Source organism: Acrocarpospora sp. B8E8, assembly GCF_039871605.1.
GTDB classification, from domain to species: domain Bacteria; phylum Actinomycetota; class Actinomycetes; order Streptosporangiales; family Streptosporangiaceae; genus Acrocarpospora; species Acrocarpospora macrocephala.
On the sequence record NZ_JBDPLV010000001.1, the window covers coordinates 452,273 to 562,614 of the forward strand.

The 110,342-nt window shown below is 67.3% G+C and carries 114 protein-coding genes, 2 tRNA genes and 1 pseudogene (1 of these 117 cut by a window edge); 57 read left to right on the forward strand and 60 right to left on the reverse strand.

Going from position 1 to position 110,342, the window contains the following annotated elements; all coding sequences use genetic code 11:
- On the reverse strand, window positions 1-569 hold the 5' portion of the coding sequence (locus tag ABGB08_RS02155) for a hemerythrin domain-containing protein (protein ID WP_347585567.1). Its footprint begins 73 nt before the window's first position; the window shows 569 of its 642 coding nt (coding positions 1-569); it begins with the start codon at window positions 567-569; its stop codon lies off the left edge, out of view.
- A 128-nt stretch (window positions 570-697) separates the two neighbouring features.
- On the opposite strand from ABGB08_RS02155, the gene ABGB08_RS02160 reads away from it, so the two are divergent.
- The 10 genes from ABGB08_RS02160 to ABGB08_RS02205 all read left to right on the forward strand — a co-directional run bounded on the left by ABGB08_RS02160 (window position 698) and on the right by ABGB08_RS02205 (window position 8,815).
- Complete coding sequence (locus ABGB08_RS02160) at window positions 698-892, forward strand: transposase (RefSeq protein ID WP_347585570.1); 195 nt, start codon at window positions 698-700, stop codon at window positions 890-892.
- A gap of 57 nt (window positions 893-949) precedes the next feature.
- Complete coding sequence (locus tag ABGB08_RS02165; RefSeq protein ID WP_347585572.1) at window positions 950-1,438, forward strand: hypothetical protein; 489 nt, start codon at window positions 950-952, stop codon at window positions 1,436-1,438.
- A gap of 111 nt (window positions 1,439-1,549) precedes the next feature.
- Window positions 1,550-1,622, forward strand: a tRNA-Thr gene (locus ABGB08_RS02170).
- A gap of 765 nt (window positions 1,623-2,387) precedes the next feature.
- Window positions 2,388-2,461, forward strand: a tRNA-Met gene (locus ABGB08_RS02175).
- A 77-nt stretch (window positions 2,462-2,538) separates the two neighbouring features.
- Window positions 2,539-2,703, forward strand: a complete 165-nt coding sequence (gene rpmG / locus ABGB08_RS02180) for a 50S ribosomal protein L33 (RefSeq protein WP_030921771.1) — start codon at window positions 2,539-2,541, stop codon at window positions 2,701-2,703.
- A gap of 1,024 nt (window positions 2,704-3,727) precedes the next feature.
- On the forward strand, window positions 3,728-4,177 hold the full coding sequence (locus ABGB08_RS02185) for a MaoC family dehydratase N-terminal domain-containing protein (RefSeq protein WP_155362072.1): 450 nt from the start codon (window positions 3,728-3,730) through the stop codon (window positions 4,175-4,177).
- Between the two features lie 2 nt (window positions 4,178-4,179).
- A complete protein-coding gene (locus ABGB08_RS02190) occupies window positions 4,180-4,608 on the forward strand; it encodes a MaoC family dehydratase (RefSeq protein ID WP_155362071.1) in 429 nt (142 codons plus the stop codon).
- Between the two features lie 191 nt (window positions 4,609-4,799).
- Entirely contained in the window at window positions 4,800-6,575 is a 1,776-nt protein-coding gene (locus ABGB08_RS02195; RefSeq protein WP_347585581.1) for a hypothetical protein, read from the forward strand.
- Between the two features lie 435 nt (window positions 6,576-7,010).
- Window positions 7,011-8,051: a UDP-N-acetylmuramate dehydrogenase gene (locus ABGB08_RS02200; RefSeq protein WP_347585584.1), complete on the forward strand. Its 1,041-nt coding sequence runs from the start codon at window positions 7,011-7,013 to the stop codon at window positions 8,049-8,051.
- Window positions 8,052-8,248: 197 nt separating this feature from the next.
- Window positions 8,249-8,815 (forward strand): TMEM165/GDT1 family protein, encoded by a 567-nt coding sequence (locus ABGB08_RS02205; protein WP_347585587.1) that lies wholly within the window; start codon window positions 8,249-8,251, stop codon window positions 8,813-8,815.
- 145 nt (window positions 8,816-8,960) lie between these two features.
- Here ABGB08_RS02205 and ABGB08_RS02210 read toward each other — a convergent pair whose 3' ends face one another.
- The gene (locus ABGB08_RS02210; RefSeq protein WP_347585590.1) at window positions 8,961-11,807 is read right to left on the reverse strand and encodes an AAA family ATPase; all 2,847 of its coding nucleotides are present in this window, start codon (window positions 11,805-11,807) and stop codon (window positions 8,961-8,963) included.
- 124 nt (window positions 11,808-11,931) lie between these two features.
- Window positions 11,932-12,099 (reverse strand): hypothetical protein, encoded by a 168-nt coding sequence (locus tag ABGB08_RS02215; protein ID WP_347585592.1) that lies wholly within the window; start codon window positions 12,097-12,099, stop codon window positions 11,932-11,934.
- Window positions 12,100-12,260: 161 nt separating this feature from the next.
- Here ABGB08_RS02215 and ABGB08_RS02220 point away from each other — a divergent pair, with 161 nt between their 5' ends.
- Both ABGB08_RS02220 and deoC read left to right on the forward strand, forming a co-directional pair.
- Window positions 12,261-13,193, forward strand: a complete 933-nt coding sequence (locus ABGB08_RS02220; RefSeq protein WP_347585594.1) for a hypothetical protein — start codon at window positions 12,261-12,263, stop codon at window positions 13,191-13,193.
- Window positions 13,194-13,366: 173 nt separating this feature from the next.
- Complete coding sequence (gene deoC, locus ABGB08_RS02225) at window positions 13,367-14,305, forward strand: deoxyribose-phosphate aldolase (RefSeq protein WP_155359272.1); 939 nt, start codon at window positions 13,367-13,369, stop codon at window positions 14,303-14,305.
- Window positions 14,306-14,415: 110 nt separating this feature from the next.
- On the opposite strand, the gene ABGB08_RS02230 is transcribed toward deoC, so the two are convergent.
- Window positions 14,416-14,679, reverse strand: coding sequence for a hypothetical protein (locus tag ABGB08_RS02230; protein ID WP_347585598.1), 264 nt, complete (start codon window positions 14,677-14,679; stop codon window positions 14,416-14,418).
- 108 nt (window positions 14,680-14,787) lie between these two features.
- On the opposite strand from ABGB08_RS02230, the gene ABGB08_RS02235 reads away from it, so the two are divergent.
- The 8 genes from ABGB08_RS02235 to ABGB08_RS02270 all read left to right on the forward strand — a co-directional run bounded on the left by ABGB08_RS02235 (window position 14,788) and on the right by ABGB08_RS02270 (window position 21,033).
- Window positions 14,788-15,165, forward strand: a complete 378-nt coding sequence (locus ABGB08_RS02235) for a helix-turn-helix domain-containing protein (RefSeq protein ID WP_347585600.1) — start codon at window positions 14,788-14,790, stop codon at window positions 15,163-15,165.
- Window positions 15,166-15,351: 186 nt separating this feature from the next.
- Window positions 15,352-16,338, forward strand: a complete 987-nt coding sequence (locus ABGB08_RS02240; RefSeq protein ID WP_347585602.1) for a hypothetical protein — start codon at window positions 15,352-15,354, stop codon at window positions 16,336-16,338.
- Window positions 16,335-16,700 carry a hypothetical protein gene (locus tag ABGB08_RS02245; protein WP_347585604.1) on the forward strand — a complete coding sequence of 122 codons (366 nt, stop codon included), beginning with the start codon at window positions 16,335-16,337 and terminating at the stop codon, window positions 16,698-16,700. The genes ABGB08_RS02240 and ABGB08_RS02245 overlap by 4 nt, the downstream gene beginning before the upstream one ends.
- Before the next feature lie 75 nt (window positions 16,701-16,775).
- Window positions 16,776-17,327: a hypothetical protein gene (locus tag ABGB08_RS02250; protein ID WP_347585606.1), complete on the forward strand. Its 552-nt coding sequence runs from the start codon at window positions 16,776-16,778 to the stop codon at window positions 17,325-17,327.
- A 76-nt stretch (window positions 17,328-17,403) separates the two neighbouring features.
- Window positions 17,404-18,303: a DUF2637 domain-containing protein gene (locus ABGB08_RS02255; protein ID WP_347585608.1), complete on the forward strand. Its 900-nt coding sequence runs from the start codon at window positions 17,404-17,406 to the stop codon at window positions 18,301-18,303.
- 131 nt (window positions 18,304-18,434) lie between these two features.
- Complete coding sequence (locus ABGB08_RS02260) at window positions 18,435-18,653, forward strand: hypothetical protein (protein ID WP_347585610.1); 219 nt, start codon at window positions 18,435-18,437, stop codon at window positions 18,651-18,653.
- The gene (locus tag ABGB08_RS02265; protein ID WP_347585612.1) at window positions 18,650-19,039 is read left to right on the forward strand and encodes a hypothetical protein; all 390 of its coding nucleotides are present in this window, start codon (window positions 18,650-18,652) and stop codon (window positions 19,037-19,039) included. Before ABGB08_RS02260 ends, ABGB08_RS02265 begins: the two co-directional genes overlap by 4 nt.
- Entirely contained in the window at window positions 19,036-21,033 is a 1,998-nt protein-coding gene (locus tag ABGB08_RS02270) for a hypothetical protein (RefSeq protein WP_347585614.1), read from the forward strand. Before ABGB08_RS02265 ends, ABGB08_RS02270 begins: the two co-directional genes overlap by 4 nt.
- Before the next feature lie 968 nt (window positions 21,034-22,001).
- Here ABGB08_RS02270 and ABGB08_RS02275 read toward each other — a convergent pair.
- The 3 genes from ABGB08_RS02275 to ABGB08_RS02285 form a co-directional block, all read right to left on the reverse strand.
- Window positions 22,002-22,277, reverse strand: coding sequence for a hypothetical protein (locus ABGB08_RS02275; protein ID WP_347585616.1), 276 nt, complete (start codon window positions 22,275-22,277; stop codon window positions 22,002-22,004).
- A complete protein-coding gene (locus tag ABGB08_RS02280; protein ID WP_347585618.1) occupies window positions 22,274-22,633 on the reverse strand; it encodes a hypothetical protein in 360 nt (119 codons plus the stop codon). The genes ABGB08_RS02275 and ABGB08_RS02280 overlap by 4 nt, the downstream gene beginning before the upstream one ends.
- 64 nt (window positions 22,634-22,697) lie before the next feature.
- The gene (locus ABGB08_RS02285; RefSeq protein ID WP_347585620.1) at window positions 22,698-23,903 is read right to left on the reverse strand and encodes a helix-turn-helix transcriptional regulator; all 1,206 of its coding nucleotides are present in this window, start codon (window positions 23,901-23,903) and stop codon (window positions 22,698-22,700) included.
- 176 nt (window positions 23,904-24,079) lie between these two features.
- On the opposite strand from ABGB08_RS02285, the gene ABGB08_RS02290 reads away from it, so the two are divergent.
- Window positions 24,080-24,502: a hypothetical protein gene (locus ABGB08_RS02290; protein WP_347585622.1), complete on the forward strand. Its 423-nt coding sequence runs from the start codon at window positions 24,080-24,082 to the stop codon at window positions 24,500-24,502.
- 24 nt (window positions 24,503-24,526) lie between these two features.
- Here ABGB08_RS02290 and ABGB08_RS02295 read toward each other — a convergent pair whose 3' ends face one another.
- From ABGB08_RS02295 to ABGB08_RS02360, 14 genes are all read right to left on the reverse strand, one after another.
- Window positions 24,527-27,361: a hypothetical protein gene (locus tag ABGB08_RS02295; protein ID WP_347585624.1), complete on the reverse strand. Its 2,835-nt coding sequence runs from the start codon at window positions 27,359-27,361 to the stop codon at window positions 24,527-24,529.
- Window positions 27,358-27,534, reverse strand: a complete 177-nt coding sequence (locus ABGB08_RS02300; RefSeq protein WP_347585626.1) for a hypothetical protein — start codon at window positions 27,532-27,534, stop codon at window positions 27,358-27,360. Before ABGB08_RS02300 ends, ABGB08_RS02295 begins: the two co-directional genes overlap by 4 nt.
- Window positions 27,531-28,466 carry a hypothetical protein gene (locus ABGB08_RS02305; RefSeq protein ID WP_347585628.1) on the reverse strand — a complete coding sequence of 312 codons (936 nt, stop codon included), beginning with the start codon at window positions 28,464-28,466 and terminating at the stop codon, window positions 27,531-27,533. The genes ABGB08_RS02300 and ABGB08_RS02305 overlap by 4 nt, the downstream gene beginning before the upstream one ends.
- Entirely contained in the window at window positions 28,463-28,915 is a 453-nt protein-coding gene (locus tag ABGB08_RS02310) for a hypothetical protein (RefSeq protein WP_347585630.1), read from the reverse strand. The genes ABGB08_RS02305 and ABGB08_RS02310 overlap by 4 nt, the downstream gene beginning before the upstream one ends.
- On the reverse strand, window positions 28,912-29,496 hold the full coding sequence (locus ABGB08_RS02315) for a hypothetical protein (protein WP_347585632.1): 585 nt from the start codon (window positions 29,494-29,496) through the stop codon (window positions 28,912-28,914). Before ABGB08_RS02315 ends, ABGB08_RS02310 begins: the two co-directional genes overlap by 4 nt.
- Window positions 29,493-29,711: a hypothetical protein gene (locus ABGB08_RS02320; protein WP_347585634.1), complete on the reverse strand. Its 219-nt coding sequence runs from the start codon at window positions 29,709-29,711 to the stop codon at window positions 29,493-29,495. The genes ABGB08_RS02315 and ABGB08_RS02320 overlap by 4 nt, the downstream gene beginning before the upstream one ends.
- A complete protein-coding gene (locus tag ABGB08_RS02325) occupies window positions 29,708-30,352 on the reverse strand; it encodes a hypothetical protein (RefSeq protein ID WP_347585636.1) in 645 nt (214 codons plus the stop codon). The genes ABGB08_RS02320 and ABGB08_RS02325 overlap by 4 nt, the downstream gene beginning before the upstream one ends.
- Entirely contained in the window at window positions 30,349-30,693 is a 345-nt protein-coding gene (locus ABGB08_RS02330; RefSeq protein ID WP_347585638.1) for a DUF4326 domain-containing protein, read from the reverse strand. Before ABGB08_RS02330 ends, ABGB08_RS02325 begins: the two co-directional genes overlap by 4 nt.
- A 74-nt stretch (window positions 30,694-30,767) precedes the next feature.
- Window positions 30,768-31,088 carry a hypothetical protein gene (locus ABGB08_RS02335; protein WP_347585640.1) on the reverse strand — a complete coding sequence of 107 codons (321 nt, stop codon included), beginning with the start codon at window positions 31,086-31,088 and terminating at the stop codon, window positions 30,768-30,770.
- 51 nt (window positions 31,089-31,139) lie between these two features.
- A complete protein-coding gene (locus tag ABGB08_RS02340; protein ID WP_347585642.1) occupies window positions 31,140-31,604 on the reverse strand; it encodes a hypothetical protein in 465 nt (154 codons plus the stop codon).
- A 49-nt stretch (window positions 31,605-31,653) separates the two neighbouring features.
- Complete coding sequence (locus ABGB08_RS02345; RefSeq protein WP_347585644.1) at window positions 31,654-32,256, reverse strand: hypothetical protein; 603 nt, start codon at window positions 32,254-32,256, stop codon at window positions 31,654-31,656.
- Window positions 32,257-32,519: 263 nt separating this feature from the next.
- Window positions 32,520-33,680: an AAA family ATPase gene (locus tag ABGB08_RS02350; RefSeq protein WP_347585646.1), complete on the reverse strand. Its 1,161-nt coding sequence runs from the start codon at window positions 33,678-33,680 to the stop codon at window positions 32,520-32,522.
- Window positions 33,677-34,516 (reverse strand): hypothetical protein, encoded by an 840-nt coding sequence (locus ABGB08_RS02355; protein ID WP_347585648.1) that lies wholly within the window; start codon window positions 34,514-34,516, stop codon window positions 33,677-33,679. The genes ABGB08_RS02350 and ABGB08_RS02355 overlap by 4 nt, the downstream gene beginning before the upstream one ends.
- Window positions 34,517-34,706: 190 nt before the next feature.
- Window positions 34,707-34,931 carry a helix-turn-helix domain-containing protein gene (locus ABGB08_RS02360; RefSeq protein ID WP_347585650.1) on the reverse strand — a complete coding sequence of 75 codons (225 nt, stop codon included), beginning with the start codon at window positions 34,929-34,931 and terminating at the stop codon, window positions 34,707-34,709.
- Between the two features lie 209 nt (window positions 34,932-35,140).
- On the opposite strand from ABGB08_RS02360, the gene ABGB08_RS02365 reads away from it, so the two are divergent.
- The 4 genes from ABGB08_RS02365 to ABGB08_RS02380 are packed head-to-tail and all read left to right on the forward strand — an operon-like array spanning window position 35,141 to window position 39,177.
- Entirely contained in the window at window positions 35,141-35,599 is a 459-nt protein-coding gene (locus ABGB08_RS02365) for a hypothetical protein (RefSeq protein ID WP_347585652.1), read from the forward strand.
- Between the two features lies 1 nt (window position 35,600).
- The gene (locus tag ABGB08_RS02370; protein WP_347585654.1) at window positions 35,601-36,848 is read left to right on the forward strand and encodes a site-specific integrase; all 1,248 of its coding nucleotides are present in this window, start codon (window positions 35,601-35,603) and stop codon (window positions 36,846-36,848) included.
- Between the two features lie 50 nt (window positions 36,849-36,898).
- Window positions 36,899-38,314, forward strand: coding sequence for an aldehyde dehydrogenase family protein (locus ABGB08_RS02375; protein ID WP_155359273.1), 1,416 nt, complete (start codon window positions 36,899-36,901; stop codon window positions 38,312-38,314).
- Entirely contained in the window at window positions 38,311-39,177 is an 867-nt protein-coding gene (locus tag ABGB08_RS02380; protein WP_347585657.1) for an aldehyde dehydrogenase family protein, read from the forward strand. The genes ABGB08_RS02375 and ABGB08_RS02380 overlap by 4 nt, the downstream gene beginning before the upstream one ends.
- 22 nt (window positions 39,178-39,199) lie before the next feature.
- On the opposite strand, the gene ABGB08_RS02385 is transcribed toward ABGB08_RS02380, so the two are convergent.
- The 6 genes from ABGB08_RS02385 to ABGB08_RS02410 all read right to left on the reverse strand — a co-directional run bounded on the left by ABGB08_RS02385 (window position 39,200) and on the right by ABGB08_RS02410 (window position 43,699).
- Entirely contained in the window at window positions 39,200-40,531 is a 1,332-nt protein-coding gene (locus ABGB08_RS02385; protein ID WP_347585659.1) for an amidase family protein, read from the reverse strand.
- A 57-nt stretch (window positions 40,532-40,588) separates the two neighbouring features.
- Window positions 40,589-40,768, reverse strand: a complete 180-nt coding sequence (locus tag ABGB08_RS02390) for an Arc family DNA-binding protein (RefSeq protein ID WP_155359276.1) — start codon at window positions 40,766-40,768, stop codon at window positions 40,589-40,591.
- On the reverse strand, window positions 40,761-41,612 hold the full coding sequence (locus ABGB08_RS02395) for an SPFH domain-containing protein (RefSeq protein WP_347585661.1): 852 nt from the start codon (window positions 41,610-41,612) through the stop codon (window positions 40,761-40,763). Before ABGB08_RS02395 ends, ABGB08_RS02390 begins: the two co-directional genes overlap by 8 nt.
- A 38-nt stretch (window positions 41,613-41,650) precedes the next feature.
- Window positions 41,651-41,941 (reverse strand): hypothetical protein, encoded by a 291-nt coding sequence (locus ABGB08_RS02400; RefSeq protein WP_155347450.1) that lies wholly within the window; start codon window positions 41,939-41,941, stop codon window positions 41,651-41,653.
- A gap of 74 nt (window positions 41,942-42,015) precedes the next feature.
- Complete coding sequence (locus ABGB08_RS02405; RefSeq protein WP_347585664.1) at window positions 42,016-42,843, reverse strand: hypothetical protein; 828 nt, start codon at window positions 42,841-42,843, stop codon at window positions 42,016-42,018.
- A gap of 304 nt (window positions 42,844-43,147) precedes the next feature.
- Window positions 43,148-43,699: a VOC family protein gene (locus ABGB08_RS02410; protein WP_347585666.1), complete on the reverse strand. Its 552-nt coding sequence runs from the start codon at window positions 43,697-43,699 to the stop codon at window positions 43,148-43,150.
- On the opposite strand from ABGB08_RS02410, the gene ABGB08_RS02415 reads away from it, so the two are divergent.
- On the forward strand, window positions 43,676-44,263 hold the full coding sequence (locus tag ABGB08_RS02415) for an acyltransferase (protein ID WP_347585668.1): 588 nt from the start codon (window positions 43,676-43,678) through the stop codon (window positions 44,261-44,263). The genes ABGB08_RS02410 and ABGB08_RS02415 overlap by 24 nt on opposite strands.
- Before the next feature lie 37 nt (window positions 44,264-44,300).
- Here ABGB08_RS02415 and hrpB read toward each other — a convergent pair whose 3' ends face one another.
- The 4 genes and pseudogenes from hrpB to ABGB08_RS02435 form a co-directional block, all read right to left on the reverse strand.
- Window positions 44,301-46,760: an ATP-dependent helicase HrpB gene (gene hrpB / locus ABGB08_RS02420; protein ID WP_347585670.1), complete on the reverse strand. Its 2,460-nt coding sequence runs from the start codon at window positions 46,758-46,760 to the stop codon at window positions 44,301-44,303.
- A 200-nt stretch (window positions 46,761-46,960) separates the two neighbouring features.
- A pseudogene (gene rho, locus ABGB08_RS02425) lies at window positions 46,961-47,998 on the reverse strand (transcription termination factor Rho); the annotation flags it as partial.
- An 801-nt stretch (window positions 47,999-48,799) separates the two neighbouring features.
- Window positions 48,800-49,378, reverse strand: a complete 579-nt coding sequence (locus ABGB08_RS02430) for a hypothetical protein (RefSeq protein ID WP_347585672.1) — start codon at window positions 49,376-49,378, stop codon at window positions 48,800-48,802.
- Window positions 49,379-49,420: 42 nt separating this feature from the next.
- Entirely contained in the window at window positions 49,421-50,023 is a 603-nt protein-coding gene (locus tag ABGB08_RS02435; protein ID WP_347585674.1) for a TetR family transcriptional regulator, read from the reverse strand.
- 73 nt (window positions 50,024-50,096) lie between these two features.
- Here ABGB08_RS02435 and ABGB08_RS02440 point away from each other — a divergent pair, with 73 nt between their 5' ends.
- The 4 genes from ABGB08_RS02440 to lipB all read left to right on the forward strand — a co-directional run bounded on the left by ABGB08_RS02440 (window position 50,097) and on the right by lipB (window position 53,262).
- A complete protein-coding gene (locus ABGB08_RS02440; protein WP_347585676.1) occupies window positions 50,097-51,059 on the forward strand; it encodes a hypothetical protein in 963 nt (320 codons plus the stop codon).
- A 169-nt stretch (window positions 51,060-51,228) separates the two neighbouring features.
- Window positions 51,229-52,236 carry a YbhN family protein gene (locus ABGB08_RS02445; RefSeq protein ID WP_347585680.1) on the forward strand — a complete coding sequence of 336 codons (1,008 nt, stop codon included), beginning with the start codon at window positions 51,229-51,231 and terminating at the stop codon, window positions 52,234-52,236.
- An 88-nt stretch (window positions 52,237-52,324) separates the two neighbouring features.
- The gene (locus ABGB08_RS02450; RefSeq protein ID WP_347585682.1) at window positions 52,325-52,495 is read left to right on the forward strand and encodes a PspC domain-containing protein; all 171 of its coding nucleotides are present in this window, start codon (window positions 52,325-52,327) and stop codon (window positions 52,493-52,495) included.
- A gap of 137 nt (window positions 52,496-52,632) precedes the next feature.
- Window positions 52,633-53,262 (forward strand): lipoyl(octanoyl) transferase LipB, encoded by a 630-nt coding sequence (lipB, locus tag ABGB08_RS02455; RefSeq protein WP_347585684.1) that lies wholly within the window; start codon window positions 52,633-52,635, stop codon window positions 53,260-53,262.
- Between the two features lie 47 nt (window positions 53,263-53,309).
- On the opposite strand, the gene ABGB08_RS02460 is transcribed toward lipB, so the two are convergent.
- The 3 genes from ABGB08_RS02460 to ABGB08_RS02470 all read right to left on the reverse strand — a co-directional run bounded on the left by ABGB08_RS02460 (window position 53,310) and on the right by ABGB08_RS02470 (window position 56,478).
- On the reverse strand, window positions 53,310-54,848 hold the full coding sequence (locus ABGB08_RS02460) for an amino acid permease (protein WP_347585687.1): 1,539 nt from the start codon (window positions 54,846-54,848) through the stop codon (window positions 53,310-53,312).
- 25 nt (window positions 54,849-54,873) lie between these two features.
- Window positions 54,874-55,773 (reverse strand): choline/ethanolamine kinase family protein, encoded by a 900-nt coding sequence (locus ABGB08_RS02465; RefSeq protein WP_170322863.1) that lies wholly within the window; start codon window positions 55,771-55,773, stop codon window positions 54,874-54,876.
- Window positions 55,774-55,992: 219 nt separating this feature from the next.
- The gene (locus ABGB08_RS02470) at window positions 55,993-56,478 is read right to left on the reverse strand and encodes a hypothetical protein (protein ID WP_347585834.1); all 486 of its coding nucleotides are present in this window, start codon (window positions 56,476-56,478) and stop codon (window positions 55,993-55,995) included.
- A 180-nt stretch (window positions 56,479-56,658) separates the two neighbouring features.
- Between ABGB08_RS02470 and ABGB08_RS02475 the strand changes: the two genes are divergently transcribed.
- Window positions 56,659-58,878 (forward strand): FAD-dependent oxidoreductase, encoded by a 2,220-nt coding sequence (locus tag ABGB08_RS02475; RefSeq protein ID WP_347585827.1) that lies wholly within the window; start codon window positions 56,659-56,661, stop codon window positions 58,876-58,878.
- Here the strand turns inward: ABGB08_RS02475 and ABGB08_RS02480 are convergent, their stop codons facing one another.
- From ABGB08_RS02480 to ABGB08_RS02495, 4 genes are all read right to left on the reverse strand, one after another.
- A complete protein-coding gene (locus ABGB08_RS02480) occupies window positions 58,879-59,757 on the reverse strand; it encodes a sugar kinase (protein WP_347585689.1) in 879 nt (292 codons plus the stop codon). It abuts the gene before it with no gap.
- A 12-nt stretch (window positions 59,758-59,769) separates the two neighbouring features.
- Window positions 59,770-60,204, reverse strand: a complete 435-nt coding sequence (locus ABGB08_RS02485) for a hypothetical protein (RefSeq protein ID WP_347585691.1) — start codon at window positions 60,202-60,204, stop codon at window positions 59,770-59,772.
- A gap of 168 nt (window positions 60,205-60,372) precedes the next feature.
- Window positions 60,373-60,852 carry a hypothetical protein gene (locus ABGB08_RS02490; protein WP_347585694.1) on the reverse strand — a complete coding sequence of 160 codons (480 nt, stop codon included), beginning with the start codon at window positions 60,850-60,852 and terminating at the stop codon, window positions 60,373-60,375.
- Window positions 60,853-61,560: 708 nt separating this feature from the next.
- Window positions 61,561-62,577: a tetratricopeptide repeat protein gene (locus ABGB08_RS02495; protein ID WP_347585696.1), complete on the reverse strand. Its 1,017-nt coding sequence runs from the start codon at window positions 62,575-62,577 to the stop codon at window positions 61,561-61,563.
- Between the two features lie 193 nt (window positions 62,578-62,770).
- Here ABGB08_RS02495 and ABGB08_RS02500 point away from each other — a divergent pair, with 193 nt between their 5' ends.
- Window positions 62,771-63,049: a hypothetical protein gene (locus ABGB08_RS02500; protein ID WP_347585697.1), complete on the forward strand. Its 279-nt coding sequence runs from the start codon at window positions 62,771-62,773 to the stop codon at window positions 63,047-63,049.
- Between the two features lie 431 nt (window positions 63,050-63,480).
- Here the strand turns inward: ABGB08_RS02500 and ABGB08_RS02505 are convergent, their stop codons facing one another.
- From ABGB08_RS02505 to ABGB08_RS02525, 5 genes are all read right to left on the reverse strand, one after another.
- Entirely contained in the window at window positions 63,481-64,338 is an 858-nt protein-coding gene (locus ABGB08_RS02505) for a helix-turn-helix transcriptional regulator (RefSeq protein ID WP_347585700.1), read from the reverse strand.
- Window positions 64,319-64,834 carry a DUF6879 family protein gene (locus tag ABGB08_RS02510; protein ID WP_347585702.1) on the reverse strand — a complete coding sequence of 172 codons (516 nt, stop codon included), beginning with the start codon at window positions 64,832-64,834 and terminating at the stop codon, window positions 64,319-64,321. Before ABGB08_RS02510 ends, ABGB08_RS02505 begins: the two co-directional genes overlap by 20 nt.
- 338 nt (window positions 64,835-65,172) lie before the next feature.
- Window positions 65,173-66,579: a serine/threonine-protein kinase gene (locus tag ABGB08_RS02515; protein ID WP_347585704.1), complete on the reverse strand. Its 1,407-nt coding sequence runs from the start codon at window positions 66,577-66,579 to the stop codon at window positions 65,173-65,175.
- 193 nt (window positions 66,580-66,772) lie between these two features.
- Window positions 66,773-68,062: a BtrH N-terminal domain-containing protein gene (locus ABGB08_RS02520; protein ID WP_347585707.1), complete on the reverse strand. Its 1,290-nt coding sequence runs from the start codon at window positions 68,060-68,062 to the stop codon at window positions 66,773-66,775.
- Between the two features lie 149 nt (window positions 68,063-68,211).
- Window positions 68,212-68,589, reverse strand: coding sequence for a DUF2809 domain-containing protein (locus ABGB08_RS02525; protein WP_347585829.1), 378 nt, complete (start codon window positions 68,587-68,589; stop codon window positions 68,212-68,214).
- Window positions 68,590-68,631: 42 nt separating this feature from the next.
- Between ABGB08_RS02525 and ABGB08_RS02530 the strand changes: the two genes are divergently transcribed.
- Window positions 68,632-68,823 carry a hypothetical protein gene (locus ABGB08_RS02530; protein ID WP_155359295.1) on the forward strand — a complete coding sequence of 64 codons (192 nt, stop codon included), beginning with the start codon at window positions 68,632-68,634 and terminating at the stop codon, window positions 68,821-68,823.
- A 54-nt stretch (window positions 68,824-68,877) separates the two neighbouring features.
- Here the strand turns inward: ABGB08_RS02530 and ABGB08_RS02535 are convergent, their stop codons facing one another.
- Window positions 68,878-71,016, reverse strand: coding sequence for a discoidin domain-containing protein (locus tag ABGB08_RS02535; RefSeq protein WP_347585709.1), 2,139 nt, complete (start codon window positions 71,014-71,016; stop codon window positions 68,878-68,880).
- A 344-nt stretch (window positions 71,017-71,360) separates the two neighbouring features.
- Here ABGB08_RS02535 and ABGB08_RS02540 point away from each other — a divergent pair, with 344 nt between their 5' ends.
- The 15 genes from ABGB08_RS02540 (at window position 71,361) to ABGB08_RS02610 (ending at window position 85,642) form a co-directional block, all read left to right on the forward strand.
- Window positions 71,361-72,659 carry an ABC transporter substrate-binding protein gene (locus tag ABGB08_RS02540; RefSeq protein ID WP_347585711.1) on the forward strand — a complete coding sequence of 433 codons (1,299 nt, stop codon included), beginning with the start codon at window positions 71,361-71,363 and terminating at the stop codon, window positions 72,657-72,659.
- Window positions 72,660-72,957: 298 nt separating this feature from the next.
- The gene (locus ABGB08_RS02545; protein ID WP_347585714.1) at window positions 72,958-73,926 is read left to right on the forward strand and encodes a sugar ABC transporter permease; all 969 of its coding nucleotides are present in this window, start codon (window positions 72,958-72,960) and stop codon (window positions 73,924-73,926) included.
- Complete coding sequence (locus ABGB08_RS02550) at window positions 73,923-74,744, forward strand: carbohydrate ABC transporter permease (RefSeq protein ID WP_246268983.1); 822 nt, start codon at window positions 73,923-73,925, stop codon at window positions 74,742-74,744. The genes ABGB08_RS02545 and ABGB08_RS02550 overlap by 4 nt, the downstream gene beginning before the upstream one ends.
- Window positions 74,741-76,165: a GH1 family beta-glucosidase gene (locus tag ABGB08_RS02555; RefSeq protein WP_347585716.1), complete on the forward strand. Its 1,425-nt coding sequence runs from the start codon at window positions 74,741-74,743 to the stop codon at window positions 76,163-76,165. Before ABGB08_RS02550 ends, ABGB08_RS02555 begins: the two co-directional genes overlap by 4 nt.
- Window positions 76,162-77,157, forward strand: coding sequence for a LacI family DNA-binding transcriptional regulator (locus ABGB08_RS02560; protein ID WP_347585719.1), 996 nt, complete (start codon window positions 76,162-76,164; stop codon window positions 77,155-77,157). The genes ABGB08_RS02555 and ABGB08_RS02560 overlap by 4 nt, the downstream gene beginning before the upstream one ends.
- Window positions 77,158-77,239: 82 nt before the next feature.
- Window positions 77,240-78,616 carry an aminotransferase class V-fold PLP-dependent enzyme gene (locus tag ABGB08_RS02565; RefSeq protein ID WP_347585721.1) on the forward strand — a complete coding sequence of 459 codons (1,377 nt, stop codon included), beginning with the start codon at window positions 77,240-77,242 and terminating at the stop codon, window positions 78,614-78,616.
- Window positions 78,617-78,618: 2 nt separating this feature from the next.
- Complete coding sequence (locus ABGB08_RS02570; protein WP_347585723.1) at window positions 78,619-78,897, forward strand: CoA-binding protein; 279 nt, start codon at window positions 78,619-78,621, stop codon at window positions 78,895-78,897.
- Window positions 78,898-79,367: 470 nt separating this feature from the next.
- Window positions 79,368-79,910, forward strand: a complete 543-nt coding sequence (locus ABGB08_RS02575; RefSeq protein ID WP_347585726.1) for a hypothetical protein — start codon at window positions 79,368-79,370, stop codon at window positions 79,908-79,910.
- 303 nt (window positions 79,911-80,213) lie between these two features.
- Window positions 80,214-80,948 carry a 2'-5' RNA ligase family protein gene (locus ABGB08_RS02580; RefSeq protein ID WP_347585728.1) on the forward strand — a complete coding sequence of 245 codons (735 nt, stop codon included), beginning with the start codon at window positions 80,214-80,216 and terminating at the stop codon, window positions 80,946-80,948.
- 81 nt (window positions 80,949-81,029) lie between these two features.
- Entirely contained in the window at window positions 81,030-82,007 is a 978-nt protein-coding gene (locus ABGB08_RS02585) for a radical SAM protein (protein WP_347585732.1), read from the forward strand.
- Window positions 82,007-82,831, forward strand: a complete 825-nt coding sequence (locus ABGB08_RS02590; RefSeq protein ID WP_347585735.1) for a hypothetical protein — start codon at window positions 82,007-82,009, stop codon at window positions 82,829-82,831. The genes ABGB08_RS02585 and ABGB08_RS02590 overlap by 1 nt, the downstream gene beginning before the upstream one ends.
- Window positions 82,832-82,921: 90 nt before the next feature.
- A complete protein-coding gene (locus tag ABGB08_RS02595; protein WP_347585737.1) occupies window positions 82,922-83,671 on the forward strand; it encodes a hypothetical protein in 750 nt (249 codons plus the stop codon).
- A 7-nt stretch (window positions 83,672-83,678) separates the two neighbouring features.
- Complete coding sequence (locus ABGB08_RS02600; RefSeq protein WP_347585739.1) at window positions 83,679-84,284, forward strand: AAA family ATPase; 606 nt, start codon at window positions 83,679-83,681, stop codon at window positions 84,282-84,284.
- Between the two features lie 7 nt (window positions 84,285-84,291).
- Window positions 84,292-84,753 carry an NUDIX domain-containing protein gene (locus ABGB08_RS02605; protein ID WP_347585741.1) on the forward strand — a complete coding sequence of 154 codons (462 nt, stop codon included), beginning with the start codon at window positions 84,292-84,294 and terminating at the stop codon, window positions 84,751-84,753.
- Window positions 84,754-85,342: 589 nt separating this feature from the next.
- On the forward strand, window positions 85,343-85,642 hold the full coding sequence (locus ABGB08_RS02610; protein ID WP_347585743.1) for a helix-turn-helix transcriptional regulator: 300 nt from the start codon (window positions 85,343-85,345) through the stop codon (window positions 85,640-85,642).
- 48 nt (window positions 85,643-85,690) lie between these two features.
- Here the strand turns inward: ABGB08_RS02610 and ABGB08_RS02615 are convergent, their stop codons facing one another.
- The 4 genes from ABGB08_RS02615 to ABGB08_RS02630 form a co-directional block, all read right to left on the reverse strand.
- Window positions 85,691-85,909 (reverse strand): hypothetical protein, encoded by a 219-nt coding sequence (locus tag ABGB08_RS02615; protein WP_347585745.1) that lies wholly within the window; start codon window positions 85,907-85,909, stop codon window positions 85,691-85,693.
- Entirely contained in the window at window positions 85,816-86,319 is a 504-nt protein-coding gene (locus tag ABGB08_RS02620) for a hypothetical protein (RefSeq protein WP_347585747.1), read from the reverse strand. The genes ABGB08_RS02615 and ABGB08_RS02620 overlap by 94 nt, the downstream gene beginning before the upstream one ends.
- Complete coding sequence (locus ABGB08_RS02625; protein WP_347585749.1) at window positions 86,301-86,714, reverse strand: CoA-binding protein; 414 nt, start codon at window positions 86,712-86,714, stop codon at window positions 86,301-86,303. The genes ABGB08_RS02620 and ABGB08_RS02625 overlap by 19 nt, the downstream gene beginning before the upstream one ends.
- A 139-nt stretch (window positions 86,715-86,853) precedes the next feature.
- Entirely contained in the window at window positions 86,854-88,143 is a 1,290-nt protein-coding gene (locus tag ABGB08_RS02630) for a cellulose-binding domain-containing protein (RefSeq protein ID WP_347585751.1), read from the reverse strand.
- A gap of 642 nt (window positions 88,144-88,785) precedes the next feature.
- On the opposite strand from ABGB08_RS02630, the gene lanKC reads away from it, so the two are divergent.
- The 6 genes from lanKC (at window position 88,786) to ABGB08_RS02660 (ending at window position 97,063) form a co-directional block, all read left to right on the forward strand.
- On the forward strand, window positions 88,786-91,380 hold the full coding sequence (lanKC, locus tag ABGB08_RS02635; RefSeq protein WP_347585753.1) for a class III lanthionine synthetase LanKC: 2,595 nt from the start codon (window positions 88,786-88,788) through the stop codon (window positions 91,378-91,380).
- Window positions 91,381-91,438: 58 nt separating this feature from the next.
- Entirely contained in the window at window positions 91,439-91,573 is a 135-nt protein-coding gene (locus ABGB08_RS02640) for a SapB/AmfS family lanthipeptide (RefSeq protein ID WP_155347422.1), read from the forward strand.
- 48 nt (window positions 91,574-91,621) lie between these two features.
- Entirely contained in the window at window positions 91,622-91,759 is a 138-nt protein-coding gene (locus ABGB08_RS02645; RefSeq protein ID WP_155359307.1) for a SapB/AmfS family lanthipeptide, read from the forward strand.
- A 65-nt stretch (window positions 91,760-91,824) separates the two neighbouring features.
- Window positions 91,825-93,450 (forward strand): ABC transporter ATP-binding protein, encoded by a 1,626-nt coding sequence (locus tag ABGB08_RS02650; RefSeq protein ID WP_347585770.1) that lies wholly within the window; start codon window positions 91,825-91,827, stop codon window positions 93,448-93,450.
- Window positions 93,447-95,105 carry an ABC transporter ATP-binding protein gene (locus tag ABGB08_RS02655; protein ID WP_347585772.1) on the forward strand — a complete coding sequence of 553 codons (1,659 nt, stop codon included), beginning with the start codon at window positions 93,447-93,449 and terminating at the stop codon, window positions 95,103-95,105. Before ABGB08_RS02650 ends, ABGB08_RS02655 begins: the two co-directional genes overlap by 4 nt.
- The gene (locus ABGB08_RS02660; RefSeq protein ID WP_347585774.1) at window positions 95,102-97,063 is read left to right on the forward strand and encodes a prolyl oligopeptidase family serine peptidase; all 1,962 of its coding nucleotides are present in this window, start codon (window positions 95,102-95,104) and stop codon (window positions 97,061-97,063) included. The genes ABGB08_RS02655 and ABGB08_RS02660 overlap by 4 nt, the downstream gene beginning before the upstream one ends.
- Before the next feature lie 95 nt (window positions 97,064-97,158).
- Here the strand turns inward: ABGB08_RS02660 and ABGB08_RS02665 are convergent, their stop codons facing one another.
- The 9 genes from ABGB08_RS02665 to ABGB08_RS02705 form a co-directional block, all read right to left on the reverse strand.
- The gene (locus tag ABGB08_RS02665; protein WP_307729812.1) at window positions 97,159-97,632 is read right to left on the reverse strand and encodes an ATP-binding protein; all 474 of its coding nucleotides are present in this window, start codon (window positions 97,630-97,632) and stop codon (window positions 97,159-97,161) included.
- Between the two features lie 115 nt (window positions 97,633-97,747).
- Window positions 97,748-97,993, reverse strand: a complete 246-nt coding sequence (locus ABGB08_RS02670) for a hypothetical protein (RefSeq protein WP_347585776.1) — start codon at window positions 97,991-97,993, stop codon at window positions 97,748-97,750.
- A gap of 247 nt (window positions 97,994-98,240) precedes the next feature.
- Window positions 98,241-98,642, reverse strand: coding sequence for a type II toxin-antitoxin system VapC family toxin (locus ABGB08_RS02675; protein ID WP_347585778.1), 402 nt, complete (start codon window positions 98,640-98,642; stop codon window positions 98,241-98,243).
- Window positions 98,642-98,941, reverse strand: a complete 300-nt coding sequence (locus ABGB08_RS02680) for a type II toxin-antitoxin system prevent-host-death family antitoxin (protein ID WP_347585780.1) — start codon at window positions 98,939-98,941, stop codon at window positions 98,642-98,644. The genes ABGB08_RS02675 and ABGB08_RS02680 overlap by 1 nt, the downstream gene beginning before the upstream one ends.
- Window positions 98,942-99,062: 121 nt before the next feature.
- Window positions 99,063-100,124: a glutamate--cysteine ligase gene (locus ABGB08_RS02685; protein WP_347585832.1), complete on the reverse strand. Its 1,062-nt coding sequence runs from the start codon at window positions 100,122-100,124 to the stop codon at window positions 99,063-99,065.
- 232 nt (window positions 100,125-100,356) lie between these two features.
- Entirely contained in the window at window positions 100,357-101,616 is a 1,260-nt protein-coding gene (locus ABGB08_RS02690) for an RNA polymerase sigma factor (RefSeq protein ID WP_347585783.1), read from the reverse strand.
- Window positions 101,617-101,783: 167 nt separating this feature from the next.
- Entirely contained in the window at window positions 101,784-102,149 is a 366-nt protein-coding gene (locus ABGB08_RS02695) for a YciI family protein (RefSeq protein WP_347585785.1), read from the reverse strand.
- A gap of 17 nt (window positions 102,150-102,166) precedes the next feature.
- Window positions 102,167-102,811, reverse strand: coding sequence for a DUF998 domain-containing protein (locus tag ABGB08_RS02700; RefSeq protein WP_347585787.1), 645 nt, complete (start codon window positions 102,809-102,811; stop codon window positions 102,167-102,169).
- A 94-nt stretch (window positions 102,812-102,905) separates the two neighbouring features.
- Window positions 102,906-103,871 (reverse strand): alcohol dehydrogenase catalytic domain-containing protein, encoded by a 966-nt coding sequence (locus ABGB08_RS02705; RefSeq protein ID WP_347585789.1) that lies wholly within the window; start codon window positions 103,869-103,871, stop codon window positions 102,906-102,908.
- A 169-nt stretch (window positions 103,872-104,040) separates the two neighbouring features.
- Between ABGB08_RS02705 and ABGB08_RS02710 the strand changes: the two genes are divergently transcribed.
- Window positions 104,041-104,730, forward strand: a complete 690-nt coding sequence (locus tag ABGB08_RS02710; RefSeq protein ID WP_347585791.1) for a GntR family transcriptional regulator — start codon at window positions 104,041-104,043, stop codon at window positions 104,728-104,730.
- A 207-nt stretch (window positions 104,731-104,937) separates the two neighbouring features.
- On the opposite strand, the gene ABGB08_RS02715 is transcribed toward ABGB08_RS02710, so the two are convergent.
- Window positions 104,938-106,080 (reverse strand): zinc-dependent metalloprotease, encoded by a 1,143-nt coding sequence (locus ABGB08_RS02715; RefSeq protein WP_347585793.1) that lies wholly within the window; start codon window positions 106,078-106,080, stop codon window positions 104,938-104,940.
- A 60-nt stretch (window positions 106,081-106,140) separates the two neighbouring features.
- Window positions 106,141-107,526, reverse strand: a complete 1,386-nt coding sequence (gene dacB / locus ABGB08_RS02720) for a D-alanyl-D-alanine carboxypeptidase/D-alanyl-D-alanine-endopeptidase (RefSeq protein ID WP_347585795.1) — start codon at window positions 107,524-107,526, stop codon at window positions 106,141-106,143.
- Window positions 107,527-107,666: 140 nt separating this feature from the next.
- On the opposite strand from dacB, the gene ABGB08_RS02725 reads away from it, so the two are divergent.
- Both ABGB08_RS02725 and ABGB08_RS02730 read left to right on the forward strand, forming a co-directional pair.
- Window positions 107,667-108,158, forward strand: a complete 492-nt coding sequence (locus tag ABGB08_RS02725; RefSeq protein WP_347585797.1) for an inorganic diphosphatase — start codon at window positions 107,667-107,669, stop codon at window positions 108,156-108,158.
- A 28-nt stretch (window positions 108,159-108,186) separates the two neighbouring features.
- A complete protein-coding gene (locus ABGB08_RS02730; protein ID WP_347585799.1) occupies window positions 108,187-108,345 on the forward strand; it encodes a hypothetical protein in 159 nt (52 codons plus the stop codon).
- Window positions 108,346-108,558: 213 nt separating this feature from the next.
- On the opposite strand, the gene ABGB08_RS02735 is transcribed toward ABGB08_RS02730, so the two are convergent.
- Complete coding sequence (locus ABGB08_RS02735; protein ID WP_347585801.1) at window positions 108,559-109,716, reverse strand: NlpC/P60 family protein; 1,158 nt, start codon at window positions 109,714-109,716, stop codon at window positions 108,559-108,561.
- Window positions 109,717-110,342 lie beyond the last annotated feature (626 nt).

Here is a 110,342-nt window from a genome sequence, read left to right on the forward strand (position 1 = left end):
ATGATGGGGCCCGCTTTGGACCGGATATGAGCCAGTTCGGCTGGGGTCGCGTAGTGGGAGACCCAGGCGAGGTCGAACTTGATGCTGCCGCCTTTACGGATGGCCGTTTCGGCGCGTTCCCAGTCGGCGACGGTGACGTATTTCGCGATGACGGGGAAGATGCGCCGTTCCTCCTCTTCGATGTGTTCGTCGAGGAGTTCGGAGAGTTTGCGGATAGCGGCGGCCAAAGGGGCGATGTCGTCGCGGTTCGCGGCGAAAGCGCGCCCGGCGGATTCCATCTCGGCGAGCAGCGGATCGAGAGCCGAGTGGTCGTCGGACAGGTCGGTGAGGTCGACGGCGGTGCCGGCCGAGCGCTCGAGCAGCGGCCAGACGATCTCGTCCTCGCGGGTGTGATGCTGATGGATGGTGTGGCGGATCTGGCCGACGAAGTGCGCGATGGCGGTGGCGCGGGCAGGGGAGACGTCGGTGCGGCCTGCGCCGATCGCCTCGGTGAGGGCGACAAGACGGTGCAAGTCGCCACGCATCGCGCGGTGAATAATCCGGATTCCGGTGAGATCTGGGGTCGTCATGGACCTACGGTGCGCCTGGCCGCTTAAGGTCGACCTAGTGTCGACTTGGTGAAACGCGAGTGGCGTGTGTCATTGCCCGAAAATGACGGTGCTGGACGCTAGTTTGTCGAGCTATGGACAGTCGATGGGTGGGACCGGACGGATACGACATCGTGCCCGCGTTTCTCGACGGCCGCCAGGTGCTGCGTGTCCGGCGGAACGGCGAAGTGGTCGCCGACTGCTTCTCGGTCGAGGCTGTCGCCCGACATGTCGACCTTGCCGACCTATGCGAGGTCATTCCGCTGCCCTGCCGCACCGCCGACCGCTGGGCCGCCGTTCCGTAGCAGCCACTGTTGCGTTGATTCCGAGAATCCGCAGGCCAACCCATCTAACGTCGAAGTATGCGCCTGCTCATCGCCCTCGCCGCCGCCTCCCTAGCCGCCGTCTCCTGCGGCGCTTCCACCCCATCAGGTACGCCTTCGGCAAGCGACACCCCATCGTCCAGTACGGCGACCGCCACCCCTCCTGAACCGATTTCCGCCACCCCGGTGGAGACGCCTCCGACCACGGTCTACGTCTTCAACTCCTTCGGCGACGAGCAAGGCAGGCCCGATCAGCGGCCGGCCGATCTCGTGGTCTCGGAGTTCAGCTCGCTGAGCAAGTTGACGTGGCAGAACTGGGGGCCGGAGACCGCTGTCGGCTCCGGAAAGCTGAGCGGCAGCTGGTGCCTGCCGGAGTGCCTGGACAAACCGTATGACGCGACCGTGACGCTGAGCTCGATCAAGATGGCTCAGGGGCAGGCGTATTTCTCGAAATATGACATCCAAGTGGACCTGCCGGTGGCCCAGCAAGAGGGCGCCGATCTCAACGGAACCCTAGCCACTCCGTGACGCCGGGCGGGGTGCTGGTCGGGCGTGTCGGAGGACGGATTTGATTTCGCATCCGTCGCGGCGGACGTGTATGGTTGCACCTGTCCGCGGCGCGCGAGCGACCCGGATACCGCCCCTATAGCTCAGTCGGCAGAGCGTCTCCATGGTAAGGAGAAGGTCAACGGTTCGATTCCGTTTGGGGGCTCCCATCTAGCTGCACAGACAGGTCGCTTCTGGTCTCCAGAGGCGGCCTTTTGGCTCTTCCCCATTCCCTTTGTCCCGGAGAGGGCAACCGAGGGCTGCGTGGGTGAGCGACTTCAGTACGGGTTCTCGTCGGTGTGGTGCTGCGGGGATGGCGGGGCCGGGCAGAGCCTAGAGGAAACCAAAGGGCTGGGTAGGTGAGCGATTACGGCATGGGTTCTCGCCGGTGTGGGTACTGCGGGGATGGCGGGGCCGGGCAGAGCCTAGAGGAAACCAAAGGGCTGGGTAGGTGAGCGATTACGGCATGGGTTCTCGCCGGTGTGGGTACCGCGGGGATGGAAGGGCCGGGCGGAGCCGAGGGGCCGGGCGGAGCCAGGGGGAAACCAAAGGTCTGGGTGGGTGGGAGAACTACCAGGAGTAACCCTGAGGACTCGTTCGGGCGACTCGGGGAATGGCGGGGCGGGGCGGAGCCCGGGGGAAGTCTAAGGGCTGGGTGGGTGGGACAACCACGGCGCTGCGATGCAGGTGGCTCGGCCGTGTGACCTGCTTGGGGGGTGAGCGCGTGTCTCGGTTGGGGTTGCGGTGGGTTAGAATGTCGGTTGGCAAAGGGGCGGCGTCTGTTCAGGCGCAGGGTTTCGTGCCGAAAGTGATGTGGGGGCTCCGGTGAAAGTCGTGGGCTTCTTAGCCCGATCCTGGCGATGCGCGCATGTGCGTGACGGTCGTGCAGGTCGGGTATCCTTGCGTGGCCGGTGAGTTTCGTCGGCCTCCAGGCGGAGTAGCTCAGTCAGGCAGAGCAAACGGCTCATAATCGTTGTGTCGCCGGTTCAAGTCCGGCCTCCGCTACTACCCTGCCGGGTCCCCCTCCATAGGAGCCCGGTCCGGGTTTGTCCAGAGTCCCAAACGTAGAAAGGCACTCCCACGTGGCTGCCACAGACGTTAGGCCGAAGATCACGTTGGCCTGCCAGGAGTGCAAGCACCGCAACTACATCACGCGGAAGAACCGGCGTAACGACCCGGATCGGCTTGAGCTGAAGAAGTACTGCCCGAACTGCAAGACGCACCAGGCCCACCGCGAGACCCGCTAACCCTTTCCCTCGTCCTCGCCCTGCGACTTGATCGGCATAGGCGAGGTTGAGGCGGCCGTCGCCGCCGCGTGACCGGTGGCGACGCCCTGGGGTGGGCACCACGGGTGACGGCGGCAGGGAGCATGGTGATCCGGCCGGTTTCCGAGGTCGGGTCTCCTGCCCAGGTCGCCGGGGGTTCAGCCTCGCTCACCTGTATGGGCACAATAACCGGCGCCTCATTCACGGGTACGCCGGTTTGCGAGACGTAACGCTTTCATGCGTCACGCTCAGGTGATGGGGAGCACGTGCCGAGGCATTTAGCGGCATGGGCTGGAATAGCTTTCGCGCTGGCGGCTGACGAGCCGCTGGTAGCGGACGCGCGGCTGGAGAGCTGATCGCCTGCCATCCGCTGGGCGGGGTGAAGGTCCTGGTCGGGTCGGCGCTGAGATTCTCCATTACGACATGACTGAGAACCCCCGGCCCTTCCGGTGACACCACGATCCATGTGAGTTCCGTGGGGCCTGTCGTCCCAGGTCATAGCATCCTGGGCGAGCGATCCACGATCACGAAGAGATAGCCTGCCCACAGCAGGGCGGTGAACAGCAGGTTGGCCGCGAGCAGCCGGGTCGGGAACCTCGTCGCAGGCCTTTGGCCCCGAAGCCTTCCGGATCAAGCGCATCCGGCCGGGACAAGGTCGGGAACCTCGTCGCGGGCCTCCGGCCAGGTGAACGAACAGGTCCTGCATGGCGGTGTCGTTCCCCGAATGCGTGTCAGAGCCATTTCCCGGTGGTCGGTCTCACGCTGCTTGCTTTCCTTTGTTGTCGGGTTAAAGCAGGTCATTAGTGCGTTTGGCGAACCGGCGTACCCGTGAATGGGGCGCCAGTTTGTTGTGTCCGTACAGGGAGTTCGGGGTGGGCTTGGCGGGGCTCGACAGCGATGGTTGAGGGGTGGGCTGGTTACGGTGGGGAATGGCCGCGCAGACAACGGAACCTTGTTCTGTTAGTGTCGGCTTCGTTGTCTCTTGCCGCCGAAGGAGTACCGTCCGATGGCTTTGAATCGCGATTTCCTCGGGCGGGCGTACGCCTCGTCCGTTCCCTACGAGGTCAGCCGCGTGAAGATCAAGGAGTTCGCGACCGCCATCGGCGACTCGAACCCGATCTACCGGGACCGGGAGGCCGCGATCGCCGCCGGGCATCCGGATGTGGTGGCTCCGCCGACGTTTCCCATTGTCTTCACCCTGTCCGGGGCCGGGGAGGCGCTCTCCGATCCGGAGTTCGGGCTGAACTACGCGATGGTGGTGCATGGGGAACAGCGATTCTCCTACCAGCGTCCGATCTACGCGGGTGACCAGCTGCTCTGCACGTCGACGATCTCGGAGATTCGCAGCGTGGGGCGTAATGAGTTCCTGACGGTCAAGAGCGACATCACGACCGTGGCTGGGGAGCAGGTCTGCACGACGTACAACGTTATTGTCGAGCGTGGAGGGGCGGCGTAACCATGGCTGCGACGATCAAGTACGACGAGGTCGAGGCCGGACAGGAGATCCCGGCGGTGGAGTACACGGTGCGCCGGGTGAACCTCGTCATGTACGCCGGAGCGTCCGGCGACTTCAACCCGATCCACTGGAACGAGCGTTTCGCCAAGTCTGTCGGGTTGCCCGATGTGATCGCACACGGGATGTTCACCATGGCCGAAGGCGGTCGATTCGTCACCGATTGGGCCGGGGATCCGGCCGCGGTGGTCGACTATGGCGTGCGATTCTCGTCGATGGTGGTCGTGCCGGACGACGAGAACGGCGCCACACTCGTGGTCAGCGGGGTAATTGAGGAGAAGCTAGAGGACAAGCGGGTCCTCGTCACGCTGACCGCCAAATCGGGCGACTCACGGGTCCTCTCCAAGGCCCGCGCCGTGGTGCAGCTCTCCTGACCAGATGGCGCGGGTTCTCCTGATCGATGATCCGCGCGGTTCCCCGTTCACATGGTGCAGATCTCCTGCCCATGTGGTCCGGCTTCCCCATGATCAGGCGATTGCCGGCGTCGGTGAGCGGCGCTGTGATTCCTCCAAGGGCGGGTGGCTGGTCGCGGTAGTTTCGGATGTGGGTGGGTAGCGTCACTTAAGTGACGGAACCTTCACGTGATGTCGTTGAACTCGCCGAGCGGAGGGCGCGGGCGCGGGCGGAGCGTGACTTTGTGTCTGCCGATCATTTGCGGGATGAGATTGCGGCTGCGGGCTGGATCGTGCACGACACGCCCGGCGGCGGCTTCGATCTCACCGCCAAACCACCGTTCGAAGTCTGGCCGACGGTGGAGTCGATTCCGGTCGCCGCCGTCATTGTGGATATTTCGCGACTTGACCAGGGTGGGCTGAGGGCCAAGGGAACCCTCACCGGGGCAGGTGACAAGGCGCGTCACTGGGCGAAAGCTCGGGACAAAGCAGCCTCGGCCGAACGAGCAGGCGACCGCCCGGAGCGATCACACAAGGCCGCCGGGCCCGCGCTCACGCCATCCCAGGCCGAGAACGCCCGCGCCGCCAACGAGACAATCACCGCCGCAGAAGACCCAACAGCGCCCGGCGGCATGATCGAGACCGCGCTGACAGCGGCCGGCACACCATCCATGGTCGCCTCCCAGCTCCTGTGGGACGGCAGCAGCGCAACCTCCAGAATCGACCAGGTCATCGCCGACCACGAAAGATCCGTCGAAGCACAGAGGGCCGCCGCCGCACAGGAGGGTGCCCCACAGGAAAGCGCGGACCGTGGCAAAGCCCCACAACCCAGCCAAGTTCAACCAACCGAGCCTCAACCCGGCCAGCCAAGCGAGGGTCAGCCCAGCCAGGGTCAGCCCAGCCAGGGCCAGCCCAGGCAAGGCCAGCCCAGGCAGGGCCAGCCCAGGCAGGGCCAGTCCGGTGAGGCGCCAACTGATCGAGGTTGGCCTAGCCAAGGTCGGTCAGGTGAGGTGGGGTCCGGCCAGGGTCTGTCTGGCGACGTGCAATCTGACCATGATCTGTCTGGCCGGCCGCAGTCCGGTCAAGGTCCGTCCGATCAAGGTCGGTCAGGTGAGGTGCGGTCCGGCCAGGGGCAGTCCGGCCAACCGCAGCCTGGGCAGGGGGGATCTGGCCAACTTCAGTCCGGTCAAGGTCGGTCTGCCGGTGACCTTGGTGAGGTTACTGGCGCGGGTGTGGATGAATCGGGCGTGCCGCCGATTGTTTCGGTGGGGATTCTGGTGGATGGGTGGCCTGAAGATCTTCAGACCTGTGTGGAGTCGGTGATTGCTCATACCTCGGCGCAGATTGTGGCGCTGGATTTGGGTGACGTGGATGGTGCCGGTGCGATGCTGCACGAGCTTGCTGCGCGTTACCCGGATCGCATCAAAGAGTGGCATGTCGCGGAAAAGCCGCACTGGCGGGAGGGCTCGGCTGGTTGGGGTGCCGCGCGGACCAAGTTGCTGCATCTGGACACCGCGGACATTCACGTCGTGCTGGAGACGTCCACGGTCTTCGAAGGGGACGCGATCACGCCTCTGGTGCAGGAGCTGGACGCTGATGGTGTCGAAGCCGCGGGCTGGCGTGGAGTGAATCCCGCCAATGAAGGACATAAGTGGGAGGACGCCGGCCCGGGCCAGGTCAAAGCCCTGCTCGGCCATCTGTTCGCCGTCCGCCGGGTGACCGCGCTCGGCGTGGGCGGATTCCCGGAACGAGCGCGTTTCTACCGCAACGCCGACCTGGAGTTCTCCCTCAGCCTGCCTGGCACGCTCGTGGTCCCCGAGAAGGATCTCCCAGTCCGGGAGGAACGCCACCGCGGCTACCACGACGTCGATCCGGACTATCGCGACAAGGAATCCCGCCGCACCTACGACCGAGTGCTCAAACGTCTGCGCGAGACCACGAACGGCTAGCAGGGTCATGCTGACGTTTGCCGTCGAAAGTGCAGCGTCTGCGGGAGGGTGTGGACGGTTGGCTGGGTGTGTTGGCGTTTGCCGTGGGACTTCCCACCCGCCCACCCTTTTGTTTCCCCCGGACTCCGCCCGGCCCCGCAGTCGCGGTGGTTCCGTCGCCCACACTTCGAGGTTCTGTTGTCCCTCCGGGTTCCGCCTGGCCCGCGATCGTGCTGGTGATTGCGGGAGGATGTGGACGGTTGGCGGGTTGTGTCGGCGTTGCGGTCGGGGTGCGGCGTTTGCCGTGGGACTCCCCACCCGCCCAACCCTTTGTTCCTCCGTGCTCCGCCCGGCCCCGCAGTCGCGGTGGTCGGCGTTGTGGGTAGAAGTGCAGCGGCTGCGGGAGACCATGGGCGGCTAGGCTGGGCGGCGACTTTGGGGCGATCGAGGACGGGTATGGCTGATCGTTTGGTAGGGGTGCGGCTTGCGCCGTACACGACGTTGCGGCTGGGTGGGGTTGCGCGGACGTTCGTGTTGGCGGGGTCGCAGGCTGAGCTGGTTGAGATTGTGGCGGGGGCTGATCGGGCGGGGGAGCAGGTCCTGGTGCTGGGGGGCGGGAGCAATCTCGTGCTCGGTGATGATGGGTTTCCGGGGCTGGTGGTGAAGGTCGCGTCGGCGGGGGTGGAGTTCGGCGGGGCGGGGCGGGTGACCGTGCAGGCGGGGGAGGATTGGGACGGGCTGGTCGCGCGGTGTGTGGCCGAAGGGCTGTCCGGGGTTGAGTGCCTGTCGGGTATTCCGGGGCTTGTCGGGTCGACGCCGATCCAGAACGTGGGGGCGTACGGGCAGGAGGTCGCGCAGACGGTCTCGTCGGTGCGGGTGTATGACCGGCTTGCCAGGGAGACGCGGGATTTGCCGGCGGCGGCGTGTGGGTTCGCTTATCGGGACAGTGCGTTCAAGGGGGATCAGGGGCGGCATCTCGTTCTGGCGGTTACCTACGATCTTGTCGAATCTGGGTTGTCGGGGCCGGTGGCGTACAAGGAACTGGCTTTGGCGTTGGGGGTCGAGTTGGGGGCTCGGGTGCCGCTGGCGGAGGCGCGGGCGGCGGTGCTGGGGTTGCGGCGGGGGAAGGGCATGGTGCTGGATGCGGATGATCCGGACACGATCAGTGCGGGGTCGTTCTTCACCAATCCCATTTTGAGTGCGGCCGAGGCGGCGGAGCTTGAGTTGCGGGCGCCGGAGTTTCCGCGGTGGGACATGCCGGGGGAGCGGGTCAAGGTTCCGGCAGCGTGGTTGATCGAGAACGCGGGGTTCCCGAAGGGGTACGAGCGCGGGTCGGTACGGATCTCCACCAAGCACACGCTCGCGCTTACCAATCCGACGGGGGCGGCGAGCGCGGAGGAGCTGCTGGCGCTGGCTCGGGAGGTCCGGGACGGGGTGCGGGAGAAGTTCGGGGTCACATTAGTGAACGAACCGGTCATGGTAGGTGTGCGCCTGTGATGGGCTAGAGTGAAAAAAACCCGAAGGGGAGTAGTCCAGAATCCGGCGATCGACATACTGACGCGCTACGCGTCCGGTCCCGGAGCCCTCGTGGCGGACGAGACCTTCGGTCCGACAGCGATACCAAGCTGCCGGACCGAAGTCATGCCCCCAGTGGAACGCGGTCCGGTTGCTGTGAACGGGAAGGCCACCCCCGCGTGGAAGCGTTCTGGATCTCCCTCATTGTGATTTTCGTGGCCGAACTCGGCGACAAAAGCCAGCTCATGGCGTTGACCTTCGCGAGCCGCTTTCGGCCGTTGCCGGTTCTCGCGGGCATCACCCTGGCCACCGCGATCGTCCACCTGCTCAGCGTCGCCCTCGGCGGCTTCCTCGGCGACACGCTTCCGACCACGGCCATCTCCATCGCCGCCGGCATCGCTTTCCTCGGCTTCGCCCTCTGGACCCTCCGCGGCGACGAACTAACCGCCGACGAAGCCCGCAAAGCTCAACAGGCCACCAAATCCGTCCTTATCGCGGTAACAGTCGCCTTCTTCCTCAGCGAACTGGGCGACAAGACCATGCTCGCCACCATCACCCTCGCCACCCAGCACGGCTGGCTCGCCACCTGGATCGGCTCCACGGTCGGCATGGTCGCCGCCGACGCCCTGGCCATCGTGGTCGGCCGTCTCCTCGGCACCCACCTGCCCGAAAAATTCATCAAATACGGCGCATCCGCCGCCTTCGCCGCCTTCGGCGTCATCCTCATCGCCGAAGCCATCCTCTGATCAGGGCGGGGGCGGTGCGCGGCGGCAGCTTCATCCCTATCGCTGAAGCCGTCCTCTGGTCAGCTCACGGCTCCGCCATCCTCATTGCCGAAGCCGTTCTCTGATCAGGGCGCGATGGCTTCGGCGTCCTCATCGCTGAAGCCGGTCAGCTCAGCAGGGCGAGGCGGTGGGCGGCGGCGGTGGCTTCGCCTCGGGTGGAGACGCCCAGTTTGGCGATGATGTTGGAGACGTGCACGCTGGCCGTTTTGGCGGAGATGGAGAGTTGGCTGGCGATGTCGCGGTTGGAGCGGCCTTCGGCTACCAGGCGGAGAACTTCCAGTTCGCGAGGGGTGAGGAGGGCCGGTTCCTCGGGGGCCTCGGTGAGGGAGATGCCCGTACGACGCGCGAGCAGGTCGACGTGAGTGACCAGCGGAACAGCATCGAGGTCGACGGCGATGGTTCTGGCTTCGCGGAGCCACTCGTTGATCAAGTCACGGTTGGTGGCCGTGGTGGCGGCGTGGAAGAGGGCCTTGGCCCGGGCGTAGGGGCGGTTGAGGTGCAGCCAGCCCTCGGCGGCGCCGATGAAATCCCCGAGGCATTCCAGCCGGAACATCTCGCTGACCGGCCCGTCGGTGTTCATGCTCGCGGCAAGATCAGCCGCGCGGGCACGAAGCGCGTCCGCGCGATCGGGGCTGACGGGAGCGGCGGCGTCGGTGACACGGTAGATCTGGGCCAGCAACCGCCAGCCGAGCATGGCCTTACGCGACCACGGCGGGTTGATCAGCGCGCTCTCGGCCTTGTCGAGCGCGGTCATGGGGTCGCCAACGAGCAGATGCCAGCTGAGCGCGAGCCGGGTGTTCTGGGTCCACTCCTGGGTCCATTCCTCCAACCGGCCGGAGAGCGCCCCGATTTCCACGAGATCGTCCTTGGCATTGTCCGCGTCACCCCTGGCCAGCAGGATCCCAGCCCGGGTCCGGGTGAGATGCCAGCGATTGCGCACCGCCGGGTCCATGGTCAACGCGCGCTTGATGACGGCGAGCGCTTCGTCCCAGCGACCCAGAGATTCCAGAGCTTCCGCGCGGTTGTTGGCGATGAAGACGCCCTGATCCCGGTAGCGGCCGTACTGCTTGGCCAGTTTCTCGCCCTCGACGGCAAGTTCGACGGCGTCCTCCGAGCGGCCGAGATTCTCCAGCGCGTCCACATTGTTGGCGAGCGCGCGCAGGACGACACGGCCGGACTTGTGGCGCGCGCCGATGGCCTGGGCGCGGCGGTTGGTGGACAACGTGGAGTGCAGGTCGCCGGAGATGGAGTGGCCGAGCGCGAGATTGATGAGCAGGTCGGCTTCCTGGCATTCGTCCCCGATCGAGCGCGCGACCCGCAACGCCTCCTGAGTGACGGCGGTTCCCTCGACCACGTGGTCCCCGAGCATGAGCAGCGTCCCCAGCCGGGACAGCACCATCGCCCGCGTCTCGCTGGGCAGCGGCACCAGCCGTTCGGCTTTCCGCAGGTCCTCCAGGGTGCCGTCCTTGCCCTTCTGGACCTTGCAGTTGACCAGGCGGACCAGGAGCGCGGCGACCCGCTCCGGCGCGACGGCCTCGTCAAGCTCGCTGAGCGCGCCTTTGGCGAACTTCATGCACCCATCGATGTCGGCGGCGAGGTAGGCGGCCTCGGAGGCCCGTTCCAGCACGGTCGTGTGGTCGGCGTTGATCCGCTCAGCCGCGTCCGACACCTTGTCCCACAAGGTCAGAACCCGTTCCAGCAGCTGAATCTGCTCGGTGTACGCGAACGCGTTGGCCGCCTTCCCGGACGCCTCCCACGCCGATACCAGCGCCCACAGATCGTCCCGCGCGGAGAACCAGTGGTGCGCCATCTCGATGGCCGCCCGTCCCGGCGGCACCAGGCTACGATCCCGGTCGATCGCCTCGGCATACCGCGCGTGCATGCGGGCGTGCTCCCCGGGCAACAACTCATCGTGTACGGCTTCGCGAATCAGCGCATGCCGGAACGCGTACGCCCCACCGTCCGCGACCTGCATCACGTTGCCCGCCACGGCGGGCCGGAGCGCGTTCTCCAGGTCGACGTCGGAGAGACCGCTGACCCTGGCCAGCAGCTCGTGCCCGACCCGGATCCCGCCCGCGGCCGCGATCCGGAGCACCCGCTGGGTCTCTTCCGGCAGCCGTTCGACCGAGCTGAGGATCAGATCCTGCAGAGATTCGGGGAAGGAGTAGTCGCCGTCGCACTCGACCATCGCCTCGACGAACAGCGGAACGCCCTCGGTGCGCTCGAACACCTTGCCCACCCGGGCGAACTCCGGGGTCCGGCCGAGGATCCCGGCCATCTGCTCGGCCACCTCGTCCTGGGTCAGCCGGGGCACCTCCACCCGGGAGACGCCATCAACCCTGGCCAGTTCGGCCAGCACCGGCCGGAGCGGATGGGTGCGGTTCAACTCGTCCGACCGGTACGTCATGACCATCAGCAGCGGAACGGCGCGTATGTTCCGGCTGAGGAACGCGATGAGATCGCGGCTGGATCGATCGGCCCAGTGGATGTCCTCGATCACGAGGACCACCGGCCGCTGCTCCGCCAGCCGCTCCAGCAGGGTGAGGATCTGCTCGAACAGCCGCGCCCTGGCGGTTTCGCTCTCGGTGTCCCCGCTGGGCTCGCCGAATTCGGGCAGCAGCCGGGCCAGGTCGCGGGCGGCGCCTTCGGGCAGCATCGCGGCCACGTCGGCGGCGCCCATCTCCCGGACGAGCTGGCGCAGCGCCGCGGTGAACGGCGCGTACGCGAGGCCTTCGGTGGAAAGTTCGACGCAGCCGCCGACGATCACGTGGGCGCCGTCCTGTTCGGCCTGTTCGGCGAAGCGGCTCACGAGGCGGGTCTTGCCCACCCCGGCCTCCCCGCCGAGTAACACCGCGGCGGCGGTCTGCTTGCGCGCCTGGTCGAATATTTCGGCCAGGAACGTCAGCTCCGCCACCCGTCCCACGAAGACGGGGCTAACCGCTCGACCCACCATGTTGTCCAGCATGTCATGCCTTCTATGGGCTGTTCGCCCTGTTTTTCTGCGGGTGAACCGGGTTAGGGAGGGGCCTTACATGCCCGGCCGGGAGGGAGGTTCCGGCCGGGCATGCATGCGGTCGTCATGAGGAGCGAAACTTGTTGAGCCCGCCCCGGAGGCGACGACTCGCGCTCCGCTGGTGAGCCTTCCTCGACGCCTGCGCCTCGCGTGCCCGACGGTGGCTGGTGGCCTCCTCGTGGAGCTCGGCGACCCGGTTGATGATCAGCTGGTAGTGCAGTTCGGGACCCATTTGAGGTTCTCCTTGATTCGCTTTTTCCTTACATACTTAAGATTCGGGCTAAGGCCCCCAGGCCCACATCAGGCGGATGCCCTATCTCTTGCTGAACCTTTGGCCTAGGCCGCCCTAAGGCACGCCGTATCCCCGCCTTAGACGCGTCAGCATGAAGCTCCGTGACCTCTCTAACGATCTTCGCGGTGCTGCTGACCCTGCTGTCTCCGCAGGTGAAAGCGACTAAGTGGCGGGTCTTCCGGGTTATGCCCCCGGCCGCCTCGACGCCGCTTGAGGGAGTGTCGGCGGGGGCTTCCGATCTCTGGGTGGTACGGGCTGGCGCTACCGCGCTGCACTGGGATGGCCGGGTTTGGGGGGAGGACGGCGAGCCGTACCTGATCGTGGGGCGCGGGCGGGAGATGTGGCGGTTCGCGGATGGTCCTGCGGGGGTTGTGGCCGGGCGGTGGACCGGGCGGGGATGGACGGATCAGCCGCTGGGGGCGCTGGACGCGCATGTGACCGAGGCGGTCGTCGCCGGGCCCGCCGATGTGTGGGCTTCCGGGTTGCAGTGGACGGATGCCGGAATGCGGGATGTGTCGTGGCGCTGGAACGGCCAGGCTTGGCGGAAGGTCACGACGCCCCGGCCGGTCACCGCGTATGCCGCGACCGGGCCCTCGGATGTGTGGGCGGTGAGCAGCATCGATCGGGTCACCCATTTCCAGCATTGGGACGGCTCGAAGTGGACCACCATTGCCGCGCCCGGCGGGCCGATCGAGATCAACGACATCGTCGCTTTGTCCCCCACGGAGGTGTATGCGGTCGGATCCGTGACCAAGGCGGAAGGGGTGGTTCTGCGGTGGAATGGCAGCTCGTGGAGTCGGATGGGGCGGCGGGTGGCCAGCGGCGCGTACACGTATGCCGCGGCGGATGGCGTCGGCGGGGTGTGGATGGCGGAGCGGGATTATCTGGTTCACCTGCGGAACGGGCGGTGGATGCGGCGGCTGAGTCCAGTGCCGCAGGCTGAGTTGAAAGGCATTGCCCATGTGGCCGGGACGGGGAGGATGTGGGCGATCGCCGAGGGGGCGGCTGGGCAGTATGTGCTGTCATATCCGTGAAATGGGGGGTGATCGGCGGTGTTGGCACCCGTGAGATGTGCCAAAGATTCGGGCGCAGGATCGGCGGGCTGTTCCCTTCTCTCCTGACTGACCTGCGGTGATGCCTTTGGAGGCTAGGGTGCCGGAGGCGAGCCGGTTTGGATTCGTTCGTCCGGGTCGGCGATGCTAGGGGGGTGTCAACTCTGACGACCGACGTCGCTTCGTCGAACGCGGCCCTGCGCGGGTTCCTGCACGGGCTGCCCGGTGTCGACAAGGTGGGTGCGGACGCCCGCGCCGCCATGCTGGGCACCCGGTCCATCAAGACCACCGCCAAGCGGCAGGCGATCGACCTGGCCATCTCCATGGTGGACCTGACCACGCTCGAAGGCGCGGACACGCCCGGCAAGGTGCGGGCGATGTGCGCCAAAGCAGTCCATCCCGATCCCAGCAATCCGGACGTTCCCCGGGTAGCCGCCGTCTGTGTTTATCCGGATCTGGTGGCGGAAGCCGTACAGGCGGTGCGGGGTTCCGGGGTGAAGGTGGCCAGTGTCGCGACGGCGTTTCCCAGCGGGCGGTCGTCGCTGGAGGTGAAGGTCACCGACACGGCGCTGGCGGTCGCGGCGGGGGCCGACGAGGTGGACATGGTCATCGATCGGGGGGCATTCCTGGCCGGTGACTATCTGAAGGTGTTCGAGGAGATTGTCGCGATCAAGGCGGCCTGCGGGAGCGCGCATCTGAAGGTGATCCTGGAGACCGGGGAACTCGCTACGTACGACAATGTGCGGCGGGCGTCGTGGCTGGCCATGCTGGCGGGGGGCGACTTCATCAAGACCTCCACGGGGAAGGTGCAGCCCGCGGCCACGCTGCCGGTGACGCTGGTGATGCTGGAGGCGGTTCGGGACTTCCTCGCCACGACCGGGCGGAAGGTCGGCGTGAAACCCGCCGGTGGCATCCGGACCACCAAGGACGCGATCAAGATGCTGGTGCTGGTCAACGAGACCGCCGGCGACGGCTGGCTGCATCCGGACTGGTTCCGGCTCGGCGCCTCGTCGGTCCTCAACGATCTGCTCATGCAGCGGCAGAAGCAGGACACCGGACGCTACTCCGGCCCCGACTACTTCACATTGGACTAAGCGCCCTAGGGCTCCGACCTGCGGCGGAGCTCTCCGCACACCTATCTACCAGGCAAAACGCACAACGCCGGATCACGCCGGATCACGCGAGATCACGCGGTGTTGTGCCCTCACTGTGCCCTCGGCTTCTGCGGCGGCCGGCCACCCTTGCGGGAGCGTCGTTCGAGGAGCTCCAGATCTCCGGCGTCAAGGTCGGCGATATCCCGCTCATCTCCGTGCTCGCGGATGTCGGCACGGACGTGGTCCAGCAGTCTGGCGGTCCGGTTGCTGCCGAGCCGGTCGGCGACGCGGCCGAATGCTTCCCACATCGGCTTGGGAATGCGGAATCGCGTCTGGTGGGTGTGGCCTTCACCGTCGGTGAGATCAGTCGGCATGTTCGTCCTCTCGTGTACCCCCAAGGATTCTCGCACGATTTATTGTGGAGGACCACAGTTAGGTGCTACTGTGGTCTCACAAGGTTAGCGGGACTTGAGGGAGCCGAGATGACCAGCACGAGCACCGAGATCCAGGTCACCACCCGCGAGGCCGCTCTCGCGCTCCGGGTCTCGGTGCGGACCGTTCAACGCCACGCCAAAGCGGGCAAGCTCAACGCCAGCAAGAACGAGCGCGGACACTACGTGATCACCCTGGCCGTCGCCGACGAATACAAGGCCCACCAGGTCGCCAGCGCGCTCGAACTCCTGGAGCAGGGCGGACTCGTCCCCACCAGCCGCCCCGGCACCTTCACCGCGGTGAGCTCCGACGGCTCCACCCGCTACTTGGTCACCCGCGACCACTGCGGCTGCAAGGCCTTCGAGAAGGGCCGCAACTGCTACCACCGCCTCGCCGTCGCCCTCACCGACACCCGGCGGGCCGCATGAACGAGACCCCGCGCTCCCCGCTCAAGATCCCCGCCAACTGGCGCGGCGGCCCCCAACTCGACTTAGACACCGAGTGGGAGTACGCGCAGGAGCAGGCCGACTACGACGACTAGAAGCGGACGGGCCAGGTGTGCGACCACCCGGCCCGGCCTTGATCCCCATATCCGAGTACGCGGAAAGAGACCCATGAACAACAGTACGGGCGCCAACGACGACGCCAACCTCAGCGAGACCATCGAGCCGCCCGCCAACGCCTGGTGGATCGCCGCAAGCCCCTGCCCCACCTGGTGTCAGTACGGCGCCTTCGGCGGGCACACCGTGCAGGACCACCCCGGCGACCGCATCCACACGATGCCGTCGCTCAAGGTGCCGCTCGCCGCCGCCATGGACTGGCAGGACTGGGGCTCCGACGCGATGCCGCGCTGGGAGCCGGTCGAGCTGATGGCCGACCTGTGGCAGACCTTCCGCGAGGCCGAGCCGCGCCTTCTGCTCGCCGACACCCTCAACAAGTTCTACGGCGAACTTACCCTCGGCGAGGCACAGCAGTTCGCGGGCAACCTCGCGGCGCACGTCGTCACCGCCCGCCGGAGCGTTCCCGCCGTACCCGAGGCCGACGCGCCGCGCCCGGACTGGCTTACCGGGCCGTGCCCGGACTGGTGCGCCGTCGAGCACACGCCCAGCGATCATCCCGACGACCGCGAGCACCGCAACGATGCGAGCTCCGTACCGCTGACGGTCATGTCCTTCGAGGAGCTCGCCACCCCCGGCGGCCACACGTTCCTGGTTCCGCCCCGGCTGTTCGCCCACCTGGCTCAGCACTACCGCGAGGCCGACGCCCGGGTCATCGTGCACGACGGCGAGGGCGAGACCGAATGGCAGCTGTCCCTCGGCGAGGCCGGGCAGCTGGCCGCGAACCTGGCGGGCCTGGTACGGCTCGGCACCCCGGCCGCCCCCGGCGCGGACGGACCGGAGATCAGCCACAGCGAGGAGGGCGAGAGCTGGGTCACCCGCATCGGGCGCCCCGAGTACGGCGAACTCGTCCTGACCCGCGAGGACGGCAGGCCCACCATCGTCGGGCTGTGGAACGTCCGCGACGCCGACCTCAGCCCCGAGCAGGCCCAGGGCTTCGCCCTCGACATCCTGCACCTGCTCGCCACCCGGAACGCCGCGTGAGCGCCCGCTGGCTGACCACGCCCTGCCCGGCCTGGTGTGCCACCACCCACAGCGATCACGATGCCCCCGCCGACCGCGAGCACCAGGCGCTGCTGCCCGAGTTCCCGTTGATGAGCATGCGGTTCGTCAACGGCGGCCCGCCCAGCGAGCCGCGCTACGAGCCGGTCGAGCTGCTGGTCGAGCTGGACCAGCAGTACCGCGAGACCGAGCCGCGCATCGTCATCGGCGCGAGCCAGGACGGCGACATGCACCTCACCCTCGACGAGGCCGAGCTGCACGCCCACCTCGTCCTGGAGCTGGTGCGCGCCGCCCGGACCAACACCCCCGTCAGCGACGACTTCACCGCCGTCGAGATCGAATAGCGCGACAGCCCCGGCCCGGTGCGCAAACACCAGGCCGGGGCCTACTCCTCACCCCTGCATACACAGGAGCAAGGCATGGCGCACAACCCTACCCACCCGCCCACCAGGCCGCGGTGCCCCGACGTGCCGTGGTGCACCAACACCCCGGCCGAGCACGCCGACGCCCACCTCGCCGACCTCGACACCCTGTTCGCCGGCAGCCGAACCACCGGCATCATCCTGTGGCGCGGGGTCGGCGACCCCGACCCGGCCAGCACGCGCGTCCGCTTCCAGTACGGGCCCGACGCCGAGACCATGCGGACCGGGCCGCGCTGCCTCGACATCACCGTGCCGGTCGCCGTCGAGCTGGCCGACGCGCTGGAGATCGTGCCGCTCCAGCAGCTGCCGGACCTGTGGGCGGCTCTGCGCCGCGCCGGCGGCCTGCTCGCCCAGGAGATCACCCCCGGCGCTCCCCCGCCCGAGCCGCCGGAGGAGACGACCGTCGACAACGAGTACGAGCTGTGCACCTGGTGCGGCAAGCCGCCGACCGCCACCAGGATCGTCGTCCTCGGCCCCGGCGTGGCGATCTGCGAGCACTGCCACGCCTACGTCGGCACGATCATCGAACACGCCCGCCGCAGCCGCTAGACCACCCTCCGGCCACCGACCTCACCGGTGGCCGGAGGGCTTCACCCCAACCCCTGTCTATCCAGGAGCTGAAGTCATGCAAGAGGTACAGGACCGACCGGCCGCCACGCCACCCGCCGCGCTCGCGCCCGAGGTGGTCGCCCAGCCGGTCACCCGCCGCTGGGCGATCATCCTTGTGGTGCTCATCGCGGGCATCTCGGCGTACGTGTCCGCCCGCCACCAGTTCGCTCTCGCGCGGCTGGCGGGCGAACCGCCAGAGGTGGCGTGGACGCTGCCCGCGCTGATCGACGGCAGCATCGCTGTCTCCTCGGTCGTCCTCTTGGACGCGGCCCGGCGCAAGGTCGCGCGGCCACTGCTGGCCGTTGTCTCGCTCGCGGTCGGTATCGCTTCCACGGTCGCGGCCAACGTGGCTGCCGGGTGGTCGGGCGGAGTACTGTCCTGGCTGGTCAGTGCGGTCGCTCCACTGGCTTTCGCCTCGGCCATTCACATGCTGATGGGCCTGCTCCGCCGCCAGGACAACGCCCCCGTCGCGACCGTCCTCGACCAGCCCGAACCGGCACCTGTCCCATTTGGGACACCTGAACCGCTCCCCGCGCCGGCCGTACCGGGCACGGCCATCGAGGCGGCCCGCACCGCCTACGAAGCCTCCATCACCGAGGGCAAGCCGATCTCCGAGCGAGGCCTCGGCGACCGCTTCAAGCTCACCCGCCCTCAGGCCCGCGCGGTCATCGGCGAAGTGGTCATCGAGGCGGTCGCCGGTCTGCTGGCCCTGCACCCTTCCCCGCCCATCGCCGACTACGTCGCCAACCGGTACGGCGTCTCCGCGAAGCGGGCGGGCGAACTCATCGGGCAGGCGGTCAAGGCGCACGCCGAGAAGGCTCCCCAGGAGCCGACCGACGAGGACCGGCTGACCGGGACCCTCAACTGGGCGCTCACGGGCGCCGAACCCGCCGCGGTGAACGGGACCGGCGCGTGATGGCCACCCGCAGGAAGACCGCCAGCCGCAACATCGGCACCGCCCTCGCGCGGGCCTAACAAGCCGGGTCCGGGCCTCGAAACTCCCCAGGGGGCCCGGCCCCTTTCCCCTTTCGCGAAAGGACCCCCAGCATGACCCACGCCCGCGCCGAGAGGCCACCGGCCGTGACCGCATTCCGCTACCTCGCCCTGCTCGCCCTGCACCGGCTGATGACCTTCATGGTCGCGGTCGGTGCCGCCGTCGTCCTGGCCCTGGGCGCCGCAGACGCCTACCTCGCCGCGTTGTTCGGCACCCGCCGCGTTTCGACGCTGGCCCGCCAGATCCGCACCCTCGTCAAGGAGCACCGGTGACCACCCCGCCCAAGGCCGGCCGCAGCCGCATCCCCGAACTCGCGAACATCCCGTGGGAAGGCCCGGCCGCCGTCACCGCCTACTCCCGGGCGGGCCGGGACCTGTCCCGCGACCTGGGCAACGAGTTCGAGATGGCCGCCGGTGAGCTGTACGAGCACCTCAGCCGCGCCTACAGCGGCAACGCGCTGCTGGCCCTGATCGGCGCCCCGGACATGAAGCTGAAGGCGCGCCGGGTCGTCAAGCGGCTCAAGCGCGCCGCCGAGCTGGAGCGCGGCGCGGCGCGGGAGCTGGTCGCCTTCCACGCCCAGTTCCGTAAAGAGTTTGTGGAGCTCTTGCAGCCGCCCAAGGCGCAGAGGAAGAGCACCTTCGACTGGAGCAAGGAATGATGGCGACGCGGACCAACCAGCGCGCTCAGCCCGTCGAGGAGACGCCCGGCGCGCTGGGCCAGGTAGCCGCCCGCGAGGTGTCCAAGGCGGTGCTGTATCTGCCGCCGTGGATGCTGGTGGGCCTGCTGTTCGGGCTGGGCTGGCTCTTCCACGTCACGCTGAAGAGCGACGACCCGCAGGTGATCGCGTGGACGACGGCGGGCATCACCGCCTGCGTCCTGGGCCTGACCGGGCTGACCTGGCAGCAGTCCCACGCCCGCAGCATCGGCGGGCGCCTGCACACCACGCTGACCACGCTGGCGGCCGGGATGTGGGTGTGCGCGGCCACCATCAACGGGCCGGACTCGACCGCCACCGGCCGCATCATCTTGATCGGTGGCGTCACGCTGGCGGTGTCGTTCAACATCCGCACGGTGATCCGGGTTAGGAGCATCGACGTGCAGGGCATCGCGGCCGACCCGCTCAAAGCCCTGTTCGGCAGCGCGGCGGCGAAGGCGGGCATGCCCGCGATCGAGGCGCGCACCACCGCCCGCACCGACCACAAGGTCGAGGCGGTCGTGCAGTTGGAGGCGGGCAAGCAGGTCGCCGACGACCTCGCGCGGAAAGTCCCGTACATCGAGTCGGGCATGAGCCTGCCGCCGGGCAGCATCACCACCTCGGTCGATCCTGACGACGCCAGCAAGGCGCACGTCGTGGTGTCGGACCCGCGCGTCATGAAGCGCCCACTGCCGTGGCCTGGCCCGTCGCGGCCCGGGGCGAGCATCGCTGAGGCTCTGCGGATCGGGCTGTGGCAGGACCTGGACGACGTCCTGTACGTCATCACCGGGCATCACCTGCAGCTCATGGGGATGTCCGGTGCCGGGAAGTCCATCGGCGGCTGCTGGAACATCCTCGGTGAGGCCATCACCCGGGCCGACGTCGCGGTGTTCGCCGCCGACGTCACCAAGCTCAGGCAGACTCTCGGCCCGCTTGACGTGGCGTTGCATCGCTTCGAGACCACTGAGGCGGGCGTCCGCGCCATGCTCCGCGAGCTCCAGGCGGAGGTGAAGAACCGGACCGACCAGCTGTCGGAGCGCGGCCTGACGAAGTGGAAGCCCGGATGCGGCCTCACCTACTGGATCATCTGGCTCGAAGAGTGCCCCGACATCCTGGACGCGCTGAGCGACGACGAGATGGCGAAGTTCCTCTCCCTGGTCAAGGCGCTGCGATCCGGAGGTGGCACCGTGGTGCTCAGCCTCCAGCGCTCCGACTACACCCAGATGCCCACCATCGCGCGCGGCCAGCTCGGCAACATGTGCTTCGGCGTCGCCAACACCACAGACGCCAGCTTCGGCCTGTCGGAGGCCATGGACGACGCCGGGGCGCGGCCGGAGTTGTGGGAGAACGGGCAGCCCGGCATGGCCTATCTGGGGGCGCCTACGATCCCGCGGGACCGCATCGCGATGCCGCTGCGCACCTTCGCGTGGGGAGTCGCCGATGGGGAGTTCGACGACCAGGCGGCCACGGCCGCGCTGCGCGCCCACGCCGCGCTCTACCCGGCCGCCGCCAAGCAGGTGGACCCGGGCACGGCCGCGCTCGCTCGACTCGGCGCGCCCACCCCACCGGCCGATACCGGCGACGAGGAAGGCGGGGCCGACGTGGAGAACGTGGCCGGCGAGTACCTGCAGACCGAAGACCCGGATCCGAGCGTCCAGGTTGGGATGGACGACGAGATCCCGGACCTGCCGGACGGGGATCCGCCGTGGCGGTTCGGGCAGCCCGAGAAGATGACGCCCGAGCAGCGCGGCGCGGCGCTCATGGCCCGCCTGCAGGAGTTGTGGGACGGCGGGGCGCGGGACTTCTCCAGCGGCGATTTCAAGCCGCTGTGGGAGAGCACGGACATGTCCCGGTCGTGGGTGCAGAACCAGCTCAAACGCCTGGCGAAAGCGGGCGTGCTGGGCGGCTACGACGACGACGCGCAGCGCTACCTGATGCCGGACCGTCCCGAGGTCTGATGATCGCGTGGCACCCTTCGGCCGCTCCGGGCGGGAGGTTGGAGGGAGGGTTACAGGTCGGGAGGGGTGCCACGGCCCGTGGCACCCCTTCGTGGCACCTGGCGTGGCAGGGATGTGGCACCCCTTCGTGGCACCCGTGGCAGCAAGATCAAAACACTCGAGGTCGGGCATCCCACGCGCAGCCGTACGCGAGAGGTTCACGGTGAACCTCTCGGATTCGCGGCGGTCAAGCTGACTGTCGCGAATCCACGGAGGGACAGGCGTGTCCGTCTGCGGGTTTGAGGGTGTCACCGCTGACACTCTCAAGCCGACAGGGGGTCAGGGTGACCCCCTCTGTCGGGCCGGTCACAGGGGCCGCCCCACACCGGCGCGGATTCGCGAGTTGCAATCTGAATCTCGCCAGGTTTGAGGGGGACAGCGCGTCCCTCTCAATTTGCAACCGTCACCCTGAAGATCACGATTTCCCGGATCCGGGAAAAAGGCAGGTCAGCGGCCGGATTTGAGACCGTCAATCTGGCGGTCGCAAATTGCGACGGACAACCTGTCCGGAGCAAATCTCAAGATCGAAATACTCGAGCTCGCGCAGCCCCCAGTTGTGGGGCACTGCCCCACAACTGCCCACTCGGGAGTTGCCTATGGGCGAGACGCCCATGGTTGACCAGTTGTGGCAGTCTCGGCCACAACTGCCCCATGGGCAACCGTTCGTCAGCGCGCAGCCGTACACGCCCATGAGAAAGCCGGTGCGCTCTCCCCTCCCTCTGGAGAGCGCACCGGCGTCTGAGGCGGTCCGAGCCTGGATCTGGTCTTCCCCTCCCAGGGGGTTCCGATTACAACCCCGGACCGCCAGCTCTTGATGGCGGCCCCCGGCATCACGTCCGTCTCCCGCTCCACGGTGATCCATGGACCAGATGCCGGGGGCCGCCCACCCGCTCCCTCGCCTGGCGAGAGACTCGACAGGAGCGGGCAGTTCATCGGGCCTCGCCCATGACGAGGCGCGTCCACAGTCCCTCACCCTCGGGAAGGCGCGTCGGGGGCGAGTCCCACACCGACTTCTCGTCTTCCACCTTGCGGATGAACGCGACCCCGCCAGCGTGGATGAGCGTGTACTGGATCCGCCGGCACGTGCAGGTCCACGCCTGCTCGCGCTCGCGCTCGTACGCGCCGAAACGGGAGGTGCGCCACTGGATCTGTTCGGCGTCCGGGAGCGCGTGGGCTACATGGGTGCCGTGCTGCGTCCCGATCATGACGCGGTCTCGGCGATCAGCTCCTGCTGACTGATCACCGCCTGGAGTTCCTCGGCGGTGTCGGCGTCCACAGTGCGGTGCGCCCCAGCGTCGGCCTGCTCCTTCGTGAACGGGATGGAGCGGCTGGCCCAGTGCCGCCCCCGGTCGCTCTCCCAGGTCCGCCACACGACGTGACCCGGAGGAGCGACCTGGGCGGGGATGGTGCGCAGGGTGGCCCGGAGCGCGGCGAGACTCGACGCGGTGTAGTCGTCGCCGTCCCGCTGGGCCGTCCAACCGTCGTCGTGGCGACTGAACGTCCAATCCGGGAACTCCCGTTGAGCCTCGGAAAGGAGCCGGTCCATTACCACGTCACCCATGGGGGTGAACGTAAATCGGACGGTCGCAAGAAATCCGAACCGCCGGGACCGAACTTTAAGTTCGTTAGGCCAGGATGTGATGCCGGTCGGCGAGATAACGAACTTCCGGTGCCCACGACGGACGGGCACGCCGGGCAAGGGAACGGACCATTTCGCGGAGAAGCTGCTTATAGTCCAACTCTTCAGGACATTCCCGCTCAATTCGGAGTAAATACACCAGCGATGCGGCGTCGTCCCCGAGGTCTTCACACGCCCGTGCGATCTGCCCGAGGTGGGTTGTCCGCCGCTCTACCGATGGCGACCGGGTGAGGTGGATTTCGTCGGCGACGCGCAGCGCGGCGTCCGGCTGGCGGTCCTCACATTCGACGCTGGCCATGTGGATAGCGACGTTCGTGGGTCCGAACGCGAGGCCGAAGTGGTTGCTCCGCTCGTCGACTCGCCGGGCCAGCGTGAGCGCCGGGCCGCGCAGGAGGTCCCGGGCCTCCTCGCCGCTTCCGCCTCGGGTGAGCGCGATGGACGCCATCAGGTGCAGGCCGCCGTACACCGACAGATGCCGGTCGTCGCCGTCGCCGAGCGCGGGCTCGAAGAGTTCCATGCCGCGGCGTGCCACGTCGTAGGCCACCCCGTGCATATCGTCGGACAGCATCGACTGGCCGAGGTTCCAGTGCGCCCACGCGACCATCAGCGGGTCCTCGGTCTCCTCCGCGTACCTCATCGCGCGGTCTGCGGCGAGGTGGGCCAGGTCGACGCGGCCGAGGTGCTTGAGGACTCCGCGGCTGAGGATGTACGCGTCGGCGGCCACCCGGCAGGCTTCTCGCCGCGCTTCCGGCCGGGCGTCGTTGAGCAGGATCAGCCGTTCGGCGTCGCTGATGAGCGCCGGGAGTTCCCGCATCAGGATCGAGTACTTGCTGTGCGAGGTCATCCACGCCTCGCGGGCGGCCGAGACACGCGCGGCCAGCTGCTCGGCGTCGGGCGGTTCTGCGTCGGGGGCGAGTGTCTTGTAGGTGAAGATGGCCCGCTCGATGTCGCCGACCTGGGGGCGTCCGGGCTCGTGGCTGTCCCTCAGGGCTTCCCCGAACAGGACGGCGGATCGTACGCCGAGGACCTTCGCGATCTCCCGCAGTAAAGGGACTGACGGGGTGCGCTTCCCCTGCTCGATGAGCTCGATGTGCCGGGGTGTGCATCCGGCCTGGGTGGCTAGCCCGGTTGTGCTCATTCCTCGTCGTTCACGTTGAAGCTTGATCATGTGGCCCGTGTTAATCTCGCCCATAAGCCCTGCACCTTCCTGATGTCTCGACAACCTCAGGCTAGGACGCAGGGCTTATTTTGTGCAGGGGCGTGGAATTCGCGGGGCCCGCTCGCGCTGGTCGCGGATGGTCGGCGTGTCAACCCACCGGCGGGAGAGCGCGTCTCACAGTCACCTGACGCCCCGCCACTGGAGCCCCGATGCGCCCCCTACCCGCCGCCCTCGCCGTCCTGAGCACAGCCGCTCTGGCCGCATGCTCCGCCACCGAGGCCGCAGCCCCCACCTCAGCGCCGCCCTCGCCGTCCCCTATCACCATCACCGGAACCGTGAGCGTCGCCGGCGGCGTCAGCCGGGCCGGAAGCAGCGAGTGCGCCCTCGGCGGCGGCTACCGGGACATCGCGCCCGGCACGCAGGTGGTCGTCACCGACCCGGCGGGCAAGACCATCGCCCTCGGGAAGCTCGGAGGGGGGCAATGGTCGTCCAGGAAGTGCGTCTTCGCGTTCATGGTGCGCGAGGTGCCGCCCGGCCACCAGTTCTACGGGGTCGAGGTGAGCCACCGAGGGCGGTTGCAGTACCCCGCCGAGCAGGTCGTCAAGCCGCTCTCGTTGACGCTGGGCGACTGACCAGGCCGCCCAGCGTCAACCTCATTAGGGCAGCACCCCCCTGAACCCGCCTCTTGAGATCGCGTTCGCCACGATTTCTTCGATGTCCCTCTCGGCGCGGATCGAGCCTTGGACGATGACGCTGACGTTGATGACGGTCGTTCCGGCACCCCCGCCGCCTCCACCGCCACCAGAGCCGCCACCGGAGAAGCCAGCCAGGGGCACACCGCCCTGCCCGGCGAAGAAGCCCGCGCCGAAGTCGTCGCCCCTGCGATTGGCGGGGACCGGATTCGAATCGATCACGGCAGGCACCTTCCCGCCGGTCGGCCGCGTGATCGGCGTGTATGTGCTCGTCGTGTCCTCCGGCACACCCGGCACCGGCGCACCGCCTCCGCCACCGGAGCCGCCGCCGCCGCCCGGCCAGCCGCCCCAGCCGCCGCCGTACGGGTTCGGGAACGTCTCGTAGGAGGTTGAACCGCTCACATCGCCCAGAACGACCTCTACCCGGCCAGACCCCGAACCCGAGCGGGCAGGCGGCAGGCCCATGCTCCCGCCGTACGCCTCAGTGCGTGTCGAAGGAGGCGGGATGTGGACGCTGACCCCGAGCGGACCGCCCGACGCGTAACCCCTGAGGATGCCGTCGCCCTCGGCCAGCATCCGTTCCGTCTGCCCGTTCGGGATCACCTGCGACCCGTACGGCAAACGCACGATCTCACGCCCGGCCTCGCCGACGAGGGCCAGCGCGCTCCCGCTCTCGGCGAACATGCCACCGCGCGGGCCGACCGCACCGCCGTCCGCGAACGCCCCAATACCGCCCACAATGCCGCCGCTTGCCATCAGCGGATGGCCACCGCCGCGGACCGTGTTCGTCACCACCCACGTCTGCACAGTCTTGCCATCCAGCGCGTCCAGCTGCTGCCGCGCCCGGCGCAACGCGTCCTCCAACTGCTTGATGTCCGCGTTCAGCTTCGCCTTGCGTTCCCGGCTGATGTTCGGACTGTCCAGCTGTTCCCGCGCCCGCCGAAGCTGCGCTTCGAGTGAATCGATGACCGCGTCGAGCTTGACGACCTTCCCATCCGGCAAAATCTTGATCGCCTCACCGGCTTTGTCGATCGTGACGTATGCGTTTTCGCCTGCCTCCACCAGCCCGACGCCGAGAACCTCGGCCAGCTCCGTGAGAGTGCGCTGCCCTTCCTCGCTGTTCCGGGCGAGCTCGACAAGCTGAGGTAGCTGATCCTGGAAAGCCGCGGTCGAATCCTGGACGCCCTGGGTGAGTTCCAGTTCGGCATCGATGCTGTTTCTCAGCGGGTCAAGCAAATTGGAAAGCGCTTTTTCCCGATCGAGGAGACTCATGTTTCCGTCTTCGTTCTCCTTTTTCAGGTCCGCCAGCGCTTCCTTCCAATCAATGGCGGCATCCAAGGCGGCCTTCGCCGGATCGTAATTCTTCTCCAGCATTTCATTCAATGCCTGAACTTGGCGGGACAGATCATCGGCCTCGGTAGCGGCGTCATTCCAGCCGGTCGCCATTTCGACAGCGAACCGTGCCGCCCTACCAGCAGCGGCACCGCTGTTGTCCAAGTCGCCGATCAGCTTGCCGGTCAGGACGCCACCGAAAGCCTTGAGTTTCGTTTCGGCATTCCCCAGTTCGTCATCCCATGTGTCGGCCACGAATCCGGCGAACTGCGCGACTTTGGTGAATCCGTCAGCGACAATCTCGACCATGGCCGCGATATCATCCGCATGCTCCGCAGCGACTCGCGACATTTCATCGAAAGCGACCCCGAATTCCGCGCCGATTTCTTCGGACTTGTATCCAATGGCGTCCAAAACCTGAACGAAGCCGTTCGTTTCCGCCGACAGGTCAGCCCCGCTAAGGGTCGCTCCCCAGTCGGACGCGAAACCTTCCAGCGCCGGGCCGACCTGAGAGAAAGAATCTTCAAGTTCACCCTTCACGCCCAGGAAACTCTGTCGGGCGGTGTCGGGAATTCGGAGTAGCGCCTGTTCGATCGGGCCGTCGATATCGTCCAGTTCGGTCTTGAACCAGTCGCCGAGCCCCGACCATTCCTCTTTCACCTTCTCCGACTGGGTGGCCGACATGACACCGACCGCCGCCAGGCCGCCACCGAGCCCGAGGGCGATCGCGCCGCCGGTCAACTGGGAGACCGGGCCGAGCGCGGCCAGCGCGACGGCGGCCGCGCCCGCGATCGCATGGGCCTTCCCGGGGATCGGGCTGAGACCGGACAGGATGCCGTCTCCTGCACCCTTGCCCGCGTCCTTACCGGCTGCGGCGAACCGGCCGGTAAGAGAGCTTCTCAGCCTGCCGTCCGCGCCGCGTACGAACGCCTCCCCGGCCTCCTCGCCCGCCTTCTCAGCCTCCTCCTCAACGCCGTCGAACAGGCCCGCAGTGCTGAAGCCGCCGGACACGCCGATGTTGATGTCGCCGATGCCGGACAGGGCGTCGTCGATCTCGTCACGCATGCGCCGTATCGAGCCGCCGGCCTTGGTCGAAGCATCATCGGTCGATCGGGCGAAGCCGTACGCGTCTTCCCCGGCCTGGCCGAAGGAGACCCCGACCGCGCCCAGGTCGCTCTCGGCCGCCGCCCGGATCAGCCCCGTTGCCCGGGTGGAGTCACCGGACGCCCGCAGGACGCCATCGCCGTACTCGTCAGCCGCTCCGGACAGGCCGATGATGGACCGCATGGTGGCCGTGATGTCGCGGTCGGCCTGCTCACGCGTCCGCTTGAGGGAGGCGGAGACCTTGTCGCCGGACTGCTCGACCGACCGCGCCCACGCCTTCCACTGCGCGTCGGCCTCGGCCAGCGCTGCTTTGCTCGACCGGTTGTCACCGGTGACGACGATGCGCACCTCGTTGTTGCTCATCGCACGTACCCCTGTTCTGCGGGCCGCGTCGCCCACTCGACGTACAGACAGGACAGGCCCGCCACCAGGCAGCCCGCCGCCGGGGCGAGAATCCACGCCCCGGCGGTGAAGAAGACCAGCCCGGCCACGACCAGCGCCACCGGCAGCAGACCCCGCAGAATCGCGTACATCACGCCGCCGAATCGGGCGTCGCGGCCGCGGCCTTGTAGTCCGACTTGGTCTTGAACCCGCCCGCCAGCGGCGGAAGATCGACCCGGCCTTGCTTGAGCGGCGGGTGCAGCAGCGTCGGCAACTCGTCGATCTGGGCCAGGAGACTCGCCTGCCGGGTGATCCCCAACCGGGACGGGTTCTTACGCTGGCCCAGCCGCTCCTTGCCCACTCGGTCGGTCAACCAGATGAACAACTCAACAGCGTGGACCGGCGCCCACCAGGCACCGCGAAGCCGGAGCCCGCGACTCATGGAGCCCCTGGCCTTGGCGCCGCTCTCATACTCCGGGCCGCCCTCCTCGATCGTGAGGCCGGCGTCCGAGAGGGAACGGGCGTACTGCTCGACCAGCGTGTCATGGGCCGTAGCCGCGTCGAGCATCGACACGAGCGCCCTCTGCGCGTCGTTGACGGTCTTCACCAGCGCCGCCTGACTGGCCTCCAGTGCCTTCTTGGCGGCCGCGATCTCCTTGCCCGCCGCCTTCTCGATCTGGACCCGCATCTCGCGCTGCTCGCGGACCAGCGTCGCCTGATACTCCAGGTCCGCGAGTCTGGCCTGGGCGGCGACGTCCTCGGCTTCCACCTCGCGGGCCAGGTGGCCCAGTACGGCGCTGATGCTCGCCGGGTGGAACAGGTGCGAGCTCGGCGCGGCGAAGTCACGCAGGATCCGCACCAGCGCGGCCAGGTCGTGCCGCTTGAGCTCGGAGGCGTCGACGACCAGGGTTTCCTCGCGCCCGATCTGGTCGGCGATGTTCAGGAGCATCTCGCCCGCCGGGCTGCCGTTGCCGATGCCGAGCTCGCCCATGCCGGCCGCGATGCCCTTGCGGAGGGCCTGACGGTGGTCATTGGTGAGGGCCGGGCGGGTGCCTTCGGCGATCGTGAGGTGGATTTTGACGGTCATGACTGGTTCCTTCCGTTGGGGGATGACTGGGGGTCGAGCAGGTGGCGGGTCATCCGCGCGAACTCGGCGTCGCGCAGGAGCTGGTTCGCGCCCGCGGCAAACCCGTTGTCCGCGAGGAGCTTCCGCCGCGCGTCCGCGAGGACACCGGCAGTGCTCGCGCGTCGGGCGACAGGCTTGGTTCGGGCCGGGTTGTGCACCACCACCAAGCCGGGCCGCCGCTCCGGGAGCCTGGCAGCGGCGTTCAGCCCGTTCAGGAAGTCCCGGTCGAGGCCAGCGAACATGATCTGGTGGGCCTGCGCGTTCCGCTCGATCGCCCCCAGGTCGCCCCGGAGCAGCCCCGGGTTGTGCTTGAGCGTGTAGTCATTGAGCACATGGAAGCCGTGGGCCAGCCGTGCGTGCCTCGACGTGGCGTAAGCCCTCTGGTGGAGCGACGGTGCGTTTGTGGTCATGGCGTTTCCTTTCTGGGTGGGGTTCCCCGGACCCGCCGCGGCTTGCAGCGGGGGGCCTGGGGGCCGCTGTCGGTGGGCGACTGCCGCCGGGAGCGGGCGACGGCCTGACGGTCGAGCGGCGCCATCCGCTGGTCGGACACCTCGTTGAGCAGGCAGCCGTGGCACAAGCCCGCCCGCAGGTGGACAACCGGGGTGGGAAGCCGCAGATCCGGGTCGCCCCCGTGCTGGTACACCACCAGGTGGGACAGCTGCCGGACGCCCTCAACCGGCCGGATCCCGCAGCGGGAGCACTCGTATTCGTCCGGGTCGGGGGCGAGCGTGTCGCACACCAGCTGAGCGCAGGGCGCGCACGTGAGCAGATCGGGCTGCCAGCTGAACCAGAACGCGGGCACCGGCCTGCCCGGCCGGAGGTGGGCGCACGGCTCCAACTCGCCGAACACCACCATGGACACGATCAGATGGCGCTGGAACCGCATGTGCGGGCCGGGGTGCTGGTGGAAGTAGTAGCCGCGCACCGTCGCGGCAAGCTCGGCCTCGGCGGCCATGGCGTGGCGGATCACCGCCTCGATGGGCGCGGTCACCGCAGCTCCTCCCAGTCGACGCCCACGACCTCGTAGACGATGACGGCCTGGCCGCCGCGCGCAAGGGTGACCACCGCGGACTCCTCGCCCTGCCTGCCGTAGCAGCGCACCCCCTCGCTGTCCCACAGCGGGTAGCCGAGCTGGTTCTCCTCGGCGATCAGCCGTTCGGCCCGGCCGAGGGCGTCGGCGAGGATGCGGTCAGTCCAGCTGCTCATGGGCGTCCTTCCAGCGCGCCGGCGAGGGTGCGCAGATTCCGGGTTACCGCCCCGTTGGCCTTGATCCACTGTTCGGGCGTCAGGTCGAGTTCGGCGAGGACTCCGCCGACCAGGTCGGTGATGAGGGAGCCGAGACGTTCGGCGAGGGTGATGCGCCGCTCCTCGATGCCCATCTCGGAAGCGAGCTTGCACATCTTCAGCAGCCGGTCCCGTTCCTCCCCGTACAAGACCAACCAGGCGCTGGCCTTCGCGGCCTTGGTGATGTCGATGCCGGGGAACTCGCCCGACCGGCGTTCCACCTCCGAGGTCGTGCCCCAGATCAGCGCGTCCGGCTCGACGTCGGCCACCCGGTCGCGCAGCCACGCCACGTGCCCGGCCGACCAGCGGATCTCCTCCAGCACGATCTCGTGGTGGCCGCGGTCGTCGGCGATGGGTTCGCCGAAGCTGCGCGCCCACTCCTGGCGGGCCAGGCGGCGGCCGGCAGCAGCCTTCACCTGGGGTGCCCGGCCGCCGTGGGCGGAGCACACCGACGCGCCCCTCACCGGCCACGCCCGGCACGGGCCGTGGTCGGTCTTGCGGCCACACCGGCCGGACAGTGATGGGTCCGGCCCCTCGGCCGGTAGTGATGGGTCAGGGGTCAACGGGGTGCCTCCTCGCCGGTCATGTCTTCGGCGAGCCCGGCCCGGTGGACGTAGACGAGCAGCACGTCGCCGTGGCACTGCTCGTGCGGCTTGCACCAGCACGCCACGTCTTTGCCGGCGAGCTCGATTCGGGCCCGGTCGAGGAGTTCGGGGTTGGCTTCGAGGTGGCGGGAGTAGAGCCTGATCGCCTCTTCCCTGCCGCGCCCTTTCACCTGGTACGGGTTGCGGTAGGGGCTGGCGGGCAAGCCGGGGGCGGACCGGCCGATGTAGACGGCGCCCTCGGGGACGCGGCCGTGGAACAGGTCGCCCTGGACCTGGACTCTGCGGGGGATGTGGGTCATGTGGCTGCTCCCTGCTGGTCGTGGGCGTGAGAAGGTGGAGGGGGCCGCCCCGTTATGGGCGGGGGCGGCTGTGATCAGATGAGGGCGGCCTGGGCGGGTTCGCCGGCGAACCACAAGTCGTGCCCGTCGATGGCGTACCGGTCGCATGCCGCCAGATAGGCGGAGCGGTCCTCAGTGGTCTTGCGCTTCTTAGCCGCGTACGTGCGGGCCACCAGGTACCAGGCGGTGAGCCTGTGGGCCTCGTCGAAGTAGGCGCCGTACTGGGTGCGGTCCCACCCCTTGGGCGGGAGGGTCTCGCAGTACACCCAACCCCGGTAGAGCATCGGCTCGTCGGGGTGTCCGTGCTTGGCGCGGATGGCCAGGTAGGCGTCTCGGTAGATATCGAGCAGGTCCATGGGATCCTCTCTTGGAGGCCGGACGCGGTTGGGACGCGTCCGGCCTGAGTTCTAGTTGTCGGTGGCGTTGGGGTACTGGCGGAGCCGCTCAAGGCCCGCGAAGGTCGCGCTGATGTCGTTCGCCTCGGAGATGGCACAGGCGTAGCGGGCGGCGAGGATCATCTCGGCGGCGTCGATGTGCTCGGCCTTGAGCCGGTCGAAGGGGATCATCACCTGGTGACCGCCCTCGTCGAAAAAGGTCACCAGGCCCTCGACCTCGATGGTCTTGCCGTCGTAGCGCTGTACCTGCTGCATGAGGTGGACACGGGCTTCGAGCAGGTGGTCGGCGTCGAACGGCGGGAGGTCCTCGTCGTCGCCGCCGAACGGGTGGCCGTCGGCGCGGGAGCGGATCTCATGGTTGAGGACGATGTTCGTGGCTACGTGGGCGGCGAGTTTGTCCAGCTCGGCGTCGCGGACGGTGAACGGGTCGGGGGTGGGGTCGAGGGTGACCTCGCCGTGGGTGTCGATCCATGTCATCGGGTCTTTCTCCTTTGCTGGGGTTGGGCGGCTTCGTGGTGGGAGAAGGTCATCGAGCAGCCCGGATGGCTCGCCATGCCGGGCAGGTTCCGTCGTGGGAGATGGACAGCGACCACGACCCGTCGGGATTGGGGGTGAGAGTGGTGTCGGCGTCGCAGTCGGGGCAGGCATCGGTGACGGTGGCGGGGCCGGTGATGGTCTCGGGGACGACCGCGAAGTACAGGCCGCTGGCTGGGACTCGCATCAGGTCTCCTTGCCGGTCTGACTGGCCTCGGGGCGCGCCCTGCTGTCGATGTGTGTGAGGACGCCACCGATGGAGGACAGGGGGGATGGCTTCCTGGTCATGGAAGACGATGGCGGTGCCGTACCCGCCCTTGTCGACTGCCCAGGCGATGATGGGCGAGATGTGGGTCTGACCGGTCTCCTCGTCGAGGATCTCGGCTTCCCATCCGCCCCCGGGGAGGATCGTGTGGAGTGCGGCCGTCTCCTCAACCCGTTGGAAATCGAAGGGGGACCACTCATCCACGGCGACTAAGCCGCGGGTTCCGGCTATGAGTGGTCGGCCTTCGTGGTCCCAGGCGATGACAGGGCGGGTGTATTCGCCGCCACCGTTCTTCTTGAAGACTGCTTCGTATCCGTGGGCGGGGATCATGGATTCTCCCGTTGGTCGGTGGTTGTGGAGTGGGTCGCGAGTGTCCAGTCCACCCCCTAAAGAGGGGGGGTGGAGTGGACTCGCTTGCCCCTCGTCCACGGGTAGTGGAATGGAGTGGACTTTCGCGGAGCGAGCAGCGTTTGACCTGGTGTTGATGTGTCCACCCGTAGTGGACTGGCGGTGGAACTGGCGAAGACTACTGAGGGCGCGGATTCCGCCCGAGTCCACTCCGTCAGTCCACTCGGTGTGGTGGGTGAGCACGTTCACGCCGACACCTTCGGGACGTCGCAGGTGCCGTAGTGCCGCGTCTGGCCGTGGTCGAGGATCACCATTTCCCCGCCGCATCCCTCGCAGATGCCGAGCTCTCCGTCCTTGCTCACACGTGCGGCTGTCTCGCCGCCGTCCGGGGCGTGCTCGGTGAGGTAGTAGCGGGACTTGACCTTCGTGACGAGCTGCTCGTCGACGGTCTTGGCCAGAGCCTTGTAGAACCCGGATCGGCCCTTGTCGTCGATGCCGATCTCTTTCGAGATCTGCGGGCCGCTCGCTCCGACGTCCCCGCAGCCCCCGAGGACGCCGACGATGCGTTCGCGGAGCGGGACAGATGCGTCGTCGTGGCGTGCGCCCTCGATGATGACGGACCCGTGTGAGGGCCTGCGCCGGAGCCAGAGGATGGCGCCGTTGGGTCCGTCCTTGACCTTCTTGCGGGTCAGGGTGAGCATGTCCGAGCCCTCGGCGAGTCCGGCGAGGATCAGTACTTCGTCGGCGTTGGCCTCGAACGTGTAGCCGCCCCGGGCGCGACCGGCATCGGACCATCCGGGGTGGTGGACGAGCATCGTGCTGCCGTCAATCGCTGCGGAGAGGTCTGACAGCCGCCGCATGATCACGGGGGTGTCCTTGGTCTCGTCAGCGTCGGGGGCGAGGCTGGAGAAGGTGTCGAGGACGACGAAGCCGTACCCTCCGGTGACCGCGTACTCGGTCAGTTCGTCCCAGGTCGAGGCGTCGCGGAGGCTGCCCGGCTTGATCATGAACGTGAGGTCGTCGTCGGAGACCGGCACGCTGTTGTTCCACGCCTTTTCCCATGCGCCGATCCGGGCGTCGAGGCCGTAGGCGCCTTCGCCAACCACCACCAGAACACGACGCCTGGTGGTGGCGTGGCCGAGCCAGTTCGTGCCGGTGGCGATGCAGCACGCGAGGGCGTGAGCGAGGACCGATTTCCCGAGCGCGTACGCCCCGATCAGTACGATCGCCGCTGGCCACGACACGACACCCGCCACCAGCGGCTGAACCTTGGGCAGGGTCGCCAGTTGGGAGCGGGAGAGCACTGTGCCGAGCCTGGATCTGGCCGTCCAGCCGTCGTCGGTGGATACCTCGGCGTCCTTCTTCTTGACGTCGGGGCGCCAGTCGGGTTCGGTCGGGATGCTCACCCGCTGGGCTCCAGTACGTAGGGCTTGGGCTCCCACACGGTGATGAAGTCGCCGGTTGTCCCGCCCGCGGCGAGGTGGTCGGCGGCGTCTTTGCCGTGGCGGGCTTGGGTGACGTACAGGGATCGGGCGACGGGCATGAGGTTGTCGACGATGGCTTGGGCGTGGCGGCGGCCGGCCTCGTCCCGGTCGGCGACGATTGTCACGTCGGCGCCGCTGAAGTAGCGGGCGAAGTCGGCTGGCCAGCCGCGTCCGCTACCGCCGGGGTTGCAGGTGGCGGTGATGAGGGGCCGCGCCCGGAGCGCGTTGGCGTCCTTCTCGCCCTCGGTGATCATCACCACGCGTTCCTGCTGGACGGCGGCGAGGATCTCGGGAAGCCGGTACGGCACGATGCGCACGCCGTCGTGGTTCCAGCGGCGCCCGAATGGGGCGGTCGGGTCGGGCTGCCAGCCGGGGAAGCATTTGTGATCACAGCGGGCGACGCCAAAGAGGATGTTCCACTGCTCGTCGTGGTAGTCGTATTCGTCCACCTTCTTGTGACCCTCGCGGCGGCACGGCACGAAGTCATCGCGGCTACCGCGGCCACCGAGGCCGGGAGTTGTCCGGCGGGTGGGCATTGGCGGGAGGCCGAGCGCGTGACGGATCTCGTCTTGGGTGCATCCCGGGTTGCGATGGCAGTTGAACCAGACCTGGTCTTTTTCGTCGAGACCCACAGTCATGGACGGGGCCCGGTCGTCGTGGGCGGGGCACCGCGCTTTGCGCCGGTAGCCGCTGCCCTGGGGTGCGTAGCCGGTGACCTGGTCGAGGCGCTGCAGGGCGTATTGAAAGTCGTCGTTCATGCCGTACCTGCCCCTGCCACCGTCCGGGGCTGGACGAGCTGGCGGAGCTCGTCAACGGCGACGGGTTGTACGGTGGTGGTCGAGTTTGCTGGCCTGCAGGGCGGTGACTCTTGACGGCGTGAAGGGCTGGACCCCTTCACGCCGTTCGCGTGTGCGGGGGTGTCTGGCCAGCTGCTTTCGGTGGCGTACATCAGGCGGCCTTCCCGCCCTTGCCCCTGGACTGCTGGTCGAGCCAGCGCTCGACATCGGCCCAGCGGTAGCGGACGGATCCGCCTTCGAGCCGGGCCCACGTGGGGCCGATGCCTCGATAGCGCCAGTTCCGAAGGGTGCCCTTCGGCTTGTCGAGGAACTCGGCAAGGTCGTCCTCGGTGGCGAGGGGGCGCCGCCCGCCGGAAGGCGGCTGACTCTTACGCATCTTTGTCCTTTCTGTAAGAACAGAGTCATCTGCTGTAGGGACGTGACGGGGACATCCTTGTAGTGATGTTGTGTGTTCGTCAAGCGGTCGGTACTGTCCCCCGTGTGGGAACAATCCAGACGCCGGGGCCTACCGGCATGCGTGTGTCGAGGAACATCAAGGGGCTACGGGAAGCGGCCCGGATAACGGTCCGCGGGCTCTCGTCTCGGATGGAAGATCTGGGACGGCCGGTGTTGGCCTCGGGCGTTCACAAGGTCGAGCAGGGTGAACGGCGAGTCGACGCCGACGAGCTCGTCGCGTTCGCGCTCGCCCTGGAGGTGGCGCCGAACCGCCTACTCCTGCCGGGTGAGGTTCCCGCGTACGACGACGATGAGGACGACGCGGTCGCGCTGACCCCCACCAGGCGAGTTCGGGCACGTACGGCGTGGTACTGGGCCACGGGTGATGGGCCGCTGACGAACCATCCGGATCCCGGTGAGGCCTATCGGTTCTCCAAGGTGAATCGCCCGCATGATCCCCGAAGGCCCACCTATGCAGAGGAGTACGTGCGTCACAAGGAGGCGCTGGAGCCCGTCACTCAAGCGCTTACAGAAGCGCTCAAGGCGGGCGTGCCACTCCGCGTGATCAAGGCCATGATCGACATCTTTTATCAATCCCAAAGGATGTGACGTGGCTGTCTACGACAGGTGGCACAAGTCGCGGCCGAGTCCAGGCGAGGACAGGTGTAAGTGCCGGCCACCCAAGGTGCCGACCGCCGAGCACGGCCAGGGCAAGCGCTGGCAGGTCCGCTGGCGCGACGAGAGCGGGAAACAGCCGAAGCTGAACTTCTCGAAGCTCACCGACGCGGAGAGCAAGGACGCCGAGATCAAGGCCAGCTTGGACAAGGGCGACTACATCGACCCGAAGGCCGGGCGGGTCACCTTGCGGGACTGCGGCCAGCAGTGGCGGGACTCACTGACGTGCGACCCTGGAACGCTCATGCAGATCAACAGCCGATTAGGGAAGTGGGTGTTCGGCCACAAGATCGGCGATCAGTCGATGAGCGTGCTGGCCCGCAAGCCTTCCCTGATTCAGGCGTGGATCAAGGAGATGCAGGACACGCTTGAGCCGTCCACGATCCGCGGCGTCGTGATGTGGGTCTCCACGATCTTCAACACGGCGGTAGATGACGGGGTCGTGTCGCGCAATCCGCTGCTGACCAAGACCGTCAAGCCGCCCAAGGTCATCCCCAAGCAGGTCGTCCCCTGGACGCTCCGCATGGTCGAGGACATGGCCGAAGCCCTGCCCGACCGATACGACGACATCGTCTACCTCGCCGCAGGGTGCGCCCACCGGCAGGGCGAGGCGTTCGGCATCGCGGTCGACGACATCGACTTCCTCGGACGGGTCGTCCACGTCCAGCGCCAGGTGCGGATCATCAACGGGTCGCTGGTGTTCAGCCTGCCGAAGAGGGACAAGCCCCGTACGGTCCCCCTGCCCGACGCGGTGTCTCTGCGCCTTGCCGCGCACATCCAGCAGTACCCGCCGGTGGCGGTGACCCTGCCCTGGCGGACTCCGGAGGGGAAGCCCTGCACGGTGAAGCTGGTGTTCTCGACTCCCTCGGGGAAGGCGTTGAACCGCAACGACTTCAACCGGTTGTGGCGTACGGCTCGCACCGCTGCGGGCATACCCGACACGCGCGAGAACGGGATGCACGTCCTACGGCACACCGCGGCGTCGGCCTGGCTCGCGGCCGGGGTGGACATCCGGACGGTTGCCGAGTACCTCGGGCATGACGATCCGGGGTTCACGCTGCGGGTGTACTCGCACCTGATGCCGAACGCGGCGGACCGGGCGCGGAAGGCGATGAACGCCTTCTTCGAGGGCACGGCGGATGTGCCGAGTGCCCTGGATGTGCCCTCTGGGCGGTCGGGATGACCGTCTACGCTGGTCGTCGTGATACACCCATACTTCACATTGGACTAAGGATGTTCGAGTACGCACCAGCGCCCGAGTCGCGCGATGTCGTCGACATCAAGCCGTCCTACGGGCTGTTCGTCAACGGCGAGTTCGTGGACGGGTCGGGGTCGGCGTTCAAGACGATCAACCCCGCCTCGGAGGAGAAACTCGCCGAGATCGCCGCCGCCTCGGCCGCCGATGTGGACCTGGCCGTCCAGGCCGCCCGCAAGGCGTTCACCACCTGGTCGGCGATGCCCGGCGCCGAACGCGCCAAATACCTGTTCAGGATCGCCAGAATCATCCAGGAACGCGCCCGCGAACTAGCCGTCCTGGAGTCCCTGGACAACGGCAAACCGATCCGCGAGTCCCGCGACGTGGACCTGCCCCTGGTCGCCGCGCACTTCTTCTACTACGCGGGCTGGGCGGACAAACTCGAATACGCCGGGTACGGCACCCGCCCCCTCGGCGTCGCGGGCCAGGTCATCCCGTGGAACTTCCCGCTGCTCATGCTGGCCTGGAAGATCGCGCCGGCGCTGGCCTGCGGGAACACCGTCGTGCTCAAACCCGCGGAAACGACCCCGCTGACGGCGTTGCTGTTCGCGGAGATCTGCCAGCAGGCGGATTTGCCTCCCGGCGTCGTAAATATCGTGACCGGGGCGGGCGAAACCGGTGCGGCGGTGGTGAACCATCCGGATGTCGACAAAGTCGCGTTCACCGGGTCGACCGAGGTCGGGCGCCTGATCGCGCGGTCGGTGGCGGGCACCGGGAAGAAGGTGACCCTCGAGCTCGGGGGGAAGGCCGCCAACATCGTGTACGAGGACGCGGCGCTCGATCAGGCGGTCGAGGGGATCGTGAACGGGATCTTCTTCAACCAGGGGCATGTGTGCTGCGCCGGGTCCCGGTTGCTGGTCCAGGAGTCGATCGCGGGTGAGTTGCTGGCTTCGCTGAAGCGGCGGCTCGGCACGCTGCGGATGGGCGATCCGCTGGACAAGAACACCGATATCGGGGCAATCAATTCGGCTGCTCAGCTGGCCAAGATCCGGGAGCTGTCCGACATGGGGGAGCAGGAGGGCGCCGAACGGTGGTCTCCGGCGTGCGCCATCCCCGATCGGGGGTTCTGGTTCCCGCCGACCATCTTCACCGGGGTCGCGCAGTCGCATCGCATCGCCCGGGAGGAGATCTTCGGGCCGGTGTTGTCGGTGCTGACGTTCCGTACGCCCGGAGAAGCTGTGGAAAAGGCGAACAACACGCCATTCGGGCTGTCCGCCGGGGTGTGGACGGAGAAGGCGTCGCTGATGTTGTGGACGGCGGATCGGCTGCGGGCCGGGGTCGTCTGGTCCAACACGTTTAACCGGTTCGATCCGGCGTCGCCGTTCGGCGGTTACAAGGAATCCGGGTACGGCCGCGAGGGCGGGCGTCATGGGCTGGAGGCGTACCTTCGATGAGTGAGCGGCTGTCGGTTCGCAAGACGTACAAACTGTTCATCGGCGGTGCGTTTCCCCGATCGGAGAGCGGAAGGTCCTATGTCGTGACCTCCTCCAAGGGCGATTTCCTGGCCAACGCGTCCAAGGCGTCCCGCAAGGACGCCCGGGATGCGGTGGTAGCCGCCCGAAAGGCGTTCGCGGGCTGGTCCGGGGCTACCGCGTACAACCGGGGGCAGGTGATCTACCGGATCGCCGAAATGCTGGAAAGCCGCCGCGCCCAGTTCGCGGCCGAACTCGTCGCCGCCGACGGCGTCTCCACCAAGAAGGCCACCGAACTCGTGGACGCCGCCGTCGACCGCCTGGTCTGGTACGCCGGGTGGTCCGACAAGATCGGCGCCATCCGCGGCTCGGCCAACCCCGTCGCGGGCCCCTACTTCAACCTCTCCTCAACCGAGCCGACCGGCGTCGTGGCCATCGTCGCCCCGCCGATGGGTCCGCTCCTCGGCCTGATCAGCGTGCTCGCCCCCGTGATCGTCACCGGCAACACCTGCGTCGTCATCGCCTCAGAACGCGCCCCCCTTCCCTCGATCACCCTCTCCGAGGTCCTCGCCACCTCCGACCTCCCCGGCGGCGTCGTCAACATCCTCACCGGCAAACCCGAGGAAATCGCCCCGTGGCTGGCCGGCCACATGGACGTCAACGCCCTCGACCTGACCGGCGCGTCCCCCGAACTCGCCCTCACCTGCGAGGAACTCGCCGCGGAAAACCTCAAACGCGTCCTACGTCCCCCGACAGACGCAATCGACTGGCTCGCCGACCCGGGCACCGCCCGCATGACGACTTTCCTCGAAACCAAAACCGTCTGGCATCCCATCGGCGTCTAGTTGGTCGAAGGGAGAACCACTCTCAGTTTGGGGCGTGGCGGGACCAGGGGCGGGTGGATTCCAGGTGGGTGGCGAGGCCGAGGAGTTGGGGTTCGGCGCCTGGGGGTGCGATGAGTTGGATGCCGATGGGCAGGCCGGTGGAGTGGCGGCCGTACGGGACGGTCATGGCGGGCCAGCCGGCCAGGTTCCAGGCGGCGGTGACGGGGGCGTAGCCGACGTTGAGGAGGGTGTTCTTGGTCAGGCCGCGTCGCCCCCAGCGGTGGGCTTTCGGGGGGATGTGGGCGAGAGTGGGGGTGAGGAGGACGTCGGCGTTGCCGAACCACAGGTCGGCGCCGTTGGCGCGCCAGCGGTCGCGGGTGCGGGTGCCGTCCAGGTGGAGGGTGCGGACGGTGCGACCGGCGGCGGCCAGCGTGCGGGTCCGGCGTTCCAGCTTGGCGACGGGAAGGCCCTGAGAGTCCTCGGCGGCGCAGGAGTACCAGGCCACGATTGACGACATGCCGACGATGGGCGGCAGGCGGCGGCCGGGCACCACGGTGTGGCCCCCTTCGCGGAGGGCGTGTCCCGCCTCCTCGACCGCGAGCTGGAACTCGTTGTCGATGGACAGGCCCACGGGCAGCGGGTTGGGCACCACCGCGATGCGCAGATCGATAGCTCGGGGAGTGAGTGTGGCGTCGTCGGCCATGACGCCGAGGGCGAGCGCGGCATCGGCGACGGTCGTCGTCAGCGGGCCGTTCTCGCACATCTCGAACCAGTCATGCGTCGGCGCGGGAACCACGCCGAGACCCGGCTTGATGGCGATGATGCCGCAACACGCGCCCGGAATGCGCAGCGAGCCGAGGCCGTCGTTGCCGACCGCCAGGGGCACGAGCCCGGCAGCCACCGCCGCCGCGCTCCCGCCCGACGAACCACCGGGCGTTCTGTCCAGGTTCCACGGGTTGCGAGCTGTGCCGTACACGCTGTCGGAGAAGGCGACCAGGCTGAGCTCGGGAACGTTGGTGAGGGCGACGACCACCGCGCCCGCCTGCCGCAGCCGGGCCACCACGGGATGGTCCGCGGTCGCGGGTTCGGCGGGCGTGGCCGCGGAGCCGTTCCGGGTGGCCTCGCCCGCCACCTCGATGTTGTCCTTGACCGCGACCGGCACCCCGGCCAGCGGCAACTCCGCGAGATCACCCCGATCCTGTACGGCTTGCGCCTCCCGGACGGCCTCCTCGCTCCGCACCTTCCGGAAGGCACCCAGCGCGGACGCCCGCGCCTCGATGGCGGCGAGATGTTCGGCCACGACCCCCGGCACCGTGGCCTTCCCGTTCCGCACGGCTTCAGCGATCTCCACAGCGGTACGACCGACCCACGACATGCCCAGAGTCTGACCCCACCCCCCGGCGGTGTGAAGTCTTGTAACCAAGCCGATGCATCACTCATCGCGCGGTTCGCGAGGGCCGCGCCCCACCTGTTTGAGCGCGAGCCGAAGAGCGAACTCGATTTGCGAGTTCACGCTTCTGAGGTCGTCCGCCGCCCACTTGGCGATGGCCTCGTGGACGGCGGGGTCAAGCCGCAGCAGCAGTTTCTTCGGCTCGCGCCGGGCGTCAGGCATACAAGCTGCCGGTGTTCACCACCGGCTGGACCGCGCGGTCGCCACACAGCACGACCAGAAGGTTGGAGACCATAGTCGCGCGGCGTTCCTCGTCGAGCTCCACCACGTGCTCCGCGCTCAGCCGGTCCAGCGCCAGCTGGACCATGCCGACCGCGCCTTCCACGATCTGCCGCCGGGCCGCGACGACCTGCGAGGCCTGCTGGCGGACCAGCATCGCCTGGGCGATCTCCGGCGCGTAGGCCAGGTGGGTGATCCTGGCTTCCATGATCTCGATCCCGGCCAGCTCGGTGCGCTCGCGCAGTTCCGTGGTCAGCTCTTCGGCGACGGTCGCGCCGTCGCGCAGGCTGGTGCGCTCCTCGATATGCGAGTCGTACGGATGGGTGGTGGCCAGGTGGCGGACGGCGGCTTCCGACTGGATCGCCACATACTTCTCGTAGTTGTCCACCGAGAACGAGGCCTTGGCGGTCTCCACCACCCGGAACACGACCACAGCGGCGATCTCCACGGGGTTGCCGTCGGCATCGTTGACCTTGAGCTTGGCGGTTTCGAAGTTGCGCACCCGCAGGGTGACCCGGCGCTTGTCCGTCAAGGGGAGGACAAACTGGAACCCGGGGTCCTTCACCGAGCCCACATACCGTCCGAAGAACTGGATGACCTTCGCCTCGTTTGGGTTGATCACCGTGAACCCGGTGGAGGCCAGGCCGAACAGCAGCAGCGCGACGACTACGCTGACGATCGCGGTGCCCTCGTCGCCGGAAATGCCGAACACCACCAGAGCCGCGACCACTACGACGGTCGCCAGCAGCACCCAGAAACCGTTGACCCGGAACGCCTGTCGCTCCATCGGCTCCTCCTTGCTATTGAAGTGATATCACCAAGCTATCACTCCTTCGCCGTGGACGCGCGCGCGAAAAGTTCGGCGACCGTGACCCGGTAGTGGAACCGTGACGTCGCCCCGATGACCATGGTCAGCCACATGTCCTCGTTGATCCGATAGACCGCCCGATCCGCCTCCACTCCTGGATGTTTCGGCTGATGCCGCATCGCCAGCTCGTACGCGATGGACCTGGCCTCCTCCCGACCCCCGTCGACCTCGTAGATGTCCGAGATCCGCCATTCCTTGCGGTCGAACCGCCCGACGTTCTCCTCAACGAGAACTCGCCACTCACTCATGCGGCGATCATGCCGGGTCCGCCCCGGCAAGGCGAAGGCACGCCCCCTCGGGGGCGTACCTTCTGCGGTGGGTGTCAGCCGCCCAGACCGAACTGCTTGAGCATCTGCGGCGTGACCTGCTTGGTCTGGTCGGCCGGTGGCGGCTGGACCGAGACCGGCTTGTCGAACTCGGTTGCCGTCGAGGTCAGCGTGAACTGCGGCTTCTCGCCTTCCTCGTTGCGGTAGCGGGACTTGCGTACCATGCCCTGCTCGTCGACCCAGATGTCGGACCGGAGTTCGTGGACGCCCGTGGCGCCCGGGCTCTCCATCGGGCTGGCGGATGCGACGCCGAAGGCGGCCTTGGCCAGGTCCACGTTGTAGTTGGCGGTGTAGTGGGTGACGGTCTTGCCGTCCACTTCCGAGGTGCCGACCATCTTGACGTCCTCGTACGCGTGGACGAGCTTCTCGATGGTGGCCGGGTTGGTGACCGTGGCGGTGTCGAACATCTTGCGGATGGCCTGCCCGTGCGGGCCCTTGAGGTCGGCGAGGGCGACCTTCCACCAGGGTGGGCCCTGGGCGCCCTGGGCGAGGCCGTCGGGATTGACGTACGCGGTGCCGCCGCTCACGATCAGTTCGGGTTTGGCGGAGCTCGCTTTGCCGTTCAAGGTGAGGTCGGTCGCTTTGGCCTCAAGGACGACGGACGGCTTGGCCTGGTACTGGTACGTGCCGTTGGCCGTGGTGTCGCCCGAGGTGAAGGTGAACTTGCCGATGTTGCTGGATGCCTGCGCCGACTTGGTCAGCGCCTGCCGCAGTGCGGTCGTCGGGTCGGCCTCGGTCGCCGTCGGGCTGGCGGTCGGGCTCTCCGACCCCTCCGGCGGCGTCGTCTCCTCCGACGGCATTTCGCTAGGCGGACTTTCGGTCATGCCCGGTGACGGTGGCGCGGGGTTCGCCCACGCTGTGGTCCCACCGATGCCGCTGGCCAGCACGCTCAAGGTGCCGATCGCGGCTAGTCGAAGACGAGCCTGTCCCATGTATCCCCCTGGTCCGGCGAAATTGACCTGCCAAAGGACGTTATGTACCGATTTCGGATGAAATATCCCTAAATGCGGATTTCAGAGGGTTCGCAGGCGATTACTTTGCGTCAAAGCTGGAGTTGCCGACCGAGTGACGGCCACGTGTTGACCATGGACCACCGCCCGCGTCCACGGCGGCCCAGCCCGCTCCGGTCTAGTCCTCGTCCAGGCAGAGGCAGAAGGGGTGGCCGGCCGGATCGAGGAGCACGCGGACGTTCTCCTGCGGTTGGGCCGCGGCCAGCGAGGCTCCCAGGGCGACCGCGTCGGCGACAGCGGAATCGAGGTCGCCGACCTGGAAGTCGAAGTGCATCATCGGGCGCTGCTCCCCGTCGACGGGCGGCCAGACGGGGGCCCGGTAATCGGCGGCCTGCTGAAACACCAGATAGATGGATCCCTGAGGGGCGGCGATAATCGACGTTCCCGGTTCCTCGTGGCCGATGGGCCAACCAAGCAACTCCGAATAGAACCGCGCCAAGGCACCGGGCTCGGGCGCTTCAATAGCGGCGCCCCACCACATACCGGCCGTTCGAGATCGCATGCGCGTATCCTGTCGCGGCGCTTCAGCCACGTCCACCCGGCGCCACGCCGCCCAGGCGCACGAATTCGTCGTGGTTGTGGCGGCTTTCGGACCTTGCGGTTGATCTGACGTGGAGTTCCGCAATTCGGGCGCATGATGGTGGCCATGTTGATCCGTCACCGTGGTCATGAGCCGATCATCGATCCCTCCGCGTACGTCGCCCCGACCGCAACGCTGGTCGGCCAGGTACGGATCGGTCCTCGGGTACGGGTGATGTACGGAGCCGTCCTTGACGCGGAGGAGAGCGCGATCGAGGTTGGCGAGTGCTCGGTCGTCTGTGAGAACGCGGTGCTACGCGGCGGGGTGACGTTGGGCGATCATGTCTTCGTCGGCCCGCAGGCGACCTTGCTGGGCTGCAGGGTGGCGCGATGCGCCTATCTGGCCACCGGTGTGACCGTGCTCCAGGAGGCGGCGCTTGGGGCGGGGGCGGTCGTCGCGATCGGCGCTGCGGTGCACGCTCGCACCGCGTTGCCGGAGGAGTTCTTCGTCCCGCCGAACACGATCGCCATTGGCGGGAAGGTGTACGCACCGGGTGATCCCGCACTGCCCGAGGCGATCAAGGGCGTGGAATTCGCGAAAGTGGCGTTCGGCGTCGACGCCGACTGGGGGAATCGGATCCACCGGTATGAGCGGATGGCCGAGGTTCGCTCGAACCAATTCGCCGCGCATGCCGATGACGAGATCGTGGGCTGAAGGACCGATCGGCGACCAGGTGGATCTACGGATACCTCTAGGCACGTCGGGGGTTCGTCTGGCGGGTGGGGGCTGCGCCGATCGGGTTCTCCGGCCAGGGGTGGCGCGGGTATCTGCCGCGGAGTTCGGCGCGGACGGCCTGGTATCCCTCCCGCCAGAAGGACGCGAGATCCGAGGTCACCGCGGCGGGCCGCCCCGCGGGCGACAGGAGATGCACGGTGAGGGGCACTCCCGCGATCCGTGGGGCGTCGTCCCAGCCGAACAGCTCCTGCACCTTGACCGCCAGCACCGGCCGTTCCCCGGAGTAGTCGATTCTGATCTTCGACCCGCTCGGCACCTCGACCCGCTCAGGCGCGACATCCTCGATCCGCGCCGACCAGGGCACCAGCCGCCGCAACGCAGCCAGCACGTCGATCCGCGCCAGATCACTTCGCCGCCGGACCCGGGACAGCTCCGGCTCCAGCCACCGCTCGGCCGCATCTACCAGAGCCGTATCGTCCACCGGCGGCCACGGCTCCCCGACGACCCGGTGGCAGAACGCCAGACGTTCCCGGAACGCGCGGGCATCCGAAGTCCACCGCAGCAACGCCACCCCTTCCTGGCGCAGCCCGTCCAGCACAGCCGGACGTACATCGGCATCCACCAGCGGCACCGACGACAGCTCGATCGCCCCCAGCCGCCGGACCCTTCTGGCGACGATCTCGCCCCGCCGCCAGCCGATCTCTTCCGTCTCCTCCAGCAGCGCCGTCGCCGCGATCCGCGCGATCCTCTCGTCGATGACCACACCCTGCCGAACCCGCGCCACCGAACTCCCCACCCCCCGATCGGCCACCGCCACAGCCAGCCACTCGGCCTCACTCAACCCCGACCCCGCCACAGCCCCCGTCCCGGAAGCCATGACAAAGCCCCCTTCACCACGCCGCCGCGCCACCCTCTCCGGATACGCCAAAGCCACCACCAGCCCAGCAACCTGGTCATCCTGTCCAACGTGCCGTCCCGAAGGCGCGGAGCCGAGGGCTTCGGTGAGACGGCGGGTTTCCTGGCGCCAGCGGTCGGAGAGGCTGTCGTTTCCCCGCCGGACCGAGCGCAGGACTGAGACGAAGTCGTCGGACGCCGAACTGGGGAACCGGTCGGCGAGCAGGGCGACAATTTCGGCGGCCCGACGGACTCCGACCTGATTCGCGCCATCGATGAGTGCGCGGGCGAGCCGGGGATGTACTCCAATGTCGGCCATTTTCCGGCCCCGCGCAGTGACTCGGCCGCCGTGCACAGCGCCAAGAGCGATCAGCGTGTCCCGCGCGGCGATCATTGCCCCACTCGGAGGCGGATCGAGCAACGCCAGCCCGCTCGCGTCGGGATCTCCCCAGCAGGCCGCCTGAAGCGCGAAATCGGTGAGATCGGCAAGCGCGATCTCCGGCTGTGCATACTCGGGCAACCGTTCATGCTCCCCCGCCGACCAGCACCGATAGGCGAACCCGTCCCTCTCACGCCCAGCCCGCCCGGCCCGCTGCGCGGCCGACGCCTTCGAGGCCCGTACGGTCACCAGCGATCCCAGCCCCCGCGCATGATCCATCCGAGGCTCCCGAGCGAGCCCCGAATCAACCACGACACTCACCCCAGGAATGGTCAGGCTGGATTCCGCCACCGACGTCGCCAGAATCACCCTCCGCCCCACACCACGACTCAAAGCCGCATCCTGTACGGCACCAGACGCCTGACCGTGAACCTCCAGAACCTGGACGTCAGGCAACATCCGCGCCACCCTGCCCAGTTCCGACACTCCCGGCAGAAAGCAGAGCACGTCGCCTTCGTGCCGTGCCAGCGCCAGCCGTACGACATCGGAGACATGAGCAAGAAAGGCGGGATCGACACGCAGCCCGTGCGGCGGCGCGACCGGCTGGACCGGAGGAGCCCAGACGATCTCAACCGCGTGCGTGGCACCCTCGGTATGAATGACCGGCGCGCCCCCGAGCAGCCGAGCCCAACGCGTCGCGTCGGTAGTAGCGGACGTCGCCAAAAGACGCAGGTCCGGACGAAGAGCCTCCCGAATATCGATCAGGAACGCGAGGGCGGTATCAGCGTCGAGATGGCGTTCATGGCATTCGTCCATGACGACCACATCGATCCCGTCAAGTTCGGGCTCACGCTGCAACCGCCGAAGCAACACCCCGGTCGTCACCACCTCCACCCGCGTACGCGGACCGACCTGCCGTTCCCCCCGAATCGTGAACCCGACCCGCTCCCCGACCTTCTCCCCAAGCAGCCACGCCATCCGCCGGGCCGCCGCCCGCACAGCGATCCGCCGCGGCTCCGCAACGACCACCCGCCCACCCGAAAAGAACAACCCAGGCACCAACCCCGCAAGCGCAAGCGGCACCAACGTCGTCTTCCCGGTCCCCGGCGGCGCAGTGAGCACGGCTGTTCCGGCCGACTCAAGCGCACCCACCACATCGGGCACCACATGCCGGACAGGAAGCTCGGACCACTCGGGGCGCATCCGCCCATTGTTATCAGGCAGCGCGCATCTCCTTCGGCCGGGTGAGCAACGAACGAGTCCTATTGTCAGGCAGCGCGCATGGCGAGCAGGACTTCCGCGTTGGAGAAGATCTCCTTCGGGCGGGTGAGGAAGGGCCTGAGCGGTCCGGCGCTTCGTTGGCTAGGCCCAAAGCAGGAATGCCCGCCAAATAGTCCTGTTTCTCAGGCGGCGCGCATGCCGAGGAGGAGTTCCGCGTTGGAGGAGGTCTCCTTCAGACGGGTGAGGAAGGGCTCGAAGGAGTCCTGGCCGTGGAGGGCCTTGCGGAGTTTCCAGACGAGGGAGAGCTCGGCGGGGTCGAGCAGGAGTTCCTCGCGGCGGGTGCCGGACGCGGTGACGTCGACGGCGGGGAAGATGCGGCGGTCAGCCAGGCTTCGGGTGAGTTTGAGCTCCATGTTGCCGGTGCTCTTGAACTCCTCGAAGAGGTTGTCGTCCATTTTGGAGCCGGTTTCGACCAGCGCGGTGGCCAGGATCGTGAGCGAGCCGCCCTCGCGCAGGTTGCGGGCCGCGCCGAGCAGTCGCTTGGGCGGGTGAATGGCCCGCACGTCGATCCCGCCGGTGAGCACCTTTCCGCCGCCGGGCTGAGTGATGTTGTACGCACGACCCAGCCGCGTGATCGAATCGACCAGCATGACCACATCGTGGCCCAGCTCGACGAGCCGCTTGGCCCGCTCCACGGCCAGTTCGGTGACCGTGATGTGGTCGGTGGCGGGACGGTCGAAGGTGGAGGCGATGACCTCGGCCTGGACCGATTCGCGCATGTCGGTGACCTCTTCTGGCCGCTCGTCGACGAGCACGACCATCAGATGGCAGTCCGGGTGGTTGGCGGTGATCGCGTTGGCGACCGCCTGGAGGAGCAGGGTCTTGCCCGCTTTGGGCGGGGCCACGATGAGGCCGCGCTGGCCCTTGCCGATGGGCGCCACCAGGTCGAGGACCCGGGTGGACAGCACGCCCTTGGTGGTCTCCAGGCGGAGCCGTTCGGTGGGATGGATAGGAGTGAGGTCGGCGAACGCGGGACGGTTGCGCGGCGGCCCGGTGGCGATCGAGATCAGTCGGCCGCCCTGGGCGGTGCCGGTGATCACGTCCCCGGTTCTGAGCCCGGCGAGCAGGTCTTTCGGGACCGTGACGTCGCTGGGACCGCGCAGGTAACCTTCGGTTTTCAGGGTGGAGCCGTCCAGGATCCCGCTGACCTCGCGGAGCACCGCGGGTTTGACCGCGTTGTTCCGGGAACGCGTCCTGGGCTCACCCACATGAGTTTGGGTAAGAGTCATAATTTGTCCTTGCGGATATGGGGAAGTTGGCATGACCGCAGGCATCACGAAACGAATGAACAAGCTGCGCGGTCACAAACTCGGCCAGATCGGCCGGTCGCACGTGCCCCAGAATCGGGCCAGAAACATGCGAGCTACATCGACGATAACACGCCACTCGGCGAGATGTATTCCCCAAAACACGGCCCCCAACCCCCACCTGCCCACCATTCCCACCCGGCCAACGGCTCCAGGAACACTGCTCGCCCAGGTCACGGCAAAGTGAAGGGCGCACCCGAGCGTCAACTCGCGCAACGGTGAATCGCCAGGCACCTGGAGGGCGTCCGGTCGTTCCTGGGACCATCCCGTGGTTCGCTGGCCCGCCCGGAGCGCGTGAGATCGTTCCGGATCCCACGAACGGAACGGTGATTCGCTGGCGCGACTGGAGGGCGTCCGGTCATTCCCGGGCCGTCCCATGATTCGCTGGCCCGCCCGGAGGGCGTGAGATCGTTCCGGATCCCACGAACGGAACGGTGAATCGCTGGCGCACCCGGAGGGCGTCCGATCGTTCCCCACACCATCACAGAGGGAACCGTGCGAGCCCGGAGGGCGCGTGATCATACCCGGCACCGTCACAGACGGAACCGTGATCCGTCGGCGCGTCAAGGGGGGGGTGAGATCGTTCCCGGGACCGCACAGACAGAACGGCTAATCAGGGCGCGTCAGATCGTTCCCGGGACCTTGTGTGGATCGTTAGCGTGCCTGGAGGGCGTCTAGGGCTACGGCCATGGCGATGACCAGGCGGCGGTCGAGGCGTGGGTCATTGATGTCGATGGCGTAGGTGTCGCGCAGGCCCCAGCGGCGTTCCACGGAGAAGGCGATGGAGGCGCCCACGCTGAAGTCGAAGTGGTAGGGCAGCCACGACAGCGAGTCGGTGAAGCGCCGCAGGATGGCCACCAGCGGGTTGCGTTCCTGGCCGGTCATGGTGGGCAGGCCGGGCTGCTGGAGATGCCAGGTGGAACGGAGCAACGACTTGCCGAAGTCCTTCCGGAACAGTCCAATGGGAACTCCGGACGCGTCCACCACGTCGTAGCCGCTGGCCAGGTCGATGACCTTGCGCGCCTTGAAGGCGGCAAGCGCCTCACCTCGCGATTCATCCGTATAAAGGGTGACCTGTTCTTTCAGCGTCAGGCGTTTCTGCTCGGCGAAGGCCACGACCGGACCGTCGGAGCCGTCGGGCTCGGCGATGTGGACGACGTAACGGTTGATCATCATGGTGATCTTCTGGCGCAGGATCAGCCGCGTCTGCGTCTGGAGGGTCGCCGTGTCCACTTGAACCTCCGTAAATGGTCTCTTTACCACCCTATTACGGAGTCAGCGGAGGGGAAGATCCCCAGTGAGAAACCGCTGGATGGAAGGTGCCACACAGGCCACGATCTCCTCCGGTGTGAGGGCGGTCAGGATTTCGATCTGGATGACGTAACGGGCGAAGACGATGCCCATGAGCTGGGAGGCGGCCAGGAGGGCGCGCTGCTGGGGATGGTCGGACCCGAGGTGCTTGCCCAGCGGCCCGGCCAGTTCATGGATCATGAAGTCTTTCAGGATCCCGGCCGCCGCGGGGGAGGTGGCCGCGGACACGACCACCGCCTTGATCCGTGGACCGATCTCAGGATCCTCCCAAAGCGCGAAATAGCGGGTGGTGAGCCGTTCCCCGAGCGTCTCCAGGTCGCCGTCGAAGGACTCGACCAACTGCCGGATCGGCATGCCGCCGTTCCTGATCGACTCGCCGAACAAGCCGTCCTTGTTCCCGAAGAAGTGCATGACCAGGGCGGGATCCACCCCGGCCGCGCGGGCTACGCCCCGGATCGTCGTCCCGCCGTAGCCGTGCTCGATGAAGGACGTCATCGCGGCCTCCAGGATGGCCTCCCGCGTCTGGGTGTTCCCTGGCCGCCGGCCGCTCTTGGTCTCGTTCTCCATACCCACTATTCAACCATGTTGAATTCGTCTATGGTGAACTCAACGTTGTTGAAGTCATCACTAGGAGAATTCGATGAGGAAGCTGCTCCCGGCCGTCGTGCTGGTGACGCTCATCGGGCTCGCGTTCGCCGCTTCGTTCGTGGGCGCGCTGCACCAGCCCGAACCCCATGGCGTGCCGGTGGGCGTGGTCGCGCCCGCGCAACTGGCCGCCCAAATCGACGCCGGGCTGGCCGCCAAGAAGCCTGGCGCGTTCGAGATCACGAGTTACGCCGACGAGGCCGGCGCGCGGACCGCGCTCGGCGACCGCGAGGTCGAGGCCGTGGTCCTCCCGCAGCAGGCCAAGCTGATCGTCGCCAGCGCCGGCGGGCGGACCGCGTCCACGGTGATCACCCAGGTGTTCACCGGCGTCACCCAGGCCCAGGGCCAGCAGCTCACGGTCGAGGACGCCTACCCGCTGCCCCCCGGCGACTCCGGCGGCGTCTCCGGCATGTTCTACGTGCTCGCCCTGGTCATCCCCGGTATCGCCATCGCCGTCCTGGCCGGTCACGCCGGAGCGAGCTCTGGCCAGAAGCTCGTTGTCATCGCGCTCGCCTCGGTCACGGTCGCGCTGGCCAACGCCTGGCTCGCCGACGTGGTCTTCGGCGCGCTCCCCGGGGCGTACCTCGGGCTGGCCGCCGTCTCCGCCGCCGTGACCTTCACCCTCGGCCTGGTGGTCGCGGGCTTGGTCCGGGTGCTGGGCACCCCCGGTGTCGGGCTGGCGGCCCTGCTGTTCGTCGTGGTCGGCATCCCCGCCAGCGGCGGCCCGCTCGGCGCCCGTTTCATCCCCGAGTGGTACGCGGCGATCGGCCAGGCTCTCCCGATCGGCCAGGGCACGGTGGCCATCCGCAACACCGTCTTCTTCGACGGCGCGGCCCTCACCGTCCCGCTCACCGTCCTGGCCGCCTGGGCCCTGGTCGGCCTGCTCCTGCTGCTCATCCCCGTACGGCACAGCGCCGCGGCCCACGCCGCCACCGCCCAGCCCGTCCCCGTCGCGTGATTTACATCACCCAATATCCGGAAATGTCGGGCCGGGCAACTGTTGAACTTCTGGCATAGCCCGGCCTTCTCCCCAGGATCACCCTGGGAACACCAGCGAAAGCATGGCCAATCTCACAGGTGTCCTCAGCGTCATCTCAGCAGAGTCATGCGAGATTCAAGGAGTGCAGATGTCCACCGGGTGGAGATGGGTCGCCGCTCTCGCTATAGGCGGCGGTGCGTATCTCGTCCTGCGGGACGAGTTGCCCCAGCCTGGAGAGATCTGGGCCACGATCACCAACGTCAACCCCGCCTGGCTCGCCGTGGCCGTCGCCGCCGAGGCGATCTCCATGGCGACCTTCGCCCGGCTCTTCCGCAGACTCCTGGGCCTGGGCGGAACCAAGATCAGCCTGGGTCGCGCGCTGGCCGTCACCTACGCGCGTAACGCCTTCTCGAACTCGCTGCCCGCTGGGCCGGTCCTGTCCATCGCGTACACCACGCGAGAGTTCAGCCGGCTGGGCGCGGGCAGGCCGCTCATCGCGGCCACGCTGGTGCTCGCCGCGTTCTATTCGGGGGTGACCTTCGGGGTGCTGAGCCTGGTCGCGCTGCTCGGCTCACCAGCGACCCGGATTCCGACGTTGATCGCCGCCCTCGCGGTGGTGGCGCTGGCCGCCATGGTGATGCGAACCCGCCCGTTCGTCGGCGTGGTACGGCGGCGCATGCCGAAGCTGTCGGCGCAGCTGGACGCGGCGCGGGCCGCCATTCGCCCGGCCTCCCGGGATCGGGCCATCCTGGCCGGGCTCGCGCTGCTGAACTGGCTGCTCGATGTGGCCTGCCTGGTGGCGGTCTGCGTCGCGGTGGGCGTCGACATCGGCCCGCACACGATGCTGCTGGGCTACGTCGCCGCCAAGGGCGCGCAGGCGCTGGCGTTGATTCCGGGCGGGCTCGGCGTCGTCGAGATCGGGATGGCCGCCACGTTCTTCGCGGCCGGAGCGAGTGGTGGCGCGGCGGGGGCGGTCGTGGCGTTGTACCGGCTCATCTCGTACTGGGCGATTCTGATCGCGGGCTGGCTGGCGTGGGCGTTCCTGCACGACGAGGTGCGGGCGGCGGCCAAGGTGGTGGGCAGGTTCCTGATGCGGGCGGGCGCGAGCATGAGCCCGTTCGCGCTCCCGCCGACCGAGCGCGGCGCGCACCCCTAGGGGTTTTGTCAGGGTCCCCGGTGGAACGGGGGTTGGCAGCCGGTTCGTTGGACCGAGTGACTGACAACCCCAGACGGAGGAAACCACGATGCACCGGTCCAGACACCACAAGATGATCGCGGGCGTCTGCGGCGGTATCGCCGAACGCTACGGCATGTCGCCTAACACGGTCCGGCTCCTGTTCCTGCTCTCCTGCATCCTGCCCGGGCCGCAGTTCATCATCTACCTGATCATGTGGGTCTTCATACCCAAGGCCTAGGCTTGGCCGCGCCTGTGTCTGGACTGAGGAACGCAGGGTCGCGAAGCGGCCCGGAGTGACGAGGGAAGACGCAGGCTGAAGGCGGCCGAGCCCGCCGTGCCGGAGGCGCGGCCATAAGCACAGGTATCCTCGATAACATGCAGAACCGGCCGCTGACCCTTATCCAGGACGACCTGGTCGACTACGAGAAGGCCATGGAGCGCATGGCCGACCTGGTCCAAGAACGCCAGGACGACATGCGGCCGGATACCTTGTGGCTGCTCAGCCACCCCAAGGTCTACACGGTCGGGCGGCGCACGCTGACCGAGCACCTGCCCGACCCGTCGCACGGCATCCCGGTCGTTCCCACCGGCCGGGGCGGCCAGCTCACCTACCACGGCCCCGGCCAGCTGGTCGGCTACCTGATCGTCAAGCTCGGCCCGAACGAGGGTGTGGTCGACTACATCCGCGAGGTGGAGCTCCGGCTGGTGGCCGCGCTGGGCGTGCTCGGCCTGCCGGCCGAACGGCGGGACACCCCGCCGGGCTCGGAACTGCTCACCGGCGTCTGGACCTCCGGGCGCAAGATCGTCTCCATCGGCATGCGGGCCAGCAAGGCGGTCACCAGCCACGGCTTCGCCATCAACGTCAACGGCGACCTCACCCCGTGGGATCTCGCCGTCGCCTGCGGCATGCCGGAGGTGGACATGACCTCGATCGCCCGCGAACTCGGCGACGCCGACTTCGACACCGTCCGCGCCACGGTCGCCAAGGAGTTCCAGGCCTCCTAACGGCCGGTACGGCTCCCGCCAGGCGGAAGCCGTACCAGAGAAGAAGGTCAGGCGTCGATCGAGTCGACCGTGCGGCGTGGCCCGGTGAACCAGTGCCGCGCGGACAGCGCCCACCACAGGCCGACCCCGAGCACCATGGCGCCCACCACGATCGGCGCGTAGTTCACGGCGGTCCAGGTGAACGACTCATCCGCTTCGGTGGCCGGATTGTCTGAGTTGAACGGCACGCCCGCGGGAGCGAGCGGCATGATGAAGTAGATCGACACGATCGTGATCTCGATGATCGCGATCCAGCCCATCACCTTGTACTTGGCGCCCAGCGTCCACGGGCCGGGCTGGAAGGCGTCGCCCATGCGCAGCCGCAGCCAGATCGGGATGGCGAAGGCGATGTAGAGGCCGATCACCGCCACCGAGACCACCGCGTAGAAGGCCAGCGGCGTGCCGGTCGGGGCCTTGTACAGGGCGGGCAGGGTGAGGATGAGCGCGGCCACGCAGCCGAAGATGATGGCGTTGACGGGGGTCCTGTTCTGGTCCACCTTGGACCAGAGCCGCCAGCCGGGGATCGCGCCGTCCCGCGAGAACGCGTACGTCATTCGCGACATCGAGGTCACGCAGCTCATGCCGCAGAAGAACTGCCCGATCGTGGAGATCGCGAAGATCGCGTTCGCCAGGTTGCCGGGCACGGCCGTGTCGAAGATCGCGCCCACGAAGCCGAACTGGGCGTTGATCTCGTCCACGTTGGTGGCCGCGAACAGGAAGGCCAGCAGCAGGATCCAGCCGCCGATCGCGGAGTAGAAGATCGACTGCCAGAGGCCGCGGGCCGCCGCGGTGGCCGCGCCCTGGGTCTCCTCCGACACGTGCGCGCACGCGTCGAAACCGGTGATCGTGTACTGGGTGAGCAGGAAGCCCAGCGGCAGGACGTAGATCCAGAAGCTGCCGCTGCTGAAGCCCGAGTTGTTGATCGTCTCGGTGAAGACGAACGACATCGACTGGTGCGAGTCCGGTCCGAAGATGAGGATCAGGACCACCACCGCGGCACCGAACACATGCCACCACACCGACACGTTCTGCAAGATCGAGATGAGCCGGTGGCTGTAGATGTTGATCAGAGCGTGCAGCACCAGCACGACGGCGAACAGGATGAAGGTGTTGCCCAGCGACACCTCGAGGCCGAAGAAGCGGTCGAGGGTGATGTTCAGGAACGTGGCGCAGCCGTAGTCCACCGACGCGGTCACCGCGATCAAGCCGATCAGGTTGAACCAGCCGGTGAACCAGCCGTGGATCGGCTTGCCCATCTTGGCGGCCCACCAGTAGATGCCGCCCGCCGTCGGATAGGCCGACACCAGCTCCGACATGCACAGACCGATGATCAGGATGAAGACGGAGATGATCGGCCAGCCCCAGGAGATGGCGATGGGGCCGCCGTTGTTCCAGGCCTGGCCGAACGTGGTGAAACACCCGGCGAGGATCGAGATGATGGAGAAGGAGATCGCGAAGTTGGAGAACCCACTCCAGGTCCGCGACAGTTCTTGTTTGTAACCGAGTTCGGCGAGTCGTTTGGCGTCGTCGTCGAGGGCTTGCGCCATGTAGGCCTCCTCATGCCTTGGGGGGTTACCGGCGCACGGCGTCGATCAGACGTCCGAAGCCGGGGTCTTTGAGATCGCGTACGGCTTGCGCGAACTTGTCGGCGGCCTCGGCGTTGTAGTCGAAGTCGCGGTGCTGCGGAGTCAGCCCGTGGTGCACGACGAACCAGAGCGTCCAGGTCAGGTTGGACATGATCAGATTCAGCCGGACTCGTGCGGCCGGGGCGGCGTCGTCGAAATACGCCAGGGTGAGGCGCTCGACGTCGTCGGGGTCGAAATCGGCCTCGGCGGCCAGGTCGCCGAGTTCGAAGCAGGGGTCGTTGTTGCCGGACAGCTGGTAGTCGACGATTCGCACCACGCCGCCGGCCTTGATGAAGTTCTCCGGCAGCAGATCGTTGTGGCAGGGGACGGTTCTCATCGGCCGGACCGCGAGGGCCTGCTCGATCTCGGCGACGGCCGGGGTCCAGTCCTCGTATCCGTCGGGGAGCTTCAGGCTGTTGGCCTTGCAGAGGGCCACAAAATCTGCGTGCTTCCGGAAAATCGAGAAATCATTGCCGAACCGGGGGCCCGCGTGCAGGGCCCGGCAGGCTTTCGCGATCTTGCCGATCTCATCCCGTACGGCCGGCGCGTCGAGGGTCACGCCGTCGATGTACTCCAGGATGAGCGCGCCCGGCAGCTCGTGCAGCACCTGTGCGCCGACGCCCGTGGACGCGGCGAGCACGGTGTTGGCGATCTCCTGCTCCAGCGGGATGCCCAGGCCTGTCGCGGCGATCCGGGGATCGAGCACCCGGAGCAGCCAGCGGTCGCCGTCCTCGGTCTCCACCCGGGCGATGTGGTGGCTGAGCCCACCCTTGATCGTCGTATGGCTGACCGGGCGCCCGGCCCAGGCCGCGACCATCTCCAGCGCGTCCTTGACGGCATCTGGCATGCCCGGCTCCTTTTGGTCTACCTTCAGACCATTGATCCGATTGTGGAGCCCAGGCGTTACAGGACGGTACCAATGGTGCAACTTCCCGCAGACGCCCAGGCGGTTGTGGTCGGTGGTGGGGTAGCTGGATGCAGCGTCGCCTTCCACCTCGCCCGGCTGGGTTGGCAGGACGTGATCCTGCTGGAACGCCATGACCTGACCGAGGGTACGACCTGGCACTCAGCGGGTTTCGTCGGCCAGCTGCGGTCCACGGTCACCCAGACCCGCATGATCATGTACTCGGCTGGTCTCTACCCAGAACTGCGTGATCTCACCGGGTTGGATCCCGGCTGGCACGGGGTCGGTGGACTTCGCCTCGCGACCACCCCCGAACGCCACGAGGAACTCCTCCGCCAGGCTGGGGCGGCCGAGACATACGGCCTGGACATGGATCTCCTGGACGCGTCGGCGACGTATGACCGCATGCCGCTGCTTGCCGTGGACGATGTGCTGGCGTCGCTCTGGCTTCCTGGTGATGGCTGGCTGGACCCGGCCCGGCTGGGGCGGGCGTTGGCGGAAGGGGCGCGCAAGCTCGGTGTTCGTATCATTACGGGCGTCGAGGTAACGGGCATCGACGTCGAAAACGGCCGCGTCCGGGGGGTCAGGGTCCGCAGGTCCACCGAGCCGGATGTCGGCGGCTCGGCGTCCCCAGGGTGGGATGTCCACGGATCGGCGCTTCCTGGGTCGGATGTCGGCGGATCCGGCTCTCGCGGGTCGGGGGATCGTCAATCGGCTGGGAGAACGTCGGATGATCCTCAGCCCAACGCTGGTGGGTCTGCCCGGAGTGGAGTTGGCTCGCGGCCGCAGGAGGCGCGCCACCGGCAAGACCTCGACGGGCGGGGTGAGATCGCGCCTGGTTCGGAGTGGGTCATTCGGACGGACACGGTGGTCAATGCCGCAGGTGCCGCAGCCGGGGTGGTCGGGCGGATGGCCGGGGTCGATGTGCCCGTCGTGCCGATCAAGCACCAGTATGTGGTGACCGCGCCTTCCGGGGTTCCGGTGACGGCGCCGACGGTTCGGGATCCCGACAACATCGTGTATTTCCGTGAAGAGGGTGGCGGCATTCTCGTCGGGGGATATATCCGGACTCCGGATGTCTGGGAGGACCCCAACCCGCTCTCCCAGCCTCGCGCTCTCTTCCCCCCGAACATGCCCAAATTCGAGGAATCCTGGGAGTCCGCCCGCCGCCGCCTCCCCTCTCTCCGCTCCAACGGCCAGATCGTCAAGGTCGTCCACGGCCCCGAAGCCTTCACTCCCGACGGCGAATTCCTCCTCGGCGAGACCTCCGTGCGCGGCTTCTGGGTCGCCGCCGGCTTCTGCGTCCACGGCCTCGCCGCGGCCGGCGGCGTCGGCAAGGTCATGGCCGAGTGGATCGTCGACGGCCAGCCCGAATACGACATGTTCGCCATGGACATCGCCCGCTTCGGCACCCACGCCCGCTCGGCCACCTGGGCCCGCGCGAAAGCCCTCGACTCCTACAGCAAGTACTACGACATCGCCTACCCCGGCGAGGAACGCACCGCCGCCCGCTCACTCCGCCGCTCTCCCGCGTGGGTACGGCATGCGGAACTGGGCGCCGAATTCGGCGAAAAAGCAGGCTGGGAACGCGTCAACTGGTACGACTTGCCCAAATCCATGCGGAACCAGGGATCTTCGACCGAAGAGCCATCGGGAACCTCAGACGCATCGACAAATCCGGCTTTGCCCGGAGCTGCGTCGGGTGGGGCTTTGCCGGGTGGAGCTTTGCCGGGTGAGGTCGTGTCGGGTGGAGCTCAGCTCGGTGGAGCTGCGTCGGGTGGGGCTTTGCCGGGTGGAGCTTTGCCGGGTGAGGCTGTGTCGGGTGGAGCTCAGCTCGGTGGAGCTGCGTCGGGCGGAGCATTGCCAGGTGGCGCTGTGTCGGGAGGAGATTCCTCGGATGGCGCTGTCCCGGATGGAGTTTCCTCGGATGGAGCTTTGTCGGGGGGAGCTTCCTCGGATAGGGATTTGTTGGATCGGACTTCCGTGGGTCCTTTGGTGGATGACGCCTCGGGCGAAGCCACGGAGAGGGCCCTGGAGCGGAGCTCCGGGTACAGACCGGGTGGGTGGGCGTGTCGTTTCTGGTCTCCTTCGATTCGGGAGGAGTGTTTGGCTACTCGGGATGCGGCGGGGTTGTTTGATCAGACTTCTTTTGGGAAGTTGGAGATTTCTGGGCTGGGGGCGTTGCAGCGGATTGCGGGTAACGATATCGACAAGGCTGTCGGGTCGGTTGTTTATACGCAGTTGCTTAATGGGCGGGATGGGATTGAGGCGGATGTCACGGTAACGCGATTGGGGGAGGATCAGTTTCGGCTGGTGACCGGGACTGCGTTTGGTGGGCATGATATGGCGTTGCTCAGGCGTAATGGTGTTGAGGTTCGGGATGTGACGTCGGCTTATGCGTGTTACTGCCTTTGGGGGCCGAAGGCGTACACCATTCTGGCGGGGTTGACCGGGGATGATCTGAGCTTTGGGTATATGCAGGCTCGGGAGATCAGCGTGGGGTATGTGCCGGTGCTGGCGCAGCGTGTGACGTTTGTGGGGGAGTTCGGGTGGGAGCTGTATTGTCCTGCTGAGTATGGGCTGACGCTTTGGGACACGCTGATGGCGGCGGGTGTGCCGGAGGGGATGCGGCCCGGGGGGTATCGGGCGATCGATTCGATGCGGCTGGAGAAGGGGTATCGCGTTTGGGGGTCGGATATCACTCCGGAGACCACTCCGTTGGAAGCGGGGTTGGGGTTTGCGGTCCGTACCGAGCGGCGGCCGGGAATGAAGCGGCCGGAGAGCGAACTCGCGTGCCTGTTGCTGGACGGCGGTAAGGACGTCGCGCTCGGCGGCGAGCCGGTGCGATTGGACGGCACGCCAGTGTCGCGGGTGACCAGCGGCGGATATGGCTATCGGGTCGATCAGTCGATCGCTTACGCCTATGTGCCGCCGGGAACGTCCCGCGTCGAGGTGGGCGTCAATGGGAAATGGGTCGGCGCGGATGTTACGTTCGGGCCGGTTTATGACCCCGGCCACCAGCGTATTCGCGCCACGCCCTGGAAATGATCACGGAGGGAGTTCGTCGCGGTTCGGCAGGCCCTGCCAGGTGCTCGCACTGGCCACCGCGAAAGCGGCCACCGCGATGCCGCGCTTGAGCCGATCCGACGGATGCGAATCGTCCAGCAAGGCGCTCAGATACCCGGCCACGAACGCTCCACCGACCTCCGTCGAATCGACCACCGTCACCGGAGCCGCCTGGGTGTCGTAGCGGAAACCGTCGACGGTGGCGCTCGCGCCCTTGGATCCGCGGGTCACGACGAGTTCTCGGAGCGATCCAATGGCGGTTTCGACCAGCCCGAGCTCGTCCTGGTTGGAGAAAAGCACGTCGGCGGAGGCGGCCAGTTCGGTGAGCCCTTCGCGGGCTTCCTCCACGCTCTCCCACAGATAAGCCCGATGATTGACATCCACCGACACCAGCACCCCGGCGTCCTTGGCCAGCTTGACCGCGTGATGAACCGCGCTCCAGGTGAATCCGCTCAACGCCGGAGTGATTCCGGTGACATGCAGGATGCGCGCGGATTGGATCGCCTCCGCCGGAACATCCCCGGTAGACAAGCGCGACCCCGCGGACCCGTCCCGGTAGTTCACCGCATGCGCGACCCGCCCAATCCGCCGCTGCCGCAACACGATCCCACTCGACGCGGTCTCGTCCACCCGCATATGGCCGGTGTCGATGCCTTCCCCACGCAGCACGGTAAGCGTCCGTACGCCGATCTCGTCATCACTCACCCGCCCCAGAAATCCCACAGAATGCCCGAGCCGCGCCAGCCCGACGGCAACGGTCAGCTCGGCGCCTTCCAAGTCCAGTCGTGCGGTCATATCGTGTCGGAGCCGCTCGGCCGAGATGACACCCAGCACCTCGCCCAGCGTGAACACGTCGCTCATGTACGGTTTTTCCTAGATCTCAGGTCGCGGCGGCAGAGTCTCGATTTTCCATGACGAGTCAGCGTCGAGACTCCAGAGCAGCTGGTTCTCCGAGTCCCACTTCTTGGGCGAGTCCGTGGTCGCGCGCGGGTGCATATCCCGCTCGTCCAACGCGGCCTTGTACGCCTTCCACGCCTGCCGGTATGCTCGCCGCGCTTCGACGTCGTCATCGGCGTACATCTCGGGCGGGGTTGATTCCTGCTGGCTCGTGCCGTCGGGGAACAGCGTCTGCCAGCGGTCGTTGCTCATGCGATTGGTCGCGCGGAACTCGAGGGCGCCGTCCGGCAGCCACCGCCACCGCACCGCCCAGCCACGCGCGTGGAGCGTTCCGTCCGCGCGCGTGTCCACCGCCACCTGCGGCAGGGCCAATGCCCAGGGCCGGAAGTAGGCCGCGAAACTCTCCGCCACCGTTGTTGGCTCCATACCTCAGGATGATCTCAAGTTTCCTGCCATAACGGTGATAATTGCCCAAATCGCAACACGGCTCTCCCCGTCTCACGGGCACGGCTCCCGCAACACGGGTACGGCTCCCGCACCGAGAGCCGCACCCGTGCCCGGCGGAGGCCGGTTGGCGGTCTACTGGTTCTCGTCGGGCCGGTGCGCGTGCCGGGCACCGGCGACGAGCTTGTCCGAATCCGACGGAACCCGGTCGAAACTCCCCTTTTCATCGGGGTCGAACGTGGCGTCCTCTGTCCGGGTCTGCGCGGGAACCGGCCGATCGTGCACTGCGGTGTGGTCACGATCGGCCGTGCCCAGGCGCTGCTCCAGGTCCCGCTTCTCACTTTCCAGCCGAGAGACGCGATTAAGTTCGGCCAGGTGTGCCTCACGCCGACGCCGGCGGCGCAGCGCGGACCTGTGCATTCCGCCCACGACCAGGGCCAGCCCGAGCAGGAGTGCCACCGCGGTGGCGGCGCCGGCCACGAACACCTCGACCGAAGTAAAACTCAGCGTCCGGTCCAGGACGGAAACACTGGTGGTGACCGTGCTCTCCAGCATGGCCACCTCGATCGCGACCGCCACCGCGACCACGATCAGAAGAAGGCCCAGCAAAACCATGATCTCTCACTCCTAACCGATGGGTTGACGTGGGCCAACTCCGCCTGCCCCAAAAACCCCAGACCATGCCCCCACAAACGACGAAGCCCATTACACGCCAGCCGGTCGTGCCACTGCGTGCCCCGGCCTACTTCCACAACAAGCTGCCCGGCAAGAAGTAACAGCACATGCCCCCGGCTCCCCCCGTACACGGGGCCAGGCCGGAGGCCTTTGCATTTGGCTGGGGGCGGGATTATCGCGAGCCCCCCGGAAGCAAGGCACGGTCGGCTCGCGGTGGGCGTCCCGGACCTCTGCCGGTTTCCTTCACCCAGTCCTGGCCGCCCGGGGACGGCTTGGTTTCTACCGGTCATCACCTATTGCCGCCCCCAGCGGGACCTGTTTCGTTGAGGCGCGACACCATTGACGTCCGCTGACTTCCGTTGGGCGGGTCGTTCAACGGCCGCGACGGTGAGCGTGACTTCGATTCCCGCCGGGGGTGGTCGGGCCTCCTGTCCGCCGGGCAAATCGGAGAACTCGGGCATACAGGAGGCCCTCCCACGTCTGGGGGCCGTAGGTGAGGCGCGACACCATCGACGCATGCGTCAGCGGCGGGAACCGGGCGAGAGGGCCCGAATCGACCGCAATCCGCGGCCATAGCGACGGCACCGTTCACTGGACGGCGGTACAAGGGAAGAATCTTCATGGTCGGATTCGTCTGGGCGGGGTCGTTCAACGGCCTTGTAGGTAGCTGAGTGTGACCTGGATCTCCCGACACAGTTTCGCCGCCGGGGGATCGGCGAAGGTGGCGAGCGCGGCCAGTGCGTGCTGCCATTGCGTGCGTGCCTGCGGGAGGTGTTGCATCGAGGCCAGGGCTTTGCCCATGCCGATCAGGCTGAGCGCCTGATGCCAGCGGTCGCCCAGGTCGCGGTGGACGGCTTCGGCGGCGCGGTGCAGGGTGATCGCCTCCTCCGCGTGCCCTTGCTCCCGGTGGGTTTCGGCGGCTGCTGCCAGGGCCAGGGCTTCGCCGCCGCGGTCGCCGAACTCGCGGTGGAGGTAGGCGGCACGCTGGTAGGTCTCCAGCGCGTCGGCGGGCTGCCCGGCCGCGCGCTGCACATGGCCGAGTTCCACGAGCCAGGAGCCCCGCCATATCGGATTGCCGACGGTGGCGGCGGTCGTGGCGATGGCCAGCGCGGCATCAATGGAGGCGCGAGCGCTGATCAGGTCCCCTCGTGCCCGCTGGGCGCGGGCCAGGAGGAACAGCGCGTGGCCTTGGGAGTGCCGGTCGTGGAAGTAATCGAAAACCTCCACGGTTTCGCTGAGGATGTGTGCCGCTTCCGCCGCCCGGTCCAGTTCGATCAGTGCTTCGGCTTCGTTGGTGCCGGTGACGGCCAGTCGGTGGGCTGTGTCGTCGAGTGCGGCGAAGATGAGCGAGCTGTCCTCAAAGTGCATGCGGGCTTCCCGCAGGTGGCGTCGGCGTAGGTGGAGCATGCCGAGCGCGTTCAGGGAGCGTGCCTGGCCGAGACGGTCGCGCAGACGGCGGTAGAGTTCCAGCGCGTGCCGATGGTGGGATTCGGCCTCCCTCGGGTGGCCAGTCTGGGCGTAGAGGTCGCCGAGGCTTTCGGCGGCCAGTGCCTGACCGGCGAGGTCGCCGTCGGCGACGGCGGAGGCGGCCTCGATGGCGGCCACCTGGCGCCAGTCGGTGACGGCGTTGCGGTGGGCGTAGACGGCGCGCAGCACCGCCGACATCCGCCAGGCCAGCCCGTGCAGCCCAGCCTGTGCGGCCAGGCGGGACGATGGAGACGATGGTGGCTCGCTCGGCCTCCCACCAGGCCAGCGCGGCCTGCGGTTGGTCGAAGGTCTTGGGCGTGACCCCGGCCGGGACCTCCTCCAGGTCGTAGGCGTCGCACGGGGCGAGGGCGTACTGGAGCCAGTCGCAGGTGTGCAGATACCAGGACACCAGCCGTACCAGCGCGTGATCCGCCTGCGTGGCCGATCGCCGGGCCCGCACGGCCGCGTGGGCCCGCAACGGCTCATCGATCCGGTACCGGCCGGGCACCACCCGCTTGATCAGACCCACCCCGTCGAACGCCTCCAACAGGCCCAGAACCGGCCCGACCCGTCCGCCGTCCAGCGCGGCAGCCGACTCCGCCGAGAAATCGCCCCCGGGATGCAACCCGAGCAGCCCGAACAATCGCGCGGCGTCATCGGGGAGCGCTAAGAATCCTTCTTCTCGTTCAGAGCGCGTCTTGACGTCCATTGATCTCCCTACCTCTCGGTTCGGCTGATCCGGAGGAAACTCCTGGGGACCCTGCATGAGGATGCATGAAAGGAGATGGTGCGGTGGGTTCACGCTAGGGTGCTCGGGATTCCTCATGACCGACAGTCAGTTCGGCATCAGGGTCGATCCGGACCGGTACGTTCGCGGGCTCAGGGTCGGCTTCTTTCACAACCGCCAAATCCACCGGGCGCTCCACCAGCCCGACACCCAGCTGGGCAGGCACAGGCTGATGGGCAACCGGTGGCACAACGGGAACCCGATGCCCGAGAAGGACAGCATCGAGTGTCGCAGGCGGTATGTCGTCGTTCAGGGGCATAGATCGACGGTAGGAACGGTCGAAGCCGATCGCCAGTGTGTTGCGGAATGTTGCGTTAATTCGTAGGTGTGAGGTCTTCGATGGCGGCTCTGACCAGAGAGCGGGCCGACTCGCCGTAGACCGAAACATGCGCCAAGAGATCGAATATTTGTTCGTACAGTTCGATTTCGCTTGGCATGGTCACCTCGATTGAGGCGGTTGGAGTCTCCATCAGAACCAGTCGCTCGTCATAGATCCAGAAGCCCATGGATGCTACACACGGGCGTTCGATCATCATGGGAATGATCCCAAGCCTGACGTTGGGCAGCGATTCAACCACCAAAATTCGCTCCAATTGGCCAGTCTGAGTCGCCGCATTGCCGAACCACGTCCGCAATGCCTGCTCCTCAAGTAGCACCTCGAACCGCTTCTCGCTTCGATAGATGATCTTCTGCCGAGACATACGAGTTTCTACGGCCTCGTCAAGGTCGTTCGGAGTATCGAGAAAGTCGATCCAAAACCGCAGCATGGCCGCAGCGTAATCCGGAGTCTGAAAGAGTCCAGGAATGACGTTGTGTTCGTAGATCCGAAATCGGTTCGTACGCTCGTACAACGGCACTGATGTCCGCATGAGCTGCTTCATCCCGGCGCGCGTCCGCCGTTTGTGCTCCTGATACATCGATTCGAGGGCACGGACGCTAGCCAGCAGGTCAGGAATCTGCTCTTCCGCATCGCAGATCTGGCACCAGAGGCGGATCTCCTGCTCGGTTGGTGTTTTGCCAGCGTTCTCCAGCCGACTGACTTTGGTGAAGTGCCACCCAGTTGCGTCGGCGAGGGCGCGGCCCGTGATGTCAGCACCCTTACGTATCTCTCGAAGTCGATTGCCGAGATTCTCGGCGGCCTGTTTAGCCGGGCTAAGTGGGCGAGTACTCACGATGAGGGATTGCAAGCTTCCAGACGGCCTCGAAGGCATCCATGCAGAGGGCTACATCGCCCTGATCAGTGGAGAGGGTCATGTCCACGATCAGACCGTTACCAGAATAGTGCAAGAAAATGACCCGTTCGCCGTCGAGTAGGTAGAAGTCGTTGCCGGGCAGCGGGACCGATGAGACGAGTCGTCGGGGTACCCAGCGGATGTCTTCGCCGGCATCGACCATGGGATACGCAATGCTGTGCGACCATCTCTGATAGTCGCTGAGCGGCTCCGACACGATACGCGCCCTACGAACGGACCTACCAGCCTTGGCGTGTTGCCGAAGCGTTGAGCACCACCCCTCAAGCCACTCAAGGTCATCAGGCTCTCTCGCAGCCCACTTGGCCATGTGGGGGAGCTCGGTTTCTGTTCCATACGCGTCTCTCATCTCCAGGTGTACGGCGCTGCTCTCGATCGCGTCGAGCAGCGCCGCGAACTCCTGGTCCGTGATGCTCACGAACCATCCTGGAGGAAGACCTTGACCGAGATCGACCGCCACTACCAGACACTCCGCCTGGAGATGATGGCCCTGTTCCCCGCGCTCGGCATCGCCTGCGGATATCGCGAGATCTCAAGTGGCTAGGGACCTGATCCTTGATGACTCAGGCCTCAGTCGGGTCGGTTAGTGCCTCCGCTCCGGAGGTTTCCACCTGACCGTCCCGTTCGGGTTCTCGGCCGGTATGGCGGGGGTACCCGAGGCGCTCGAATGGGCGACGGATTCCACATCCTTGCAGATCAGGTGCACCTTCTTCAGTTCAACGATCTTGCAGGGCCGTCAGTGCTGAATAGCGGAGGTTACGGTGTGACCCGGGTCAGGATCACTCCCGTGTTGTCGGTGAGCGTGTCCTTCGCCGGGTCGTACTGGTACTGGATGTCGACGGTGTCCAGCGCGGCGCTGGGGCAGGTGATCGTGTAGGTGGTGGTCAGTGTGTCCCCGGTGAGGGCTCCTGGCCCCATGATCGTCGCCGGGGAGCCGTTGCACACCGTCGCACGTGTGTCCTGCAATGCGAGCTGGTAGTCCTGGGCTCCTTCGGAGCGGACGACTTCCAGTGTGAGGTCGCTGCCATCTGTGTCCGTTCCGGACCAGGTGCCCACCACGGTACGTTCGCCGCCGCCTGCGTAGGTCTGGTATACGACTAGGCTTGCGGTGGCAATGGCCAGGATCACCGCAGCGGCCCCCAGCAGGAGCCGATGCGAGGGTTTACGCCGGGAGGGGGCAGGGTCCCAGCTCTCCGGCGTGCTCGTCTGCGCTATGGCCGTCCGAGATACTGTCTCGCTGGATTCTCGCTGGTAGGGGGGCGTGGCGTTGGGCACTGCCGTGCCGGTGCCCGATGGGAGGTGGTCGGGCAGGGTGTGCTCGGCGAGAAGTGGGGCCATGGCGGGGGGCAGCCACTCGCCCGGTGCCGCGCTGTGGGCGAGGCGGGCGAGAAGATCGGCGGCGGCAGGCCGGGCCGCCGGATCCTTGCGCAGGCAGTCGGCCACCAGGTCGCGCAGGTCGTCGGGTACGGCCGACAGGTCGGGTTCCTCGGAGATGATGCGGTGGGTCAGCGATGCGGCGGGGCCGCGACCGAACGGGTGTGTGCCCGCCGCGTGACACAGCACCACACCCAGGGCGAACACGTCGACCATCGCGGTGACGGGCTGGCCGGTGAACTGCTCGGGAGCCATGAACCCCGGGGTGCCCATGTGCATGCCCGTGCCGGTGATCGCGGCACCGTCCAGCGCCCGTGCGATGCCGAAGTCGATGACCCGGGGGCCGTCATCGACCAGGAGGATGTTGGTCGGCTTGAGATCGCGGTGGATGACGCCGGCGGCGTGTATCGCCTCCAATGCCTCGGCCAGCCCGGCGGCCAGGACCCGCAGCGATGGGGGAGGCAACGCCCCGTGCCGGGCCAGCGCCGTGGCCAGGGGAGGACCTGCGACGTACGCGGTGACTAGCCATGGCCGTTCACCGCCGGGGTCGGCGTCCACCAGCGGGGCGGTATGGAAGCCGCCGACCCGCCGCGCCGCCTCGATCTCTTGGGCGAAGCGCCGCCTGAAGTCGGGCTGAGCGACCAGTTCTCGCCGTACGAGCTTGACGGCGACGGCTCTGCCGCTTGGCGATCGCCCCCAGAAGACCTGGCCCATGCCGCCCTCGCCGAGTCGGCCCCCGATGCGGTAGCGGCCCACTTGCCTCGGGTCCTCGGCCGTGAGCGGCTGCATGGTGTCCTCCCGCCGAAAACCAATGCTGAGGACCCAATCATCTGAGATCGCGCCGTTCTCGGCTACGGGTTTGGCGCGTATCGGCGGTGGCGCAGCTCCTTGGTGCCGGCGCGGTGGGCACCGTCATCTGCGTAGACGGTGCCGGATGATGGTGAGCCACCCGGCGACCTGTTTGTTCTGTCAAGGGTTTGGATCAGTCGCGTAGGACGGTGATGGCGCGGCCTTCCAGGGTGAGGGCTTGGGCGGCGTAGTCGGCCAGTTGGGTGAAGAGGTCGGTGCGTTCCTCGTTCGTGAGGAGTTCGGTCTTGGTGGCGAGGTCGAAGGATTCCGTGGCGAGGGCGGCGAGTTGGGGAGCTGCTGTTGAGCCTTGGGTTACTTGGAGGGTCATGTATTCCTCCAGGATTTCGGCGAAGCGGGGGAGTTGGGGGATCAGTGGGGTGAGGGCGGTGGAGGCGAGGGTGGACCAGGCGGTGGCGGATTGGCGGTAGAGGCTGGCGGCTTCGGTGAGGCGGGGGTCGATGAGGGGGGCCGCTTCGTCGAGGAAGTCGGCGTAGATGGGGCGGGTGGCGCCGGGGGAGCCGTACTCGATTTCCAGGCAGACGTGGAGGCGGGCGAGGGCGGAGAAGAGTGCGCCCGGGGTGGCGAATCGGGCGGACCAGCCCTTCTTGCCGGTGGTGTCGCCGAGTTGTTCGACCAGGCGGCGCATGCCGGACAGGCCCATGTTGACGTCGAAGGAGTTGTTGAGGACGGGGCCGGTGAGGTGGGCGATGGTGGTGGCGATGGCTTCCCGGATCGCATCCTGGATCGACGAAGGAGTGCCGGGTTGCAGGGCGAGCAGGTGGTGTTTGCCTTTGCGGTGCCGGGCCCAGGCGGTTTCCAGCGCGGACAGCGGGATGCGCTCGGGGGTGGTGCGCTCGTCGTCCACGTAGACCGTGTCGCCATCGAGGCCGATGACGGCGATCTCGTAGCCGTCGCCGAACGGCAGGCCCGGATGCCAGGGCAGCGCGTGGCGATCGACCCGGCAGATGGCGGCTCGGCCGTCGCCGAGAACCTCGCGCAGGTGGCGTTCGGCGATCTTGGCACTGCCGGTCTGCCGGATTTCGTAGCCGATGCCCGCCCGCGTGAGCGCCGCCGGGATGAACGGCTCCGGATGATGCTGGGTGACGATCGTCATCGTCGTCATCTCGGTGTATTCGAAGATCGCGTAAAGGAATCCGATGCCGCCGCCAAGACCTGCCAGCATCGCCTCGCTGTACGGCTCGCCGCTGTGCGGCGCCACCGCGCCCGCCTGCCGGAGCACCCGCCCCAGCAGCGCCGAATCGTGGTGCACACCCCCACCGGTGGCCGGATATCCCCGCAGAATGGCCGGATCCACCGGCGGCTTGGCCGCGCCGAGCACGTGCCGCCGCGCGGTCGTGTACGCCTCGCCGGTCCTGGCCATGCGCTCGCGAACCCGGCGCTTGAAAGTCTTGCCCTCGGTCATCTGCGTCCCATCAGGCCTGATGACACCTCACGACGGGCCCACGCTCCGTCGCGGACGTCTGTGGCCTGACATCTGCGCAGCCGGAGGAAACGCCCCAAGGACAGCGATCCCCTTTGCCTCCGCGAAAGCCGATGGGCGTGGACCACCGGTCAGGAGGTTGGGCGCGAGACGTCGCCCTGCCCCTTTTCTACCATCCGACCCTTGACGATCGCCACGCCCAAGCCCGCGCCAACGGCGTACCAGAAGAGATCCGGGGCGTTGAAGGTGGAGCCGAGGACCAGCCGGGCCAGGACGCTATGTGCGGACAAATCCGCCGGGATGCCGGTGAGCTGGAAGAACTCGACCGCCCAGCTGATCCCTGTCGCCGTCAAAGCCGCGTAAAGAGGCCGGAGCCAGAAGGCCACCAGCGCGTAGATCAGCGTCGTGTAGAGCGCGATCCCGGCATATTTCGCGAAATCACCGCCGGTGAACGCGCGCACCCCCAGGCCCAGCACCAGCACAACGGGCACCGCGAGCCAAGGTCTCATCACGGTATAGATGATCCCGCATCCGCTGGGTAGGGCCTATCCATGGACGAGTTGCAGCAGGTGGAAGAGGAACTGGCCAGCCTCCGCAGGCAGGCGCGCGAACTGCGCGAGCAGATCGGCGAAGGTCCGACGGACCCGGCCGAGGTGGCGATGCTGATCGCGAACGCGGACCAGTTGGACGCCCTGGCGGAGAACATGGAGCTCCGCCGCCAGAGCTTGCTCAACAAGCAGTAGTTATGCCTTCGGTGCCGGTACGGCCCGGCGCGGCCGTACCGGCACCTCCGGCCGTCACTGGTAGACGCGCACGTAGTCCACGAGCATGCGCTGCGGGAGCACGGTCGTCGCGTCGGGGGGTCCTGGCCAGTCGCCGCCCACCGCGTTGTTCAGGATGATGAAGAACGGGTGGTCGAAGACCCAGGGCCCTCTGGTCGCCTCAAGCGAGGCTCGGTCCACGGTGTGGACGGTGTTGCCGTCCATGGTGAACTTCATGCCGGTGCTGTTCCACTCCACCGCGTACACGTGGAAGTCGCTGGCGAAGTCCCCGGCGATCGTGTACGGCGAGCCGAATCCGCCCGCCCCGAAGTACGCGGGCGCGTGGATAGTCGAGTAGGTGGTGTTGGGTATGCGGCCGATGTGCTCCATGATGTCGATCTCCCCGACGTACGGCCAGGGGCGGCCCTGGTCGAAGAAGTCGGCGCCGAGCATCCAGAACGCGGGCCACAGGCCGGTGGTGCCGGACACCTTGATCCGGGCCTCGACCTTGCCGTAGGTGAAGCTGAACTTGCCGTAGGTGTTGATGCGGGAGGACGTGTACTGGCACGGGCCGCCGGGGCAGGACGAGCCGGCCACGGTCTGCCTGCGGGCTTCCATCACCAGGTTGCCGGCTCCGTCGGTGGAGGCGTTGTCGTGGTTGGTGTAGTACTGCAGCTCATTGTTGACGCCGGGGCCGATTTCGGCCTGCCAGCGGGCCGCGCTGGGCTTGGTGCCGGCGGCGTCGTTGAACTCGTCGCTCCAGACCAGCTGCGGGGGGTTGCGCGGGTCCGGGGGGAGCGGGGGCGGGGTGATGGGGGCGCCGCCGGTGCCGTACACCTGGAACTCCCAGAGCGAGTAGCCGTAGGGGGTGGCGCGCTGGGTGCCGTACATGCGGACGTAGCGTCCGGAGCCGGTCACGTTCAGGGTCTGCTTGAAGCCGGTGCCGGTGGTGGTGGTGTAGATCGGGGTCCAGTTGGTGGCGTCGTTGGAGGTCTGGATCTGGAACGCGCGGGCGTAGGCCGGGTCCCATTGCAGGACGACCCGCCTGATCTGCGCGACCGTACCCAGGTCCACATAAATCCAGCCGGGGTCTACCCAGCCGGTCGTCGAACTCGTCGCCCAGCGGCTCGCCGGGTCACGGTCGAAGGCCCGCGCGGGGATGCACTCGAAGCAGTTCCCGTCGCTCTGAGAAGAGGAGGCGACGCCGGGCTTGCCATACGAAAGCAGGACTTCGGTGCCCGGGGAAGGCGACGGAGAGGGCGAGGGCGACGGGGAAGGTGAGGGCGAGGGTGACGAGCCTGAGCCGGTGCGGACCGCGACCTCCCAGAGGGAGTAGCCGAACGCGGTGGCCCGCTGGGTGCCGTTGACCCGCAGGTAACGCCCGGTCCCGGTGACGTTCAGGTTCTCGGTCCCGCCTGGCCCGGTGGTGGTCGAGTAGATGTTCGTCCAGGTCGTCCCGTTGGTGGAAACCTGGATCTGGTACGCCCTCGCGAACGCGGGCTCCCAGCTCAACGTGACCCCACAGATCGCCACAGACGACCCCAAGTCCACCTGAACCCACTGCGGGTCGCTGAACGCGCTGGACCACCGGGTGCCCGGGTTGCCGTCGAACGCGGACGATGCCGGGAAGGCCGCGCTCTCGGTCGAGGAGGCGGTGGCGGGCTTGCCCTGGGCGGCGTTGGCGGTGCCGCAGCCACTGGTGCCGACCGGGCTGCCGTACACCTGGAATTCCCAGAGGGAGTAACCCCAGGCGGTGGCGCGCTGGGTGCCGTACATGCGGACGTAGCGCCCAGTCCCGGACACGTTAATGGTTTGCACGCCGCCGGCTCCGGTGGTCGTGCTGTACATGCTCGTCCAGGTGGTGCCGTTGGCGGAGATCTGCAGCTCGAAGCCGCGGGCGTACGCGGCCTCCCAGTTCAGCACGACCTGCGAGACGGTGGCCTGGATGCCGAGGTCAACTTGGATCCACTGCGGATCGGTGAACAGGCTGCCCCAGCGGGTGCCGGTGCTGCCGTCCACCGCGGCGGCGGGGGTGAACGCGGCCTCGGAGGAGGACGCGGTGGCGGTCTTGCCTTGGGAAAGCAGGGTGTCGGCCGCGGCTGCGGGGACGGTCACAACGTAGGTAACGACCAGGGCGAACGCGGCAAGCAGTCCTAATCGGACGCGTGCATGCATGGAACCTCCTCGACGGAGCACCAAACCAGGACAGGCCGCGCCGGGCCGACGAGTGCGGGGAAGCGCTCTCGGACACTGAGCGTGCTCGCGATTCAGTACTACTGTCAAGTGTTGAATTAACATGTGAGAAACCCGCGAGACGTGCGAGAGAACGCTTTCCCCGGCCCGGAAGATCGCAATTTCACCCCGCTGACATGCGGATATGTCGGAAAAATCAGGGGAACGTTCCCTTGAGGTCACGACGATCGTTATCTCGGAACCCATTGACAAGTTTCCGGAGCCAGGACCAACCTCACTCCAGGGAACGTTCTCTTCATGATCATAAATAGGAAGGTTCCAACGGCATGTCCACTCTCCCTCGCCGCCGCGTGACGCGGCTCGTCGTGCCCCTGATCGCCGCATCCCTCCTGGCCGCCTGCGGTGGCGAGGACCCGGCCCCCAGCGGTGGCGCGTCCGCCTCCCAGCCGGCTGAGAAGGTCACCCTTACCGTCGCCCTGTTCAGCGACTTCCACTACGCGCCGCTGTACGAAGAGTTCAAGAAGACCCACCCGAACGTCACGATCACCGAGCGCCGGTCCCAGTTCAACGACCACCACAACAACCTGGTCACCCAGCTGGCCACCGGCGCGGGCGCGGCCGACGTGGTCGCGATCGAGGGCGGGTTCATCGCCACCTTCCAGCAGGTGCCGGACAAGTTCTACAACCTGGCCGACTACGGCCTGACCTCCCGCCAGTCGGAATACCTGGACTGGAAGTGGCAGCTCGGCCTCGCCGCCGACGGCAAGACGCTGCTCGGCCTCGGGACCGACGTCGGCGGCCTGGCCATGTGCTACCGCCCCGACCTGTTCAAGAAGGCCGGCCTGCCCAGCAACCGGGACGAGGTCTCGGCCCTGTGGCCGACCTGGGACGCCTACGTCGAGACCGGCAAGAAGTTCGTCGCCGGTGGCGTGAAGGACGCCGCCTTCACCGACGGCCCCGGTGAGCACTTCCGGGCCATGGTCGAGCAGGCTCCGGTCGGCTTCTACGACGCCTCGAACAACCTGGTCGTGGCGACCAACCCGGACGTCAAGAAGGCCTTCGACATGGGCGTCTCGATGATCCAGAACAAGCTGTCCGGCAAGCTCACCGCGTTCACCCCCGAGTGGACCACCGGCATCGCCAAGGGCACCTTCGCCACCATGGTCTGCCCGGCCTGGAAGACCGGCGTGATCAAGGACCAGAAGCCCGGCGAGGGCACCTGGGACATCGCCGCGGTGCCCGGTGGCGGCGGCAACCAGGGCGGAACCCACCTGATGGCTCCCAAGCAGGGCAAGCACCCCAAGGAAGCGGCCGAGCTGATCAACTTCCTGACCAGCAAGGAGAGCCAGCTCACCCTCTGGAAGGACGCCAGCGCGCTGCCCTCCCTGCCCGCCCTGTACGAGGACCCGGCGGTGTCCACCTACGTCAACCCGTACTTCGGCGACGCTCCGATCGGCAAGATCTTCACCGACGCCGCGAAGGCGCTCAAGCCCCAGCACACCGGTCCCAAGTCCGGTGACGTGCTGCTCGCCATGGGCAACGGCCTGAGCCGGGTCGAACTGCAGAACCAGGCGCCGGAAGAGGCCTGGGCCCAGGCGGTCTCGGACGCGGAAAAGATCAAGTAGCTGTCCAGGGTGGCCGGTCATTCTCCCCGGCCACCCAGTTCGGCTTGGCCGCGCCTGTGTCTGGACTGAGGAACACAGGGTCGCGAAGCGGCCCTGTGTGACGAGGGAAGACGCAGGCTGAAGGCGGCCGAGCCCGCCGATCCGGAGGATCGGCCATGAAACAGCTTGGCCGCGCCTGTGTCTGGACTGAGGAACGCAGGGTCGCGAAGCGGCCCGGAGCGACGAGGGAAGACGCAGGCTGAAGGCGGCCAAGCCCGCCGATCCGAAGGATCGGCCAATGTCACAGAAAGGAGCCGGTATGGCCACGCGTGCCCCGGACCGCCCGGCCGCGCCGCCGCGTCCCCCCGGGAAACGGCGCAGGTTCAACGGGCGCCACTGGCGCTACCAGGCCGACGTCAAAGGCTCGCCGTATGCCTACGTCGCGCCGTTCTTTCTGCTGTTCTGCGCTTTCGGGCTGTTCCCGCTGCTCTACACGGCCTGGGTCAGCCTGCACGAGTGGACGCTGCTCCAGGACGAGCACGAGTTCCTCGGCCTGGACAACTTCATCGCGGTCGTCCAGGACTCCTATTTCTGGAACGCCACCTTCAACACGCTGTCCATCGGGTTCCTGTCCACCGCGCCACAGCTGCTGCTGGCGATCTGGCTGGCGCACCTGCTGAACCGGCCGCTGCGGGCGCAGACGCTGTTCCGGGTCACGCTGCTGCTGCCCAACGTGACCAGCGTGGTCGCCGTGGTGGTCATCTTCAGCCAGCTCTTCGGGCGCGACTTCGGGCTGCTCAACTGGGTGTTGTCGCTGTTCGGGGCTGGGGAGATCGACTGGCGGGCCGGGACGGGCACCTCGCACATCGCCATCTCGACCATGATCATGTGGCGGTGGACGGGGTATAACGCGCTCATTTTGCTGGCGGCCATGCAGGCCGTACCCAGAGAGCTGTATGAGGCGGCCACCATCGACGGCGCGAGCAATCTCACCCAGCTGCGCAAGATCACCATTCCGATGATCCGGCCGACGATGATCTTCGTGGTGATCACCTCGACCATCGGCGCCATGCAGATCTTCGCCGAGCCGCTGCTGTTCGGCGCCTACAGCGTGACCGGCGGTCAGGACCGGCAATACCAGACGCTGGCGCTGTTCATCTACGAGAACTTCGCCCGCCTGGACTTCGGCTACGCCTCGGCCATCTCCTGGATGATGTTCCTGTTCATCATCGTGATCGCCGGGATCAACTTCCTGCTGACCAGCAGGACGAAGGGGGATCTGCGATGAGGGCTGCGAAGGGCATGCGGCTCACCTATCTCACCCTGCTGGGCGTCGCCTTCTTCACCGCGCTGCCGCTGTATTTCAGCGTCGTGGTGGCCTCCCGGGACAACGCCGCGCTGGCCCAGGTGCCGCCGCCGATGATCCCCGGCGGCAACTTCTTCGAGAACATCGGCCGGGTCTTCGAGACCGTGCCGTTCGCGCTGGCCATGCTCAACTCGGTGATCGTGTCCGGGTCCATCGCGGTGGCGGTGATGTTCCTCTCCACGCTGGCCGGGTTCGCGTTCGCCAAGCTGCGGTTCCGCGGCCGCCAGGCGCTGCTGCTGATCACCGTGGCCACCATGATGGTGCCGTCGCTGCTCGGCATGATCCCGCTCTACATGCTGATGGTGAAGCTGGAGTGGACCGGCAGCATCTACGCGCTGATCGTGCCGGGCCTGGTCAACGCGTTCGGCGTCTTCTTCATGACGCAGTACCTGTCCCGCGCGCTGCCCACCGAACTGCTGGAGGCGGGGCGGGTGGACGGCTGCACCACCTGGGGCCTGGTCTGGCACGTGGTCTTCCCGGCAGCCCGGCCGGCCGCGGCCGTGCTCGGCATGCTCACGTTCATGAACGCGTGGAACGACTACATGTGGCCGCTGCTCGTGCTCACCCCGGAGAACCCGACCGTGCAGGTGGCCCTGTCCACGCTCGCCGCGGGTTACGTCAACGACTACGTGATGGGCCTGGCCGGTACGGCACTCGGCACGCTGCCGCTGGTCCTCGTCTTCGCGTTGCTCGGCAAACACATCATCGGAGGAATCATGCAGGGAGCGGTCAAGGGATGACGTCGACCATCGAGACTCGGGGGCACGGGAAGGTCGAGCCCTCGACACAGGGTCATTCCGTGGTCTTTCCGGACGGCTTCATCTGGGGCGCGGCCACCGCCTCCTACCAGATCGAGGGGGCCGCGCGCGAGGACGGCCGCGGGCCGTCGATCTGGGACACCTTCGCGCGCACGCCCGGACGGGTGGCCGACGGGCACACCGGCGACGTGGCCTGCGACCACTATCACCGCTACCGGGAGGACGTCGGGTTGATGGCCGGGCTCGGGCTCGGCGTCTACCGGTTCTCCACCGCGTGGCCGCGGATCGTGCCGGACGGGTCCGGGCCGGTCAATCCGCGCGGTCTGGACTTCTACGACAAGCTCGTGGACGAGTTGCTGGGGGCGGGGATCACGCCCTATGTCACGCTTTATCACTGGGATCTTCCGCAGAATCTGGAGGATCGGGGTGGGTGGGCCAATCGGGATACGGCTTACCGGTTCGGTGATTACGCGCAAGCCGTACATGCGCGGCTTGGGGATCGGGTGCGGACTTGGACCACCTTGAACGAACCGTGGGTGTCGGCGTTCCTCGGCTACTGCAGCGGGGTGCACGCGCCGGGGCGCCAGTCGGAGGCGGACGCGTTCAAGGCCACACACCACCTGCTGCTCGCGCACGGTCTGGCCGCGCAGGCGCTGACCGGGGAGCTCGCGCTCACCCTCAACCTGGCGCCGGTGGTGACGCCCGCGCAGGCGCTCGACCCCGCGGCGGAGATCTCCGACGTCGACCGGGAGGCGGTCGGCCGGATCGACGCCCTGCTCAACCGGCAGTTCATCGACCCGGCCCTGCGCGGGACCTACCCGCCGGAGGTGCTGGAGATCGCGGCCCGGCACGGCGGCCTCGACCACATCAAGGACGGCGATCTGGCGATCATCAAGCAGCCGATCGACCTGCTCGGGATCAACTACTACAACCCGTGCATCGTCGAGGCGGCCCCGGGCACTCCGGCCAACGAGGCATACCCGGGCTCGGAGGGCATCGGCTTCGCCAGCCTGGACGTGCCGTCCACCGCGATGGGCTGGCCCATCATCCCGTCAGGGCTTTCCTCCCTGCTCGTACGGCTAAGCCAGGACTACCCCGAAGTCGGGCTGATCGTCACCGAGAACGGCGCCGCGTTCGACGACGTCGTGGTGGGCGACCGGGTCCCGGACGCCGACCGGGTAGCGTACCTGGACGGCCACCTGCGCGCCGCGCACGCCGCCATCGAGGCGGGAGCGGATCTGCGGGGTTACCTCGTCTGGTCATTGCTGGACAATTTCGAATGGGCCGAGGGTTACCACCTGAGGTTCGGCATCGTCCGCGTCGACTACGGCACCCAGCGCCGCCTGCTCAAGGACAGCGCGCTGTGGTATCGCGGGGTCATCCAGCGAAACGGAATTGCATGAAACGTCCTACCTTGGAGGCGGTCGCCGCCAGGGCCGGTGTGTCCAAGTCGACCGTCTCCCGGGTCGTGAACGGCGACACGACGGTCACTCCGGATTTTCGCGAGGTCGTGCTGCGCGCGGTCAACGAGCTGGGCTACGTGCCCAACTCGGTCGCGCGCAGCCTGGTCACCCAGCGGACCAACTCGATCGCGCTCATCGTCTCCGACCCGCCCGCCGGGCTGTTCTCCGACGATCCGATGTTCTCCGCTGTAGTCCGGTCCGCCAGCCGGGCCTTGGAGGCGGCCAGCAAGCAGGTCGTTCTGATGCTGGCGGCCTCGGACGAGAGCCGGTTGCGCGTCCAGGAGTACATCGCCGCCGGGCACGTGGACGGGGTCATGCTGGTGTCCTTCTACGGCGCCGATCCGCTGCCGGCGGCTCTGGTGCGGATGGGGTTGCCGATCGCGTCCTTCGGGAAGCCGGTGTCGGCGCCTTCGGTGCCGTATGTGGACAACGACAACTATGACGGGGCCGCGCAGGCGGTGCGGCACCTGCTGGGGCGCGGGCGGCGGCGGATCGCGACGATCTCCGGGCCGCTGGACATGATCGCGGCGCAGGACCGCCTGACCGGCTATCGGGACACGCTTCGCGACACCGGGCGGCGGTCGATCATCGCGGTCGGGGACTTCACCCGGGTTTCCGGTGATCAGGCGATGCGCCAGTTGCTTGAGGATGATCCGGGGCTGGACGCGGTGTTCGCGGCCAACGATTTAATGGCGATCGGGGCGTTGCGCGCGTTGCGGCAGGCCGGGCGGCGGGTGCCGGACGATGTCGCGGTGGTCGGATATGACGACATCGAGGCGGCGCTCTACACCGATCCGCCGTTGACGACGGTGCGTAGTCCGATGGCCGCTCAGGCGCTGGCGGTGGTCAGCCAGCTGCTCGGCCTGTTCGAGGGCGGATCGACGGATCCGGTGATCATGCCTACGGAACTGGTGGTGAGGGAGTCCAGCTAGGTATCACCCTGTAGTAAGCAAATTGCACCAATTCGAGCTGATATTAGTGGTATTGATGCATTCACGGACGCTTGGGGAGCATATGTCCGTAAAGCTCGGATTGGTGGACCTACGGGACGCCGAATACTCCTATCTCGACGCGAGGGGGCACGTCTACCTCGATTACACGGGGTCAGGGCTGCCCTCGCGGCACCAGATCCGCGCCCACGCCGAACGTGTCATCGACGGATGCTACGGGAATCCGCATTCGGAGAATCCCACCTCCAGCGCGGCGACCGCACTGGTGGATCGCACCCGGGCGGCCATCCTCGCCTATTTCAACGCCGCACCCGACGAGTACGCGGTGATCTTCACCTCGAACGCCACCGGAGCCTGCCGGTTGGTAGGGGAGGCTTACGCTTTCGGGCCGGACGCCCGGCTTGTGCTGACCAGCGATAACCACAATTCGGTCAACGGCATTCGGGAGTACGCGCGAGCGCGTGGCGCTGAGGTCACAGCCGTAGGCATGGTCAGCCCTGAGCTGCGAGTGGACGAAGGAGAACTGCTCTACGCGCTGGATGGGGCCCGAGGGCTGCTCGCCTTCCCCGCGCAGAGCAACTTCACCGGGGTGCAGCACCCGCTTCGATGGGTCACCGAAGCCCGGGCGCGGGGCTACGACGTGCTGCTCGACGCCGCCGCCTTCGTGCCCGCCAACCGTCTCGACCTCAGCGAGATCCATCCCGACTTCGTGCCGGTCAGCTGGTACAAAATCTTCGGCTACCCGACCGGCGTCGGCTGCCTGATCGCCCGCCGCGAGGCATTGTCGCGACTTATCCGGCCATGGTTCGCGGGTGGAACGATCAAAGCCGTCAGCGCGTACGGCAACTGGCACGTCTTCAACGAGGACGAGAGCGCCTTCGAGGACGGCACCCTCAACTTCCTCTCCATCCCCGACGTCGAAATCGGCCTCAGCTGGATCGCGAGCATCGGCATCGACGCCATCCATGACCACGTCACGCGGCTGACTGGCATCCTCCTGGATCGGCTCACCGCCCTCCGCCACCGCAACGGCGCTCCTTTCGTCAGTATCTATGGCCCTATGGACACGCGTGACCGCGGCGCCACGGTCACTTTCAACTTCCGGACCCCCGACGGCGACGTTATCGACGAGCGTGATGTGGCCCGAGCCTCGGCTGCCGCCGGCATCTCCCTACGCACCGGGTGCTTCTGCAACCCCGGCGCAGGTGAACGAGCCTTCGCCATCGACGAATCCCTCTTGGCTGGGCCCTACTTCCACGCCGACTTGACCCTCGACGACTACCTTCACGCCCTGGGGCTCCCCAGCGGCGGCGCTGTGCGGGTATCCCTGGGGTTGGCGTCCAACGCTGCGGACCTTGACCGGTTCATCGCGTTCGCGACGGAGGCGTACCTCGACCGGGTTCCCGACTACGCTGGGCTGGCACCGCGGCTGCGCTGTTGAGGATGATTCCGGGCATACCGGGTGTTCTCGCCGACCTCCCCGTGCCCATCGACGTGGTGGCCGTCTACCGGCGCTCCGAGTACGCCGGAGAGGTGATCGACCAGGCCATAGCGTGCCACGCCAAGGCGGTCTGGTCACCCCTCAACGTGATCGACGTCCCGGCCGCGCTCCGGGCGCAGGCGGCGGGGCTGGACGTGGTCATGAACTCCTGCGAAATAGGAGTTTCATGGGGAGACTGGAGGAGGTTGCAGGAGAACCCGCAGGAACCGCCGCTGAGGTGATCCCCGGATATGAGTAACAGAGCGGCACGGCCCGCCTGGGCCGACGACATGCAGCAGGAGACTTCACCTCTGCTGGACACAGAACGAGCTGGCCCGACGTCTGGAACTGGCCGCGGACACCGCGACCCGCAAACAGCTTCCCTCACGTAGCTCGATCATTCGCGAGATACGTTTCCACGAGAGTGGAAGCCATCAGCCTGGCTCGATATACGCCGAGCTCTACCGGCGGGTCTGGGCTCTGGCTGAGGCTCGGCCAAACACCGCAGATTCCAACTCGGATGCGGAGGAGAATCGGCGGGTGCCAATCGGACGAGGATCCGATGAGCATTGTCGCTCACGCCCGGTCTCTCATCGCATCCAATGTCGATCACGCAGTCTTGGGGACGGCCCGGAACTCCATCAAGCACGTGGTCGCTACATACGAGGGTCAGGGGCCCTGGCCTCTCGTGGGCGACATGCGAGGGTTGAGGATGACCCTGCACAACCTATTGCGCGGACGGCAGTCACCCTCACAGCGACGCGAGCTGTTCGTGCTGGCCGCTCAGGTCTCCGGGCTGCTGTCCTACATGGCCGTGAACATGGGACGTTCCGTGCTCGCCGATGCCTACGCCACGGAAGCGGCCATGCTGGCAGGGGAAGCGGACCACGTCGAGCTTCAGATGTGGGTCTTGGGGACGCGTTCGTTCGGGCTGTACTACCAGGGCCACTATGACGAAGCGGACGCGGCCGCCTCCGCTGGCGCGGCCCTCGACCCGTCCAGCCCTCAGGCGATCAGGCTTCTGATCAACGGTCGGGCTCGCGCACTGGCCCGCATCCAGGGTCGCGGAGGGGACGCTGAGCGGATGATCGTGAAGCGCTGGCGCTCTCCGACCGGACCGAAGGTCTACCGGTCGGCATGTCCTCGTGTATCGCCTTCGATCCCTACAGCCCGGCCCGGACGACGGCGAACGCGGCTACCGCGTTCCTGTCCTTGGGCAAACCCGCGCAGGTCCTCCACTACGCTGATCAGGTAGACGAGCTGGTTGAAGGCTCAGATTCGCGGTGGAGTAAGGCATTGGTGCGTCTGGATGTCGCAAGCGCCCTGTTGGCCCAGCCCTCTCCAGAGGTCGAGCGCGCTATGGCCCTCGGCCGGGAGGCCCTGGTGGTGACGGCGGAGGCACCGATCCGATCCGTGAGCCAGCGAGCCCGGGAACTCGCTCGCCAGGCTGGCCGGTGGGCGAAGAACAGCGAGGCCGCCGCCTTCCGCCAGTACCTGAGACATTGGGGTACCGGACCGCTCACGCGTATCGTCACTGACGACACCTAGGAATCGCTTGATGACGTTTCCTCTCGCCGCAGACGAGCGGTCCTTTCCTGCCACCCCGCCATCGGATCTGGATGACCCCGAGGTGATCATCTCCAATGATCGTCGAGCGTTCGAACAGCTCGACTGGATGAAAGACCACTGGGACCACGACCGATGGCATGAGGGTTATCGCGCCTACTACTGGATGCTGTCCTTCCCCGAAGCGCCCGACCTGATGAAGCTCGCCCGCCGGTGTCAGGAGGCGCTGGCCCCGCTGGGCATGGATGACGTGCCCGAGGACGGTCTCCACATCACCATGCCGAAGATCGGTGATGCCTTCGAGGTCGGGCGCGAGCACGCCGAGCGGCTCGCCACCGCGGCGGCCGGGACTCTCCCCGGGCCCTTCGCCATCCGGGCCCATCCGCTCACCGCCTCGCACGGAGCCGCCCGCTTCACCGTCACCCCGTGGCGAGCCCTGGTCAGCCTCCACCAGGCCCTAACGAACGCCACGAGTGCCGCCGGACTCCCCGGAGGCTTCCCCACCCGCCAGTTCCGGCCGCATCTCGGGGTCTCCTACAACAACAAGAGACGCTCGGCATTCGTGGTCGGCACCTTCCTCGCCCCGCTACGGGATCTCGAATCCGTCAGCCTGCACATCAGCTCGGTCGACCTGGTGGAACTGCGGCGCGAGGACACGGCGTACCGGTGGGATGTCATTGCGAGCGTTCCCCTCGCGCTTCCCGCCCGAAATGATCTTCTCCTCTGATCTCCTCTAGCCGGTTCCGGCTCCTCCGCATTCACTGGCGGTGGCAATCCCCACCTCTCGGTATCGGAATGGAGCTTCAGCATGACCATGCTCGGAATGCCCGCAGTCACGCAGCGGACCAGCCGTCTCCTTGACGGTGGTCTGCTCGCCTTCACCTCGGGACACCACTTCGCGCTGTCGGGCGAGAACGACGTCTCCGCGCTCGCCGCCGCGGCGTCGGCGCCGTTGTCGGTGATCCTTCAGGTGACCAAGCGATGTGACTTCGACTGCTCCTTTTGCAGCGAGACCATGCAGATGAAGGACCCGTCACTCGACCAGCTCGCCACGACGGCCACCAACCTGACCGGGGTGCACCGAGTGTTCCTGTCCGGTGGGGAGCCGCTGCTGCGGCGGGATCTGCTCGACGTAGTCGACGTGTTCGAGGACTTCATCATCGGTCTGCCCACCAACGCCACCCGGGGCATGGACCTCGCGCCGAAGCTCGGGGGGAAGATCGAATTTGCGAACATCGGGTTCGACGGGCCGAGGGAGATCTTCCGGCGGGTCCGCGGCGACTACGAGAAGGTCCTGGCCGGGGTCTACGCCTTCAAGGACGCTGGCATCCCGATCTCCTTCTCCGCCGTTGTCCTGCGCTCCACCCTGCACGGCCTGCCCTATCTCGTGCAGATCGCCGACGTCCTGGGCGCGGGCAAGGTCAAGCTAATCCTGCCGCTGCGCAAGGGCAACGCCCTCGACCTGCCCGAACACGAGTTCATTACCGTCGAGGAGGCCACTGGCCACTTCGACCGGCTCGCCGAGCTGCGCACCACCCACGACTGGAGCCCGGCCGTCCGCATGACTCCGTGGACGGACGCCACCGAGGGACACATGATCGTGATTGAGCCGAACGGGAACGCCAATGCCTGGCCCGTCTACGACAAGCCTGACCTGTGGCTTTCCCTCGGCAACATCCGCGAGGAACCGATCAGCGAGCTGTGGAAGCGGTATCCCTTTAAGGAGAACCACTTCGCCAAGTACCTCGGGACCAGCATCCTCACCCGGAACCGGGCGGCCGGCTGATGACCTTCTACACCAACATGTCCTGGCCCGAAGATCCCTACGGTACCGGCCAGCTCTGGCGTTCCGCGCCCCAGCTTGCGGCCAGCTTCGCCGCCCTGTTCGTCGACGACGGCAATCACGCCGTCCCCATCGCCTACGCCGTTGTCTACCTCCCCCTCCACCGGACCAAGCTCGTTGACGTGACCGGAGGCCCGCGCTTCGGGTTCCGCGCCGCAACCGCCATCACTGAGGCCGACATTCCCGCCCTGCTGAAGCTGTTGGAACTCGACGCCTCACGCGCCCGGCGGCTCGCCCGGATCGTGACCGGGCATCAGCTCGCCGACGCGTTCCACACCATCGTGGCCGTCGCCTCGGATGCCGGAGCCTACCGGGGCATCCGCGCCCTCGCCTACGCCTGGATGATTGGCGAGAATGGCCCCGGCATGGCCAATTTGGCGGAAGCCACCACTTCCGAAGGCGATGTGGCGGAAGCCGCTGCGGTGGCCGGGATCTCTCCCGGCAGCGTGCAACGAGCCTTCGAACCGCAAGAGACCCTCGATCTCCTGCTGGCCAAGAGCCATATCCCGGACACGCCCGGCCTCAGCGACGAGGCGCGGGCTGCGGACGGGGAGGTGCTGCGCCAGACGAGCCAATGGTTCGGGGCGTGCGCGACCGAGAGCGCCCTCATCACCGGCCTGACGGCCCTTCACCGGGTCGGCCACTACCGGTGGGACAGTCCCCTCGATATCGGCGAGGCCATGGATGCCAACCTCGGCGACTGCTTCCCCACCCAGACCTTCGGCGCGACGTGCACCACGTTGTCTCAGGTGCAGCTCTCCGTCTGAGCAGGGATTCCGACCGGGCTGACAATTGCCCAGCGGCCCGGCCGGTCCCCGTGATGAGCTAGCCAGCACCCGCACACTCAAGGACGTTGGATGATCATCAACAGCAACCTCGGCGGACCCGGCAGCGTCCCAGCCCCGCGCGATGGACACCTCCTCGCGGCCTCGCTGGATGTGGAGTGGACTAAGAACTACAAGATCAAGAACGGCAACGTGCCGTTCTGCTGGTCGGTCACCTGGCTGGAGATCTCCCCAGGGCAGCCGGCGCCGGTCGAGTTCGGGTACACCAGCCTCTATGTCGAGGACAGCGTCGAAACCCAAGATCTCATCGACGCCGCCGAAGCCGAGATCGCCCTCATCACTGCAACCGCTGATGTGATCATCGGACATCAAGTGTCCAGTGACCTCGCCGTCCTGCGCAACGCCAGCACCCGCCAGCTCGGCCACGTCGAGACACTCCGCGATCACTGGCACGAACGTCGCGAGATCACAACCCCACTCGTCATCGACTCCCGCTACGACGTCGGGGACGTCCTGACCGGCGCTTCCCGCCGCCTCGTCGACGTGTGCGGCGAACTGCACCTGGAGGTCACCCAACCCGAACTCGCCCGCAAGTCCATGACCGCCCTGCACCGCGACTGGCTCATCGACCAGGACCCCGAGCCCCGCGAACGCATCACCGTCCTCAACCTCCGGCATGGTCTGTCGGCTGCCTACGTCGCGCTCCACGGGGGCGGCCTGACCTCCTGGGCCGGGACGCTCAACGTCAACGCCACGCTTCATGCCCAGCTCAGCGACACATTCGCCTGGCTAGACACTGCTACTTTCCGCCAACTCCTGTGAGGACCCCTTGCCCATCCGCGACTGCCGGGTGATCGCGATCGAAGGCACCCACGCATCCGGAAAGACCACCCTCGTCCATGCCCTTACCTCCCACTACCGCGAGCGCGGGGTCCACGTAGCCTGCACCGGCGAACCCGCCCGGCTCAGCCCGTTCATGGAAGAGATCGTCCTGCACGACAAAGGCCGCTTCGACCTCACGGCCGAACTCGATGCCTTCGGCGCCCAGCTCACCACCCAACTCCGCGCCGCCCGCCACCACACCCTGCTGATCACCGACAAGACCCTCGTCAATGTCGTCGCCTACGCCCGTCTCCTCCTCCCGACCGAAGACCAGGTTGCGGTGGAAGCCATGCTCCGGCTCTGCGCCTCCACCGCTCACATGTACGACGCCGTCTTCTACACCTCCGACGCCTTCGACCCCCGCCAGCCCGGCGACCGCTTCCGCGACAAGGTCGCCGACCAGCAAGCCGAACTCGACACCACCCTCCGCGTCACCGCCAAGAACGCCGGCCTGTTCCTGATCGAGGTGCCGCGCGGACTGACCACCGCCGAGCGCGTCTCATGGATTTCTGCGCGTCTGGACCAGACAGGAGACCCGGCCGCGCTAACCTGACCGGCCTATGAGCCCGGTCATCGAGAGTAAGCCCGCCCCTTACACCAGCGTCGTGGACGCCCTGCTCATCCTCGTCCGCGACGGCAAAGTCCTCCTCGCCCAACGCCAAGGCACCGGCTACGCCGACGGCATGTGGAACCTCCCCTCCGGCAAACTCGAAGACGGTGAAACCGTCACCCAAGCCGCCATCCGCGAAGGCCTGGAAGAGATCGGTCTCACCCTCACCGAAGACGCCCTACGCTTCGTCCACCTCATCCACTACCGCAACCACCTCGGACATGCCCGTGTCGGTGTCTTCTTCGAAGCCACCCGCTGGGAAGGCGAGCCCTGCAACGCCGAACCCCACAAGTGCGCTCAGATCGCTTGGTGGCCCCTCGACCAGCTCCCACCCGGCACCTACCCCTACACCGCCGAAGGGCTCGCCTCCTACCGGCGAAGCGAGCCCTACAGCACCGTCGGATGGCGCTGATATTCCGGCCGCAGTAAAGCTGGGTTGGGAAGGCTCCCTGAATAGGTCACCGCAGGATGGCCAGCGACATGTGCGGCCTCTCGATGAGCGTGATGGCACGTTGTCGGCGATCGGGGCGGGGATCGCCGACGCGTGCGGATAGGCGAGGACCTGCGGGGTGGAGCCGACGATAGCGAGAGTCCCACAGCTGGAGTTGCTCGGTGAGCCGAGCGGCGAGCGCCGCATCCCTCCTCAGGTCAGCCCCTACGTCATCGGGATTACGGCGCATCAACCCATATGCCCGGCGTCGTCTATATGGGCGAATTGTGGACCTGTCCCAACTAGGAGTTTCGTCCGGGCCGCTTGGTCGGAGTCTTCCGGGGCCGAAGGTCGATAGGGCCAAGCGCGAGCGTCGAAAGGGCGGGTGGGGCGAGTTGGCGTGGGAGTTGCGGTTAGCGGTGGATGATTGTTTTGCTGGAGGGCTTTTGGCCTGGTCGTATGCGGTTCGGCTGGGGCGTTCGCTAGTCCGACGAAGGCCCATGTGACGAGCGGTGCGGGCCATGGAGCGATGTATCGCCGAGGCTCACACGGTGGACGAGGAGTGAGTGGCATGGCCGAGCGTAAGGCGTGGTCCGAGAAGCGTGCCGAGATCATGAGCCGACCCGGGGCCGGGGCCGCCTACGAGGCCGCCCGCATCCGTTTCGAACTGGGCGAAGCCGTACGGCTCCGCCGTGAAGAGCTTGGCCTCACCCAGACCGAGTTGGCCGAGCGGGCGGGGTTGAAGCAGCCGGCTGTGGCGCGGTTCGAGGCGGGTGGCACCATGCCCACCATCCCTATGCTGGAGCGCCTCGCCGAGGCATTGGAACTGCGCCTCAGCGTGAAACTCCACCCGCTTCGTGAGGCCAGTTAGTCGAGCTGGCGCCACAACCGCCCTACCGGAATCCCCGGTACCACTGGACTAGAAGTGCCCGTCGGCCGTCATTGACTGGGTGCCGATCACGTCGAGTAGGCGGAGCTTGTCGGCGGCGTTGGAGCCTGGTGGGGCGGTGTAGACGACGAGGCGCAGGTCGGTGCCCGGCACGGTCAGGACGTCGCAATCGAGTGCGAGTGGTCCGACGTCGGGATGCTGATCGTCTTGGTGTTCATCACGTGGGTGCCGACCTCGTGTGAGGTCCACAGCGTGGCGAAGCGGGGGCTGATGTGCCGCAGGTCGGCGACGAGCGAGGTCAGGGCTGTGTCCAGTGGGTAGCGGGCGGTTACGGCCCTGAGGTCGGCGACCGCGGCGAGTTCGAACCTGGCCCCCTGCTCGGCCGAGTGGGTGATGCGGGTGGGTGCCTCAGTGAAGTGGCACCACAGCACGTTGCGCTCGCGGTCGCGCAGGCCGGAGGGGTCGCCGAGCAGCGCGGCGTACAAGCGGTTCCACGCGATCAGGGTCCAGGCCGCGTCGAACTCGACCGCGTACGCGGGCTCGGCTTCACCGCCGACTCGGTCCCCGCCTTCCGCTTCGACACCGGCCCCACTCTCTCCGGCGAACAGCCGGAGGAGGCCTTCTTCGCCGCGTTCGAGGCCTAGCGGCGGAGGGCCCATTCGACGGCGGGGCAGCGGTCCATGACCACGTCTAAGCCTGCTGCCTGGGCGCGGCGGGCTGCGGGGATGTCGATGACGTTGAGGGGGAGCCAGACGGCTTTGGCGTGGATGGTGATTGCTTGGGTTATGGCTTCGGGGGCGTGGAGGGAGCGGCGGTAGACGGCTACGACGTCTACGGGGGTGGGGATGTCGGTAAGGGTGGGGTAGCCCTTTTCGCCGAGGACGGGCTCGGCGAGGGGGTGCACGGGGATGATGGTCTTGCCGCGTTGCTGGAGGAGTCTGGCCTGGTCGTACGCGGTTCGGTCGGGGTTGTTGGCTAGTCCGACGAAGGCCCAGGTCTGGGTGTCGTGGAGGAGTCGCCGGATGACACCCAAGTCGGCGAAACGGTCTTCCATGGTCTCTTTAACATGCGTGATGTTGCGAAACATCCGGATTTCCGGGGCTATTTGGGTGTGGTACGGCCTGTCTGGGGGGTTGGCCATGATCCACCGGGGGCCGTTCGGGTTGCGGTACGGCCCCCGGTAATCCGGTGTTTCAGCAGGACAGTGGGGAGGAGCTTAGGGCGACGTCGTCGTACCAGAGGGTGTCGGAGTCTGAGCCGTAGCTTTCCCAGCCGAGGCGCAGGGTGGTTGGGCGGGGTGGGGTGGTGCGGCGGAGCCACTGGGCGTCGATGTCGGTGGTGGGGGTGGTGTCCAGGTGGAGGCCGGGGACCTCAGTGTTGTCCAGATAGGTGGACATGGCCTGGCGGGTGGTGTCGATCTGGAAGCGGAGGCAGACCCAGCGGGCGGTGGGGAGGGGGCGGCTTTGGGATACGCCGCTGGGGCTCTGTTCGGGGAGGGTGGCGTCGTCGAGTTCGCGGTTCCACTGGAGGGCGGCGTTCTGGCCGCCCAGGCGGAGGTCACGGCCGCCGGTAGTGGAGTCGGCCATGGTGATCATGGTGATGTGGTTGGCGGGGAGGGCGGTGGTGTGTCTGATCCATAGCCGGGCGTACACGATGGGGGCGATGGTGGAGACGTCGGCGGTGGTGGCGGCGAAGATGTGGTTGCAGTAGTTGCCACCGCCGGTGATGCGCAGGGATCGGGTGCCGGAATGGGCCATCGTGGTGTCGATTGTGGCGGTGCCGGTGCCTTGGCAGTTGGGGGTTACTACCTGCCAGTTGCCGCTGGGGGTGGATCCGGTCTGGTCCTCGAAGTCCGAGCAGACGTCCGCGCCTGAGCAGCCGGGCGGAGGGCTGGGGGAAGGGCTGGGGCTCGGCGATGGACTGGGGCTGGGGGATGGGCTTGGCGAGGGCGACGGGCTGGGGGATGGGCTCGGGCTGGGCGAGGGCGAGGGCGACGGGCTGGGCGAAGGTGACGGGCTGGGCGACGGAGATGGTGACGGGCTAGGCGAAGGGGAGGGGCTTGGGGAGTCGGTGCAGGAGGCGTTGTTCAGGGTGAAGTCAGTGGGGATCGGGTTGGTTGATGACCAGGTGCCTTGGAAGCCGAAGTCGGTGGTGTCGCCGGTGGCGAGGGCGCCGTTCCAGGCGGCGTTGGTCGCGGTGACCGCGGTGCCGGATTGGGTGATGACCGAGTTCCAGGCGTTGGTGACGCGCTGGCCTGACGGGTAGGTCCAGTGGAGGGTCCAGGCGGTTGTCGCGGGGCCGAGATTGGTGAGGCGGAGTGATGCGGTGAAGCCTCCGGACCACTGGTTCACGGTGTAGTCGACGCGGCAGGCGGGGGCGGCGGCGGTGGCCGTACCGGGGTGGAAGGGGATTGCCGCGAGGGTGAGGGCGGTGAGCACGGCGAGTACTCGCCGGGCCCGCGGGCGAGGATCGAGACCGGTCATGCGGTGCTCACTTCCTGAAATTTCGCGAATTTGATGGCTTGCCGGAAATGCCGTCCGGGATTTGCTGATCTTCGCAACGAACACCATCTGCCGGAAAATGACCGCGATGTCGCTCGGAACGGACGTGGAGCGGTGGGCCCGGCATCGGTGGCGGGGGCGTTCGTGCGAGGCGGGCGGTTCGGCCGTTGGACCACTCGCTCGCAAGGGCCGATGGTCACCGCGCCTGTGACGGCGTGTCAAAACCCGATCGAAGCGGTATGAGTCCGGAGAAGCCCTTGGTGGGACCTTCCGTGCACGTTGAGCGGCCAAAAGGTGGCAATTCCCTCGTTAGGTGATTCTGTGAACGTTTCAGCAGGTCCTTCTTGGGGCTGCGTTCTGGCGCATTCGACTTTTCCCGACTGTCCGTAGATCGCGCTTTCGTTCGCATATAATTGGACAAATAGATGGATGGCGATGTGGGTGGACTGCAGGATTGATCGAGAGTCAACCTGGTTGTGAGTAACATTCACTTTCGGTTGGGTCGCAGGTCGAGGCCTGGTTCATGGCTTCACCCGTGATGTTTGCCCATGCGTCATTGGTTGAATTTGTAACTAGGAACTCATCGGGTTATCCGGAATTCTCTCTGTAGAGGAAAGCAGGGAGATGGCCGTGAATGACCAGTATGAGCTTTATTGCCTGGCGGATCGGCTTTTTTATGATTCGCCGGATAATCGGCAGTCGGAACATGCTGATTTCCCGGTAACCGGCCGGGAGGTGCCGGTCGGGTGGGAGCATCAGCCGACTGACACGTGGATGCACTACGCGCCGGGTGTCCGGCAGATCGCGATGCAGGGCTGGAAGATTCACGTTTCGGCCCGGCTTGAAGACGCGGATCGGGTGCTGGGGACGGTATGGGACTACTGCGTGCCCAGGGACATCCCGTTCAAGTTCCTGCGCAGCGCGCCGGTTGTGACCATGCTCAACTCGAAAGCCGCCCCCCGGGGATCGAGCGGCAAGCTTGTCACGATTTATCCGCATGAGTCAGAGCTGGAGCTCGCGCTCAAGGAGCTCGATACGCTCCTGCGTGGCGTCGAAGGGCCGTACATCCTCAGCGACCTCCGCTACGCGGACGGGCCGCTGTATGTCCGCTACGGAGGCTTCGTCCCGCGCCTCTGCCTTGACGACAGCGGCGAGCAGGTTACCGCGATCGAGAACGCCGACGGCGAGCTCGTCCCCGACGTCCGCGGTCCCTCGTTCGTCGTTCCGCCGTGGGTTCAGTTGCCCGAGTTCCTCAAGCCCCAGCTCGAAGCTCGGAATGCGGTCACGACCGGCGGGTTGCCGTACGAGATCGAGGCGGTGATGCACTTTTCCAACGGTGGCGGGGTGTATCTGGGGTGGGATCGGCGTACTGGCGAGCGGGTGGTGCTCAAGGAGGCCAGGCCGCATGCGGGGCTGGACGCCGGCGGGCGGGATGCGGTGGCTCGGCTCCAGCATGAGCGGGACATGCTCCAGCGCCTGAGAGGCCTGGACGCTGTCCCGGAATATCGTGACTATTTCACCCTCGGCGAGCACCACTTTCTCGTCATGGAGTTCGTCGACGGGAATCCGTTGCAGCGCCAGCTGGTTCACCGCTACCCGCTGACCAGGGCCAACTGCTCGGCGGCGAGTCTCGCCGAATACACCGCGTGGGTTCTGGAGACGTTGCCCCGAGTCCGGGACGCGGTCGAATCGCTGCACCGGCGCGGCGTGGTCTTCGGCGACCTGCACCCCAACAACATCCTGGTCACCGAGACCGGTCGCGTGGTCCTCATCGACTTCGAAGTGGCCATGCCGGTCGAGGACCAGGGCCGTTCCCTGCTCGCCCACCCCGCCTTCCAGGCACCCCCGAACCGCCGCGGCGCAGCGGTCGATCTCTACTCGCTCGCCTGCCTCTGCTTCGGCCTGTTCGCCCCCCAAGCCACCATCATGCTCCCCTTGGCCAACAACAAGATCACCCAACTGGCCCACCTGATCACCACCACCTTCCCGGTCCCCCCAGGAATCATCGGCACCGCTCTGCGAACCATCCAAGGCGACGCGGCGACCCCTCCGGCTTCCGGTCCGAACGCTGACGCGCTCTCATTCCGAGGTGACCCGGTCCTTTCGGCCCCTGGCCCGAACCCTGACGCGGATGCGCTCTCCGTCAAGGCGAATCCCTTCCCCCAAGCTTCTTCGTCGGACTTGGGGATGCCGTTCGGAGCGGATGCGATGGTCCGGGCGATTTTGGCCACAGCCACGCCCGGTCGTCGGGATCGGCTCTTTCCTGGAGATATTGCGCAGTTCCGCCCAGGAGGTGGCGTTAACTTCGCGCACGGCGCGGCTGGTGTGCTGTATGCGCTGGACGCGGCCGGAGCCGGACGATACCCAGACCACGAGGACTGGCTGCTGAACCGGGCGTCACAACCCGCCCCTGGAACTCCGCTGGGTTTCTACGATGGATTGCACGGCATCGCCCACACGCTCGATCGATTTGGGCACCGAGACACCGCGCTCGACCTGGTCGACCGTGCGATGCGCGAGAACTGGCGGCGACTGGACACCGGCCTGTCCACCGGCCTGGCCGGAATCGGGCTGAACCTGCTGCACCTCGGCCTGGACGCGCAAGCCGTCATCGAGACCTGCGCCGACCGGCTACCCGACGACGTGCCCGAACTAAGCGGTGGCGCCAACCCGCGGGCGGGGCTCATGCACGGCTCCAGCGGATCCGCGCTGCTGTTCCTGCACGCCTACGAGCACAGCGGCGACCACGCCCTGCTCGACCTGGCCGACCGCGCGCTCCGCCAGGACCTGCGGCGATGTATCCGCACCCAGGACGGCTCCCTCCAAGTGAACCAGGGCTGGCGGACATTGCCCTACCTGGAGGAAGGCTCGGTCGGAATCGCCCTCGTGCTGGACCGATTCCTCACCCACCGCCCCGACGAAGAACTGCGCGCCGACCTCGACGCGCTCCTGCTCGTCACCCGATGCCAATACTTCGTGCAGCCCGGCCTGTTCGCCGGCCGGGCCGGACTCGTCCTCGCCGAACCGGATCTGATCCCCGGCCTGGACTGGCATGCCCTCCCCTACCGGGACGGACTCGCGTTCCCCGGCGACCAGTTGCTCCGCCTCTCGATGGATTTCGCCACCGGGACCGCGGGCGTGCTGCTCGCTGTGAGCGGCGCTCCGCTCCCCTTCCTGCGACCGCCCGGCGAGCACACCGGTTCAGGGGCGCCCCTGTAACCGGACGCCGAGCGGCACCCGTACCCGACCGCATAGCGAAGGAGGTGAACACGCGCACATGGTTCTTCTCGACCTTCAGGCCATGGAGGTGCCGGGTGGCGGCGGCCACGGCCACGGCGGCGGCAGCACGCTGACGCTGCTGGGCTGCCAGTCGAACACCCCCAGCAACCTGAGCCTTCTGCTCTGCCACTAGAGCTCTCGCATATCTCAATGAACCCCCCGATAAAGAAGGAGCACGACCATGGTTCTTCTCGACCTTCAGGCGATGGAAGTTCCCGGCGGCGGCCACGGCCACGGCGGTGGCGGCGGGAGCACGCTGACCCTGCTCGGCTGCCAGTCGAACACGCCGAGCAACCTGAGCCTCCTGCTCTGCCACTAGCACGAGTCCCCGAGCCCTGAGCTGCCCCAGCTCAGGGCTCGGCCCTTCTGGAAGGAGAACCCCGGGTGCGTATCGCGGATCAGCTCGTGACCGGGGCGATCAGGCGCGGCGGGTCCGCTGTCGGGGTGCTGGCCGTGACCTCGGTGGTCGGGGGGGTGCTCGCGCTGGCCTTGCCGTACACGCTGGGCCGGACCGCTGACGCCCGTTCGGGGGGCTGGCTCGCGGTGAGCGTCGCGGTTGTCGCGCTGCTGGTCGTCTGTGACACGTTCGGGGTCTGGGCCGGGGGCGCGAGCGGGGCGCAGGCGTCGGCTTGGCTGCGGCATCGGCTGGTACGGCATGTGATAGGCGTCGGGCCGGGATTGACCCGGTCGATTCCGGAAGGCGATCTGGTGACCCGGATCGGAATGAACGCCGAAGAGGTCGGCCGTGCCCCGGATGCCGCGATCACCGGTGCCACGATGCTCATTCCGGCGGTGGGCAGCCTGGTGGCGCTCCTGCTCATCGATCCGTGGCTCGCGTTGACGCTGGTGGCCGGGCTCGCGGTCATCGTGCTGGTGTTGCGGACATTCCTTCGGGTTTCGACCGCGCTCGCGGGGGGTTATCAGGAGGCGCAGGCGGACATCGCCGCGCGGCTGGTCGACGCCGTCGCCGGGGCCAGGACCATCGCCGCCGCCGGGACCGCCGCGCAGGAGACCCGCCGCGTGCTGTCCGCGCTGCCCCAGGTGCGCGCGCACGCGCTGGAACTGTGGCGCGTCCGCGCCCAGGCGGGCGTGCAGGCCGCCGTCGTGATCCCCTTGCTGGAGGTTTGCGTGCTCGGCGTCGGCGGATTCCGCCTCGCCGCCAGCGACCTCACCACCGGCGAACTGTACGCCGCCGCCCGCTATGTCGTCCTTGGCGCCGGCCTCGGCGCCGCCCTCGGCTACGTCAGCCAGGTCGCCCGCGCCCGCGCCGCCGCCCGCCGTATGGTCGCGCTTCTGGACGAATGCCCGGCCCCCCATGGCGTACGGCACCTGCCCGACGGACCCGGCGCCCTCACCTTCCACAACGTCATGGCCCCCGGCCTCACCATCCCCGACCTCAAGATCCCCGGCGGCACGGCCGTCGCCGTCGTCGGCCGTTCCGGCTCCGGCAAATCCCGCCTCGCCGCCCTCGCCGGACGCCTCACCGACCCGGCCGGCGGCGAGATCCTGCTCGACGACGTCCCGCTCACCCTCCTGTCCCGTACGGCGCTGCGGCAAGCGATCGGGTACGCCTTCGAGCGCCCCGCCCTGGTCGGGGACACGGTCGCCGACACCATCGGGCCCTCGGCGGAAGAGGCCGCCCGCGCGGCAGGAGCGGACACGTTCATCCGGCGATTCCCCTCCGGCTACGCCACCCCGCTTGCCGACGCGCCCATGTCCGGCGGCGAACGGCAGCGCATCGGGCTGGCGCGTGCCTTCGCGCACGGCGATCGGCTGCTGGTGCTCGACGACGCCACGTCCAGTTTGGACACCATTACCGAGCATCAGGTGGGGGTCGCTCTGGCCGGGGACTCCCGTACCCGGCTGATCGTCACCCACCGGGCCGCCATGGCGGCCCGCGCCGACCTGGTCATCTGGCTGGAACGCGGCCGGGTACGCGGCTACGACCAGCACGCCCGCCTGTGGCGCAACCAGGACTACCGATCCGTCTTCCAGGCGGAGGCGTCATGACATTTCAGCTGTTGTGGCGCTCTGTGGCGCGGGAGCCGGGGCGGGCGTGGCGGCTGGCCGCGTGGTCAGTGGCGGAAGTGGCGCCGTCGTTCGTGGTCGGGCTGGCGTTGGCGGGGGCCATCGATGACGGGTTCGGGGGCGGGCGGCCCGAGGTCGGGCTGATCTGGGTTGGAGTGCTGGGGTTGTCGTGGGTTGTCGCGGCGGTGGGGGCTCGGCAGGCCTTGCTGGCATTGGCCGGGATTGTGGAACCGTTCCGGGAGCGGTTGATCGCGGGGGTCGTCCAGGACGCCCTGGTCGGGGCGCGGGTGGAGGCGGCCGCGGTGACGCGGTCGAATCTGCAGGTGGAGGTGGCCAGGGACGCGTTCGCGACCGTGCTCGGAGTGCTGCGGTCGTTCGTGTTCACGCTGGTCAGCGTCGTGCTGGGGATGGCGGCGCTGATGCCGGAGGTGCTGGTGCTGGTGCTGCCGCCGATCGCGGCGGGAGTGGCGCTGTTCCTGCTGTCGCTGCCCGCGCTGGCCCGGCGGCAGCGGGAGTTCCTGGTTGCCGATGAGCGGACCACCGAGGTGGTCACGATGGCGATGGGCGGGTTGCGCGATGTCGTGGCCTGCGGCGACGAGGAGCGTACGGTCGCGCTGGTCGGCCGCCGGATCGATGAGCAGGCGGCGGCGGCCCGGGCGCTCGCGCGGGTCACCGCCGTGCGGACGTTCTCGCTCGGGCTAGGCGGCTGGTTGCCGGTGATGCTGGTGCTGGGCTTCGCGCCGGGGCTGGGGGCGAGTCCGGGTGTGGTCGTCGGAGTGCTGGCCGCCGTTGTCCAGTCGCTGACGCCCGCGCTGGGCGGATTGGTGGAAGGACTCGGGGTGAGCGGAGTGCGGCTTGTGGTGACGTTGGAGCGTCTTTTGGGCAATCGACCGGTGGAGGGTCCGCAGCGGGTCATGCCGCCGGATGTACGGGTTGAGCTGTCGGGGGTGACATTTCGGTATGGGCCCCACGCGGACCCTGTTGTCGCCGGTCTCGATCTGGTTGTGGCGGAGGGGGAGCATCTCGCCGTCGTCGGGCCCAGCGGGATTGGTAAGTCCACACTCGCGGCGTTGATCACCGGGCTGGTCCGGCCCGATGAGGGTGCGGTCACCGTCGGCGGAATGGCCGCGGATCGGGTGGACCCCGCCGCGCGGGTGCTCATCCCGCAAGAGGCGTACGTCTTTCGCGGGACGCTCTGGGACAACCTCACCTATCTGTCGGTCGCGTCCGCGCCCCGGGTCGACGGAGCCGTGGACGCGATCGGCGCGCGGGAGCTGGTCGGACGGCTCGGCGGCTATCAGGCCGAGATCCATGCGGGGCTGTTGACCCCGGGGGAACGGCAGTTGCTGGCCCTGGTCCGCGCCTACCTGTCGCCGACGCGGCTCACCATCCTGGACGAATCCACCTGCCATCTCGACTTGGCCGCCGAAGCCCGCGCCGAGCAGGCGTTCGCCCGCCGGGGCGGCACCCTGATCGTCATCGCCCATCGCCTCACCTCGGCCCTGCACGCCCGCCGCATCCTCGTCATGGACGGCAGCACAGCCGTGTCGGGCACGCATGCCGACCTTCTCCGCACGTCTCCCCTGTATGCCGACCTCGCCGGACAGTGGGGTCCCGACCTGGAGAAAGTGTCATGACTTACCCTGACGCGGAACGCCAGCCCATCGTGGATGTCATCCACGGTCACCGGATCGAAGATCCGTACCGGTGGCTGGAGGATCCGGTCAGCCCGCAGACCGAGAAGTGGCTGGCCGCCCAGGACGATCTCTGGCGCACCCATTCGCTCCCCGCCCGGCCCCGCCTCCGCAACCGAATCGCCCAACTCACCGCAACCGGCGTCATCGGCACCCCCACCTGGCGAGGCGAGCGCGCTTTCCGCCTTCGCCGGGAGCCAGGCCAGGAACACGCCATCCTCTATGTCGGCGTCCCAGATCAATGGGAGGCATCCGGGAGGCTTCCCGGCCATATCGGGGAGATGGTGTGGCGGGTGGTGCTCGATCCGATGGTGGTCGATCCGGCGGGGACGACGACGCTTGACGATTGGCATCCGTCGCCGGACGGGAAGCTGGTCACCGTGCAGCTTTCCCGGCGGGGGGAGGAACGGGCTCAGCTGTACGTGCTGGATGTGATGAATGGGGAGGTTGTGGATGGGCCGGTGGGGGATTGCCGGTATTCGCCGGTGGCCTGGCTGCCCTCGTCGGACGCGTTCTACTACATCCGCGGGCGGATGGCCCACCTGCGGCGCCTTCGCGGGGATGATCTGGCGCTGGTTGAGGCGGATGGTCTGGCGTTGAGCGCCGACGGTCGATGGCTGACGCTTTCCACCAATCGGGGGGCTGGTAATGACATCCGCTTGTGCGACCTCGCGGGGCCGGAATGGCGGCAGGTGGAAGGTAGGGGCGCCAAGACGGCGGTGACCGTGGCGGCGGACGGGCGGCTCTATGTCGCCACGACTCAGGGAGCTCCACGGGTGCGGCTGGGCGTCGGCGATCCCGCTGATCCGAATGCCTGGCAAGATCTGGTGCCCGAGGATCCGCAGGCGGTACTCACCGATTTCGCATTGATCGACGGCGCGTTGCTGGTGACGCGGATCCGGCACGCGATCGGCGAGATCAATGTTCACGACCCCGTGACCGGGGAGTGGAGAAGCGCGGTTCCGCTTCCCGGTCACGGTTCCATCGGGCGGATGTCCGCGTCTGGGCATCAGGTGTGGTTCACGTACGCGGATTACGTCACGCCGGAGAGCGTGTATCGGTATGACGTCCGGACCGGGCAGACCACGCTGTGGGAGCCCGCGCCCGGCCGCGCCGACCTGCCGGAGGTCGAATCGCACCAGATCGAATACTCGTCCGCCGATGGCACCCTGGTGCGCATGGTCGTGCTCTCTGGTCCGTCCACCGGCCCTCGACCCTGCATTCTGTACGGCTACGGCGGATTCGGTGTCCCGCTGACTCCGGCCTATTCGAGCTATGTCCTGCCCTGGATAGAAGCCGGGGGGATTTTCGCCTTCGCTCAGATCCGCGGCGGCGGCGAAGAAGGGGAAGACTGGCACCGCGCCGGCACCCTCGACCGTAAACAGAACGTCTTCGATGACTTCGCCGCCGCCGCGGAAACCCTGATCACCGGGCGCTGGACCACGCCGGACCGCCTGGGCATCTGCGGCGAATCCAACGGCGGCCTCCTCGTCGGCGCCATGCTCACCCAGCGCCCCGACCTGTTCGCCGCCGCCGTCTGCTCCGCGCCCGTCCTCGACATGGCCCGCTACGAACTCTCCGGCCTCGGCCCCCGCTGGCGCGCCGAGTACGGCTCCGCGAGCGACCCCGACGCGATCGCCTGGCTTCTCCGCTATTCCCCGTATCACCACGTACGCGAGGGGATCCGATATCCCGCCACGCTCTTCACCGTCTTCGGGGGCGACACCCGAGTAGACCCTTCACATGCGCGGAAGATGTGCGCCGCCCTGCAGCACGCCACCGCCGGGCCCCGTCCGATCCTCCTCCGCCACGAATCCGATGTCGGCCATGGTGCCCGCGCGGGCAGCCGATCCATCGAATTGGCCGCCGACATGCTGGCCTTCTTCACCGCCCACCTCTAAGCCCAGGTCAGATTGGCCTTCTTCACTGCCCACCTCTGAGCGCAGACCATGCTGGCCTTCTACACCGCCCCCCTCCAAGCCCAGGCGAGGGAGGGTCACGCGCTGGCGATCTCGAACCAGACCTTGTTTCGACCGGCTTCGCGGACCATGCCCCAGCGGGCTGAGAGTGCGTCCAGCAGGGGGAGGCCGCGACCGCTGGATCCGTTCGGGATGGAATGGCCCGCGCATGGTGGGCTTGCCGATCCTTCGTCCTGGACGCAGACGCGTACCCGGCCACGGGGAAATGTCACGGTCACCGTGAATTCGCCCCCGTCGCCCGACCGGGAGTGCACCACCGCGTTGGTGGCGATCTCGCTGGTCAGTAACACACAGTCATCATGCAAGGGGTGATCACGACCAAGTGTCGCCGACACCAACCGGCGGGCTTGAACCACCTGATCCCGCCCTCCGGACAGCCGCGCCTCGACATTCCCAGTCGCGGGGACAGCGGAGGCGGTCCCTCCTGTCGCTCCAGGTGTGGCATTCCTGATAGTAGTGGTGCTTCCCATCTCGTTCCCCGACCCGTTCATGAGCCCCCTCCTATGGCCGCGAAATGAAGACGCACGGGCGGCTCTCCTGAGATGTCGCGAGAAGGTAGGAGTTGGCTTCCCTTATGGAACCGTTTACGCCGGGATGTGAAGCCTGTCAGCACGAGGTGCCGAAGTGGCCTAACTGCCATCGCGGCTGATCGTTCGGCCTGTGCGGTCGTGCGCTCGTCGATTCAGGATGCTCAATAACCCGATCCCACGAAGTCGGGAAAAGAATACGAATCGCGGTATCCACCCCACCGCGAGATTCGATAACGATTTCTTCGCCCTTGGTGATATCCCTGACCCGCTCCACGACGAACTCATGATCCTGAGCGCCTGAGCGTCCCTCCGGTTCGGACATGAGCCACCTCCCACCCATCAGGCTAGCCAATTGCCGCCGAATAGCACATAGACCCAGACTAACCACCAAACATGGACACCTAACGCACGGACAGCGCACCACGCCTGCCGACGCGCAGGCTGCCATCAGGGCCAGATCCTGCTCGTGGCGTGACGGGCCGACGACAACCGGTGAGGACGAATAGGAACGATGACGGCTCGACATCCCTGCTCGTGGGCTAGGCCGGGGTGAACAGTTCCAATGGTTGTCAGAGCGACATGCCTGGTGACTCGACGACGAGTCCCGCACTCTCTGCGGCGTTCGCGAGGCCTTTGTCATAAGTGAGGAAAGCTTCCAGGTCGGCGGCCAGCTCCAGCGCCGTGGCAAGGTGAATAGCGTCGAGACTGCCCAGGGTCGGCGGGGGGAGAGCAGCGGCGTCCGCTCGGACGGTCGCGTCGATCTCCAGTAGATCGAGGTGTGCCAGGATACCCGGCACGTGGATGAGAGCGGCAGGATTGGCCCGGTTGATGGCCCTGGGCAACTCAACTTCGACGAGCGAGGAGGAGACTCGCTGGGAATCCATGTGCTGGGACAGATATTCCTCCAGCTCACGAGTCGCGATCTCGATGTGCGCGAGTTTCGCGAGCGCTGAGGTGTCCAGATAGAGCATCAGTAGCGCTCCTCCTCGCGCATGACCTGGAGGGTTTCGGTCGCGGTGTTGCCGGTGTCGATCGACTCGGTGGCGAGCCGCTGGCGGAGGCGTGCGTGCAAAATGGTCCGGCTGCCGGTTGCTGGGCGGAGCCGGCCCTGCGCGATGAGGCGGTCCCGGACGCTGCCGGTGGGGTCGACCGGGATGATCCGGCCGATGACCTTGCCGCGTTCGGTGATCTCCACGGTCTCTCCGGCCTTGACCCGGGCCATGGCGCGGGCCGTGTGATGGGAGAGCTCCCGGATGGGTATGGCCGCCATGGGGTCAGCGTACCACAAATATGTATTACATCTGTCTGGGCTCGAAAGCGAGGCTGGACTGATCAGGAAACAGGTCGGCTGGGTGCATTAGGCAGGCCGCAAGCGTGGTCTTGTTTGGGCGCTATTGGAGTTCTCGGGTGGTTTCTGTGATGAGTTCGTCTATGACGTCGGGGAGGTGGCCGGTGGCGGTGAGGGTGCGGTGCTGGCGGTGGGAGGAGGTGCCGGTGGAGAGGAGGTGGGAGGCGAGGTAAGAGATCTCTTCCCAGTCGCCCAGGTCTTTCAGGGCTTCTTGGGTGTAGTGGAGGAAGCGGTCGAGCATGGCGGGGGCGGGGAGTTTCTCGGAGGTCATGGGGTCGATGAGGTCGGCGGTCAGGCCGGAGCGGGCGGCGCGCCAGGTGGCGGCTTTGATCATGGGTGGCGAGGTGCGGACCGGGGGGCGTTCGGCCTGGATTTCGTCGATGCAGGTGAGGACCAGGGCTCTGGCCAGGCCGGCGAGGAGGACGGTCTCGTCGATGGTGGTGCACGCGTCGGCGATGCGGAATTCGAGGGTGGGGTAGTGGGTGCCCAGCCGGGCGTCCCAGTACAGGTTGCCCGTGTCGGTGAGCGCGTCGCTGTCCAGCAGCTGGCGGACATGCTCGGCATAGGCCGCATGGGACTCGAAGAGGGGTGGCGGACCGCCGATGGGAAATCCCGCCCAGAGGGGGTTCCGGAAGGATTGGTAGCCGGTGTCGGCGCTGTCGTAGAAGGGGGAGCTGGCCGAGATGGCCAGGAACATGGGCAGCCAGGGTTGCACGCGGTTGAGGACCTGGACGGCGAGCTCCTGGTCGGCGATGCCGACGTGCACGTGGCAGCCGCAGGTGACCCGGCGCTGGACCACATCGCGATAATGCTCGAAACACCGGTCATACCGAGGTTTTCGCACGAGCCGGGTGGTTCGCCAGTCGGCGGTGGGCATCGTCCCGGCGGAGAGCACGGAGAGCCCGGCATCTGAGGCCGTCTGGGTGAGCGTGCCCCGGAGTTTCCTGAGTTCGGCCCGGAGCTGCCGCAAGCTGTGACACACGTCGGTTCGTGTCTCGACCGTGGCCAGATGGAATTCATGGTCGTATCCGTGATAGGTGCCAGGCACGGTGGGGCTCATGGCGAGGAGGGCGCCCATATTCGGGAGCCCTTCCGGCGCTAGCATTCGGCTCACCGGATCAACAATGAAGAACTCTTCTTCCACTCCCATCGTGAGCACAACGCGACTATACCGACGTCATTTCTGAAGTCAAACACCCAGGAAAACCCCTAGATTGTATATAAGGATGACCAATATCAGGACAAGAATCGGGATTTGTCCATTGGTGCCGCGTGCTCCTGGGCATGGGGCCGCCGCGGGTGATCTCCGGAATAATTGGGAAATTATTGACAACACGCTATTCTCGTAGCGCCTCGGCTTGGCGGAGGAACAGGCTCCGCTCGCGCTCGTTACGGGTCAGCCCGGCGGCTCGCTCGAATTCCTCCCGGGCCTCCGCCGTACGCCCCAGCCGGGCCAGCAGGTCCCCGCGCACGGCAGGCAACTGCGGATATTCCCGAAGCGCCTTCTCCGCTCCCAGCCCTTCGACGATCTCCAACCCCCGCCCAGGCCCGTACGCCATGCTCACCGCCACCGCGCGGTTCAACTCCACCACCGGTGACGGCGCGACATGACCGAGAACCAGATACAGCGCGGCCATTCGCTCCCAATCGGTGTCCTCTGCCGACATCGCCCTGGCGTGACAGGCGGCGATCGCGGCCTGCAGGCCGTACGGGCCTAGGGTGCCGAGCGACTCGGCGCGCTGCAGGGCGGCGAGGCCGCGGCGGATGAGCAGCCGATCCCAGCGGCCACGGTCTTGATCGAGGAGCAGGACGGGTTCGCCGTCTGGGCCGGTGCGGGCCACGATGCGGGACATCTGGAGTTCCATCAAGGCGACCAGCCCGTGCACTTCCGTTTCGGACGGCATCAAACCCACCAGGATTCGCCCGAGCCGCAATGCTTCCTCGCAGAGCGACGGGCGCATCCAGTCGTCCCCGGTGGTCGCGGCGTAACCTTCGTTGAAGATGAGATAGATCACCTCCAGCACCGAAGCCAGCCGCGCGGGGAGCTCTCCCGGAGGGGGCAACTCGATCTTGATGTGCTTGTCGGAAAGGGTGCGTTTGGCGCGGAAGATTCGCTGTCCGACGGTCGGTTCGGGGACCAGGAACGCGCGGGCGATCTCCTCGGTGCTCAGCCCGCCGAGCAGCCGGAGCGTCAGGGCCAGCCGTCCTTCCGTGGAGAGCACCGGATGGCAGGCCGTGAACAGCAGCCGCAGCACGTCATCGCCGAACGGATCATCGAGCATGTCCACGGTTTCGGTCTCGACGTCCGCCTGCTGCCGTACCTGATCGCGGCCGAATTCTTGGAGTTTCTCCTCATATCGGCTACGGCGCCGGAGCATGTCGATGGCGCGGTGTTTGGCGGTGAGGGTGAGCCAGGCCCCGGGATTGTCCGGAACTCCCGATTGCGGCCACTGTTCCAGCGCGATGACCAGCGCGTCCTGCGCCAGCTCTTCGGCCAGCCCGATGTCGCCCACGATCCGGGCCAGCCCGGCGATCACTCGTCCGGCTTCCATCCGCCAGACCGCCTCGACCACCCGATGCGGGTCGCTCCCCGTCATACCGGTCGATCCAAGCACGTCGAATCGCAAAACACGATGTCGGTTGATTAAAACCGTTCTGTCGATCAGGGGGTGAACGACCCCGGCTGAATGCTGGAGGTCGAAGTCCCGGGATACTGAACGGCCCCCGGCCGAAGGAACTCGACCGGGGGCCATATCACGAAATATCAGGCGAAGTCTTCGGGGCCGTACACGCGGTGCACGATGGCTTCGCCCTCGAAGCCGGGCCACATGTCGCGGTGAAGCTTCATGAAGCGGCTGCCCCACTCGACCGCCTCCTCCTTGGACCTGACCTGGTACAGCGCGTAGCTGACCAGTTCCTTCGCTTCGGCGAACGGCCCGTCGGTGACGGTCAGCTTGCCGCCGACCACCTCGACCCTGGCCCCTTCGGCGCTGGGAGCCAGCCCGCCGTTGTCCAGCAGCGCGCCCGCCTTCGTGGCGTCTTCGCCGAGTTTGTTCACAGCCTCCAGCAGCTCACCGGGGGGCGGAGTGTCCGGCCGGGCGGTGATGGCGAGGGTAATCAGGTATCGCATCGTTTTCTCCTTTGGTGTCAGATGCGGCGGTACAGATGGACGGAAACGAGGGAGAGCCAGGTCCAGATGATCAGGACCCCGGCGACGAAGGTCAGGTTCGACCAGGCCGCGCCGCCGCCGCTGCTCACGGCGGCGAAAGCGGCCGCGAACAGCACCCCGGACGCGCCGGTGTAGGCCGCCCACCCGGTACGGCTTTCGCCCGCGAACCGCCGCGCCATGATCAGGCACGCCACGATCAGGCAGGTGAAGCCGATGCCCCCGCAGACGAAATGCATCGTGCCCTGCCACGTTACGACTCCCGGCCCTTCGGGCGTACCCACCGGAAAGCCCATGGCGGGGTCGGCTCTGAAGATTCCGGCGCCGATCAGGCTCAGGCCGTACACGGCGATGAGGCGGGTGGTCCACGGCGAGCCGATGGCGCGGCCGATGCCGATGGCGGCGGCGAGGGTGGCCAGGCCCGTGATCACGAAGTTGGTGATCTGGATCCAGCCGAGGTCGCCGTTGGACAGGAAGCTCCACGGGTGGCGGGTGAGGTCGAAGCCTGTTCGGGTCAGGGCCTGGGCGAGGGAGACCGTCACGTAGAGCGGGCCCGCCAGGACGCCGTAGCCGAGTAGGGATTTGGTGAGGCTTGTCTGCGGGTCGCAGGTGAGTTGCTCGGTCATGATCCTGCTCCTTGCGAGTCCTGGGGGTTGTTCGGCCCGATGACTACGCTTCGAATGAGGTCACGCCGATTCGACAGCTTCCGAGAAGTTTTTTTCAGCGTTGTGGTTCGATCACGATCTTGAGGCCTTGGCGGCGGGTGGCGGCGATGAACGCGGCCGGGGTCTCGGTGAGCGGGTAGCGCGCGGTGACCAGCGAGGAGACGTCGATTTTGCCTTCTTCGACCAGGCGGATCGCGCGCGGGTAGACGTCGTTCATTCGTCGGACAAGGGCGAGGGTGAGGCCTTTGCGCCGGGCCAGGGAGGCGCGGAACGACGTGCGGTCTTCGTCGGGGATGCCGACCAGGACGACTCGGCCGCCGGGGCGGGCCAGCTCGAGCGCGGTGTCGACGGCGGCGTCGTTCCCGGCGACCTCGAAGACCACGTCGGCTTGGGCGTTTTCGGGGAGTACGGCGCCGAAACGTCGGGCCGCTTCGGCGCGATGGGGGAGCGGTTCGACGGCGATGATCGTGGACGCTCCGGCCAGGCGGGCGAGCTGGATCAGCAGCAGGCCGATCGGGCCGCAGCCGACCACGGCGACCGTGCCGCCGAGGTGGAGATGGCCCAGGTCGAAGGCGTGCAGGGCGACGCCGAGGGGTTCCAGCATGGCGCCATCGCTGTCGGAGACGCCGTCGGGGAGGGCGTGCAGGAGTTCGGTCGGCCAGGCGATCATCTCCTGGAGGCCGCCGTCGAGCCGATCGTGTCCGGCGAATCGGACGTACGGGCAGAGGTTGCGGTAGCCGCCTCGGCAGCTTGTGCATGTTTCACAGGGGATGGCGGGATCGACGGCGACGCGGCGGCCGTGGGCGGGGCCGCCTTCGATGACGCCGGCGAATTCATGACCGACCACGAGGGGGGTGGTGATCGTGGCGTCGCCGATTCCGCCTTCGGCGTACCAGTGCAGGTCTGAGCCGCAGAGGCCGACGGCGGTAACCCTGACGAGGGTCATACCGGGTCCGACCTGGGGGATTGGTTCGTCGGTGAGCCGGATGTCGGCTACGCCGTGGAGTCGCGAGACTCTCATGGGGTTGTCCGCATTTGTGCCATAGGGCTCCGACCTTTACTAGAGTCTGGGAATCTGTCAAGAATACGTGTGGCCGTCCTGATAGCCGCTCGGTGCGTACGCGCTGGGCAGACTTTGTATAGTTAGGTAGCAGATTGACAATTTGCTATAGCAAAAATGCGGTGTTTGCGTGACTGGCGCCGCGCTCTCCCACCTGACCTCCGAGACCCTCGCCGACCAGGCGTATGCCGCGCTGCGGCTGGCTATCGCCAACGGTGAGCTCGCGTGGGGAGAGAAGATCACCGAACGCGGCCTGGCCACGCGCCTCGCCGTCAGCCCGACTCCCGTTCGCGAGGCCCTGCGCCGCCTGGAGCAGGACCGCCTGGTCGAACGCACGGGGCCTCGCTCATTACGGGTGGTACGGCTTTCGCCGGAGACCCTGGCCGAAATCCGCGAAGTAGAAGTGCAACTTCAGGGCCTGATCGCACGGTTCGCGGCCCGGCACATCGACGCGGAAACGCTGGCGCAGCTGGACTCCGTGCTCGCCGAAGCCGACCCGCTTCGCGCCACTCTGGTCCGGATCAACGACGCGGGCGGGACTCTGCCTCCCGAAACCGTCCAGCGCCTCCTGGCCGCCCTTCGACGATTCCACACAATCGTGGAGGAGGCGGGTGCCAATCCGGTCCTGGCAGGCCTCCTGGAGCAAGCACGCGCCTTCAGCCCTGCGGTGAGGGTGGAATCAGCGCTTGCCCAACTGACGGCCACCGATGGAGCGTACGAGGAACATCACCTCCTCCTCCAGGCCCTCCACGCCCACGACGAATCCCGCGCCGAACAAATAGCCCGCCATCACGGAACACCCCCACCTGATGCGAGTTAAGGCATCGTGTGGTGGCTGAGGTTCGTAGCGGGTGGGCAGGGCGGACACTCCGGCCGACCGTGATAGCTAGCCTCTCGTAAGCCGCTGGTCAGCGGCCATCGCGGGCGCGGTGGTCTCGGGCACGGTCTTACGTCGGCCTACGTGTCCGCCCTGCCCACCCGCAGGGTGCCCCGCCGTACTTCGCACCGGTTTTGAGGCGAAGTTGGATCACTCGGGGTTGTTGGGGTCCTTGTTGGTTGGGGGGGTTATGCCGTTCTGGCCATTTTGGCCGTTCTGGGTGTTGTGGGGAGGGAGGGCGTTGGAGTTGAGGACGCGGTTCATCCAGAGGTGGGGGTCGGAGATTTCTTGGCGGGTGGGGAGGGTGTTGGGGGAGGTCCAGACGCGGTTGAAGCCGGTCATGCCTGCTTCGTTGACGACGGCCTTGACAAAGGTGGAGCCCTCGGCGTACTGCTTCATTTTGAGTTCGATGCCGAGGAGGCGGCGGATGATCTGGTCGATGCGAGAGCCGCCGGCGCGGCGGTGCTGGAATTTGGCGCGGATGTCGGCGACGGAGGGGACCACGGAGGGGCCGACGGCGTCCATGACGTAGTCGCCGTGGCCCTCGACGAGGGTCATCACGGCGGTGACGCGGTCGAGGATGGTCTTCTGCTCGGGGGTCTGGATGGCCTCGATGATGTTGCTGTCGCCGCCCTTGAAGGCGTCGGCGACGGCGTCGGTGACGTCGCGCATGCGGTGGAGCAGGGTGGAGAGATCCAGGTCGGAGATGGTGAGGAATTCCGTCATCTGGGACTGGAGGTATTCGCGCAGCCAGGGGACGCCGGTGAACTGCACCCGGTGGGTCTCCTCGTGCAGGCAGACCCAGAGGCGGAAGTCACGGGGGTCCACGGCGAGTTCGCGTTCCGCGTGCACGATGTTCGGCGCGACCAGGGTCAACCGGCCGGTGGGCGCGTTTCCGTCAGGGTCCGGCGGCAGGAACAGCTCGTACTGCCCGAGCACCCGGGAGGCGAGGAACGCCAGCACGGCGCCCACCTCGACGCCGGTGATCCGGGAGCCGACCGCGCTCACGATGCCGGGCATGCTGCTGCCGACCTTGTCGGTCAGCGGCTCAAGGACGACCTTGAACCCGTCCACGTTGGCCCGGATCCAGCCGGGCCGGTCGACGATCGTGGCCTCCTCCGGAGGCGCCGAGTCGATGCCGGTGAACTCCTTGACGTGGCCTTCGGCCTCGCGGGACAGCCGGCGGAGCTCGGTCACGGCGTTCTTGGCCTCGTCCCGGCTCACCTGCGGGCCCGGGCGGACCAGACGCACTCCGGTGGCGACGGCGAGGTCCCAATCGATTACTGCGGGCATTACTCGCTCACCGCTCCTCATTAGCTGCGTTCCGCATTTCCCCCACCGTATGTCCTGCCGTTACGCCGCGCGCGACACGATCGCGGCGAGCTTGTCAAGCGCCTCGATCGTCTTCGCCGGGTTGGCGACGTCGTTGGCCATGAAGGCGAAGCTGAGCAACCGGCCGTCCATGGTGTAGACGAGGCCGGTCAGCGTGTTCACTCCGTTGAGCGTGCCCGTCTTGGCGCGGACCAATCCGGCCCCGGCCCGCGAGTCGGACTCGTCGTACCTGTCATGCAAAGTTCCGGTGTACCCGGCCACGGGCAGGCCGCTGACCAGCGTGTGCAGTTCGGGATGGGCCGGAGAGGCGGACAGGGCGACCAGTTTGGCCAGCGCGGCCGGGGTGATCCTGTTCTGGGTGGACAGGCCGCTGCCGTCGTGCACTTCGACCCCCTGGTCGGCGCCGAGCCTGGCCAGCACCTGGTGCACGGCCTGGGCCTGGCCGATGAAGGTGTGCGGGAGTTTCTCGCTGATCGCGACCTGCCGGGCGAGGGCTTCGGCCAGGTCGTTGTCGCTGATCGTGAGCATACGTTCGACCAGCTGGTAGACGGGGGCGGATTCGACTCTGGCGAGTTCGGGGGAGGTGGGCTTCGCCGTACCAGGCCGGATGTTGTCGTTGACTTTGATGCCCTGCTTTTCGAGAAGCTCGGCGAACGCGAGGGCGGCCGCGCGGGGCGGGTCGGCGGAGCGGGAGTCCGACTTCGGGGAAACCCGGCCTGCGTCGATCGCGAGCGCTGTCACGGGCATCGCGCTTCCCTCTGGTACGTACGTCGGCTTCCACCCTGGCGCGATCGTCGGCCCAGCGAACAGCGAGGCGTCATACCTGAGCGAAACCGACCTGGTCCCCGCGGCTTTGAGCGCCCTCGCAGTACGGGAGGCGAGCGTGGCCAGCGACGCCGGACGAGGATAGACGCGCTCCTTGGCGTCGGCCTCGGGCCCTGCCAGGGTCACGTCGCCGCCGCCGACGAGCGCGATCGACGTGGTGCCCGAGCGGATCACCTTCGTCACCAGCTTGGTGTCCGCCCCGACCGAGGCCAGCGCGGCCACTCCGGTGACGACCTTGGTGGTGGAGGCCGGAGTGAGCGCGGTGGCGGCCGCGGAGTCGAACAAGGTTTCGCCGGTCTCGGTGTCGAGCACCGACCCCGCCAGTTTTCCGCCAATCGCCGGGTCACCCATCGCATCACCGAGCAGGGCGGCCAAAGTACCCTTGGCTGGGAGAGGTCCGTCTGCCGCGGGATCCAGCACAGGGCCCGCGGTGACAATAGGGGTGGGAGTCGGTTTCGGTGCCGCTATCGAGGCCGGGAGTTGTTCGGTGCCGTGGACGATCACATAGACGCCCACGGCGATGGCGAACGCCTGCAGCAGGGCGAGGGTGAGCAACAACACCCAGCGCTCGCGTCGCACCACGTGACCTCTTCCTGATATACGCCGCCAAATAGGATCCGTGATCCCGGGCCACCCATGATGGCCCAGGTCACACGTTTCTTAATAAACGAGACACTAATGCCACCTCGGGGCCGCCCGGGGTGCTGAGCGGAGGAACCGCAGTGGAATTCGACGTCCTCGTTGAGATTCCCAAGGGGCAGCGGAACAAGTACGAGGTGGACCACACGACCGGGCGCATCCGCCTGGACCGCATGCTGTTCACCTCCACCCAGTACCCCGCGGACTACGGCTTCATCGAAAACACCCTCGGCGAGGACGGCGACCCCCTGGACGCCCTCGTCCTCCTCCAGGAGCCCACCTTCCCCGGCTGCCTCATCCGCTGCCGCGCCGTCGGCATGTTCCGGATGACCGACGAGAAGGGCGGCGACGACAAGGTCCTCTGCGTGCCCTCCACCGACCCCCGGATGGAGCACATCCGCGACATCCACCACGTCCCCGAGTTCGACCGCCTGGAGATCCAGCACTTCTTCGAGGTCTACAAGGACCTGGAGCCCGGCAAGTCAGTCGAGGGCGCGAACTGGGTCGGCCGGGTCGAAGCCCAACTCGAGATCGAACGCTCGATCAAACGCGCCCAAACCGCACCCGAACACTGAACCTGATCTGTGTACGCCTTCCGCGGCGATGACGACTGACCTGGCCTGCGTCGGCGACGTCACATCAACATGTACGTCCTCCATGGCGATGATGACGACTGACCCGGCCTGCGTCGGCGACGTCGCGTCCTCCGTTGCAGTGACGACGACCGACCTGGCCAGTGTTGGCGGCATCGCAGCAACCTGAACACCCCATGGCCGTGATGACGACTGAACCTGGTCTGCGTTGGCGGCCTCGCACGCCCTCCGTGGCGGTGACGACGTTCGCCGCGTTCGCGACCGCCACCCGCCAAGCCCGGCGAACCTTGGTGGATCCGACTTTGTTCATGGCTGGCGGGGCAGTGGATCTGACATTCCTGGCGGATCCGTGGCCGGGCGGGCGGTCAGTGGACCTCGGCGGTTAGGCTGGGCGGGTGGCGCCGACCAGGTCGCGGCGCCAGATCGACGCGGTGCGGACCACGTCCCCCGTTTGGGGGGCGTGGACCATCAGGCCCCGGCCGATGAAGATGCCGACGTGGTGGATCGTTCCCGGGTCGCTGGAGACGCGGCCGAAGAAGAGCAGGTCGCCTGGCCGGAGCTGGCTCAGGGGCACGTGCGGGCCCGAGGTCCATTGGGTTCCGGTCCAGTGGTCGAGATCGACTCCGGCCTGCTCCCAGGCGCGCATGCTCAGGCCGGAGCAGTCGAAGCTCCCCGGACCGTCGGCCGCCCAGACGTAGGGTTTGCCCAGCTGGTTCAGCGCCCACTGGGCCGCGATCCCGCCCATCCCGGATGACGCCGCACGCGCCCATTTGGGAGCGGACCCCAGGCGGAAGTTCGAATGCCGCCCGGCTGCCGCCTGTTCCCGCCTGATACGCGCCAGTTCCCGTTCCCGCTTGATGCGCTCCACCTTCGAGCGGGCGGCATCCAGCTGCTCGACCAGGCCGGCCTTCTCCTTCTTGATCGACTTGGTCTCCGCCAGCTGCTCCTCGACCGCTTTGGCGGCGGCCTCCTTCAGCCGTTCCGCCTCTCTCGCGGCGGTCTGCTGCTCGGCCAGCGCGTGGGCCGCCTGAGCCTCCAGGATGGCGTGGACCTGCTGCGAGTCCCGCAACCGGTTCATCGTCGCCGACTGCTCATCGCTCAGCTGGCTGAGCAAGCTGGCCCGGCGCAGGAACGCAGTTCCCTCGCCGACCACCGCGACCATCGGCTGGGAGACGTCGAGCCTGCCGTAGGTGTCGGCCGCGATGGCCGCCACCTGTTTTCGAGCCACCTCGACCTGCGCCTCAGCGCTGGTGAGGTTCGCGGTGAGAGCCTCGTGGCGGGTTTTCGCGTCACGGAGCCGAACCAGTTCCCCGTTGTACGCCTCGACGAGACGTTCCGCGCGGCTGGCCAGTTCCTGGAGCCGGGATTCGGCCGTAGCCAGCTTGAGCTGGGCGCGGTTGAGGTCGCGCGAACGTTCCTCGACCTGGTCTTGGGCATCCTCGATATCCGACTTATCGGGTTCGGCGGCGACCGGCGAACCGCCTACGGCGAAGGCGAGAACGCCGACCATGGCGATCATCATCGACCTGCGAAGTGGCATGACAGTCCCCTTCCGTCACTCCACTCCCACCATTCCCATAGATCACCCTGTGCACACTTCTTATCACTCACGGTAATTTGACCAGGCGGGAGCACTCGTGCTCAGCGTTTCCCGGGGTTCTCCCACCCGTCCGTTCCGCTGGATGACACGCTTGAAGGTCCGGTGGCTCTCCCACCCACCCTCCTTTCATTCCTTGCGGGCCTCCGCCCATCCCCTCCGTTCGCCGCATTGCCAGTGCCTGGCGAAATCAGCCGAAACCCCTCGGGAGGGTCCTGTGATCGATCACCCCATCCACGCGCCTGTCGAGCTAGGCCGGATCGTGCCGACCCGAACGTTCACCTCCAGGAGCGTGCCTGGATGGTCTGGGCCGGAAATCGGGCCAAATGTCAGCACATCTCCCGTCCGTAGCCGGGCGCCGCCCACCGTGATGCGGGTGAGCAACTGCGCGTCCAGTAGCGCGGGCCGAAATGACGACCTCAGGCAGACGCGCCGCAGAAGCTCCGGCGTCGTTAGGTAACCCGCCCAAATCCATGCCTGGGTGGCGCCACCGGAAGGGGTCCCGTTAGGTGATCTAACGGCATGAGCGGTTGGTTTTGCGGGTGTGGTCGCGGGTGGAGTCAGGGGTG

Coding starts and splice junctions, on each gene's coding strand:
- ABGB08_RS02165 (WP_347585572.1), top strand. CDS start 950: ATGCGCCTGCTCATCGCCCTCGCCGCCGCCTCCCTAGCCGCCGTCTCC.
- ABGB08_RS02185 (WP_155362072.1), top strand. CDS start 3,728: ATGGCTTTGAATCGCGATTTCCTCGGGCGGGCGTACGCCTCGTCCGTT.
- ABGB08_RS02190 (WP_155362071.1), top strand. CDS start 4,180: ATGGCTGCGACGATCAAGTACGACGAGGTCGAGGCCGGACAGGAGATC.
- ABGB08_RS02200 (WP_347585584.1), top strand. CDS start 7,011: ATGGCTGATCGTTTGGTAGGGGTGCGGCTTGCGCCGTACACGACGTTG.
- ABGB08_RS02210 (WP_347585590.1), bottom strand. CDS start 11,807: ATGGTGGGTCGAGCGGTTAGCCCCGTCTTCGTGGGACGGGTGGCGGAG.
- ABGB08_RS02215 (WP_347585592.1), bottom strand. CDS start 12,099: ATGGGTCCCGAACTGCACTACCAGCTGATCATCAACCGGGTCGCCGAG.
- ABGB08_RS02230 (WP_347585598.1), bottom strand. CDS start 14,679: ATGCCGACTGATCTCACCGACGGTGAAGGCCACACCCACCAGACGCGA.
- ABGB08_RS02235 (WP_347585600.1), top strand. CDS start 14,788: ATGACCAGCACGAGCACCGAGATCCAGGTCACCACCCGCGAGGCCGCT.
- ABGB08_RS02240 (WP_347585602.1), top strand. CDS start 15,352: ATGAACAACAGTACGGGCGCCAACGACGACGCCAACCTCAGCGAGACC.
- ABGB08_RS02250 (WP_347585606.1), top strand. CDS start 16,776: ATGGCGCACAACCCTACCCACCCGCCCACCAGGCCGCGGTGCCCCGAC.
- ABGB08_RS02255 (WP_347585608.1), top strand. CDS start 17,404: ATGCAAGAGGTACAGGACCGACCGGCCGCCACGCCACCCGCCGCGCTC.
- ABGB08_RS02260 (WP_347585610.1), top strand. CDS start 18,435: ATGACCCACGCCCGCGCCGAGAGGCCACCGGCCGTGACCGCATTCCGC.
- ABGB08_RS02270 (WP_347585614.1), top strand. CDS start 19,036: ATGATGGCGACGCGGACCAACCAGCGCGCTCAGCCCGTCGAGGAGACG.
- ABGB08_RS02275 (WP_347585616.1), bottom strand. CDS start 22,277: ATGATCGGGACGCAGCACGGCACCCATGTAGCCCACGCGCTCCCGGAC.
- ABGB08_RS02280 (WP_347585618.1), bottom strand. CDS start 22,633: ATGGGTGACGTGGTAATGGACCGGCTCCTTTCCGAGGCTCAACGGGAG.
- ABGB08_RS02285 (WP_347585620.1), bottom strand. CDS start 23,903: ATGGGCGAGATTAACACGGGCCACATGATCAAGCTTCAACGTGAACGA.
- ABGB08_RS02290 (WP_347585622.1), top strand. CDS start 24,080: ATGCGCCCCCTACCCGCCGCCCTCGCCGTCCTGAGCACAGCCGCTCTG.
- ABGB08_RS02295 (WP_347585624.1), bottom strand. CDS start 27,361: ATGAGCAACAACGAGGTGCGCATCGTCGTCACCGGTGACAACCGGTCG.
- ABGB08_RS02305 (WP_347585628.1), bottom strand. CDS start 28,466: ATGACCGTCAAAATCCACCTCACGATCGCCGAAGGCACCCGCCCGGCC.
- ABGB08_RS02310 (WP_347585630.1), bottom strand. CDS start 28,915: ATGACCACAAACGCACCGTCGCTCCACCAGAGGGCTTACGCCACGTCG.
- ABGB08_RS02320 (WP_347585634.1), bottom strand. CDS start 29,711: ATGAGCAGCTGGACTGACCGCATCCTCGCCGACGCCCTCGGCCGGGCC.
- ABGB08_RS02330 (WP_347585638.1), bottom strand. CDS start 30,693: ATGACCCACATCCCCCGCAGAGTCCAGGTCCAGGGCGACCTGTTCCAC.
- ABGB08_RS02335 (WP_347585640.1), bottom strand. CDS start 31,088: ATGGACCTGCTCGATATCTACCGAGACGCCTACCTGGCCATCCGCGCC.
- ABGB08_RS02340 (WP_347585642.1), bottom strand. CDS start 31,604: ATGACATGGATCGACACCCACGGCGAGGTCACCCTCGACCCCACCCCC.
- ABGB08_RS02345 (WP_347585644.1), bottom strand. CDS start 32,256: ATGATCCCCGCCCACGGATACGAAGCAGTCTTCAAGAAGAACGGTGGC.
- ABGB08_RS02355 (WP_347585648.1), bottom strand. CDS start 34,516: ATGAACGACGACTTTCAATACGCCCTGCAGCGCCTCGACCAGGTCACC.
- ABGB08_RS02360 (WP_347585650.1), bottom strand. CDS start 34,931: ATGCGTAAGAGTCAGCCGCCTTCCGGCGGGCGGCGCCCCCTCGCCACC.
- ABGB08_RS02365 (WP_347585652.1), top strand. CDS start 35,141: ATGGAAGATCTGGGACGGCCGGTGTTGGCCTCGGGCGTTCACAAGGTC.
- ABGB08_RS02375 (WP_155359273.1), top strand. CDS start 36,899: ATGTTCGAGTACGCACCAGCGCCCGAGTCGCGCGATGTCGTCGACATC.
- ABGB08_RS02380 (WP_347585657.1), top strand. CDS start 38,311: ATGAGTGAGCGGCTGTCGGTTCGCAAGACGTACAAACTGTTCATCGGC.
- ABGB08_RS02385 (WP_347585659.1), bottom strand. CDS start 40,531: ATGTCGTGGGTCGGTCGTACCGCTGTGGAGATCGCTGAAGCCGTGCGG.
- ABGB08_RS02390 (WP_155359276.1), bottom strand. CDS start 40,768: ATGCCTGACGCCCGGCGCGAGCCGAAGAAACTGCTGCTGCGGCTTGAC.
- ABGB08_RS02395 (WP_347585661.1), bottom strand. CDS start 41,612: ATGGAGCGACAGGCGTTCCGGGTCAACGGTTTCTGGGTGCTGCTGGCG.
- ABGB08_RS02400 (WP_155347450.1), bottom strand. CDS start 41,941: ATGAGTGAGTGGCGAGTTCTCGTTGAGGAGAACGTCGGGCGGTTCGAC.
- ABGB08_RS02405 (WP_347585664.1), bottom strand. CDS start 42,843: ATGACCGAAAGTCCGCCTAGCGAAATGCCGTCGGAGGAGACGACGCCG.
- ABGB08_RS02415 (WP_347585668.1), top strand. CDS start 43,676: ATGTTGATCCGTCACCGTGGTCATGAGCCGATCATCGATCCCTCCGCG.
- ABGB08_RS02410 (WP_347585666.1), bottom strand. CDS start 43,699: ATGACCACGGTGACGGATCAACATGGCCACCATCATGCGCCCGAATTG.
- hrpB (WP_347585670.1), bottom strand. CDS start 46,760: ATGCGCCCCGAGTGGTCCGAGCTTCCTGTCCGGCATGTGGTGCCCGAT.
- ABGB08_RS02435 (WP_347585674.1), bottom strand. CDS start 50,023: ATGGAGAACGAGACCAAGAGCGGCCGGCGGCCAGGGAACACCCAGACG.
- ABGB08_RS02440 (WP_347585676.1), top strand. CDS start 50,097: ATGAGGAAGCTGCTCCCGGCCGTCGTGCTGGTGACGCTCATCGGGCTC.
- ABGB08_RS02445 (WP_347585680.1), top strand. CDS start 51,229: ATGTCCACCGGGTGGAGATGGGTCGCCGCTCTCGCTATAGGCGGCGGT.
- ABGB08_RS02450 (WP_347585682.1), top strand. CDS start 52,325: ATGCACCGGTCCAGACACCACAAGATGATCGCGGGCGTCTGCGGCGGT.
- lipB (WP_347585684.1), top strand. CDS start 52,633: ATGCAGAACCGGCCGCTGACCCTTATCCAGGACGACCTGGTCGACTAC.
- ABGB08_RS02460 (WP_347585687.1), bottom strand. CDS start 54,848: ATGGCGCAAGCCCTCGACGACGACGCCAAACGACTCGCCGAACTCGGT.
- ABGB08_RS02465 (WP_170322863.1), bottom strand. CDS start 55,773: ATGCCAGATGCCGTCAAGGACGCGCTGGAGATGGTCGCGGCCTGGGCC.
- ABGB08_RS02480 (WP_347585689.1), bottom strand. CDS start 59,757: ATGAGCGACGTGTTCACGCTGGGCGAGGTGCTGGGTGTCATCTCGGCC.
- ABGB08_RS02490 (WP_347585694.1), bottom strand. CDS start 60,852: ATGGTTTTGCTGGGCCTTCTTCTGATCGTGGTCGCGGTGGCGGTCGCG.
- ABGB08_RS02495 (WP_347585696.1), bottom strand. CDS start 62,577: ATGTCGGCGGTGCTGCGCGCCGTCTACGCCCACCGCAACGCCGTCACC.
- ABGB08_RS02515 (WP_347585704.1), bottom strand. CDS start 66,579: ATGCAGCCGCTCACGGCCGAGGACCCGAGGCAAGTGGGCCGCTACCGC.
- ABGB08_RS02520 (WP_347585707.1), bottom strand. CDS start 68,062: ATGACCGAGGGCAAGACTTTCAAGCGCCGGGTTCGCGAGCGCATGGCC.
- ABGB08_RS02525 (WP_347585829.1), bottom strand. CDS start 68,589: ATGAGACCTTGGCTCGCGGTGCCCGTTGTGCTGGTGCTGGGCCTGGGG.
- ABGB08_RS02530 (WP_155359295.1), top strand. CDS start 68,632: ATGGACGAGTTGCAGCAGGTGGAAGAGGAACTGGCCAGCCTCCGCAGG.
- ABGB08_RS02535 (WP_347585709.1), bottom strand. CDS start 71,016: ATGCATGCACGCGTCCGATTAGGACTGCTTGCCGCGTTCGCCCTGGTC.
- ABGB08_RS02540 (WP_347585711.1), top strand. CDS start 71,361: ATGTCCACTCTCCCTCGCCGCCGCGTGACGCGGCTCGTCGTGCCCCTG.
- ABGB08_RS02545 (WP_347585714.1), top strand. CDS start 72,958: ATGGCCACGCGTGCCCCGGACCGCCCGGCCGCGCCGCCGCGTCCCCCC.
- ABGB08_RS02550 (WP_246268983.1), top strand. CDS start 73,923: ATGAGGGCTGCGAAGGGCATGCGGCTCACCTATCTCACCCTGCTGGGC.
- ABGB08_RS02555 (WP_347585716.1), top strand. CDS start 74,741: ATGACGTCGACCATCGAGACTCGGGGGCACGGGAAGGTCGAGCCCTCG.
- ABGB08_RS02560 (WP_347585719.1), top strand. CDS start 76,162: ATGAAACGTCCTACCTTGGAGGCGGTCGCCGCCAGGGCCGGTGTGTCC.
- ABGB08_RS02565 (WP_347585721.1), top strand. CDS start 77,240: ATGTCCGTAAAGCTCGGATTGGTGGACCTACGGGACGCCGAATACTCC.
- ABGB08_RS02570 (WP_347585723.1), top strand. CDS start 78,619: ATGATTCCGGGCATACCGGGTGTTCTCGCCGACCTCCCCGTGCCCATC.
- ABGB08_RS02575 (WP_347585726.1), top strand. CDS start 79,368: ATGACCCTGCACAACCTATTGCGCGGACGGCAGTCACCCTCACAGCGA.
- ABGB08_RS02580 (WP_347585728.1), top strand. CDS start 80,214: ATGACGTTTCCTCTCGCCGCAGACGAGCGGTCCTTTCCTGCCACCCCG.
- ABGB08_RS02585 (WP_347585732.1), top strand. CDS start 81,030: ATGACCATGCTCGGAATGCCCGCAGTCACGCAGCGGACCAGCCGTCTC.
- ABGB08_RS02590 (WP_347585735.1), top strand. CDS start 82,007: ATGACCTTCTACACCAACATGTCCTGGCCCGAAGATCCCTACGGTACC.
- ABGB08_RS02595 (WP_347585737.1), top strand. CDS start 82,922: ATGATCATCAACAGCAACCTCGGCGGACCCGGCAGCGTCCCAGCCCCG.
- ABGB08_RS02605 (WP_347585741.1), top strand. CDS start 84,292: ATGAGCCCGGTCATCGAGAGTAAGCCCGCCCCTTACACCAGCGTCGTG.
- ABGB08_RS02610 (WP_347585743.1), top strand. CDS start 85,343: ATGGCCGAGCGTAAGGCGTGGTCCGAGAAGCGTGCCGAGATCATGAGC.
- ABGB08_RS02620 (WP_347585747.1), bottom strand. CDS start 86,319: ATGGGCCCTCCGCCGCTAGGCCTCGAACGCGGCGAAGAAGGCCTCCTC.
- ABGB08_RS02625 (WP_347585749.1), bottom strand. CDS start 86,714: ATGGAAGACCGTTTCGCCGACTTGGGTGTCATCCGGCGACTCCTCCAC.
- ABGB08_RS02630 (WP_347585751.1), bottom strand. CDS start 88,143: ATGACCGGTCTCGATCCTCGCCCGCGGGCCCGGCGAGTACTCGCCGTG.
- lanKC (WP_347585753.1), top strand. CDS start 88,786: ATGGCCGTGAATGACCAGTATGAGCTTTATTGCCTGGCGGATCGGCTT.
- ABGB08_RS02640 (WP_155347422.1), top strand. CDS start 91,439: ATGGTTCTTCTCGACCTTCAGGCCATGGAGGTGCCGGGTGGCGGCGGC.
- ABGB08_RS02645 (WP_155359307.1), top strand. CDS start 91,622: ATGGTTCTTCTCGACCTTCAGGCGATGGAAGTTCCCGGCGGCGGCCAC.
- ABGB08_RS02655 (WP_347585772.1), top strand. CDS start 93,447: ATGACATTTCAGCTGTTGTGGCGCTCTGTGGCGCGGGAGCCGGGGCGG.
- ABGB08_RS02660 (WP_347585774.1), top strand. CDS start 95,102: ATGACTTACCCTGACGCGGAACGCCAGCCCATCGTGGATGTCATCCAC.
- ABGB08_RS02665 (WP_307729812.1), bottom strand. CDS start 97,632: ATGAACGGGTCGGGGAACGAGATGGGAAGCACCACTACTATCAGGAAT.
- ABGB08_RS02670 (WP_347585776.1), bottom strand. CDS start 97,993: ATGTCCGAACCGGAGGGACGCTCAGGCGCTCAGGATCATGAGTTCGTC.
- ABGB08_RS02675 (WP_347585778.1), bottom strand. CDS start 98,642: ATGCTCTATCTGGACACCTCAGCGCTCGCGAAACTCGCGCACATCGAG.
- ABGB08_RS02680 (WP_347585780.1), bottom strand. CDS start 98,941: ATGGCGGCCATACCCATCCGGGAGCTCTCCCATCACACGGCCCGCGCC.
- ABGB08_RS02685 (WP_347585832.1), bottom strand. CDS start 100,124: ATGCTAGCGCCGGAAGGGCTCCCGAATATGGGCGCCCTCCTCGCCATG.
- ABGB08_RS02690 (WP_347585783.1), bottom strand. CDS start 101,616: ATGACGGGGAGCGACCCGCATCGGGTGGTCGAGGCGGTCTGGCGGATG.
- ABGB08_RS02695 (WP_347585785.1), bottom strand. CDS start 102,149: ATGCGATACCTGATTACCCTCGCCATCACCGCCCGGCCGGACACTCCG.
- ABGB08_RS02700 (WP_347585787.1), bottom strand. CDS start 102,811: ATGACCGAGCAACTCACCTGCGACCCGCAGACAAGCCTCACCAAATCC.
- ABGB08_RS02705 (WP_347585789.1), bottom strand. CDS start 103,871: ATGAGAGTCTCGCGACTCCACGGCGTAGCCGACATCCGGCTCACCGAC.
- ABGB08_RS02715 (WP_347585793.1), bottom strand. CDS start 106,080: ATGCCCGCAGTAATCGATTGGGACCTCGCCGTCGCCACCGGAGTGCGT.
- ABGB08_RS02730 (WP_347585799.1), top strand. CDS start 108,187: ATGACGACTGACCTGGCCTGCGTCGGCGACGTCACATCAACATGTACG.
- ABGB08_RS02735 (WP_347585801.1), bottom strand. CDS start 109,716: ATGCCACTTCGCAGGTCGATGATGATCGCCATGGTCGGCGTTCTCGCC.